This is a genomic window from Actinoplanes sp. NPDC049681, from assembly GCF_044465265.1.
In the GTDB taxonomy this organism is placed as follows: domain Bacteria; phylum Actinomycetota; class Actinomycetes; order Mycobacteriales; family Micromonosporaceae; genus Actinoplanes.
Genome location: NZ_JBITLP010000002.1, coordinates 810,430 through 922,691 on the forward strand (window position 1 = coordinate 810,430; position 112,262 = coordinate 922,691).

At 73.0% G+C, this 112,262-nt stretch carries 104 protein-coding genes (2 of these 104 only partly in view); 47 read left to right on the forward strand and 57 right to left on the reverse strand.

The genetic code is table 11. The features are described 5' to 3' along the window. From ACIBO8_RS09185 to ACIBO8_RS09200, 4 genes are all read right to left on the reverse strand, one after another. Positions 1-44: the 5' portion of a MarR family winged helix-turn-helix transcriptional regulator gene (locus ACIBO8_RS09185; RefSeq protein WP_396114591.1), read on the reverse strand. The gene continues 397 nt to the left of window position 1, outside the view; 44 of the gene's 441 nt are visible here — the first part of the coding sequence; the start codon lies at positions 42-44; the stop codon falls past the left edge of the window. Next, a complete protein-coding gene (locus tag ACIBO8_RS09190) occupies positions 41-460 on the reverse strand; it encodes an EVE domain-containing protein (RefSeq protein WP_396114592.1) in 420 nt (139 codons plus the stop codon). The genes ACIBO8_RS09185 and ACIBO8_RS09190 overlap by 4 nt, the downstream gene beginning before the upstream one ends. After that, a complete protein-coding gene (locus ACIBO8_RS09195; protein WP_396114593.1) occupies positions 457-891 on the reverse strand; it encodes an SRPBCC family protein in 435 nt (144 codons plus the stop codon). Before ACIBO8_RS09195 ends, ACIBO8_RS09190 begins: the two co-directional genes overlap by 4 nt. Positions 892-1,173: 282 nt before the next feature. Beyond that, positions 1,174-1,542 (reverse strand): STAS domain-containing protein, encoded by a 369-nt coding sequence (locus tag ACIBO8_RS09200; protein WP_396114594.1) that lies wholly within the window; start codon positions 1,540-1,542, stop codon positions 1,174-1,176. Positions 1,543-1,913: 371 nt separating this feature from the next. Between ACIBO8_RS09200 and ACIBO8_RS09205 the strand changes: the two genes are divergently transcribed. The 4 genes from ACIBO8_RS09205 (at position 1,914) to ACIBO8_RS09220 (ending at position 9,872) form a co-directional block, all read left to right on the forward strand. Further along, positions 1,914-7,214 carry a diguanylate cyclase gene (locus ACIBO8_RS09205; RefSeq protein ID WP_396114595.1) on the forward strand — a complete coding sequence of 1,767 codons (5,301 nt, stop codon included), beginning with the start codon at positions 1,914-1,916 and terminating at the stop codon, positions 7,212-7,214. An 84-nt stretch (positions 7,215-7,298) separates the two neighbouring features. After that, positions 7,299-8,300: an ATP-binding cassette domain-containing protein gene (locus ACIBO8_RS09210; protein ID WP_396114596.1), complete on the forward strand. Its 1,002-nt coding sequence runs from the start codon at positions 7,299-7,301 to the stop codon at positions 8,298-8,300. Beyond that, positions 8,297-9,082: an ABC transporter permease gene (locus ACIBO8_RS09215; RefSeq protein ID WP_396114597.1), complete on the forward strand. Its 786-nt coding sequence runs from the start codon at positions 8,297-8,299 to the stop codon at positions 9,080-9,082. The genes ACIBO8_RS09210 and ACIBO8_RS09215 overlap by 4 nt, the downstream gene beginning before the upstream one ends. Position 9,083: 1 nt before the next feature. Beyond that, positions 9,084-9,872 (forward strand): ABC transporter permease, encoded by a 789-nt coding sequence (locus ACIBO8_RS09220; protein WP_396114598.1) that lies wholly within the window; start codon positions 9,084-9,086, stop codon positions 9,870-9,872. Here the strand turns inward: ACIBO8_RS09220 and ACIBO8_RS09225 are convergent. From ACIBO8_RS09225 to ACIBO8_RS09255, 7 genes are all read right to left on the reverse strand, one after another. Further along, the gene (locus tag ACIBO8_RS09225; protein ID WP_396114599.1) at positions 9,832-10,524 is read right to left on the reverse strand and encodes a phosphatase PAP2 family protein; all 693 of its coding nucleotides are present in this window, start codon (positions 10,522-10,524) and stop codon (positions 9,832-9,834) included. The two genes, ACIBO8_RS09220 and ACIBO8_RS09225, sit on opposite strands and share 41 nt — an antisense overlap. Positions 10,525-10,554: 30 nt before the next feature. Next, positions 10,555-11,247, reverse strand: a complete 693-nt coding sequence (locus tag ACIBO8_RS09230) for a phosphatase PAP2 family protein (protein ID WP_396114600.1) — start codon at positions 11,245-11,247, stop codon at positions 10,555-10,557. Between the two features lie 34 nt (positions 11,248-11,281). Continuing rightward, on the reverse strand, positions 11,282-13,723 hold the full coding sequence (locus ACIBO8_RS09235; protein ID WP_396114601.1) for a DUF3488 and transglutaminase-like domain-containing protein: 2,442 nt from the start codon (positions 13,721-13,723) through the stop codon (positions 11,282-11,284). Next, positions 13,717-14,844: a DUF58 domain-containing protein gene (locus ACIBO8_RS09240; protein ID WP_396114765.1), complete on the reverse strand. Its 1,128-nt coding sequence runs from the start codon at positions 14,842-14,844 to the stop codon at positions 13,717-13,719. Before ACIBO8_RS09240 ends, ACIBO8_RS09235 begins: the two co-directional genes overlap by 7 nt. 416 nt (positions 14,845-15,260) lie before the next feature. Next, positions 15,261-16,247, reverse strand: a complete 987-nt coding sequence (locus tag ACIBO8_RS09245) for an AAA family ATPase (RefSeq protein ID WP_396114602.1) — start codon at positions 16,245-16,247, stop codon at positions 15,261-15,263. A gap of 10 nt (positions 16,248-16,257) precedes the next feature. Beyond that, positions 16,258-18,924, reverse strand: a complete 2,667-nt coding sequence (locus ACIBO8_RS09250) for a fibronectin type III domain-containing protein (RefSeq protein ID WP_396114603.1) — start codon at positions 18,922-18,924, stop codon at positions 16,258-16,260. A 127-nt stretch (positions 18,925-19,051) separates the two neighbouring features. Beyond that, the gene (locus tag ACIBO8_RS09255; RefSeq protein ID WP_396114604.1) at positions 19,052-20,209 is read right to left on the reverse strand and encodes a tetratricopeptide repeat protein; all 1,158 of its coding nucleotides are present in this window, start codon (positions 20,207-20,209) and stop codon (positions 19,052-19,054) included. 163 nt (positions 20,210-20,372) lie between these two features. Between ACIBO8_RS09255 and ACIBO8_RS09260 the strand changes: the two genes are divergently transcribed. Next, entirely contained in the window at positions 20,373-21,626 is a 1,254-nt protein-coding gene (locus tag ACIBO8_RS09260; RefSeq protein ID WP_396114605.1) for a lamin tail domain-containing protein, read from the forward strand. A 254-nt stretch (positions 21,627-21,880) separates the two neighbouring features. Next, positions 21,881-22,486: a response regulator transcription factor gene (locus ACIBO8_RS09265; protein WP_396114606.1), complete on the forward strand. Its 606-nt coding sequence runs from the start codon at positions 21,881-21,883 to the stop codon at positions 22,484-22,486. Between the two features lie 45 nt (positions 22,487-22,531). Here the strand turns inward: ACIBO8_RS09265 and ACIBO8_RS09270 are convergent, their stop codons facing one another. Genes ACIBO8_RS09270 through ACIBO8_RS09315 form a run of 10 tightly spaced genes read right to left on the reverse strand, consistent with a single transcriptional unit; the run spans position 22,532 to position 33,746 of the window. Beyond that, positions 22,532-23,311, reverse strand: coding sequence for a family 16 glycosylhydrolase (locus ACIBO8_RS09270; protein WP_396114607.1), 780 nt, complete (start codon positions 23,309-23,311; stop codon positions 22,532-22,534). Positions 23,312-23,315: 4 nt separating this feature from the next. Then, complete coding sequence (locus tag ACIBO8_RS09275) at positions 23,316-24,521, reverse strand: cytochrome P450 (protein ID WP_396114608.1); 1,206 nt, start codon at positions 24,519-24,521, stop codon at positions 23,316-23,318. Further along, on the reverse strand, positions 24,518-25,633 hold the full coding sequence (locus ACIBO8_RS09280; protein WP_396114609.1) for a glycosyltransferase: 1,116 nt from the start codon (positions 25,631-25,633) through the stop codon (positions 24,518-24,520). The genes ACIBO8_RS09275 and ACIBO8_RS09280 overlap by 4 nt, the downstream gene beginning before the upstream one ends. Next, positions 25,630-26,778 (reverse strand): GNAT family N-acetyltransferase, encoded by a 1,149-nt coding sequence (locus ACIBO8_RS09285; RefSeq protein WP_396114610.1) that lies wholly within the window; start codon positions 26,776-26,778, stop codon positions 25,630-25,632. Before ACIBO8_RS09285 ends, ACIBO8_RS09280 begins: the two co-directional genes overlap by 4 nt. Next, on the reverse strand, positions 26,775-27,587 hold the full coding sequence (locus ACIBO8_RS09290; protein WP_396114611.1) for a Wzz/FepE/Etk N-terminal domain-containing protein: 813 nt from the start codon (positions 27,585-27,587) through the stop codon (positions 26,775-26,777). The genes ACIBO8_RS09285 and ACIBO8_RS09290 overlap by 4 nt, the downstream gene beginning before the upstream one ends. After that, positions 27,584-28,702, reverse strand: a complete 1,119-nt coding sequence (locus ACIBO8_RS09295) for a glycosyltransferase (RefSeq protein ID WP_396114612.1) — start codon at positions 28,700-28,702, stop codon at positions 27,584-27,586. Before ACIBO8_RS09295 ends, ACIBO8_RS09290 begins: the two co-directional genes overlap by 4 nt. After that, positions 28,699-29,421, reverse strand: coding sequence for a polysaccharide deacetylase family protein (locus tag ACIBO8_RS09300; protein ID WP_396114613.1), 723 nt, complete (start codon positions 29,419-29,421; stop codon positions 28,699-28,701). The genes ACIBO8_RS09295 and ACIBO8_RS09300 overlap by 4 nt, the downstream gene beginning before the upstream one ends. Then, positions 29,411-30,952 (reverse strand): lipid II flippase MurJ, encoded by a 1,542-nt coding sequence (locus ACIBO8_RS09305; RefSeq protein ID WP_396114614.1) that lies wholly within the window; start codon positions 30,950-30,952, stop codon positions 29,411-29,413. The genes ACIBO8_RS09300 and ACIBO8_RS09305 overlap by 11 nt, the downstream gene beginning before the upstream one ends. Beyond that, positions 30,949-32,331, reverse strand: a complete 1,383-nt coding sequence (locus ACIBO8_RS09310) for an O-antigen ligase family protein (protein ID WP_396114615.1) — start codon at positions 32,329-32,331, stop codon at positions 30,949-30,951. Before ACIBO8_RS09310 ends, ACIBO8_RS09305 begins: the two co-directional genes overlap by 4 nt. A gap of 2 nt (positions 32,332-32,333) precedes the next feature. After that, positions 32,334-33,746 (reverse strand): sugar transferase, encoded by a 1,413-nt coding sequence (locus ACIBO8_RS09315; RefSeq protein WP_396114616.1) that lies wholly within the window; start codon positions 33,744-33,746, stop codon positions 32,334-32,336. 366 nt (positions 33,747-34,112) lie between these two features. Here ACIBO8_RS09315 and ACIBO8_RS09320 point away from each other — a divergent pair, with 366 nt between their 5' ends. The 5 genes from ACIBO8_RS09320 to ACIBO8_RS09340 all read left to right on the forward strand — a co-directional run bounded on the left by ACIBO8_RS09320 (position 34,113) and on the right by ACIBO8_RS09340 (position 41,759). Continuing rightward, positions 34,113-35,990: an adenylyl cyclase gene (locus ACIBO8_RS09320; RefSeq protein WP_396114617.1), complete on the forward strand. Its 1,878-nt coding sequence runs from the start codon at positions 34,113-34,115 to the stop codon at positions 35,988-35,990. A gap of 135 nt (positions 35,991-36,125) precedes the next feature. Continuing rightward, a complete protein-coding gene (locus ACIBO8_RS09325; RefSeq protein ID WP_396114618.1) occupies positions 36,126-37,595 on the forward strand; it encodes a S8 family peptidase in 1,470 nt (489 codons plus the stop codon). A 21-nt stretch (positions 37,596-37,616) separates the two neighbouring features. Then, positions 37,617-38,915, forward strand: a complete 1,299-nt coding sequence (locus ACIBO8_RS09330; protein ID WP_396114619.1) for a hypothetical protein — start codon at positions 37,617-37,619, stop codon at positions 38,913-38,915. An 88-nt stretch (positions 38,916-39,003) separates the two neighbouring features. Beyond that, the gene (locus ACIBO8_RS09335; RefSeq protein WP_396114620.1) at positions 39,004-40,980 is read left to right on the forward strand and encodes a S8 family serine peptidase; all 1,977 of its coding nucleotides are present in this window, start codon (positions 39,004-39,006) and stop codon (positions 40,978-40,980) included. Next, entirely contained in the window at positions 40,980-41,759 is a 780-nt protein-coding gene (locus ACIBO8_RS09340) for a hypothetical protein (protein WP_396114621.1), read from the forward strand. The genes ACIBO8_RS09335 and ACIBO8_RS09340 overlap by 1 nt, the downstream gene beginning before the upstream one ends. A gap of 4 nt (positions 41,760-41,763) precedes the next feature. Here the strand turns inward: ACIBO8_RS09340 and ACIBO8_RS09345 are convergent, their stop codons facing one another. Next, positions 41,764-42,105 (reverse strand): hypothetical protein, encoded by a 342-nt coding sequence (locus ACIBO8_RS09345; RefSeq protein ID WP_396114622.1) that lies wholly within the window; start codon positions 42,103-42,105, stop codon positions 41,764-41,766. Positions 42,106-42,172: 67 nt separating this feature from the next. Here ACIBO8_RS09345 and ACIBO8_RS09350 point away from each other — a divergent pair, with 67 nt between their 5' ends. Together ACIBO8_RS09350 and ACIBO8_RS09355 are read left to right on the forward strand one after the other, a co-directional pair. After that, positions 42,173-42,880, forward strand: a complete 708-nt coding sequence (locus ACIBO8_RS09350; protein ID WP_396114623.1) for a YdcF family protein — start codon at positions 42,173-42,175, stop codon at positions 42,878-42,880. Positions 42,881-42,921: 41 nt separating this feature from the next. Continuing rightward, on the forward strand, positions 42,922-43,623 hold the full coding sequence (locus ACIBO8_RS09355; protein WP_396114624.1) for a glycosyltransferase family 2 protein: 702 nt from the start codon (positions 42,922-42,924) through the stop codon (positions 43,621-43,623). Here the strand turns inward: ACIBO8_RS09355 and ACIBO8_RS09360 are convergent. Next, the gene (locus ACIBO8_RS09360; protein ID WP_396114625.1) at positions 43,620-45,452 is read right to left on the reverse strand and encodes an ATP-binding protein; all 1,833 of its coding nucleotides are present in this window, start codon (positions 45,450-45,452) and stop codon (positions 43,620-43,622) included. The genes ACIBO8_RS09355 and ACIBO8_RS09360 overlap by 4 nt on opposite strands. Next, positions 45,449-46,141, reverse strand: coding sequence for a response regulator transcription factor (locus ACIBO8_RS09365; RefSeq protein WP_396114626.1), 693 nt, complete (start codon positions 46,139-46,141; stop codon positions 45,449-45,451). Before ACIBO8_RS09365 ends, ACIBO8_RS09360 begins: the two co-directional genes overlap by 4 nt. A 92-nt stretch (positions 46,142-46,233) precedes the next feature. Here ACIBO8_RS09365 and ACIBO8_RS09370 point away from each other — a divergent pair, with 92 nt between their 5' ends. The 5 genes from ACIBO8_RS09370 to ACIBO8_RS09390 all read left to right on the forward strand — a co-directional run bounded on the left by ACIBO8_RS09370 (position 46,234) and on the right by ACIBO8_RS09390 (position 53,303). Next, positions 46,234-47,370 (forward strand): efflux RND transporter periplasmic adaptor subunit, encoded by a 1,137-nt coding sequence (locus ACIBO8_RS09370; protein WP_396114627.1) that lies wholly within the window; start codon positions 46,234-46,236, stop codon positions 47,368-47,370. Beyond that, a complete protein-coding gene (locus ACIBO8_RS09375) occupies positions 47,367-48,065 on the forward strand; it encodes an ABC transporter ATP-binding protein (RefSeq protein ID WP_396114628.1) in 699 nt (232 codons plus the stop codon). Before ACIBO8_RS09370 ends, ACIBO8_RS09375 begins: the two co-directional genes overlap by 4 nt. Then, positions 48,062-49,258: an ABC transporter permease gene (locus ACIBO8_RS09380; protein ID WP_396114629.1), complete on the forward strand. Its 1,197-nt coding sequence runs from the start codon at positions 48,062-48,064 to the stop codon at positions 49,256-49,258. Before ACIBO8_RS09375 ends, ACIBO8_RS09380 begins: the two co-directional genes overlap by 4 nt. Positions 49,259-49,319: 61 nt before the next feature. Then, the gene (locus ACIBO8_RS09385; RefSeq protein WP_396114630.1) at positions 49,320-49,547 is read left to right on the forward strand and encodes an SDR family NAD(P)-dependent oxidoreductase; all 228 of its coding nucleotides are present in this window, start codon (positions 49,320-49,322) and stop codon (positions 49,545-49,547) included. Positions 49,548-49,676: 129 nt separating this feature from the next. After that, complete coding sequence (locus tag ACIBO8_RS09390) at positions 49,677-53,303, forward strand: SpoIIE family protein phosphatase (RefSeq protein WP_396114631.1); 3,627 nt, start codon at positions 49,677-49,679, stop codon at positions 53,301-53,303. On the opposite strand, the gene ACIBO8_RS09395 is transcribed toward ACIBO8_RS09390, so the two are convergent. Beyond that, positions 53,292-53,972 (reverse strand): hypothetical protein, encoded by a 681-nt coding sequence (locus ACIBO8_RS09395; RefSeq protein WP_396114632.1) that lies wholly within the window; start codon positions 53,970-53,972, stop codon positions 53,292-53,294. The genes ACIBO8_RS09390 and ACIBO8_RS09395 overlap by 12 nt on opposite strands. A gap of 393 nt (positions 53,973-54,365) precedes the next feature. Here ACIBO8_RS09395 and ACIBO8_RS09400 point away from each other — a divergent pair, with 393 nt between their 5' ends. Beyond that, entirely contained in the window at positions 54,366-54,743 is a 378-nt protein-coding gene (locus tag ACIBO8_RS09400; RefSeq protein WP_396114633.1) for a hypothetical protein, read from the forward strand. A 62-nt stretch (positions 54,744-54,805) separates the two neighbouring features. Beyond that, positions 54,806-55,507, forward strand: a complete 702-nt coding sequence (locus ACIBO8_RS09405; protein WP_396114634.1) for a DivIVA domain-containing protein — start codon at positions 54,806-54,808, stop codon at positions 55,505-55,507. A 4-nt stretch (positions 55,508-55,511) separates the two neighbouring features. Here ACIBO8_RS09405 and ACIBO8_RS09410 read toward each other — a convergent pair whose 3' ends face one another. Together ACIBO8_RS09410 and ACIBO8_RS09415 are read right to left on the reverse strand one after the other, a co-directional pair. Beyond that, entirely contained in the window at positions 55,512-56,021 is a 510-nt protein-coding gene (locus ACIBO8_RS09410) for a hypothetical protein (RefSeq protein WP_396114635.1), read from the reverse strand. Between the two features lie 38 nt (positions 56,022-56,059). After that, positions 56,060-56,635 carry a TetR/AcrR family transcriptional regulator gene (locus ACIBO8_RS09415; protein ID WP_396114636.1) on the reverse strand — a complete coding sequence of 192 codons (576 nt, stop codon included), beginning with the start codon at positions 56,633-56,635 and terminating at the stop codon, positions 56,060-56,062. Positions 56,636-56,819: 184 nt separating this feature from the next. On the opposite strand from ACIBO8_RS09415, the gene ACIBO8_RS09420 reads away from it, so the two are divergent. From ACIBO8_RS09420 to ACIBO8_RS09435, 4 genes are all read left to right on the forward strand, one after another. After that, complete coding sequence (locus tag ACIBO8_RS09420; RefSeq protein ID WP_396114637.1) at positions 56,820-58,427, forward strand: CocE/NonD family hydrolase; 1,608 nt, start codon at positions 56,820-56,822, stop codon at positions 58,425-58,427. 97 nt (positions 58,428-58,524) lie between these two features. Beyond that, positions 58,525-59,106 carry a hypothetical protein gene (locus tag ACIBO8_RS09425; protein ID WP_396114638.1) on the forward strand — a complete coding sequence of 194 codons (582 nt, stop codon included), beginning with the start codon at positions 58,525-58,527 and terminating at the stop codon, positions 59,104-59,106. A gap of 110 nt (positions 59,107-59,216) precedes the next feature. Next, complete coding sequence (locus tag ACIBO8_RS09430; protein ID WP_396114639.1) at positions 59,217-60,062, forward strand: BTAD domain-containing putative transcriptional regulator; 846 nt, start codon at positions 59,217-59,219, stop codon at positions 60,060-60,062. Positions 60,063-60,157: 95 nt separating this feature from the next. Continuing rightward, the gene (locus ACIBO8_RS09435) at positions 60,158-60,793 is read left to right on the forward strand and encodes an ArsR/SmtB family transcription factor (RefSeq protein ID WP_396114640.1); all 636 of its coding nucleotides are present in this window, start codon (positions 60,158-60,160) and stop codon (positions 60,791-60,793) included. Here ACIBO8_RS09435 and ACIBO8_RS09440 read toward each other — a convergent pair. From ACIBO8_RS09440 to ACIBO8_RS09455, 4 genes are all read right to left on the reverse strand, one after another. Beyond that, the gene (locus ACIBO8_RS09440; RefSeq protein ID WP_396114641.1) at positions 60,790-63,021 is read right to left on the reverse strand and encodes a bifunctional polysaccharide deacetylase/glycosyltransferase family 2 protein; all 2,232 of its coding nucleotides are present in this window, start codon (positions 63,019-63,021) and stop codon (positions 60,790-60,792) included. The genes ACIBO8_RS09435 and ACIBO8_RS09440 overlap by 4 nt on opposite strands. Before the next feature lies 1 nt (position 63,022). Then, complete coding sequence (locus tag ACIBO8_RS09445) at positions 63,023-63,403, reverse strand: hypothetical protein (RefSeq protein ID WP_396114642.1); 381 nt, start codon at positions 63,401-63,403, stop codon at positions 63,023-63,025. 8 nt (positions 63,404-63,411) lie between these two features. Further along, positions 63,412-64,158: a hypothetical protein gene (locus ACIBO8_RS09450; protein ID WP_396114643.1), complete on the reverse strand. Its 747-nt coding sequence runs from the start codon at positions 64,156-64,158 to the stop codon at positions 63,412-63,414. A gap of 85 nt (positions 64,159-64,243) precedes the next feature. Then, a complete protein-coding gene (locus ACIBO8_RS09455) occupies positions 64,244-64,828 on the reverse strand; it encodes an RNA polymerase sigma factor (protein WP_396114644.1) in 585 nt (194 codons plus the stop codon). 135 nt (positions 64,829-64,963) lie between these two features. Between ACIBO8_RS09455 and ACIBO8_RS09460 the strand changes: the two genes are divergently transcribed. Continuing rightward, positions 64,964-65,221, forward strand: a complete 258-nt coding sequence (locus tag ACIBO8_RS09460) for a hypothetical protein (RefSeq protein ID WP_396114645.1) — start codon at positions 64,964-64,966, stop codon at positions 65,219-65,221. 19 nt (positions 65,222-65,240) lie between these two features. Here the strand turns inward: ACIBO8_RS09460 and ACIBO8_RS09465 are convergent, their stop codons facing one another. Together ACIBO8_RS09465 and ACIBO8_RS09470 are read right to left on the reverse strand one after the other, a co-directional pair. Then, positions 65,241-66,791 (reverse strand): serine hydrolase domain-containing protein, encoded by a 1,551-nt coding sequence (locus ACIBO8_RS09465; protein WP_396114646.1) that lies wholly within the window; start codon positions 66,789-66,791, stop codon positions 65,241-65,243. Positions 66,792-66,813: 22 nt separating this feature from the next. Then, positions 66,814-67,359, reverse strand: a complete 546-nt coding sequence (locus ACIBO8_RS09470) for a CGNR zinc finger domain-containing protein (protein WP_396114647.1) — start codon at positions 67,357-67,359, stop codon at positions 66,814-66,816. Between the two features lie 72 nt (positions 67,360-67,431). On the opposite strand from ACIBO8_RS09470, the gene ACIBO8_RS09475 reads away from it, so the two are divergent. Next, the gene (locus ACIBO8_RS09475) at positions 67,432-68,409 is read left to right on the forward strand and encodes an EamA family transporter (protein WP_396114648.1); all 978 of its coding nucleotides are present in this window, start codon (positions 67,432-67,434) and stop codon (positions 68,407-68,409) included. Positions 68,410-68,533: 124 nt separating this feature from the next. Further along, the gene (locus ACIBO8_RS09480; RefSeq protein WP_396114649.1) at positions 68,534-68,842 is read left to right on the forward strand and encodes a hypothetical protein; all 309 of its coding nucleotides are present in this window, start codon (positions 68,534-68,536) and stop codon (positions 68,840-68,842) included. A gap of 2 nt (positions 68,843-68,844) precedes the next feature. Here the strand turns inward: ACIBO8_RS09480 and ACIBO8_RS09485 are convergent, their stop codons facing one another. The 3 genes from ACIBO8_RS09485 to ACIBO8_RS09495 form a co-directional block, all read right to left on the reverse strand. Continuing rightward, a complete protein-coding gene (locus tag ACIBO8_RS09485) occupies positions 68,845-69,972 on the reverse strand; it encodes a hypothetical protein (protein ID WP_396114650.1) in 1,128 nt (375 codons plus the stop codon). After that, complete coding sequence (locus tag ACIBO8_RS09490; RefSeq protein WP_396114651.1) at positions 69,969-71,696, reverse strand: YncE family protein; 1,728 nt, start codon at positions 71,694-71,696, stop codon at positions 69,969-69,971. Before ACIBO8_RS09490 ends, ACIBO8_RS09485 begins: the two co-directional genes overlap by 4 nt. A 196-nt stretch (positions 71,697-71,892) precedes the next feature. After that, a complete protein-coding gene (locus ACIBO8_RS09495; RefSeq protein ID WP_396114652.1) occupies positions 71,893-72,525 on the reverse strand; it encodes a DUF4360 domain-containing protein in 633 nt (210 codons plus the stop codon). A 476-nt stretch (positions 72,526-73,001) separates the two neighbouring features. On the opposite strand from ACIBO8_RS09495, the gene ACIBO8_RS09500 reads away from it, so the two are divergent. The 4 genes from ACIBO8_RS09500 to ACIBO8_RS09515 all read left to right on the forward strand — a co-directional run bounded on the left by ACIBO8_RS09500 (position 73,002) and on the right by ACIBO8_RS09515 (position 80,265). Beyond that, positions 73,002-73,643 carry a DUF4360 domain-containing protein gene (locus tag ACIBO8_RS09500; protein ID WP_396114653.1) on the forward strand — a complete coding sequence of 214 codons (642 nt, stop codon included), beginning with the start codon at positions 73,002-73,004 and terminating at the stop codon, positions 73,641-73,643. 154 nt (positions 73,644-73,797) lie between these two features. After that, positions 73,798-78,045: a HAMP domain-containing protein gene (locus tag ACIBO8_RS09505; RefSeq protein WP_396114654.1), complete on the forward strand. Its 4,248-nt coding sequence runs from the start codon at positions 73,798-73,800 to the stop codon at positions 78,043-78,045. A 59-nt stretch (positions 78,046-78,104) separates the two neighbouring features. After that, positions 78,105-79,541 carry a diguanylate cyclase domain-containing protein gene (locus ACIBO8_RS09510; RefSeq protein ID WP_396114655.1) on the forward strand — a complete coding sequence of 479 codons (1,437 nt, stop codon included), beginning with the start codon at positions 78,105-78,107 and terminating at the stop codon, positions 79,539-79,541. Between the two features lie 31 nt (positions 79,542-79,572). Further along, a complete protein-coding gene (locus ACIBO8_RS09515) occupies positions 79,573-80,265 on the forward strand; it encodes a uracil-DNA glycosylase (RefSeq protein WP_396114656.1) in 693 nt (230 codons plus the stop codon). On the opposite strand, the gene ACIBO8_RS09520 is transcribed toward ACIBO8_RS09515, so the two are convergent. Next, the gene (locus ACIBO8_RS09520; RefSeq protein ID WP_396114657.1) at positions 80,256-82,196 is read right to left on the reverse strand and encodes a diguanylate cyclase; all 1,941 of its coding nucleotides are present in this window, start codon (positions 82,194-82,196) and stop codon (positions 80,256-80,258) included. The genes ACIBO8_RS09515 and ACIBO8_RS09520 overlap by 10 nt on opposite strands. A 190-nt stretch (positions 82,197-82,386) precedes the next feature. Between ACIBO8_RS09520 and ACIBO8_RS09525 the strand changes: the two genes are divergently transcribed. Next, positions 82,387-83,841, forward strand: a complete 1,455-nt coding sequence (locus ACIBO8_RS09525; protein ID WP_396114658.1) for a GGDEF domain-containing protein — start codon at positions 82,387-82,389, stop codon at positions 83,839-83,841. Here the strand turns inward: ACIBO8_RS09525 and ACIBO8_RS09530 are convergent. Next, positions 83,828-85,060 (reverse strand): NAD(P)/FAD-dependent oxidoreductase, encoded by a 1,233-nt coding sequence (locus ACIBO8_RS09530; RefSeq protein WP_396114659.1) that lies wholly within the window; start codon positions 85,058-85,060, stop codon positions 83,828-83,830. The genes ACIBO8_RS09525 and ACIBO8_RS09530 overlap by 14 nt on opposite strands. Before the next feature lies 1 nt (position 85,061). After that, complete coding sequence (folE, locus tag ACIBO8_RS09535; RefSeq protein ID WP_396114660.1) at positions 85,062-85,655, reverse strand: GTP cyclohydrolase I FolE; 594 nt, start codon at positions 85,653-85,655, stop codon at positions 85,062-85,064. 101 nt (positions 85,656-85,756) lie between these two features. On the opposite strand from folE, the gene ACIBO8_RS09540 reads away from it, so the two are divergent. After that, entirely contained in the window at positions 85,757-86,449 is a 693-nt protein-coding gene (locus tag ACIBO8_RS09540; protein WP_396114661.1) for a helix-turn-helix transcriptional regulator, read from the forward strand. A 423-nt stretch (positions 86,450-86,872) separates the two neighbouring features. Continuing rightward, positions 86,873-87,109 (forward strand): winged helix-turn-helix domain-containing protein, encoded by a 237-nt coding sequence (locus ACIBO8_RS09545; RefSeq protein ID WP_396114662.1) that lies wholly within the window; start codon positions 86,873-86,875, stop codon positions 87,107-87,109. On the opposite strand, the gene ACIBO8_RS09550 is transcribed toward ACIBO8_RS09545, so the two are convergent. Continuing rightward, positions 87,089-88,663 carry a methyl-accepting chemotaxis protein gene (locus ACIBO8_RS09550; protein WP_396114663.1) on the reverse strand — a complete coding sequence of 525 codons (1,575 nt, stop codon included), beginning with the start codon at positions 88,661-88,663 and terminating at the stop codon, positions 87,089-87,091. The genes ACIBO8_RS09545 and ACIBO8_RS09550 overlap by 21 nt on opposite strands. 91 nt (positions 88,664-88,754) lie before the next feature. On the opposite strand from ACIBO8_RS09550, the gene ACIBO8_RS09555 reads away from it, so the two are divergent. Genes ACIBO8_RS09555 through ACIBO8_RS09565 form a run of 3 tightly spaced genes read left to right on the forward strand, consistent with a single transcriptional unit; the run spans position 88,755 to position 91,405 of the window. Further along, the gene (locus ACIBO8_RS09555; RefSeq protein ID WP_396114664.1) at positions 88,755-89,606 is read left to right on the forward strand and encodes a transporter substrate-binding domain-containing protein; all 852 of its coding nucleotides are present in this window, start codon (positions 88,755-88,757) and stop codon (positions 89,604-89,606) included. 30 nt (positions 89,607-89,636) lie between these two features. Continuing rightward, entirely contained in the window at positions 89,637-90,707 is a 1,071-nt protein-coding gene (locus tag ACIBO8_RS09560; protein ID WP_396114665.1) for a MarP family serine protease, read from the forward strand. Positions 90,708-90,733: 26 nt separating this feature from the next. Then, positions 90,734-91,405 carry a VOC family protein gene (locus tag ACIBO8_RS09565; RefSeq protein ID WP_396114666.1) on the forward strand — a complete coding sequence of 224 codons (672 nt, stop codon included), beginning with the start codon at positions 90,734-90,736 and terminating at the stop codon, positions 91,403-91,405. A 15-nt stretch (positions 91,406-91,420) separates the two neighbouring features. Here the strand turns inward: ACIBO8_RS09565 and ACIBO8_RS09570 are convergent, their stop codons facing one another. After that, positions 91,421-92,224 (reverse strand): SDR family oxidoreductase, encoded by an 804-nt coding sequence (locus tag ACIBO8_RS09570; RefSeq protein WP_396114667.1) that lies wholly within the window; start codon positions 92,222-92,224, stop codon positions 91,421-91,423. Between the two features lie 66 nt (positions 92,225-92,290). Between ACIBO8_RS09570 and ACIBO8_RS09575 the strand changes: the two genes are divergently transcribed. After that, positions 92,291-93,526 (forward strand): MFS transporter, encoded by a 1,236-nt coding sequence (locus tag ACIBO8_RS09575; RefSeq protein WP_396114668.1) that lies wholly within the window; start codon positions 92,291-92,293, stop codon positions 93,524-93,526. On the opposite strand, the gene ACIBO8_RS09580 is transcribed toward ACIBO8_RS09575, so the two are convergent. Further along, a complete protein-coding gene (locus ACIBO8_RS09580; RefSeq protein WP_396114669.1) occupies positions 93,514-93,663 on the reverse strand; it encodes a hypothetical protein in 150 nt (49 codons plus the stop codon). The two genes, ACIBO8_RS09575 and ACIBO8_RS09580, sit on opposite strands and share 13 nt — an antisense overlap. A 65-nt stretch (positions 93,664-93,728) precedes the next feature. Between ACIBO8_RS09580 and ACIBO8_RS09585 the strand changes: the two genes are divergently transcribed. Together ACIBO8_RS09585 and ACIBO8_RS09590 are read left to right on the forward strand one after the other, a co-directional pair. After that, the gene (locus ACIBO8_RS09585) at positions 93,729-94,070 is read left to right on the forward strand and encodes a hypothetical protein (RefSeq protein ID WP_396114670.1); all 342 of its coding nucleotides are present in this window, start codon (positions 93,729-93,731) and stop codon (positions 94,068-94,070) included. 68 nt (positions 94,071-94,138) lie between these two features. Continuing rightward, positions 94,139-94,501 carry a DUF2203 domain-containing protein gene (locus tag ACIBO8_RS09590; RefSeq protein ID WP_396114671.1) on the forward strand — a complete coding sequence of 121 codons (363 nt, stop codon included), beginning with the start codon at positions 94,139-94,141 and terminating at the stop codon, positions 94,499-94,501. Positions 94,502-94,555: 54 nt separating this feature from the next. Here ACIBO8_RS09590 and ACIBO8_RS09595 read toward each other — a convergent pair whose 3' ends face one another. From ACIBO8_RS09595 to ACIBO8_RS09625, 7 genes are all read right to left on the reverse strand, one after another. Then, positions 94,556-95,149 carry a hypothetical protein gene (locus ACIBO8_RS09595; RefSeq protein ID WP_396114672.1) on the reverse strand — a complete coding sequence of 198 codons (594 nt, stop codon included), beginning with the start codon at positions 95,147-95,149 and terminating at the stop codon, positions 94,556-94,558. A gap of 72 nt (positions 95,150-95,221) precedes the next feature. Beyond that, positions 95,222-96,370 (reverse strand): FAD-dependent oxidoreductase, encoded by a 1,149-nt coding sequence (locus ACIBO8_RS09600; protein WP_396114673.1) that lies wholly within the window; start codon positions 96,368-96,370, stop codon positions 95,222-95,224. Positions 96,371-96,476: 106 nt separating this feature from the next. Next, complete coding sequence (locus tag ACIBO8_RS09605) at positions 96,477-97,148, reverse strand: TetR/AcrR family transcriptional regulator (RefSeq protein WP_396114674.1); 672 nt, start codon at positions 97,146-97,148, stop codon at positions 96,477-96,479. Between the two features lie 35 nt (positions 97,149-97,183). After that, positions 97,184-97,822, reverse strand: coding sequence for a hypothetical protein (locus ACIBO8_RS09610; RefSeq protein ID WP_396114675.1), 639 nt, complete (start codon positions 97,820-97,822; stop codon positions 97,184-97,186). Positions 97,823-98,013: 191 nt separating this feature from the next. Then, positions 98,014-98,502, reverse strand: coding sequence for an RDD family protein (locus tag ACIBO8_RS09615; RefSeq protein ID WP_396114676.1), 489 nt, complete (start codon positions 98,500-98,502; stop codon positions 98,014-98,016). A 25-nt stretch (positions 98,503-98,527) separates the two neighbouring features. Then, positions 98,528-98,860 (reverse strand): DUF2752 domain-containing protein, encoded by a 333-nt coding sequence (locus ACIBO8_RS09620; protein ID WP_396114677.1) that lies wholly within the window; start codon positions 98,858-98,860, stop codon positions 98,528-98,530. A 170-nt stretch (positions 98,861-99,030) separates the two neighbouring features. Beyond that, on the reverse strand, positions 99,031-99,783 hold the full coding sequence (locus ACIBO8_RS09625) for an SGNH/GDSL hydrolase family protein (protein WP_396114678.1): 753 nt from the start codon (positions 99,781-99,783) through the stop codon (positions 99,031-99,033). A gap of 74 nt (positions 99,784-99,857) precedes the next feature. On the opposite strand from ACIBO8_RS09625, the gene ACIBO8_RS09630 reads away from it, so the two are divergent. Then, positions 99,858-100,205 carry a hypothetical protein gene (locus ACIBO8_RS09630; RefSeq protein ID WP_396114679.1) on the forward strand — a complete coding sequence of 116 codons (348 nt, stop codon included), beginning with the start codon at positions 99,858-99,860 and terminating at the stop codon, positions 100,203-100,205. Here ACIBO8_RS09630 and ACIBO8_RS09635 read toward each other — a convergent pair. Beyond that, a complete protein-coding gene (locus ACIBO8_RS09635) occupies positions 100,202-100,612 on the reverse strand; it encodes a hypothetical protein (protein ID WP_396114680.1) in 411 nt (136 codons plus the stop codon). The genes ACIBO8_RS09630 and ACIBO8_RS09635 overlap by 4 nt on opposite strands. Positions 100,613-100,771: 159 nt before the next feature. Here ACIBO8_RS09635 and ACIBO8_RS09640 point away from each other — a divergent pair, with 159 nt between their 5' ends. Together ACIBO8_RS09640 and ACIBO8_RS09645 are read left to right on the forward strand one after the other, a co-directional pair. Further along, a complete protein-coding gene (locus ACIBO8_RS09640; RefSeq protein WP_396114681.1) occupies positions 100,772-102,070 on the forward strand; it encodes a GH1 family beta-glucosidase in 1,299 nt (432 codons plus the stop codon). Continuing rightward, positions 102,067-103,302 carry an MFS transporter gene (locus ACIBO8_RS09645; RefSeq protein ID WP_396114682.1) on the forward strand — a complete coding sequence of 412 codons (1,236 nt, stop codon included), beginning with the start codon at positions 102,067-102,069 and terminating at the stop codon, positions 103,300-103,302. Before ACIBO8_RS09640 ends, ACIBO8_RS09645 begins: the two co-directional genes overlap by 4 nt. Before the next feature lie 2 nt (positions 103,303-103,304). Here ACIBO8_RS09645 and ACIBO8_RS09650 read toward each other — a convergent pair whose 3' ends face one another. After that, a complete protein-coding gene (locus ACIBO8_RS09650) occupies positions 103,305-106,436 on the reverse strand; it encodes a penicillin acylase family protein (protein ID WP_396114683.1) in 3,132 nt (1,043 codons plus the stop codon). A gap of 125 nt (positions 106,437-106,561) precedes the next feature. Between ACIBO8_RS09650 and ACIBO8_RS09655 the strand changes: the two genes are divergently transcribed. Together ACIBO8_RS09655 and ACIBO8_RS09660 are read left to right on the forward strand one after the other, a co-directional pair. Then, on the forward strand, positions 106,562-106,939 hold the full coding sequence (locus ACIBO8_RS09655) for a VOC family protein (protein WP_396114684.1): 378 nt from the start codon (positions 106,562-106,564) through the stop codon (positions 106,937-106,939). Beyond that, positions 106,936-107,061: a hypothetical protein gene (locus tag ACIBO8_RS09660; RefSeq protein ID WP_396114685.1), complete on the forward strand. Its 126-nt coding sequence runs from the start codon at positions 106,936-106,938 to the stop codon at positions 107,059-107,061. Before ACIBO8_RS09655 ends, ACIBO8_RS09660 begins: the two co-directional genes overlap by 4 nt. On the opposite strand, the gene ACIBO8_RS09665 is transcribed toward ACIBO8_RS09660, so the two are convergent. The 4 genes from ACIBO8_RS09665 to ACIBO8_RS09680 all read right to left on the reverse strand — a co-directional run bounded on the left by ACIBO8_RS09665 (position 107,058) and on the right by ACIBO8_RS09680 (position 109,411). Next, positions 107,058-108,158, reverse strand: coding sequence for an RICIN domain-containing protein (locus ACIBO8_RS09665; RefSeq protein WP_396114686.1), 1,101 nt, complete (start codon positions 108,156-108,158; stop codon positions 107,058-107,060). The two genes, ACIBO8_RS09660 and ACIBO8_RS09665, sit on opposite strands and share 4 nt — an antisense overlap. A gap of 92 nt (positions 108,159-108,250) precedes the next feature. Next, complete coding sequence (locus tag ACIBO8_RS09670) at positions 108,251-108,472, reverse strand: hypothetical protein (RefSeq protein WP_396114687.1); 222 nt, start codon at positions 108,470-108,472, stop codon at positions 108,251-108,253. A gap of 130 nt (positions 108,473-108,602) precedes the next feature. Further along, positions 108,603-108,809, reverse strand: a complete 207-nt coding sequence (locus ACIBO8_RS09675; protein ID WP_396114688.1) for a hypothetical protein — start codon at positions 108,807-108,809, stop codon at positions 108,603-108,605. A 38-nt stretch (positions 108,810-108,847) separates the two neighbouring features. Further along, positions 108,848-109,411 (reverse strand): DUF2087 domain-containing protein, encoded by a 564-nt coding sequence (locus tag ACIBO8_RS09680; protein ID WP_396114689.1) that lies wholly within the window; start codon positions 109,409-109,411, stop codon positions 108,848-108,850. Between the two features lie 82 nt (positions 109,412-109,493). On the opposite strand from ACIBO8_RS09680, the gene ACIBO8_RS09685 reads away from it, so the two are divergent. Beyond that, positions 109,494-109,967, forward strand: a complete 474-nt coding sequence (locus ACIBO8_RS09685) for a hypothetical protein (protein WP_396114690.1) — start codon at positions 109,494-109,496, stop codon at positions 109,965-109,967. Between the two features lie 148 nt (positions 109,968-110,115). After that, on the forward strand, positions 110,116-110,688 hold the full coding sequence (locus tag ACIBO8_RS09690) for a DUF3455 domain-containing protein (RefSeq protein ID WP_396114691.1): 573 nt from the start codon (positions 110,116-110,118) through the stop codon (positions 110,686-110,688). 7 nt (positions 110,689-110,695) lie between these two features. On the opposite strand, the gene ACIBO8_RS09695 is transcribed toward ACIBO8_RS09690, so the two are convergent. Then, a complete protein-coding gene (locus ACIBO8_RS09695) occupies positions 110,696-111,154 on the reverse strand; it encodes a hypothetical protein (RefSeq protein ID WP_396114692.1) in 459 nt (152 codons plus the stop codon). Positions 111,155-111,156: 2 nt separating this feature from the next. Further along, on the reverse strand, positions 111,157-112,262 hold the end of the coding sequence (locus ACIBO8_RS09700) for a molybdopterin oxidoreductase family protein (protein ID WP_396114693.1). Its footprint extends 1,201 nt past the window's final position; 1,106 of the gene's 2,307 nt are visible here — the last part of the coding sequence; its start codon lies off the right edge, out of view — the gene reads right to left on this strand; the stop codon is at positions 111,157-111,159.

Genomic DNA, 112,262 nt, shown 5'->3' on the forward strand with positions numbered 1-112,262 from the left:
CCGGGACTGTCGTCCGCGCTGGCGTGGCGGCTGGCGAGGCTCATGACGGCGTGCTCCGCGGGTGCATGGCCGCGCGGATGGTTTCGAAGTCGTGGTCGGTGAGCGGGATCAGGCCGCGGCGTAGCTGGTAGCCCCAGTTCGGCCGGGCGGTGAGGTCGAGCTGCAGTGAGCGGATCGGGGTCTCCGTCGTGTCCGGCAGGTAGGTCACCCGGCGTCGCCAGGGGTGGAAGTCGCCCTCGTGAGCTTGCCAGATCTCGTCGTCGGTCACGACGCCCACGGCGGTGAAGGCCTGCAGCGGTTCGCCGTTGCGCAAGCTGGTCCGCGGTGAGTAGTAGACGAGCCGGTCGCCCGCCGCCAGCCGGGCGAGGCCGTCGCGCTTGCCGTGGCCGAGCTGGGCGATGCCCCGCTCGGTGCCGCGTCGTACGTGGTCGCGGCAGACCACACCGAGCCAGTTGCTCATGCCGTCACGCCTGCGGTGCGGGCGGCGGCCTCGAGGCGCTCGAGGTCGCCGGTGAGACTGGCGGCGATGCCCTTGCCGAGTACGGCGTTCCAGAGGAAGGCCAGGGGACCGGCGATCGTGACACGTACCGCGACGGTGATGCGGCCGTCTGGCTCGTCGGTGACCCGGTGCTCGAACGTGAGCTTCGCGCCGATCAGCTGGGAGACGTCGGTGAATTCGCGGCCCGGGACGAGCGAGGCGATGACGAACCGGGTCGCCGGGCCGCCCTTCGGCTTGAGCACGCCGGTGGTGCCGGTGCGGAACGGGCCGTCGAGGCGGACCCACGCGGTGTCGGTGTTCCAGGCCGGCCAGGTGGCCATGTCGGCCCAGCGCTCGAAGAAGGCCTGGGCGGGGACGTCGGTGGTGATGCGGGCGGTGGCGATCGTCTTCATGACAACTACTATGCGCGCTTACTAATCTTCTGTCAAGGGCCCGGGGCCGGTATAGCGGCGGGGTGGCGGCGCATTCGTTGCCGGCGCACGCTGCAGGCGGCGTTCCAGCGGCACGTCCGCGACCTGCGCGACGTTCGGCTCGCCAGGGCGCACGCCGACCTGTGCGGCGACGCACCGGCGACGGTCGCCTCGGTCGCGTACACCTGGGGCTTCAAGCATCTGGGCCGCTTCGCGGCGCTCTACGGCGTGGGCCCGTCACCGCACCGACGCCGGACCTGACCGTCAGCCGCCGGCGACGTCCAGGATGGTGGCGGCGCCCGTGATGCCGAGCAGCCATCGGATGTGCTCCTGTGGTTTTCCGATCGAGCACCTGACGCCACGGGCGGCGGCATGCCGATGCGCGGCGATCAGCGCCCGTATGCCCGCGCAGTCGCAGAACCCGACTCTCTCCAGGTCGAGGACGATCCGCTCGGCGGTCCCGGTGTCCAGAACCCTGCGCAGCGTCTCGTTGAGCGTCAAGCGCGATTGCAGGTCGATGCTTCCGCACAGCTTGATGGTCAGGTCCCTGCCGTCCGCTGCGGTGACGACCGTGACGGTCAAATCGTCATCGAGGCCCTGGAGAACCGTCGACCAGAAGACGTTCCGTTTCATCCACGCTCCTCCTCAGGTGTGGACGATAGGGCGCCGGGCGCCGTGATGCGTACCGGCAAGCGCAGCGGGTGTCCGCATTCCGCTGAGAATTGGATCGCGTCCCCGAGAGCAGCAGGATGGCGCGCAAGGCCATACGCGAAGGGATCATCGAGACCGAGGAGTACGACGCGCGCCCGTCGGGCGGCGTGGACGCCGCCGCGTTTCTGAACGGGATGCGCCACGGCATGGCCGCGCGCGGTCCCGGCCGCCGTCCAGGGCGCGTCGATGCCGTCGGGAACGCCGTGCGCCGCGGGTGTCTTCACATCGGCGCGGAACCGGCCGATGGGTCAGATGTGGGTTCCTCGACTCCGCGGCGCGAAACGGTTCCGGTGTTGTCGCGTCGTGGTCGCGATCTTGCCGGTGTCGAGGTCCTCGAGGAGCTGAGCCGTGGGGCTCAGACGGTGGTCCATCGGGTACGCCGCGCGGGGTTCGAATACGCGCTGAAGCAGCTGCGGCCGGAAGTCGTCGTCGACGATGCCACTCTGGTGGCGTTCCGGCGGGAGGCGGCGATCCTCGCCACCATCGACCACCCCGGTCTCACCCGCATCCACGAGGTCGGTCAGACGCATGGCCGGCCGTACCTGCTCATGGATCTGGTCGAGGGCAGTGAGCTGACCGAGCTGACGCGCAAGGGGCCGATGCCGGACCGGCGCGTGGTCGAGCTCGGGATCGACGTCGCGGGCGCGCTTGCCGCGGCCCACCGGGTGGGGCTCGTGCACCGTGACGTGAAACCGCAGAACATCATGGTGCCGGCGGACGGCGAGGCGAAGGTCATCGACTTCGGCCTGGCCGCCTGGGCCGCGAGCGACCGTGGCGAGGTCACGGCGGGCACGCTCGCCTACAGTTCGCCGGAACAGACAGGCATGCTCAAGCGGCCCGTCGACGGCCGGTCCGACCTGTACTCGCTGGGCGTCGTCCTGTTCCAGTGCCTGGCCGGCGTGTTGCCGTTCGCCGCGCAGCAGGTGGGGGACCTGCTGCGCATGCATGCGGTGAGCGCGCCGCCTGATCTGCGGCAGCTGTGCCCGGGTGGGTCGCGGGCGTTGGTGGCGGTCGTGGAGAAGCTGCTGGCGAAAGATCCGGACGATCGGTATCAGACGGCGCACGGGCTGCTTGCGGACCTGCACCTGTTGCGCACCGACCCCGACCCGGCGGGCTTTACGCCCGGCGCCGAGGATTCGCCCGACGGTCGTAGCGACACGCGCCTCAGCGGCCGCGAGCCCGAGCTGGCCGAGCTGACGGAGCGTTGGCGTCAGGCGGTCGACGGGCGCGGTGGAGTCGCGGTGGTCCAGGGCGCGCCCGGTGTCGGGAAGAGCCGCCTGGTGCGGGAGCTGGTCGCCGCGGTCCGCGCGGGCGGTCATCCGGTGCTGTACGGAAAGGGCTCGACGGACAACCCGGTGCCGATGGCCGCGGTCCGCGCAGCCGTCGACCAATACGTTCGGGACGTGCAGCGGCTCCCGGAACCCGCGCGCGGCGCCGCGGTCGGTGGGCTGCGGTCGGCGGCGGGACCCGCCGCGCCGCTGCTGCGAGCGTTGTCACCCGCCCTCGCGGCCGTACTCGAGGGTCCCGACCTGGCGGAGGAGGATCGCGGCGACCAGTTCGTCACCGCCGTCGCCGGTTTCCTCGTCGGGCTGGCCCGGGCCGGCGGCGGGCTTCTGCTGCACCTGGACGACGTCCAATGGCTCGACGGCGCGACCATGCGGGTGCTGCGCCAGCTGACCGCCGACCTTGCCGACGCGCCGCTGATGGTGGTGGCTACCGCGCGAGACGACCCCGCGAGCCGTCCCGGTCTGGACAGATATCGGGCCGCGCTCGGCGCATCCGTCGACCTGCACCTGCCGCTGGCTCCGCTCGACGACGCAGGGATGGCGGCACTGGTCGCGGCGCACCTGCCCGGCGGCGAGCTCGATGCGGACCTCGTGGGCCGGCTGAGCGTGCGGAGTGACGGCAACCCGTTCGCGCTGGTCGAGTACGTCCGGGCCGTGATCGACGCCGGTCTGCTGCGTCCGTACTGGGGCACTTGGCTCCTGGACACGGCCGGCCTGGACGGTCTGGCGCTGCCGCAAGGGGCGCTGGAGCTGGTCCTCACCCGGGTCGAAGGCCTCGGGGCCCGCAGCCGGGCGCTGCTCACGGTCGCGGCGGTGTGCGGCAGCCGGTTCCGTCCGGATCTCGTGGCGGAGGTGTCCGGCGTCGACCGCCGGGAGGCCGGGGCGATCCTCGTGGACGCGGCCGGACGGCATCTGGTCGACCAGGACGGTGACGAGTACACCTTCGTGCACGACCGCATCCGGGAGGCGCTGCTCAAGGACTTGGACGAGGCCCGTCTGCGCGGTCTGCACCAGCGCGTGGCGGAGACCCTCGACGCCGAAGATCCCGGCGGCGAGCGCCACGTCTACGCCCTGGCGCACCACTACGCCAACGGGGAGAAGGGGCGGACGCCGCGGCGGGTCTTCGAAACGTGCCACGCGGCGGGCCGGCTGGCACTGGCCGGCCACACCCCGGCCGCCGCCCTCGCCCTGCTGCAGCAGGCGGCCGAGGCGGCCGTCGCCGCCGGCACCGCCCCGGACGCGGAGTTTCTGCACACGCTCGGCATCGCCCAGCACCAGAGCGGTCGCTTCGCCGAAGCCTGCGACTCGCTGGAGCAGGCGTTGCGGGTCGCCCGGATGCCATTGGTACGCGCGACGATCCTCTGGCAGCTCGCGCTGGTCCACCGCAGCACCTGGAACACGAACGCGTCCATCGCGGCGGTCGAGCAGGCGACGGCCGAACTCGGCCGGCCGCTCCCGCGCAACCGGGTGCTGCTCGTCCTTTCCACGCTGCTGCTGTTCGCCGGCGCGGTGCTGATCGGCGTCACCAGGATCGGCTTCGGCGCCGCGTCCGCCCAGCGGCGGGACTGGCACCGTCTCCGCACCGAACTGCACCGCGTGGCGGCGCATTCGGCGGTCATCGGCCAGCGGCCTTCCGAGGCCGTGGTGCACAACATGCGGGCGCTGTACCACGCCAACCGCGTCGGCTTCTCCGCGGAGTACGCGAGGCAGCACGCGTCGCTCGCGTTCATCTACCGCATGCTCGGACTTCGCAGGCGTGCGCGGAGGGGATACGCCCGCGCCGCTCGTACCGCCGATCAGCTGGCCGACCCTGGGCTGGTGGCGCAGATCGCCTGGGAGGTCAGCGCTTCCGAGTACTTCAGTGGCAGTGGCACCGGCGCCGTCTGGGTCCCCGTCATCGAAGAACACGGGCGCTGGCTGGAGATCGGTACGTACTGCGACGCCGTCGCCGCCATCTGCTGGGGCGCGGTGATCGAGGGCAATACCCGCGACGCCCTGCACTGGCAACAGCGTGCGCGGGCGCACCTGGAGGCCAGGGGGCAGGCCGCCAACACGTCCCTGGCCATGGCCGAAGCCGCTATTCCGGCCATGCTGGGCCGCGCCGGCGCGGCGACGACCGCCCTGCGCGCCGTGAACGAGGCATCGGCCGCCCACGCGAGCGTCGGGATGCGGGTGGGCTTCCTCACCGCCGCCGCCCACGCCGCGCTGGAGCAGGACGACCTCGGGGCCTCGTTCGACACCGTTCTGGCCGAGTTCGGCACTCTCGGCGTGAAGCCGGGGGCACTTCTGCCACCGCAACGCGCGTTCTCCATCTACCGGGCGTACGGGCGGCTCTCCCAGGCCCGCCGGGCGACCGGATCCCAGCGCCAGGAGCGGCTGGCCGCCGCCCGCGCCGCCGTCGCCGCCCTGCGGCCGGTGGCCAACCGGCCACTGCTGAAGGCGCATCGGGCTGTCGCGGAAGCCGATCTCCGGCAGCTCGAGGGTGACAGCGCCGGAGCCCTGGACCATCTGGCCGCGCAGGACCGGTTGCTGCGGGAGGTGGACGCGCCTCTCGTCACCTACGAGGCGGCCCGGGTACGGGCCCGGGCGTTGCGCGACCTCGGATACGCCGACCAGGCCCGGTTGCCGGCTGCGACCGCCCTGACCCTGGCGGACGAGCAGCAGTGGCCGCACCGGGCGCGCTGGATCGAGGCGGAGTTCGCGATGCCGGATCACCGGGCGGCAGGTAGCCCCGGCCACCGGTCGAGCATCGACGTCGCGACCTCGGACGCCCAGCGTCAGCGCCTGCATGCCATCGAACAGGTGAGCATGGCGGCCTCCCGGGTCCTGGACCCGGGCCGCCTGGCGCGGATCGCGCTGGACGAGACCATCCGGATCCTCGCCGCGGATCGCGCGGTCCTGTTCCTTCCCGATGGTGCCGACTTCCTGCACGGCGCCGCGGGCGCGGATTCCGACGGCCACGGCGACACCGGCGGCGGGCTCGTCGCGCATCTCGGCCGCGACGCGGCGGGCCACGACATCGATGAGCTGACCGGCTACAGCTCCACACTGGTCGAGCGGGTCCGACGCACCGGTGAGGCAATGGTGATGACCGGCACGGACGAGGGCGTCGCCCTGGGGTCGGAGAGCGTGGTCGTGCACGGGCTGCGCAGCATCATGGCTGCCCCGCTGCAGCTGGAGGGCCGCCTGCTCGGCGTGGTCTACCTGGACAGCCGGGTCGCCAAGGGCGTCTTCACGATGGACGACGTCGGGGTCCTGGTGGCCATCACGAACCACATCGCGGTCTCCCTGGAAACGACCCGCATGGTGCAGTTGGAGGTCGCCGCGCAGACCGCCCGGCAGCAACGCGACGTCGCCGAGGCTCTGCACGGAGCCCTGACGCTGATGGGCGGCACACTCGACCCGCAGGAGGTCCTGGAACGCCTGCTCGAGGCCGCCCTGCGGGTCCTGCCGGGCGAGCGGGCGTGGCTGGTGACCGGCGAAGGTCCGGACCGCGGCGTTCTCGCCGCGCCGGACCCGCCGCCGGGCGCGCCGCCGATCGCGCTGCCGCCCGCGCTGCTCGCTCCGGAACGGCCGATGGTCGGAACCGCCGAGACCCGGCCGGCCGCATGGGGGAGCCTGCTCGACGGCGCCGCGTCGTGGGCCGTCCTCCCGATCGTCACCGGCACCGAGCACATCGGAATCCTGGTGCTGGCGTCGTTTGGAACCGCCGTCTACCAGGAGGCCGACCTGGAGATGGCGGTGGCCCTGGTCGGTCAGGGCGTCATCGCCTACGAGAAGGCGCGCCTCTTCACGCAGGTCAGGGAGCTGGCGATCCACGACGAGCTCACCGGGGTCGCGAACCGCAGGCACTTCTTCGACCTCGCCAAGCGCGACCTCGCCGCCGCGCGCCGGCACGGGCGGCCGCTCACCGCCGTGATGATCGATATCGATCACTTCAAGAGGGTCAACGACACCCACGGCCACCTGGTCGGCGACGACGTCATCCGGGGCGTGGCGGACCGCCTGGGCCACGCCATCCGGGACACCGACATTCTCGGTCGCTACGGCGGCGAGGAGTTCGCCCTGATCATGCCCGACGCGCACCCGGCGTCCACCGCCCTTGCCGAGCGGCTGCGCGCTTCGATCGCCGACGTGCCCGTCGACACGCGCATCGGACCGCTCCCCGTGACCATCAGCGTCGGCACCGCCTGTCTGCATGCCGACGACCCCGACGTCAACGCCGTCCTGTCGCGCGCCGACGCCGCGCTCTACCGGGCGAAGAGCGCCGGCCGCAACCGCGTAGAAGGGGAAGCGCCCGGGGAGTAGCGGCGGGAATCGGATTGCGCCCGCCGGTCGGATCCGTACGGTGGTGCCGGTCGATGTCGGCATCCAGACGGGGGTTGCTTTCGTATGCCGATCGTGGAGGCGCGAGCCCTGACCAAAGTGTTCCGCCGCCCGGACAAGGGCAGCGGCCTGGCCGGAGCGGTCAAGCATCTGTTCGCCCGGCGTTTCGAGGACAAGGTGGCGGTCGACCACGTCGATCTGTCCATCGAGGCGGGTGAGGCGGTCGCGTACGTCGGCCCGAACGGCGCCGGCAAGTCGACGACCGTCAAGCTGCTCAGCGGCATCCTGGTGCCGACGGCGGGCGAGGTACGCATCGACGGGCTGCACCCGCAACGCGACCGGATGACCGTGGCGCATCGCATCGGCGTGCTCTTCGGGCAGCGTACGCAGCTGTGGTGGGACCTGCCCGTCGCCGAGTCGCTCGCCGTGCTGCGGGACATCTACGGCGTCGACCACGCCACCTACCGCCGGCGGCTGGCCCGCTTCGACGAGGTGCTGGAGCTGGGCGAGATCCTGCCGGTCATGGGGCGGAAGCTCTCACTGGGCCAGCGCATGCGCGCGGACCTGGCGGCGGCGCTGCTGCACGGCCCGCAGGTGGTCTACCTGGACGAGCCGACCATCGGGCTCGACCTGGCGGTCAAGGACCGGGTCCGCGAGTTCTTCCGCAGCATCCGCGACGAGGGCACGACCGTCATGCTGACCAGCCACGACCTGGCCGACATCGAGGGCTTCTGCCGCCGGCTGGTGATCATCGACGCGGGCCGGATCATCTTCGACGGCAACCTGGAGGCGGTGAAGGACCGGTTCGCGCGGGAGCGCATCCTGCACGTCGAGACGGCGCGGCCGGTGCCGCTGGAAACCCTGCGGGTGTCGCTGCCCGGCGCGGAGGTCACGATCGAGGACACCCCGATCCGGTACGCGGTGCGCTTCGACCGGTTCGCCATGACGGCCGGGCAGGCGGTGACCGCGCTGGCCGGGCTGACCGACCTCGTGGACTTCCGGGTGGACGAGCCGAGCATCGAGGACGTCATCCGCCGGGTGTACTCGGGGGAGCTGGTGCTCGGATGAGGGGGTACCGGGCTCTGGTGCGGGCCACCGCTCGGGCGGCTCTCGCGTACCGATTCAATCTGCTGCTGGGTCTGGGCGCCGTGCTCATGCAGCTCGTCGCGCTGCTGGCGGTGTGGCGGGTGATCCTCGCGCAGTCGTCGGTGAACGGGTTCACCTGGCCGCAGATGCGGGCGTACCTGCTGGTGGCGTTCGCCGCCGGGACGGTGGTCTCGGTACTCGGCGACTTCCGGATGGCCTTCCGGATCCTGGACGGGAACGTCGCGCTGGACATCGTCAAGCCGGTCGACTACCAGAAGGCCCGGTTCGCCGAGGCGGTCGGCGGGCTCTGGATCGAGCTCATCCTGATCGGCGTGGTCGCCGGTGTCACGCTGGCCGTCACCGGCGGCGTGGAGACCCCGGCCGGCCCGGGGCTCGCCCTGTTCGCCGTGAGCATGCTGCTGCTCGTACCATTGAAATTCTTGATCGTCTATGTGAGCACGCTGGCCTGCTTCTGGACGCAGAACTACATCGGGGTGCAGTGGGCGCGCCTGGCCGTGGTGAACCTGCTCTCCGGCGCCCTCATCCCGCTGGTCTATCTGCCGGGCTGGCTCGCCGCGGTGGCCCAATGGTCGCCGTTCGGTGGCCTGACCTCGACGCCCGCGCTGATCTTCCTCGGCCGCGTCGACCTGGCGCACGGGGCGCGGCTGGTCGCGGTGCAGCTCGGCTGGGTCCTGATCCTCTGGTTCGGTGCGCGCCTGGTGTGGCGGGCGGCGCTGCGCCGGCTCACGGTGAACGGAGGCTGACATGCGGACGGCGCGGCTCTACCTGCGGCTGCTCGGCGCCCATTTCCGGTCGATGCTGGAATACGAGGCCGACTTCCTGATCCTGGCGGCGGCCACCGTACTGATGCAGGTGGTCAACATCGTCTTCTTGTCGGCGCTTTTCGCGAGGGTCCCCGCGCTCCACGGCTGGACCTTCTGGTCGGTGCTCGTCATGTTCGGCGCGGTGGCGTTCGCCGAGGGCGTCGGCTCGCTCTTCTTCGACGGCATGTGGAGCCTGTCCTGGCAGATCAACCGCGGCGAGCTCGACTACTTCCTGGTCCGGCCGTATCCGGTGGTGCTGCAGTCGAGCAGCGCGGCGATCGGCATCAACGGGCTGAGCAACATCGTCATGGGCGGGCTGATGATCGGTACGGGGCTGGCGCACGCGGACGTCGGCTGGACGCCGTGGCGGGTGCTGCTCGGCGTCCTGCTGCTGATCAGCTCCGTACTCATCAAACTCGCGATCAACCTGGCCACCAATGCGGTGTCGTTCTGGCTGTCCAGCCCCACCGCGATGTTCGCCTTCGCCATGCACCAGGTGGGGGACCTGGCCCGCTTCCCGCTGTCGGTCTACCCCGTGGCCCTCAAGGCGGCGCTCGGCGCGGTCCTGCCGTTCGCGTTCATCAGCTTCTTCCCGGCGGCGTACCTGCTGGACACCGGGCAGTCCCGCTGGATCGGGCTGCTGACCCCGCTGGTGGCGGCGTACTGCGCCGGGGCGGCGATGGTCATCTTCAAGCGCGGCTTGCGGCGCTACGAGAGCGCGGGGAACTAGACCGCAGCACCTTCTCGTCGAGGAAGGCCCGGGTCATCACATACACGCAGATGCCCCCGTTGAGGAACGAGGCCGTGACGTCGGTCGGGTGGTGCATGCCCCGGTACATCCGGGTCAGGGCCACCCCGATGGGCACGATCAGCAGGAGCCAGCAGGCCGCGCGCAGGGCCGTACGGTTCGCCAGCCGCGCGAGGACGACCGCCAGGCCGAGGTACAGCGCCACCGCCGCCGAGGTGTGGCCCGACGGGAAGCTCGAGGTCGGCGGGGAGCTGTCCATGTGGTCGACGTCCGGCCGGGTGCGGTCGATCGCCAGGGTGGTCAGGTAGAAGACGATCGCCTGCGCGGTGACGGCGGCGCAGAGGAAGAGCGGCTCCCGCCACCGCTTCAGAGTCAGGAACAGGATCAGGGCGGCCAGTACGGTCACCGCGATGATGGCCGGGGTGCTGGCGAGCGTACTGAAGATCAGGGAGACGGCGTTGCCCTCGGGCGTACGGTCGCGCTCCAGCTCGCGGTTCACCGAGTCCTCGACGGTGAGCGGCCACATGTGCACCATGACCTTGGTGATCAGCAAACCGAGGGCCACCATGACGGCGAGCAGCAGAGCCACCGGGACGAGGACCCGCTTGAGAACCTGGACCGCGACATCGGACATGGCCGCGCCTTTACCCGATGCGCGCTCCGGCTACGCATCGGTTGATGGGGATGTGGCGATCTCCGGCTCGACGCCCTTTTCGACGACGCTGTCCAGGCCGCGCCGGGTGAACGCCATCGCGGTCGCGGCCACCACGGCCGCCCCGAGCAGCCAGCCGCCCACCACGTCGCTGGTCCAGTGCACGCCGAGGACGATCCGGCTGAGCCCGGTCAGTACGGTCACCGTCACCGCACCCGCCCACAACGCCCACCGGTGACGCACCACGGGAAGCAGCACCAGGACGAACACCCCGGCGGTGAGGGCCGCATTGAGGGCATGTCCCGACGGGAACGAGAACCCGGCGGCGCGTGCCACCGGCTCGAGCAGGTCCGGCCGGTGACGCCCGACGAGCAGCTTCAGCACCGCGCCGAGCACCCCACCGACGACCATGGTGGTGACCACCCACAGCGCGAGCCGCCGGGCCCGCCGGTGGAGCAGCCACGCTACGAGGACGAGCGTCGCCAGGCGCAGCGGATTGGGCGCGAACAGGTTGGTGAGCCACACGGTCACGTCGCGCCAGCCGTGGTGGGCCAGCGCCCACGTGTGCAGCGCGTCGGTGACCCCGGCGTCCGCGGTGCGCAGCGGCGGCCACCCGCCCACGACCAGTACGGCTAGCAGCGAGAACGGGACGAGCAGCGCGATCGCCAGCACGGCGGCCGTGGTGAGCCGCAGACCGAGTCGCATGACCGTTCTCTACCCGCGTCCCGGGCTGCTTACGCTAGCGCTTCCCCCCGGGCTCCCGATGCCAGCGCAGCGGCCCGGGGTGCACGCTCCACCAGGCGCGACGCCACCACGGCCGGGTCCCGCGGAGGGCGTCGGCGTAGGCGGCCGCCTGGGCGCCGGCCCGGTCGGCCTGCTCACCGGTCGCGGCCGCCGGAGCGAAGGCCACCGTGTTGACCGCCCTCACGAGTTCGTCGAGCGGCGGCAGCGCCGCTCCTTTGGCCGTCGCGGCCCCGCGCGGGCGTTGATCCTCGGGTCGTGCGGCCGCGTCATCGCCGGTGGGAGCCGGGGCGGCCGGCTGCGAGCCGGCTGGATCCCGTCCGGCCGTGTGGGAGTCGGCTTGATGTGCGGCCGCTGCCGGATCCGCGGTGGCGGGATCCGGGGCGTGCGGGGTGGCTCGGCGCAGGCCGAGGCCCGGCCGCCGGATGGCTCGGCCGGGCGGTGGTGCCGTCGCGGCGAAAGCGGCCGCCTCGGTCGCCGCCAGGTGATCCGGCACCGGGCGGCCGGCGAGCCGGAGCGCGTCGGTGAACTCGAACCACGCCCCGGTGATCCGCGCGGCCGGCGCGCCCGCGGTCAGCCGGCGGCGGCGCAGTCCGCGCCGCATCAGCACCACCGTGGCGGCGGCCGCGGCCAGGAGCAGCAGCACCGAGCCCCCGGCCCCGGACGCGACCACGGCGGTGGACGGGCCGCCCCGGCCGGGCGCCGGGGCAGCGGCGACCGCCGGCGGGACCGACGCGCTCGGCGTGTCCGTCGCCGAGGGGGGATCGGAGGTGGGCGGCGGCTTGGAGGGCTTCGGCGTGAAGTCCTCCTCCACCGGGCGCGGCTTCTCGTCGCTCTTCGGCAGCGGGTCGAACGCCACCCAGCCCAGATCGTCGAACAGCACCTCGGGCCAGGCCAGGGCGTCGCCGCCGGTCACCGTGCCACCCGCGCCGGGCGCGTCGAAGCCCACGACGACCCGTGCGGGTAGCCCGGTGAGCCGGGCCAACAGGGCGAACGACGCCGCGAACTGCTCGGACGTGCCGCGCTGCCCGCCCTGGTCGCGGGGGCCGAAGAGAAAGAACGACAGATTCGGGTACGCGTGCCCGCTCGGCGCATCCGCCACCTTGCGGTAGTGCTCGGCCAGGAATTCCTCGATCGCCGCCGCGCGGTCGTACGCGGCCCCGTTGCCGTCCGCCAGCTGGTCGGCGAGGCGCTGGATCTCGTCGGGCACGTTGGCGCCCACGGTGAGGAACCGCGCCACCGGATCCCCGGTCGGCGTGTCCGCTTCGGGCAGCAGGTTGTAGTCCGGCTCCTGGGTGTCGGACGTGACGGTGTACCGCAGCCCCGGCCGCAGCTCCTCGGGCCGGATCACGGTGCCGGTGGCCGCGTCGTACGCCACCCGGGTGCCGTCCACCCCCGCGGGCGTGGGCACGACGGGCAGCAACCGGCCGGTCAGCTCGTTGATGGTGATCTGCTGGGTGACCCGGGTGACCGGTACGCCGGGCAGCCTCGCCGGCGCCGGCAGCACCCGTCCGGCGTTGCGGTACGTCGCACCGACCCGCCACGTGATGCCGTCGTAGTCGGGCAGCACGGCCAGCCGCAGCCGTACCGTGCCCCGCCCCCGGGACGGCCCCACCTCGAACAGCCGCTGTTCCGGGGCCAGCGCCCAGCCCGAGATCCGGTTCAGCGGGCTCTCGTCGAGGCTGTCCACCTGCGGCGGTTCGACGTACCGTCGCGGGTCGACCGGGGTGGCGGAGACCCGGCCGCCGACCCACGGACCGACCGCCGCGACCAGACCCGTGAGGACCACCAGGCCGGCCGCGGATCCGGCGAGCGCGCGTCCGCGGACCGCCGTCCGGGTCTCCGGCGGCACGTCGGCGAGCGCGGGACCGCCTGGCGACCGTACGCTCGCCGCCAGCCCGGCGATCACCGCCGCGGCGAAGGCGAGCGTCGCCCACCCGGCACTGCCGGCGTTGGGGCCCACGACGTAGAGGGCGCCGCCGTACAGGGCGGCCGCCGGCAGGCAGCCGAGCAGCACCCGCCCGCCGCGGACCGCGATCTCGGTGCCGGCGAGCCCGGCCAACCAGGCGGCGACCACCGGCACCACCACGGTGTCCGGCGTGGACTCCACCGGGATCATGGCGGTGAGCAGCCGGGGAATGCCGTTGGCGACCGCGTCCGTGACGATCTGCGGCAGCGGGTCGGTGAGCCCGGCCCGGCCCGCCGCGACCTGCAGCGCGACCGCCGTGTACCCGGCCAGCAGCACCACCGAGATCGGCGCGACGGTCCACGACGGCAGCCGGCGCGCGGCGAGGCCCACCCCGACGGACCCCAGAGCCGCGCCGGCCACCAGCTCCATCAGCAGGTCGTCGGCGTAGATCCGGCCGAGCGCTACTCCGGACAGGGCGATGAGGACGATCAGCACCACCGGTACGACCGCCGCCCGCAGCCGCCTCACCATCCCCGGACCCCGTCCCAGGCGCTCGCGAACCGCTCGCCGTCCTCGGCCTCGATGACGATCATCCCGCCGCCCGCGGACACCGGCGCGGCGTCCGGGTCGCCGAACAACCCGGCGATCACCACCGGGTACGGCCCGCGCAGCGCACTGACCGCGCCCAGGTCGGCCCGGCCGCCGGGACCGGTGAGGTAGACGAGCGTGTCCCCGAGCCGGTTCTGCCGCAGGCTCCGCACGGTCCGGGCCAGGTCCCCGGCGCGCAACCCGGCCTCGGTCAGCACGTCCAGGAACGGGCCGGCGGCCGGCCCGGAGACCAGGTGCAGGGCGACCGGCAGATCCTCGCGCACGGCGGCGGCGATGACGGAGGCAGCCGCCTCGCACGCGGCCTCGAAGGACTCGGCGGTGCCGTCACGCCCGGCGGGATGGGCCGCCGCGCGGTCGTCGAGCAGCACCACGATGGTCGGCTCGCTGGTGTCGAGCTGCTCGCGGACCATCAGCTCGCCGACCTTGGCCGAACTGCGCCAGTGCACCCGGCGCAGCTCGTCGCCGACGACGTACTCCCGTAGCGAGTCGAACGTGATGGTGCCGTGCGGCACCTTGTCGATGCGCCCGTCGAGGCTGCGCGCCATCCCCGCCGGGACCGCCCGCAGCAGGTGGATGCGGGGGTGCACCCAGACGGTCGTGGTTCCCCCGTACGCCCGGGAAAGGGTGAGCAGCCCCAGCGGATCGTGCCGGGTGATCCGCAGCGGCCCGACCGGCACGACACCGCGCCGCGTGGTGGGCACCGGATAGCCGACGGTGGTGTCCCGCCCGGGCCGCAGCCGCAGCAGGGGAACGGGCACGTCGGCCCGGCCGCACCGGTCGGTGGCGACGAGGTTGGCCGCCCGCAGCCGGCTCGTGTTGCGCACCGTCAGGGTCATCGTGGCGGGTTCGCCGCGCGCGACCCTGTCCGGATCGGCCACGCGGTCCACGCCGAGCCGGGGCCGCCACAGCCCGAACGCCACGCCGCAGACCACGGCCAGCGCGGCGGCCGCACCGAGCAGGGCGAGGTCCGGGTAGCCGAACCGGAACCCGAGCCCGAGCAGCGTCACGGCGGCGGCGATGACCCCGAAGCCGCGGGCGGTGATCCCGAGACTGCGCGCCGAGCGCCGGATACGCCGCACCGCTGCGGCCGCGGGGACGGCGCGCCGGATCTCCAGTGGCCCTGCGGCGGCGCGGGGTCCGGCGGTGGCCGGGGGTCCTGCGGCGGCGCGGGGTCCGGCGGTGGCCGGGGGTCCTGCGGTGGCGCGGGGTCCGGCGGTGGCCGGGGGTCCTGCGGCGGCGCGGGATCCGGCGTCCGCCGGGGGACCGGCGGTGGCCCGGGGGCCGGCGGCCGTGGTCGCAGGTCCGGCCGCGGCGAGGGGTCGCCGGGCCGTGGCATCGTCGGCCGCTCCCGCGACGCCGGCCAACGGGGTGCCGTCCGCCGGGCCGGGTCCGGGATGCGGGTCGGGACTCGGGCCGGGTCCGGGATGCGGGCCGGGTCCAGGACGCGGGCCGGGCGTGCTCACGCTCCGACGCGCTGGTTGTCCGGCAGCGGGACCGGGACCGAGCGGATCGCGTCGTCCAGGACCTCGGCCGCCGTCACGCCGCGCAGCTGGGCGTCGGCCGACAGGAGGACGCGGTGGGCGAAGACCGGTTCGACGAGGGTCTTGAGGTCCTCGGGGAGCACGTACCCGCGGCCGTTGATGAGGGCCCACGCCGAGGCCGCGCGGGTCAGGGCGATCACGCCGCGGGGGCTGACGCCGACGCGGACCTGGGGGTGGTCGCGGGTCGCGGCGGCGAGGCGGACCGCGTACGTGTAGAGGGGGTCCGCGATGTGCACCCGGGACGCCATCCGCACCATCTCGCCGACGGTGGCCGTGTCGGTGACCGGCTCGAGGGAGTCGGGGGAGCGCAGGGCCGCGCCGCGGAGCACCTCGACCTCGACGTCCTCGGCCGGGTAGCCGACCGAGAGTTTGACCAGGAAGCGGTCGAGCTGGGCCTCGGGCAGCCGGTAGGTGCCGTCCATCTCGACCGGGTTCTGCGTCGCCACCACGAGGAACGGCTGCGGCACCGGGTGCGGTACGCCGTCGACCGTGACGCGGCGTTCCTCCATGACCTCCAGCAGCGCCGACTGCGTCTTGGGCGAGGCGCGGTTGATCTCGTCGGCGATGACGATGTTGGCGAAGACCGGGCCGGGGTGGAACTCGAAGCCGCGGCTGGCCTGGTTGAAGATCGTGACGCCGGAGACGTCCGAGGGCAGCAGGTCCGGGGTGAACTGGATCCGGCGCCACTGGCCCCGCACGGCCGCGGCGAGCGCCCGGGCCAGCGTGGTCTTGCCGACGCCGGGTACGTCCTCCAGCAGCACGTGCCCCTGGGCGAAGAACGCGGCCAGCGCCAGCCGCACCACGTCGGGCTTGCCCAGCACGACCGTGCCGATCCTCTCGGCGAGCTGCGCGGCGATGCCGGCGAAGCCCTGGACGTGCTGGGGCGGAAGGGGTTCGGTGCTCACGGGCGTGTCCTCAGCAGGTGGGCAGATCGTTCACGTCGTCGCCGCCGTCGAGGTTGAGCCACGCGAACGGGATGTAGTTCTGGCCTTTGTAGTTGACCCGGATCCACCAGTCCGAGACTTTGTGGTGGTTGTAGATGTAGGAGTCGATGCTCGACCCCTTCTTCTTGCAGTAGGCCAGGAGTCGCGTGCCGTTCTCGACCCAGCCGACCTGCTTGTCGTTGTCCTGCCGCGTGACGCTGAAGATCTCGTTGCCGTTGCGGCCGTTGACGTCGTCGTCGCAGTAGTGGGCGGTGTCGCCGTTCTCACCGTTGATGCAGGTCGCGGTGCCGTACAGATCGTCGGTCTGCTGCGCCCTGGTCGCCGTCACCGAGCCGGCGGCGTTCTTGGCGGTGACCGTGAACGTGTACGACGTGCTGGGCTTGAGGCCGCCGACCTTGAGGCTGGAGCAGCTGCCGGACGCCGAGCCGCCGCCTCCCGATGCGGAGACCGAGCAGCTCGCCGTGCCGCCGCCCGCGTCGACCGTGAAGGTGACGGTGGCGGTGTCGAACGTCGCGGACGAGCCGGTGATCGTGATCGCGGGCTTGGCCACCGTGCGGGCCGTCGCGGAACCCGGCTCGCCCTCGCCGGCCTCGTTCACCGCGCGGACCTGGACGGAGACCGTCTCGCCCTCGCCGAAGCCGTCGAGCGTGGCGGCGGTGCCGTCGGTGACCTCGGTCGTGCGGCCGCCCGCGGCCACCACGTATTTGCTGATCGGCCGGCCGTTGTCGGCGGGGGCCGCCCAGGTCACCCGGATCGTGCCGGGCTGGTCCCCGACCGTTGCGGCGTCGACCCCTTCGGGGCGGCCCGGTTTGGTGAACGGTACGACGCTGGGGCTGACCGGGGACGCCTTCGAACCGGCGCCGCGCTCGTTGATCGCGACGACCGTGAACGCGTATTGCTTGCCGTAGTCGAGCTCGCCGTCGGCGATGGTCAGCGACGTGCCGTCCTCGGTCTCGCCCACGGGGGAGCTGCCGCCCTCGCTGATCGCGGTGACCGCGTAGCGCGTGATCTCCAGGCCCTGCCCGTTGGCGGCGGGCCAGCTGACCACGACGGTGCCGTCCGGCTTCGCCTCGGCGCTCGCCGCCGCCGGGGCGTCGGGCACCTCGGAGGTCGGCTTGACCGCGTTGCTGGTGCGCGCCGGGCCGTCGCCCTTCTTGTTCACCGCGTGCACGGCGAACTTGTACGTCTCGCCGTTGGTGAGCCCCGTGACCTCGAGCGAGCGCTGGTTGGCGCCGACCTGGAAGGTCTTGTCCGCACCCTCGACCACGTACCGGGTGATCGCGGCGCCGTTGTCGGGGGCGGCCTGCCAGCTGACCCGCACCTGGGCGTTGCCGGCCGCGGCCCGCACATTGCGCGGCGCTCCGGGCTCGGTCACCGGGGGCTTCTTGGGCTTCGGCGGGGGCGGCGGCGGGTCCGGCGGGGTGGGCGGCGGGTCGCCACCGAGCACGTCGTCGGCGTACTTGTCGACGACGCGCACCCGGTGCGCGTTGTCGACGACCCGGGCGGTGGACGAGCCGGGCGCGTTGATGAACAGGTAGTTCTCGCGCACCTCCAGCTCGAGCGGCCCGCCGGGCCTGCGGAAGCCGATGTCCTTCTGCGCGCGCCCGGCCTGATCGAAGACGTGTACCGTGCCGGTCGCCTCGTCGGCGATGTAGAAGTAGCCCTCCCAGGCGACCGCCGCCTGCAGCTCGGGGCCCTCGCCGGGGACCGGGAAATCCGCGGTGGTGCGGTCGCCGCTCACGCCGTACACATGCCGGGCGTCGGGGACGGTGACCGGCACGACGGCGCCGTCGGTGTGCTCCGGCAGCGAGCCGGGACCCTCCAGCGGCAGGGTGACGGCCGTCTTCACCTTGTCGCGGATGGTGGTGAGCATGTTGGTGGTGCGGTTGAGGACGGCAACCCCGTCCTCCAGGGTCGAGATCGTGAGGTCGTGGTTGCCGGGTGCCACGGCCTCGGTCCGGACGAGCACCGGGCCGGCGGCCGCGCCGGCGCCCCCGGTGGCCGACCGGTCCGGCAGGGGCGCGGGCGTGATCGCCGAGACCGTGCCCTCGCTGGGCACGGCGATCCACAGTTTGCCGTCTCCGTCGAAGACGCCGCCGGTGATGCCCGGCGGGTAGCGCAGCGGCTGGCCGATCGGCGTCAGGGTGCGTGGGTCGAGCTGGCGCACCTCGCCCTGCACGGTGTCGATGACGAAGGCGGAATCGTCGTCGAGGGCGACGCGCACGCCGAGGCCGCTCGTGGTGCCGGTCTTGGCGGCCTCCTTCAGGGAGGTCAGGTCCATGGTGCTGACGACGCCCGTCTGCACGTCGCGGAGGATGACGAAACGGTCGTTCTGGGTGACCTGGATCTGGTGACCGCGGGCACGGGGCACGTCGACGCGGGTGTCGACCCGGGCGGTCACGCCGTTGACCCGGGCCACCTCGCCCTTGGCCCGGCTCCACACCCACGAGGCGGCATCGAAGCTCGCGACGGCCTGATCGGCCGCGCCCAGACCCAGCACGGTGAGCCCCAGGCCGGCCACGAGGCTCAGCACGGTGCCGATGGTGACCAGACCGCCGCGGCTGCGCCACCCCTGCCGGCGGCGCACGGTCACGGCGTCCTCACCGGGCGCGTCCGCACTGGTCGCTGCACTGGTCACCCGATGCATCCTCCCCGTCTCGGTGGCTGCCCTCCGCAAGGACGCAGGCCATCATAGGGGTCGGCGGGTCGGCATGGACAGCCGGCGAGTCACGGTTGTGGATAAGCGTGATCGCCCAGAGTGATCATCAATCGCTCTCGGCGGGGGCCGCGCTTCTACCGGTACGGCTGGTGCACACGTACGGCGAGGTCGCGAACTGACTGGTGCTGTAGACGGCCACGACGGCGAAGCAGTAGTCGAGGTCGGCGTTGAGGCCGTTGAGGTTGAACGAGGTGGTGGTGGGTCCGACCTGGCCCATCGGTTTGAGCTGCTCGCCGGGGTGGCCGCCGGTGATCATGAACGACGTGCGGCCGTTCGCCGGGTCCGACCAGAAGACCTGCACCGACGATCCGTAGTCGCGGATGCGCACATCGGTGGGGGCCGGGCCGCTCAAGGTTGGCACGTCGGATTCGTCACTGCCGCCGTGCCGTCCGGCGAGGACCACCACGAGCGCGACGACCGCGATGATCACGCCGAGGACCGCGGCGATCGCCGCGAACAGGGCCGGGCCCTTGCTCGAGGACCGTGGCGCGGGCGCCGCGGTGGTGATGGGCGGCGCGGAGATGATCTGCGGCTCGGCCTGCTCGAACCGCGACGGCGTGAAGTACGGCTCGGGCTGCCGCTGAACAGGAACCGACGGCGGCGGCTGGACGGGAAGCGACGGCGGCGGCTGGACGGGAAGCGACGGCGGCGGCTGGACGGGAAGCGACGGCGGCGGCTGGACGGGAACCGACGGCGGCGGCTGGACGGGAACCGGCGGCGGCAGCGCCGGTTCGGAGACCGGTGGGGGAGTGGGCAACTCCATGCGTACCGTCGGGGGGTCCTCACCCAGGTAGGCCCGCGCCCGCGTGACCGCCCAATGATCCGCCCCGAGCACCGCCGGACCGTGCGTGGCCACCCGGCCGAACGCCCGGCGCGCCTCGTGCCGGTTCTCCATCTCCTCGGCGACCATGCCGAGATCGAACGAGATGCCCAGCATCACCGGGTCGGCGTCGCCGAGCCGCCACTGCCCGGCGGCGTACGCCTCCTCCAGCACCCGGCGCGCGGACGACGGGTCACCCGCCCGCTGGTGCACGGCGGCGAGCTGCTGCGCGGTCGCGAGCACCTCCGGGTCGTCCTCGCCGAGGTTGGCGCGTCCCAGGTCGACGGCGTGCTCGAGCAGGGCGCGGGCCTGGGCGAGGTCACCCGCGTCGGCGAGGGCCTGGGCGCGCTGCCGGGGGGCCAGCAGCGGGGACGGAGGGGACACGCAGCCATGCTGCCTGGTGGAGCCCCGTCCCCGCCAGTAGGGGGCCGAACGGCCAGTTCCTCGGACAGCTACCCGACGCACACGTTCTGTGACCGTCCCTGGCGGCGTTAGCGTGCCGCCAGGCCTGCCGCCGGTGGGCCGCCGAGGTGGGTGGTGAGGTCGCATGACGTACACGCTGCTGACGGGACGATTCGTCGTTCGCTATCCGGACCTGCCGCGTCAGGGGCCGGAGCCGGACGGGGACACGGTCAAGTTCCGGCCGGACTCACCCGCGCTGGTGGAGGGGCTGCCGCGGCCGTCCGGCTCGCCGCCGGACCTGACCGCGCGCGGCATCTCGGTACGCCTGGAGGCGATCGACGCGCTCGAGACCCACTTCGCCGAGACCCACCAGGATCTCGCCGGTGCGAACGCCGCCCGCGACGAACTGTTGCGCCTGCTGGGCTTCACCGGCGTGCGGTTCTTCGACGACCTGCCCAACAAGGTGCGGGCGTCGGATCAGGACGACGTGCCCGGGTACGTGCTGTCCAACGGCATCGACGCCAACGGCCGGATGATCGGCTTCGTGCAGCCGGGCTCGTCCCCGGAACCCGACGGCGCCACGGTCTTCCTCGACGACGCCGGCATCGACAAGACGCTCAACGCCCGGCTGCTCGCCGCCGGGCTCGTGTATCCGGCTTTCTACGCGACCTTGCCGGGATCCCTGCGTACCCATCTCGCCGGGATCTCCCGGAAGGCGCGGGCCGACCGGGCGGGGATCTGGGCCGCCTCCACCGCCGATCCGGACGGCGCCGCCACCGTCGCCGATCTCGCGGCCCTGCAACGCCTCACCGTCTGGCCGAAGCTGTTCCGCCGGCTGGTGCCCTTCCTGGCCACGGGGGCCACCGGGTTCGACGGCCTGGACGCCTGGCTGCGCTCGGACCCGGTCAACCGGGACGACTCGCTCTTCCTGCTCGACCGGCTCGAGACCGGTAACCTGCACGACGTCATCGAGGCGTCCGGGCACAGCGTGCAGCTGACCGCGTGGCCGGAGGACTTCATCATCGAGCCGGATCCGGCCGCGCCCGGCACGCCGACGACCCCGCCGAAGCAGGCCACCGGCGACGTGGTGATCGTCGCGGCCCTGCCCGACCCGGCCGGCGGCGACCGGGGCCGCGAGCGGCTGACTCTGCTCAACACCACGGCGGCGTCGATCGACCTGGCCGGGTGGACGCTGCGCGACCGCAACGGGCACTCGCAGGTGCTCGCCGGGTCGCTGGCGGGCGGCGACGTCGTCCAGGTCGTGGCGGGCAGCGGCGTGAGCCTGGGCAACACCGGTGGCACGGTGACGCTGGCGGACGCGCTGGGCAGCCCGATCGATCGGGTCAGCTACCGGGCCGGGCAGGTCAAGGAGGGCCGGACCATCGCTTTCGGCCGGTGAGCGGCCAGTTCGCCTTCGGTCGATCGGACGGACATTTCGTTCGGCGCCGGAGGCCATGACGTCTGTCGATCTTCACGACAACGCTCACCCGTCCGGTCGTGACGCCGTACCGAAACACCTGAGCTGGGGAAACGGCGGAGCGTGTCCGGAAAGGACGACATAGCCGGGCACGTTCTCGTCGCATTTCCCGACCATGCGCGAATGGCCTTCGAGGACTAAATTCCGAAGTGGGCCGCGGCCGGCAAGGAGGCATGATGATCCGGGTTCTGGTGGTGCGCGACGGGGGCTATTTCGGCATCCACGTGCGGGTGCTGCTGAGCGCCCAGCGGGACATCGAAGTCGTCGGCACGCTGCCCATGGAGCCCGACGTCGCGGCCCGCGCGGTCGATTTCGCGCCCGGCGTCGTGGTGATCGACACCGAGTTCATGGTGAGCCAGGTGCTGCCGGCGGCGGCCGAGCTGCGGGCGCGGATCCCGTCCTGCTCGGTGCTGGTGCTCTGCGATCCGACCAAGCGCGGCATGCTCCCGCCCCGGCGCCGCGGCGGGGACGTCAGCTTCCTGCTCAAGGACGCCTCGGCGCCGTATCTGGCGGACTCGGTGCGCCGGCTCGCCGCGGGGGAGCGGATCGTGCATCCGAGGCTCCAGGCGGCCTCGCTCAACACCGAGCGTGGGCTGAGCACCCGCGAGCTGGAGGTGCTGGGCCTGGCGGCCGAGGGGGAGTCGGTCAACGACATCGCCAAGCGGCTCTACCTCTCCGGCGGCACCGTCCGCAACTACCTGTCATCGGTGATCGGCAAGACCGGCGCCCGCAACCGGCTGGACGCGATCCGCATCGTCCGCAAGGACGGCTGGCTGCGCTGACCTCTTCACAGACCCGGTCGCGGCGGCGGGTGGTCAGCGTCGCGGCTATCGCGCGCTCCACGCCCTGATGTAGTCGACGCGTTTGGTGGCCGTGGTCGTCGCGGCGTCCGGCGGGATCTTCGAGTAGACGGCCAGGTTCGAGATGATGGTGGTGGTCCCGTCCGACGTGGCGCCGGTGTGACAGACCTTCTTGCCGTCGGCGTACCAGGTGGTGCCCGAGGGCTCGATGGCCACCCCGTACGTGTGCCAGCCGCTCGTCGGGTCGAAGCCGGGCCGCCACTCGCACCGGCCGCCTGCGCCGGAGAACTGGGTGCCGTAGAGGCGCCGGTGGTCGTCCGAGTAGAACTCGTACACGTCGGTCTCGGTGTGCCGGTCCACGCCGCGCGCCTGCCAGGTCCAGAACGCCGGCCAGAAGCCGCGGGCGGCGGGCAGTATCGCGCGTTCCTCGAGGTAGCCGTAGCGGAACGAGTACGACGACGTGCTCGTGATCAGGCACGACGTCCAGTCGTAGCGCTGCCCCGAGGACGGCGACACGACCGGCTCCCGGCGGGCGGTCAGCACCAGCTCGCCACCGGCGACCCTGCAGTTGGCCGCCCGGTTCCACTCCAGCTGCTGGTTGCCCGGGTTGCCGCGGCCCTCGTCGGCCTCGGCGCTGGAGTGGTCGGCCCACCGAGCCGGATCCAGCCGGGTGCCGTCGAACTCGTCGCTGAACACGAGCCGCCAGCCGCCTCGACGGCCGTCGGGCAGGACCTCGGACCCCGTCGCGGCGGGCGACGGTGTGCAGCCGGCGAGGAGGAGGATCAGCGCGACGATGAACCGGATCATGGCTTCAGCACCGGAAGCGGAGCCGGCCGACGCGGTTGTCGAAACTGGACGCGACCAGCTCCGGCTCGCCCACCGAGCGCAGGCCGGGGTGCCGGGTCAGCAGCTCCCGGAAGAGCACGGTCATCTCCTGGCGGGCCAGCGCGGTGCCGAGGCAGAAGTGCGGTCCGCCGCCGCCGAAGCCGACGTGCGGGTTGGGCCGCCGGGTGATGTCGAACGCGTCCGGGTCGGCGAAGACCGTCTCGTCGCGGTTGGCGGCCGCGTAACAGAGCATCACCTCGTCGCCCGCGCGCAGCGGATAGCCGTGCAGCTCGTGGTCGCGCGCCACCGTACGCCGGAACTGGATGATCGGCGACGAGTGCCGCACCACCTCGTCGACGAACCCGGCGGCGTACCGGTCGAAGTCGCCGGTCAGCATCTCCCGCTGCGCCGGATTGACGGTCAGCAGGTGGAGCCCGTGCGCGATGGCGTTGCGGGTCGTCTCCACGCCCGCCACCAGCAGCAGCGAGAAGAACGAGCCCAGCTCCCGACGGGTCAGCCCCCGGCCGTCGACCTCGGCGGTGACCAGCGCGGAGATCAGGTCGTCGCCGGGTTCGCGCCGCCGCTGCCGGGACACCTGCGCGACGACGCGGTGCATCCGGGCGAGCGCGCGCAGGCTGCGGCCCGGTACGCGCAGGCGCCGCCGCACCTCCGTACCGGCGCCGGCCCGCTCGATCTGGGCGAGCAGCTCCCGCCGGTACGGCGCCGGGATGCCCATCATCCGGCAGATGACCTCGAACGGCATCCGCGCGGCGGCGGTCTCGACGAAGTCGCCGGAGTGCGCGGCGGCGACGTCGTCGGCGATGCCACCCGCGGTGCGGCGGACGTCCTCGGCGATCCGGGCGAGCACGCGGGGGGTGAAGGCGCGGCTGACGACGCCGCGCAGCCGGGCGTGGCGGGGATCGTCCAGGTTGACCATCGAGTCGCCGAAGACGAACCGGACCCACCCGGCAGGCTTCGGTGTCGTGACGCCGGGGCCGCTGACGAACACCTCGGGCGTACGGCTGGCCGCCACGACGTCGCGGTGGCGCACGAGGGCGTAGCCGCCGTCGCCGCACATCGCGGGCCGGTCCAGGGCGCGCAGCAGGCGGAAGGCCTCGAGCCGCTGCTCGGGCGGCCGGCGCCAGAACTCGGGATCGGCGAGGTCGAGCGTCTCGCGGTGCACGGCGGTCATCGCGTGCCACGTCCTCTCGCGGCGATCGCGGCCGTGCGCCCCGCCAGCCGGTCGAAGGTCAGGCGCTGGTCGTAGTGGGCGGCGCGCTGGACGGCCACCGCGCCCTCGGCAGCCGCGAGTGCCGGGTCGAGCAGCCGCCGGGTGACCGCCGCGGCGAGGGCCGCCGGGTCGCCGGGCGCCACCCGCGCACCGGCCGTGGGGGCGACCGCCTCGGCGAGCCCCGGGACGTCGCTGACGACGACGCTGCGTCCGGTCGCCAGGGCTTCCAGCACGGTCAGCGAAAGTCCCTCCCATCGCGACGGCAGCACCACCACGTCCGCCGCTGCGAGCCAGTCGCGGACGTCGTCGACCGCGCCGGCGAAGGTCACTCCCGGCGCGCGCGCCGACCGCAGCGTGGCGTCCAGCTCGCCGGCGCCGACCAGGGCCAGCTCGGCTGCCGGGCACCGCGCGAGGACCGCCGGCCACGCCGCGAGCAGCACGTCCTGGCCCTTCTGCCGGGTCAGGCGCCCGACGCAGACGGCGAGCGTGCCGGAGCGGGGCCGGCCGAGGCGGTCCCGGGCGGCGGCGCGGGCGTCCGGGCCGGCCGGACGGAACCGGAGGAGGTCCACACCGTTCTGCACCACGGCGTACCGGCCGCGGACGCCGCCGGCCCGGCCCTGCTCCGCCTCGCCCTGACCGACGCAGAGCAGCAGGTCGGTCCAGCGGGCGGCGGCGCGCTCCCAGGCCAGGCTCGCCGCCCGCAGCGCGCCGTCCACGGCCAGCCAGGACCAGCCGTGCGGCTGGAAGAGGACGGGCACCCGCCGGCAGGGGCGCAGCCGGCCCGCCAGGCCCGCCTTCGAGGCGTGCAGGTGGACGACGTCCGGCTGCGTACGGTCGACGAGGGCGCGCAGCCGCAGCGCCTCGGACAGGGCCTCGGGCCCCGGGCTGCGTACCGCCCGCCAGCGCAGCCGCGGGATGCCGGCCCGAGCCAGATCGTCGGCGAGCCGGCCGCCGTCCGGGCACGCCACCGACACCCGCCAGCCGCGCGCCATCTGGTCCAGGCAGGCCGCGACGACGTACCGGGCGACGCCGCCGTCGGCGGGCTGGGCGACGTGCAGCACCGCGACGCTCATCGCGCACCGCCGACCAGCCGCCGCGCCCGGTCCCGGACGTCCCGCAGCCACGGCGCGTGCTCCTTGGCAGCCAGCACCGCGGCCCGCGCCGTGCGGACCCGGCTGGCGTAGACCGCCGCCCGTACGCTGCCCGGCCGGCCGAGGATGATGCGCTGGTTCAGCGCCTCCCGGGGCTGCCAGCGCGCCTTGTAGTGTTCCGCGCCGCGCAGCATGCTCATCGTCGGCAGCCCGAGCCGGTGGGCCAGCGGCAGCGTGTCGGCCAGCAGCATCGTGCTGACGTCGACCCGCTCCCGCAGGGCCGGGTCGGCGCCGTAGAGGTAACCGCCGACGACGTCCCGGCCGATCAGCATCAGCGACGAGGCCATCAGCCGGCCGTCGATCCGGTACTCCAGCAGGGCCGCCTGGCCGGCGGCGAGCATGCCGCCCACCGAGCGGGTGAGGTGCCCGGCGAAGGCGGGGGTCAGGTGGTGCTCGTTGATGCCGCGGCCGCGCCATTGCAACTCGTGCAGCCGCAGTAGCTCGGCCACCGCCGGCCCGGCCTCGGCCGCGGTGACCGCGCGGACCGCCACGCCCGCCCGGTCGAGCTGGTTCAGGCGGCGGCGTACGGTCTTGCGGGTCTTGGGCGGCAGGACGCGGACGAGGTCCTCCATCGGGGAGGCGGGCAGCTCGAGGCAGAGCGACGCGGGGGTCCGCCATCGGCCGCCCTGCCAGGCGTCCCACAGCGCCGTGCCGCTCACCGCGCCCGGGCGGGACTCGGGCAGGTCCACCGCCTGCCAGCCGGGCTCCAGCAGCAGCGCCCTGGCCAGGATCCGGGCCGCCGGGCGGACGACGCCGTCGGCGGCCAGCACGTCGGTGAAGTCCGCCAGCGCACCGCCGAGCGGCGTCAGTACGGTGCAGCCGGCCTGACGCCGGACCTGCAACGGCGCCGCCCCGACCAGCCGGCCCTCGTGGCGTACGAGGACCAGGCGCAGGGTGCCCGGCGTGGCGTACGAGTGCCACCACGACTCGAGCCACGAGTACGACTGGAACGGCGACGCGGTGGCGCAGCGGGCGTACAGGTCCTCCCACTGATCGCGGAGCCCGGCCAGTCCGTCGTCGCCGCGGCGGGTCTCGGCCGTCCACATGTCCTTGTCCACGGTGATCATTCGTCCTCCATCCCGGCGACCGTGGCGCGCCCCACGACCCGCTGCGCCGGGATCACCGGCTCGGCGGCGTCCTCGCCGAGCGACGCGTCCACGGACGACGCCCGGTACGCGGTGATCGCCTTGGGTGGCCGCTGGACGAGCGCGACGCCGGTGAAGCGTTCGACGTCCGGCGTCTCGTCCTCCGTGATCTCCGCCTCGTAGCGCTCCGGCTCGGCCTGCGCACGGTCGTCGTCCTCCTCGGCGCGGTCGCGGACGCTCGTGGACCGGCCCACCCCGGCCAGGACGGCGAGCCCGCCGATGAGCAGCCCGCCGGCCGCGCCGACCGCCAGCTCCAGCGGCGGCTTGGGCGACGTCGGCTTCTCCGGTACGGTCGCCGGCGCCAGCATCGACAGGGTCACCTTGGTGTCCGACCGGCGCAGGCTGCCGTAGTCGGCGAGGGCGCCGGCGACCGCGTTGGCCAGGTCGGTGGTGTGCCGCGCGCTGGTACCGGTCGCGGTGAGCTCGACGACCGGCGCGTCGGGCGACGTCGACGCGGTGACCGAGGACAGCCCGGTGCGGTCGCCGCCGAGCCGGGCCGCGGCCTGGGCCAGCACCGGGCCGCTGGTGGCGATCCGGCCGTACGCCTGGGCGAAGTTGAGCGCCGTGATCGATTCGCCCGGCTCGCCGATCGCCACCACGTACGCCTTCGCGGTGTAGGTGGGCGTCTTCATCGCGGCATAGGTGGCGCCGGCCGCCCCGCCCACGAGGGTGAGCAGGAGCAGCAGCCCGAAGCGGCGGACCAGCCGCCGCAGGATCTCGCGTGAGTTCACCGTGGTGTTCCTTTGCTCTCGGCTCGTTCGGGCGCGGGGACGATCCGGTCGTAGAGGCGGCCGACCGACTCGGCCAGCCGGGCGATGTCGTAGCGGCCGACGATCGCCGGTACGGGCCGCCGGGCGCCGCCGCGCTCGCAGAGGCCGGCCAGCTCGGCCCGCAGGGCGCGCGGCAGCGACTCCGGGTCGCGCGAGAGCCGCCGGGCCGACTCGTCGCGGGACTCCTCCAGCGGGGGGCACACCGCGTACAGGGCCGGCAGGCCGCAGGCGAGGGCCTCCAGCACGGCCAGCCCGAAGGTCTCGTGGGCGGACGGGGAGACGAACACGTCCATGGCGCAGAGCAGGTCGCGGACGTGCCCGACCGCTCCGGTGAAGACCACCCGGCCGCCGACGCCCTGCCGATGGGCCTGCTCGGCCAGGCTGCGGCGGGCCGAGCCGTCGCCGACGAGCAGCAGGGTGGCGCCGGGGACCTGGGTCAGCGCCCAGATCAGGTGGTCGAAGCGTTTGCCCGGCTCCAGGCGGCCGACCCCGCCGACCACGACCGCGTCCCGGGCGATGCCGTACCGGGCCCGGGCCGCCGCGCGCCGCAGCGGGTCGTAGCGGAACTCGGCCGCGTCGATGCCGTTGGGGATGACGCTGATCCGCCGCGCCGGGACGCCCCAGGCACGCAGCCGCGCGGCCACCGTGCCGGAGACCGCGATGGTGACCCGGCCGGCCCGTTCGGTCGCCAGATAGAGGGCGCGCACGGCGGGCGAGGTCCGCCGGCCCTCGATGACCCCGTCGCCGAGGGAGTGCTCGGTCGCGACGGCCGGCACGCCCGCCAGCCGGGCCGCCACCCGGCCGTGGACGCAGGCCCTGTACAGGTGGGTGTGCACGAGGTCGAAGCGGCCGTCGTGGATGAGGCGGCGCAACTTCACCACGGCGGACACGTCGCGGTTGCTCGACATCGTCAGCTCGTGGACGGTCGTGCCGTCGGCGCGGATGGCGGCGGCGACCGCGCCCGGGTTCGACAGGGTGACGACCTCGCAGTCGTGCGGCAGCCGCCGCAGCAGCAACCGCAGCTGGTGCTCGGCACCGCCGGGGGCCAGGCCGGTGATGACGTGCAGCACCCTCATCGCGCGGCCCTGCCGGCCCGCAACCGGTGCCGCGCCAGCTTGGCGAAGAGGTGCGGCCCGGTGTCCCGGTCGCCGATGAAGGTACGCGGTACGGCGTACCGACCGTCCAGCCGCGACGGATGCACGGCGCAGGCGTAGTCGTACCCGGTCTCCTCGACCGCGCCGACCTCCCGGGCGCCGGCGTCGCCGTACGGGTAGCAGAAACCCGTCACCGCGCTGCCGGTGATCTCGGCGAGGAGCAGCCGGCTGCGGCGTACCTGATCGAAGAGCTCGCCGTCGCTGACCTCGCTGAGCCGCACGTGCGAGAGGCTGTGCGAGCCGATCTCCATGCCCGCGGCGGCGGCGCGCCGGACCTCGGTGACCGTCATCAGGCCCTTGCGAGGCCCCGGTTCGTCCCAGCTGTTCCAGCCGCCGAGCGAGCCCGCGACCACGAACACCGTCGCGGTGAAACCCTGCCGGTGCAGGGCCGGAACCACCTCCGTGACGAAGTCGGCGTACCCGTCGTCGAAGGTGAGGCCGACCAGCCCGGCACCCCGGCCCTCCCGGCGGGCCTCCAGCAGCTCGGTCATCGACACGCCCCGCAGTCCGCGGGCGGCGAGCCAGCGCAGCTGCCGCTCGAACCGCTCCGGCCGGACGGTCACCTGGTACGGGTCCGATTCGTACTTGTCCACCGAGTGGTACATGAGCACCAGCGGCAGGGGAACGAGTTCAGCTTCCATGGGGGATCCTCCCCTTCCACGCCTCGTCGAGGCCCGTCAGGCGGGCGAGGGCGGCGAACACGCCGAGCACCACCAGGCCGCCCACCACGGCGGTGGGCAGCGGCGGCCATGCCGCGAGGGCGCGACCGGTGAGCCAGCCGGCCGTTCCGGCCACGGTGGCGGCGGCGGCCAGCTTCGCCGCCGAGGCGCCGACCGCCCGCACGGAGACGGCGATGATGCGGGCGCGCAGGCCGAGGAGCAGCAGGACGGCGGTGGTGGTGATACCGATGCCGTTGGCGGCCGCGATCGCGTACGCGCCGAGGAACGGCACCGCAGCCGCGGCGACCGCGGCGGTGAGTGCGAGCCCGGCGGCCATCGCGGCGGCCGGGTACCAGGTGCGCCGCTCGCCGGTGAAGAACGGGCGTGACAGCACGCCGACCATCGCGTGCCCGAACACGCCCAGGGCGTACACCCGCATGACGGACGCCGTCGCGGCCGTGTCCGCCGCGGTGAACCGGCCGTGCTCGAGCAGGACGGCCACCACCTGCGGGGCGAACGCGATCAGATACGCGGTGGCCAGGAAGATGAGCGCGGTGACCGTGCGCAGGTCGGTCTCGACCCGGCGCCGCGCCTGCTCGAGCTCGCCCGCCGCGACGCTGCGGGCGAGTGTGGGGAAGGTGACCGTGCAGACCAGCAGCGCGATCAGCATCGGGATCTGCGCGACCTTCTGCGCGTAATTCAGGTACGAGATCGTGCCGGGCGCCAGCGACGAGCCGAGGTACCGCTCGACGAAGACCTGGGCCTGGCGGGCGACCGTGTACGCGACGATCGGCGCGACCACGCCGAGCATCACCGGGGAGCCGGTGAACCGCCACCGCCGGGGCAGCCCGACGTGCCGCAGGAAGCTCGGCACCTGTACGAGCACCATGAAGACGCTGCCGAGCGCGACCCCGGCGGCGGCGCTGACGACACCCAGCCGGCCGTGCAGAGTGGCCATCAGGGCGACGATCCCGACGTTGTACGCGAGGTGGATGGCTGCCGGCGCGCCGAACACGTGGTTGGCGCGCAGCGCGGCGCTGAGGTAGCCGGCGATCCCGAAGGTCAGCACGGTGACGGCCGTGAGCCGGGTGCACGTGATGGCGAGCTGCGGATCGGCGAGGCCGGGGGCGACCACCCGGACCAGCACGGGTGCGCCCAGCGCCACCGCCGCGGAGCTGACGACCAGCACGGCGATGACGGGCGGCAGGGTGGTGGAGAGCACCGCCCGGGTCGCGCGGACGGCGTCGCGCTCGGTGGCCCGGGTCAGCGCCCGGCTGAACACCGGGATCATGAGCAGCGACATCGCGCCCTCGACCACCAGGACGAAGGCGGTCTCCGGCACGGTCCAGGCGACCAGGAAGGCGTCGGTGCCGCCGTCGGCGCCGAAGAACCGGGCCAGCAGCAGGTCGCGGACGAGCCCCAGCAGCGACCCGGCCATGGTGACCACGATCGTGACCAGGGCCGCGCGGACGAGCGTGGTCCGTACCGGGCTGCGATCGGCGGTCGCCGTCATCGTGCTACCTCCTCGGCCGGATGGGGGACGATGACGCTGCGCCGGGCGACGAGGCCCAGGGTCACGGCGAGCAGGACGCTGCTGGGCCCGCCGCCGGTGTCGCCGTAGACGAAGTCGACCAGCGTCCAGACCATGAGGGCCGGCGCGGCCAGGTCCAGGAACCGCTCCTCGGCCGGGGGCAGCAGGCTCGGCCGGCGCCGCACGGATCCGACCGCCAGGGTCCCGAGCAGGCCGCCGAAGGCGAGGATGCCGACGGTGCCCTGTTCACTGAGGACCATCAGGTACTGGTTGTGGGCCGACAGCAGGGGTTCGCGGCTCACCCCGGATCCCGGGTCGCCGACGTCGCTGCCGGCGGAGAGGGCCACCGAGGCGTAGCTGTCGCGGTAGCCGGCGAAGTCCTTGAGGCCCACGCCGATGACCGGGTGGTCGGCCCAGATCGCGGTGGCGGCGTGCCAGAGCGCGTACCGGTCCTGGACGGACTGGTCGGGTTCGCTGCCGGACGAGCCGATGCTGGTGATGCGCTGGCCGAACGTGCCCGCCGACGGGTCGCTTCCGCTCGCGCTCATGGAGAGCAGGGCGAAGCCGATCGCGCCCAGGCCGGCGAGGACGACGGCGAGCCGCCAGTTGGCGATGACCAGCAGCACCAGGAGCGCGCAGGCGGTGGCGATCCACGCCCCCCGGCTGAGGGTCAGGCCGAGCGGCAGGAGCAGTGCCGCCGCGCCCGCCAGCAGGCCGGCCCGGGCGCGGCCGCGGAGCGCCAGACCCAGGGCCAGCGTCACGACCAGGCCGTAGCCCAGGAGCGCCGCCAGAGCCATCACCTGCTCGGCGCCGAACGTGCCGACCGCGCGGACGTACTGGCCCGCGTACGAGGCGCCGGTCTTCGTGACGTACTGGTAGACGCCGACGCTGCCCTCGACGGCGGTGACGGCGACGACGGCCCCGGCGACCAGGCGGACGTCGAGCCGGTCCCGCAGCGCCATCGCCACGGCGACCGGCACGAGCACGAACAGCTCGCTGTAGCGGATGAAGCCGACGACGCTGGCCGACACGTCGCTCGCCGTCACCGTCGCCAGTGCGAAGGAAGCCAGGGCCGCGCCGAACGGGAGCCAGCCGCGCCGGGCGGTGGACCGGTCGCCGCCGAGCAGCCGTACGGCCAGCACCGCGACCACGACCCCGGCGGCGAGGTCGGCCGCGGTGATGTGCCCGGAGGCCGACACGTCGCTGATGTGGCTCGGTACGCAGATCAGCAGGACCGTGCCGACGACCAGGACGCTGGGCCGGCGTACCGCGACGTCGACGGCCGTCAGCAACCAGGCCAGCGGCGCCAGGGCCACGCGCATCGGACCGCGCACGACCGTGAGGGGGAGCGGCGCCGTCATCGTCAGACCCGGTGGATGCTGATCATGGCGCCGACCGTCCGCAGGATGATCTTCAGGTCCATCCCGATCGACCAGTGCTCGATGTAGTGGTTGTCGAAGCGCACCCGCTCCTCGATCGACGTGTCGCCGCGCAGCCCGTTGATCTGCGCCCACCCGGTGATACCGGCGGGCACCCGGTGCCGGTCGAGATAGCCGGCGTACGTGCGCTGGAACTGCTCGACGAAGTACGGCCGCTCGGGCCGCGGGCCGACCAGCGACATGCTGCCGCGCAGGACGTTCACCAGCTGAGGGAGCTCGTCGAGCGAGCTGAAGCGCAGGAAGCGGCCCACCGGCCCGACCCGGGCGTCGGTGTTGATGTTCCACTTGACCTGCGATTCCAGGTCGGTCGACGGGGTCAGCGAGCGGAACTTGACGATCGTGAACGGGTGGCCGTCGCGGCCGATCCGCTGCTGGCGGAAGAGCACGCCGTGGCGGCCGGACTCGGTCTTCACGGCCAGCGCGCAGAGCAGGAACACCGGGGCGAGCAGCACCAGGGCGATCGCGGCGCCGCAGATGTCGATCAGCCGCTTCACCGCCCAGCGGCGCATCTGGACCGGCTCGGGACGCAGCCGTGCGACCGGGATGCCGCGGATCAGCTCGGCGCCGCCGCAGCCGACGGCGAGCTCGAACAGCCGGGGCACGACGTGCACGGTGACGCCGTGGCGCCGGCACCGGCGCAGCGCCGCGACCAGGTCGGCGTCCGGAGTGGCCGGATACGCGACGATCAGGTGCAGCGGCTTGTACTTCCGGACGGCCCTCTCCAGGTCGGCGGCCGGCGCCAGGATCGGCAGGCTGAGCGGGGTGAGCGGGCGGGGCCCGACGAATCCGACCGGCGCGATGCCGTACGAGCGGTCCTCGCGCAGCGCGTCGGCGAGCCGGACGGCGACCTCGCCGCAGCCGACCACGATGGCCGCGCGGCCCGGGGAGCGGCGGCGATGGCGGCGCAGGAGGCGGTAGCCGGCGACCCGGCCGGCCACGGCGGCCGCGAAGATCGCGGCCAGCACGTCCGGAGGCGGGGACACCGGCCAGGGCAGCCAGAAGCCGGCGACCGTGGCGATGGCGAGCGAGAGCACCATGCGGGGCAGGTCGTCGAGGACGGCGAACTGCAGCCGGGCCCGGTAGAGGCGCGCGACGGCGAGGGTGAGCACCACGGCCGCCGACCGCACGAGGATCGTGGCCCAGCCCGCGCCGGTCGCGGCCGACACTCCGGCGACCGCGGCCGCGTCCAGGACGACGAGAACGGTGCCCTCGCCGAGACCGGTGCGGGTGGCGCGGACCGGCCGGGCCGGCACGGGTGGCGCGACGGGACGGGCGGTGAGCTCGGCGGGCCGCCCGCTCGTGCGGCCCGGCCGGATGCTCGAAGCTGTCTGGAACACGGCCCTCCCTGCCCGGCAATCGCTGGATAGAGGTTCTGCGAGAATCGTGGCAGTCGCGCGGGCCGCAATTACAGTCGCAAATGTCATGGAGAACATGAGAGAGTTTCACGCGCGATATGACATCCGCGGAAATGGTGGCGCCGAATTGATTTCCCGCCATTTCGCCGCCGGGCTCCGGGTGCGGGTGGCCGGGGCGGCACATTGATCATCCTTTCGGCCTTGCTGGTTCCGGAACCGGGGCGAGATGTCCGTATGCGGCCCTGAATGCCGCCCGGAGAGAGCGCTCCACCACTTGACATCCGGGCTCGTCTATCGCTTTCTGTGACCTGGTTCATTGCAGCCCTGTTACGGAAAGGACCACCCCGCATGTCGACACGCCCCTCCGGGCGCCGGCGCCTCGGCCGGTTACTCGCCGCCGGTCTCCTCCTGGTGACCGCCGGAACATTGACGGGTACGTCCGCGTCCGCGGCCCCGTCGCAGTACGCGAACACCGTGCCGGGCCTCGGAGCCAACGTCACCGTCTTCGACCCGGGTATGCCGGTCGAGCAGATCCAGGCGACCCTCGACGCCACGCACGCCAAGCAGGTCGACAACGAGATGGGCACCGAGCGGTACGCCTACCTCTTCAAGCCCGGCACGTACGGCACCGCGGAGAAGCCGCTGCAGATCAAGGTGGGCTACTACACCGAGATCTCCGGGCTCGGCGCGTCGCCGTCGGACGTCGTCATCAACGGCAAGGTCGAGGTCTACAACCGGTGCCTCGAGAACGGCGGCACCAGCAACTGCCTCGCGCTGGTCAATTTCTGGCGCACCCTGTCCAACCTCACCATCAACGTCAACGGCGCGGGCCAGGACGGCTGTCGTGCCTCGGCCAACTTCTGGGCCGTGTCGCAGGCCGTGTCGCTGCGCCGGCTCGACATCAAGGGCGGCAACCTGTCGCTGATGGACTACTGCACCGCAGGCCCGCAGTACGCCAGCGGCGGCTTTATCGCGGACTCGAACATGCCCGACGTGGTCAGCGGCTCCCAGCAGCAGTGGATCACCCGTAACAGCAAGGTCAAGAGCTGGTCCAACGGCGTGTGGAACCAGGTCTTCTCCGGCGTCGAGGGTGCCCCCGGCGACGCGGCGTTCCCGAACCCGCCGTACACGACGGTCGAGCAGACGCCGGTCAGCCGGGAGAAGCCGTACCTGTTCGTCGACGCCCGGGGCCGGTACAACGTCCGGGTGCCGTCGGCGCACCGGGGCACCAGCGGCACCTCGTGGGATCAGGACCTCACCTCGGGCCGGACGATCCCGCTGAGCGACTTCTTCGTGGCCAAGCCGTCCGACCCGGTCTGGAAGATCAACGCCGCCCTCACGCTCGGCAAGCACCTGCTGCTCACCCCGGGCGTCTACAACATCGACCGCAGCATCACCGCGTGGCGCCCGAACACCGTGGTGCTGGGCCTCGGCCACGCCACCCTGACCGCGGTCAATGGCGCCACCCCGCTGACCGTGGCCGACGTGCCCGGCGTCATCGTCGCCGGCGTCACCATCGACGCGGGCACCAAGGAGTCGAAGACGCTGCTGCGCGTGGGCGACAAGCACGGCATCGGCATCAGCTCGCCGAACAACCCGACCACGCTGTCCGACGTGTACTTCCGCGTCGGCGGCCCGCACATCGGCAAGACCGACACCGCGCTCGAGGTCGACAGCGACAACGTGCTCATCGACCACACCTGGGTGTGGCGCGCCGACCACGGCGTCGAGGGCTTCACCGAGGGCAAGAACGGCGACACCGACCGCTGGCGCACCAACATCGGCCGGCAGGGCGCGGTCATCAACGGCGACAACGTCACCGCGACCGGCCTGTTCGTCGAGCACTTCCAGCGCTACAACACGACCTGGAACGGCGACAAAGGCACGACGATTCTCTACCAGAACGAGCTGCCGTACGACCCGCCGACGCAGGCGGACTGGATGAACGGCAAGGTCCAGGGCTACGCCGGCTACAAGGTCGGCAACCGGGTCCGTACCCACACCCTCTACGGCGCGGGCGTCTACGTGTTCAACCAGAACAACCCGACGATCCACACCGCGAACGGCTTCGAGGTCCCGGACCGCCCGGGCGTCAAGCTGCACCACATCATGACGGTGAACCTCAGCGCGGGCGTCATCGACCACGTCGTCAACGGCGTGGGGGCTCCGGCCGACACCACCAAGGTCGGCCAGCCGGTCTACGTCAACGAGTACCCCGCGCCGTAACGGCACCTCAGCGCGGAAAAAACGGACGGGCCGGAGCATTGCGCTCCGGCCCGTCCGCCGTTCAGGTGATACCTGCTGTCGGGAACTGCACCCAGCCGTTCTCTGCGGCTCTGACCTGGGCATACCGTCCCGCGCATGGCGTTCGCGGACGGCGGTCACCGCTCCCGGCTGATCGGCGACCTCGACCGGTCACCGGACGAGGGGCCGGACGAGCCGGTGCCCGTCCTGCTGGAACTGAACGTGCTCTACCCCGGTGGCCTGCAAGCCGTCACCGAGGCCTTCGCCGAGCTCTGGGGCGGCCGTACGCCGGCGCCGTCGAAGGTCACGGCGAAGCTCTGGCAGAGCGTCCTCACCCGCGCGCAGCTGCACGAGATCATGACCGCCGACCGCCGGGCCGCGGCCGCGGCGGACCGGCCGGTGATCGTCTTCAAGGCCTGGCCGGACTATCCGCTGTACGCGCAGATCGACAGGTCCGCGCCGACGGTCAAGGCGGACGCCGCGTGGCGCTCGTACAACGCCCGGGGGCGGGGCGTGGTCTGGGCGGTGGCCGACTCCGGCATCGACGCCTGCCATCCCCACTTCTCCGGGCTCGAGCTCGCCACCGATCCGCGTACCGGAATGACCGCGGGCCTGCACCGCGACTTCACCGCCCTGGTCCGCCTGCCGGGCGACCCGGCGCCGGACCCCGAGTCGCCGCTCACCGACGCGCAGGGCCACGGCACCCACGTCGCCGGGATCATCGCCGGCGCCACCCCGCCGGGCCGGGTCGCGCACGTCGCCGCCTCCGAGGAACCGCTCGACGGCGGGTACGTCCAGCGCCTTCGCGTCGGCACCCTGTGCGGGATGGCGCCGGAGTGCGAGCTGGTCAGCCTCAAGGTGCTGCGGCGCACCGAGCTGGGCACGTTCGTCACGTCGTCGGCCGCGGTCATCAGGGCGCTGGAGTACCTGCGGACCGAGGTGAACGCCGACCCGGCCGTGCTGCGCGTGCACGGCGTCAACATCAGCCTGGGCTGCCCGTGGGATCCGGAGCACTACGCCGCCGGCCAGTCGCCGCTGTCCCGGGCGGTCAACCAGCTCGCCGACGCCGGTGTCCTGGTGGTGGTCTCCTCCGGCAACGGCGGCGGTGGCGTCGGATCCCGGGCGGACGGCACGGCGATGCTCGGCACGATCACCGAGCCCGCGCACGCCGACCGGTGCATCGCCGTGGGCTCGACCCACCGCGAGGCGCCGCACGCCTTCGGCGTCTCGTGGACCTCCGGCAAGGGGCCCACCCTGGACGGACGCCTCAAGCCCAACGTCGTCGCCCCCGGCGAGTGGATCACCTCCGCCGCCACGGGGCTGGTCCGGTCCCGGGCCGGCCTCGACGATCTGCCCGCCGACGATCCGGAGCGGCTGCTCACGTACGCGGAGCAGTCCGGCACCTCCATGGCCGCACCGCACGTCTCCGGTGTGCTGGCCGCCTTCCTGTCCGCCCGCCCCGAGTTCGTCGGGCGCCCCCGCGAGGTGCAGCAGTTGCTCATGGCGACCGCGACGGACCTCGGCCGGGAACGCTACGCCCAGGGCAGCGGGGTGGTGGACCTGATGCGGATGCTCGCCGACGCGTGAGCGCCCGGAAAGGACCGAGCCATGAACCAGTGGGAGTTGCACTACGACCGCGACGGCACGCTGACCACCCCGGCCGAGACGACGTTCCTCGACGACCTCGCCGCCCGCGGGATCACCGACCTCTTCGTCTTCAGCCACGGCTGGGGAACCGGTGAGCGGCGCGCCCGGAACCTCTACGACTCGCTCTTCCCGCTCATCGCCGCGCTGGCGCCACCGACGGCCGGGTTCGCGGGCATCTTCTGGCCCTCGCTCTGGTTCCCCGACCCGCCCGCGGAGGCGACCGCTCAGGTGCGTGCCGCGGTGGAGGCGGACCGGCCCGGGGCGGCCGACGCGGTGGTGGCCGGCAAGGAGGTCGCCCAGACCCTGCTCGCGTCGTTCGAGCCGGCCCGGCAGGCCGCCGTGACCCGGATGGGCGAGCTCGTCGACGAGGGCACCGCGGGCGTGGGCACCGATACACCCGCGGTCCAGCAGGCCCGGCTCGAGGAATTCCACTCCCTTCTGGGTACGGTCTTCGCCGCGTCCCACCTCGAGCCGGAGGACGCGGGCGGACGGTCGCTGCTGCTCGCCGACGATCCGCGGGCGGCGTACGCCCGGATCGCCGACATCCTCGGCAGCGCGCCGCCCGACGGCGACGCGCAGGGCCTCGGCGACCTCTTCGGCAAGGTCTGGAGAGGGGCGAAGGACGCGCTCCGGGTGGGGTCGTACTTCGAGATGAAGGCGCGGGCCGGCGACGTCGGCCGCCGCGGCCTCGGCCCGATGCTGGCCCGCCTGCACCAGCGCCTGCCGCAGGTCCGGGTGCACCTGGCCGGCCACAGCTTCGGCGCCCGGCTGGTCTCCTTCGCGCTGGCCGGCATCGGACCGGCGGAGCAGAGCCCGGTCGCGTCGCTGTGCCTGGTGCAAGGGGCGTTCTCGCACTACGCCTTCACCCCGCTCAGCGGCATGCCGTTCGGCAACGCGGGCGCCCTGCACGCCGTCGCCGACCGGGTACGCGGCCCGCTGACGGCCACGTTCAGCCCGCACGACTGGGCGGTCGGCCGCTGGTACCCGAAGGCGTCCTTCCTGGCCCGCGACGACGCGGCGGCAGACGTGGACCCGGCGATGCAGTGGGGTGGCATGGGCGCGCACGGCTTCCAGGGCGCCATCCCGGCCCGGGAACTCACCCTGCTGCCACCCGGTTCCCCGTACGGCCTGACCGCCGGAACGTTCCACGCCGTCGATGCGTCGCAGGTCATCGCGGACACCCGACAGTCGGCGTTCGCCGGCGCCCACAGCGACATCGTGCACCCGGAGGTCGCCTGGCTCATCGCCGCAGCAACCTGACTGCACCACAGGAGTACTCACCAGCGCCACGGTCGCGCCGATGTCCGAGGTCGCCGGCACCTCGCCGGCGGCAAGGGGGATCTGACCCATGGCGGTGCAGCGGACTTGGTTGTCCGGTGGGGTGCGTACCGTGGCGGCGCTGTGCGCGGCCGCGGCCTTCGGCTCGGCGGCGGTGGTCGCGGTGGCCGGTACGCGGGGCGACGCCGGGGGCGGCGGCTCCTGGACCCCGGTCACCACCGGCCTGGCCGCCGACCCGGCGTCGCTGCTGCCGGCGGAGGTCAGCGCCGAGGAGCCCGCCGTCATCGTCACCACCGTCGTGGACGGCAGCGGCCGGCCGGTCGTCGCCACCCGCCGGGCCACCGACCGGGCCGCGGCCGAGCAGCTCATCCGTGCGGGACAGCGGACGCCGGGCGCCGTGGACGTCGAGCTGGACGCGCCCGTCCGGCTCCTCGACGTGCCGGCCGGAACCGACCGGTACCGCGGCTCGCAGTGGGACTTCGCCAAGCTGGGCATCACGGCGGCGTGGCAGCGTTCCACCGGCGCGGGCGTGACGGTCGCCGTCATCGACACCGGCGTCGACTCCACCCACCCGGACCTGACCGGCCACATCCTGCCCGGCACCGACCTGGTCGCCGGCACGACCGGGACCAGCAGCGACGCCAACGGTCACGGCAGCCACGTCGCGGGCACGATCGCCGCGCTGACGGGCAACGGTACGGGTGTCTCCGCGATCGCCCCGGACTCGCGCGTACTCCCGGTCCGCGCGCTGGACGCCACCGGCAGCGGCCTGATGTCGGACGTGGCCACCGGGATCGTCTACGCCGCCGACCACGGCGCCCGCGTGATCAACATGTCGCTCGGCTCCACCGCGCAGGTGGCGGCGGTCAGCAACGCGATCCGGTACGCCCGCAGCAAGGGCGTCGTCGTGGTCGCCGCCGCGGGCAACGCCCGGACGTCCGGCAGCCCGGTCATGTACCCGGCCGCCGACGAGGGCGTCATCGCCGTCGCCTCCACCGACTCGGCGGACGCTTACAGCAGCTTCTCCAACGCGGGTTCGTACGTCGACGTCGCCGCGCCCGGCACGAACATCCTGAGCACCGTGCCGGTCGCCAAGGGCAGCTATGCCACCTACAGCGGTACGTCGATGGCGTCCCCGCACGTCGCCGCGGCGGCGGCCCTGTTGCTGGCCGCCGCTCCGGGTCTGACCCCGGACCAGGTCGAGCAGACCCTGAAGGACACGGCCACCGACCTGGGGGAGGCCGGCTGGGACCCGGACTACGGCCAGGGACGCATCAACCCGGCGGCCGCGCTGGACGCCGTCGCCCCGAGGACGACCGCGCCGACCACCGCACCGACGACGGCAGCACCGACCACCGCACCGACCACGGCGGCTCCGACGACCGCACCCACGACCGCGGCCCCGACCGTCGCGCCGACCACGGCGGCTCCGACGACCGCGCCGACCACGGCGGCTCCGACGACCGCGCCGACCACGGTCCCGCCCACGACGGCGCCGACCACCCCCGCGCCCAAGGTCGATCTCGTCATCTCGTCGCCGTCCCGGTCCGGGACGGTCCCGTACGGCGCGACGGTCACGACGGTCTTCACCGTCACCGCCGCCGGGCGCCCCTGGGCCGGCCAGCCGGTGTACGTCTGCGCCGGCGAGACGGGTGCCGCCACGGTCTGCACCGCCATGACCACGTCCGCCACGGGCACGGTCCGGGACACCCGGACGGCGACGCGCCGCTTCCAGGTGCGGCTCGTGGTGCCGGGGTCCGAGTCGGTGCGCCCGGCGACGTCCGCGACCTACACGTACACGCCGCGGGCGCAGATCCGGGCCAAGCGGGCCGGTTCCACCTTGACCACGGAGGTGGCCGGAGCCCCCGGCCGGACCGCCCTGGTGCTGCGGTACAACGGCCGTGGCTGGGTCGGCGTGCTGAGCTTCCCCGCCGCCGGCGAGCGGTCGTTCAGCGGACTGCGTGCCGGCCGGTACCGCGTGTGGGTGCCGAGCACGCCGGCCGTGCTCGGCGGGTACAGCGCCGTCGTGTCGCTGAGGATGAAGTGATGCTGCGGCGCCGTCTCGCCGCGGTCCTCGCCGTCGCCGTCGCCGGCTGCCTCGCCGCGGCCCCCGCGCCGGCCTCGGCCACCGCGGCGGCGGGCGACCGCAAGGCGTACGCCACGTGGGACACCCCCGCCCCGCGCTGGAATCCGTGCGCGGTGATCGGCTACCGCTTCAACCCGGCCCGCGCGCCGAAGGGCGCCCTCGCGGACGTCAAGGGCGCCATCCGGCGGATCAGCAGCGCCACCGGCCTGCGGTTCGCGTACCGCGGCACCACCTCGGCGGTGCCGCGTGCCAAGCACGGGTACAACGCCGACTACCCGACGGACACCCAGCTCGTGATCGCCTGGGTGTATCCCGGCAAGCAGAGCGAATGGCTGACGCAGAACAGCCTCGCCGGGATGGCCGGTCCCACGTGGCGCACGGGCTACACCACGAAGGGCGCGGAGAACGGCATGATCAACTGGGCGGGGGTGGTGCTGAACGCGAACATCAAGCTGACCGGCGGGTTCGGTGCCGGTCCCCGCTACGGCTGGCAGGGCACCCGCGGTCAGCTGCTCATGCACGAACTGGGACACGCCGTCGGCCTGGACCACCCGGCGATCCACGACACGAAGCAGATCATGTACGGCACGATGACGCGCAAGAAGGCCGTCTGGGGCGCCGGCGACCTGACCGGACTGAAGCTGGTCGGCAAGGCGCAGGGTTGCCTCCGGACCGAGCCGCCGGGGGCGTCCGCCTCCGCTCTCGACGTCGGCGCGGGCGGCGGTTTCACCCTGCCGTGACGGCTCAGCGCCGGCGGGCCCGCCGGCGCAGGCCGGGCGTCTTGCGGGTCGCGAGGAGCGCCGCGGCCACCACCACCGCGGGTACGGGCGCCCACGAGTCCCCCGGGCCGCCGGAGTCGAGGAGGGCTCCGCAGGTCTCGACCAGCGCCGCCACCGCGCCGAACAGCGCCGCCGGCTTGCCCGCCCCGCCCGCCGCCGCGACGACGACCGCCAGCCACACCGTCACGCGCAGCACCGCGTCGAACGGCTCGGTGGGCCGCAGCAGGGGCAGCACCATGAGCGCGGCAGCACCGGCGAGCGCGAGCACCGGGACGACGGCCCGGAGCGGCGTACGGCGGCGGATCACCGCAGGAGGTTATACCGATGGCTTGAATATGCGGAACCCGCATCGCCCCGGGTACGGTCGGAGAGCCATGCCGTCACCGACCGCCACCGTCCTGCTCGTCTTCGGCCGCGGCGTCACCCGCTCCGGCGACGACTACGTGCTCACCCCGGGCAGTGCGGCACGGGTGCGCGCCGCAGCGGACTATGTCGCCCGGCACTCAGCGGCCTTCCGGCGCGCCGCCGCCGAGGGCCGGCCCGCCCGCATCGTCTTCAGCGGCGGCTGGGCCGAGGCGTCCCTGGGCGCGGCGGAGCCGCCTCCCGGCAGCCGCGAGGGCGACCTGATGCTGCGGGAAGCCCTCGCCGCGGGCCTCGACCGGTGGGCCGACCTGCACGCCGAGACCCGCTCCCGCAGCACCCTCGAGAACATCGTCCACGTGGCCGCCGAGGGGCTGCTGCCCCCGGGGTCCGCGCCGCTGGGCCTGGTGTCCGACGCCTGGCACCTACCGCGGATCCGCTACCTGACGGCCAAGGTGCTCGGCCTGCGGGGCGCCGACCTGATCGATGTGCCGGCGGCCGGGGACGGCGACGGGTCGGAGCGGCTCGCGTACCTCGTGTCCCGGGTCTGCCTCTTCGGTGTCCGCGATCCCGGTGCCCTCGTCCGCCGGGAACGACGGATGGTGGCGTGGCTGCGCCGGGCCGAGCGGGCACTGCGCCGCCGGGCGCGCGCCGCCCCGGTCCCGGCGGAACTGCTCGAACAGGTCACGAACACGCGTTCAGCCCTCGACGGGCGGGTATAGGACCGGCGTCCCGTCGCCCCGGCGGGGCAGGAGGGACGCAGATGACCGTCGTGCTGCTGCCGGTCCACCGGCCGGGACACCACCTGCTCACCCTCGCCGGAGGCCTGCGTACGGCCGGCGGGGTGGACGCGATCGTCGTGGTGGACGACGGCAGCGGCCCGGATGCGGACCAGGTCCTGGCGGCCGCCGCCGGGCTCGGCTGCACGGTGCTGCGCCATCCGGTGAACCGCGGCAAGGGGGTCGCGCTCAAGACCGGCTTCGCGCACATCGCCGGAGCGTTCCCGGGGCAGGACGTGGTCTGTGCCGACGCCGACGGCCAGCACAGCGTCGCGGACGTGCTGCGGGTCGCCGAGCGCACCGCGGCGAGCGGCCACACGGTGCTGGGCGTGCGCAGCTTCGCCCGGATGCCCCTGCGCAGCCGGGTCGGGAACACCGCCACCCGGGTGCTGTTCCGCGCCGCCACCGGCCGGCCGGTCGACGACACCCAGACCGGGCTGCGCGGTTACCCCGCCGGCCTGCTCGGCTGGCTGCGGACGGTGCCCGGCGAGCGTTTCGAGTACGAGATGAACGTCCTGCTGTACGCCTCCCGGTGCGGCCACCCCATGGAACAGGTCACGATCGCCACGACGTACCTGGACGACAACGCGGCCTCGCACTTCGGTGCGGTGACCGACGCGACGCGGATCTACTGGCCGCTGCTGCGCTTCGCGGCCTCCTCGCTGGTGCCGTCCCGGAGCCGCTAGACCTCGGCGGGTGCCGGCGCCGGCGCCGGGGCCGGTGTCACGGCCGGGAGCGTGATCGTGAAGACCGTGCCCGCGCGCGGCCGGCTGGCCACGGTGATCTCTCCGCCGTGCGCCTCCACCAATTTGCGCACGATGGACAGTCCCAGCCCGCTGCCGCCCGTCGCCCGGGTCCGGGAGCTGTCCGAGCGCCAGAACCGGTCGAAGACCTTCGGCAGTTCCTCCGGGGGGATGCCGATCCCGGTGTCACGTACCGCGATCACCAGCCCGGCGCCCTCCACGGCGGCGCTCACCGTCACGCGGCCGCCGGCCGGCGTGTAGCGGATGCCGTTCGACACCAGGTTTCCGACCAGCTGCCGCAGGCGTACGGGATCCGCCTGCACCTGCGGGTCCCCGGCCACCTCGAAGTTCAGCTGCACGCCCGCCGTCTCGGCGGCGCTGCGGTGCGCCTCCGCGACCTGCGCGAGGATGTCGTGGACGTACACCTGCTCCGGATGCACCCGCAGGCTGCCCGCGTCGGCCGCCGCGAGGTCGCTGAGGTCGTCGATGACGTGCTGCAGCAGCACCGCCTCCTCGTGCAGCAGATCCAGCAGCGCGGGGTCGACCGGGGTCAGGCCGTCCTGGGCCGCCTCGAGCCAGCTGCGGATGTTGGTGAGCGGCGTCCGCAGCTCGTGGGCGACGTCGCTGACCATCGCCCGGCGCAGGCTCTCCGAGCGTTCCCGGCGGTCGGCGAGGTCGTTGAGCGCGCGGGCCAGGTAGCCGATCTCGTCGTTGGTGGCCACCGGCACCCGGGCCTGCTGGTCGGTGGGCCGGTCGGCCGCCTCGGTCAGCGCCCGCAGCGGCCCGATCAGGCGCCGGCCGGCGACGATCGTGATCAGGACGGCGACGACCAGCACCGCGCCGGTCACCAGGGCGATCCGCAGCGCGTTGGTCCGCGAGAGGTTGAACACCGGCTGGCCGGGCCCGTCGTCCGGGTCGGTCACGAACAACAGCGCGGGCGGGGCCACGTACTTGTCGAGCTGGGCCTGCCGCGCCTTCTCGATGCAGCCGCGGACCCGCTCCTGCGTCCTGCTGTCGTAGGGGGCGGGCTCGCCGGGGGCCGGAAGGGGGAACGCCGTGAAGTCGGGCCGGATCTCGATGCCGCGCGGCGAGCTCAGGCCCAGGCACGGTGCGGTGCGCTTGGCCAGGTCCTGCAGCGCCTTGCGCTCGGTCGCGGTGGGCTCGTCGTATCCGCGGCAGTAGGCCACCACGCCTTTCGGGTCGACGGTGATAGCGCGCACCGACGGGCGCCCGCTGGGACCGTCGACGATCTCGCCCTCGACGCCCGTGCGGCGCATGCAGCCCAGCTGGTCGGCGGCGATCTTGCGCAGCGCATCCCGCTCCTTGCGGGGCAGCGCGTACGGGCCGACGGCACGCGGATCGATGCGCTCGTCGCCGCCGGTGAGCGCCAGGTCGAGGTGCAACGGGTCGACGGTGGCCGACGGGCGCGCCGCCCGCAGCGACGGCCCGGGCCCGGACTCCGTGATCAGCCGCCGGTCCTCGGTCATCAGCGTGATGCGCCGGCCCGTCTTCGCGGCCCGCTGCGAGACGAGCGTGGTGACGCCGGACCAGTCGGGGTGCGTGGCGGCGTACCCGACCAGCGCGTCGTAGACGCTCTTGTCGTCGGCGAGGGACCGGCCCTGCTCCTGCTGGATCGCCCGGGTGGTGGTCTGGGTGGCCAGCCATGCGGTCGCCACGATCGCCGCGACCGCCACCAGGATCGACGTCGCCAGGAGCCGGGTGATGAGGCTGCGGCGCAGGGGTACGCGGCGCGCGCCGTTACGCGGGCTCACTCGGCGCCGCCGGTCAGTTTGTAGCCGACGCCGTACACGGTGAGCAGCAGCGCCGGCCGGCGCGGGTCCGCCTCGATCTTGCGGCGGAGGTTCATCACGTGCACGTCGATGGTGCGTTCGGTGGAGCTGCGGTCGATGCCGCGGGTGTGCTCGAGCAGCTGCGCCCGCGTGAAGACCCGTCCCGGGTGGTCGGCCATCGCCGCGAGGATGGCGAACTCGCCCGGGGTGCAGTCGACCGGGTCGCCGCCGGCGGACACCTCGTGGCGTACCGGGTCGACGCTCAGCGGCCCGATCCGGCGGACGGCGCGGACCTGCCGTGCGGAGCGGGGCGCCCGGCGCAGCAGCGTACGCACCCGCGCCATCAGCTCGCGCGGGCTGTAGGGCTTCGTCAGGTAGTCGTCGGCGCCCAGCTCCAGCCCGAGCAGCAGGTCGTCCTCGGTCGAGCGCGCGGTCAGCATGAGGACCAGCAGATCGGAGTCGCGGCGCAGCATGCGGCACACGTTCAGGCCGTCGAGCTGCGGCATCATGACGTCCAGCACGAGCAGGTCCGGCGGCTCGCGGCGGGCGTGCTCGAGGGCGCTCCGGCCGTCGTGCACCACCGTGGCCTCGTGCCCCTCCGCCTCGAGATAGCGGCGCAGCACCTCGGCCTGTCGTCTGTCGTCCTCGGCGACGAGTACGTGGGCACACACGTCGGCGACTATAGGTGTGCCGGGCTCACGTTTCCCATGGCAGAAGACATACCTGACAGGATCCTGATATTCCGTGGCCAGGATCCCCGGCCATGGAAGCGAAGTCGGGGCGACGCCGGTTGCTTTCCGGGACGGTCGTGGTCGTGGTGCTGGCCGCGCTGCTCGTCGCGGGCTGGCGGCTGCGCGGCGGCGACACCGCGGAACGCCCGGCCGACGCGCCGATCGAGGTGAAGACGGTCGCGCTGAAGCGGCAGGACATGTCGACGACCGAGGCACTGTCCGGCACGCTGGGTTACGGCACGGCACGGACTGTGACCGGCAACCGCGACGGTACGGTGACGTGGCTCCCGAAGCCGGGTTCCTTGGTCCGCCGCGGCGAGCAGGTGCTGCGGGTGGACGACGAGCCGGTACCGCTGTTCTACGGCACCATGCCGCTGTTCCGTACCCTCTCGGAGCGCAACACCGTCGGCCGCGACGTCCGCATCGTGGCCGACAACCTCCGTGCGCTGGGGTACTCGGTCGGTCGCCGGCCGGCGACCGGCGAAAAGGTGGCCCGGACCCACCCCGCGCCGAAGCCGACCACCACGTGGATCACCGTGCGCAAGGGCGAGGACGTCCTCACCGCCGGCCTCATCAGGGCGATCAAGCGGTGGCAGGGCGATGCGGGACTGGCTGTGACCGGCCGGATAGCGGTCGGCGACGTCGTCGTGCTCGGGGGTGCGGTCCGCGTCGACTCCGTGGCCGGGCAGCTCGGCGCTCCTGCCGGCGGCCCGCTGATGGCGGTCACCCCCACCACCAAGGTGATCACCGTGCCCGCCGACGCCGGCGAGGCCGGCTCGATCGAGCGGGGCGACCGGGTGACCGTCGCACTACCGGGCGACCGTACGGTGCGGGGAAGGGTCACCGCCGTGGGCAGAACGCTCAAGACGGGTGAGGGTCAGAACGGCGACGAGCCGCCGAAGCTGACGGTGACCGTCGCGGTCGACGACCCGAAGAAGGTCGCCCGTCTGGACTCCGCCGACGTCGAGGTGACCTTCGTGGCCGAGACCCACCGGGACGTCCTCGTGGCACCGGTCGGGGCGCTGCTGGCCCTCAGCGAGGGCGGATACGCGGTCCAGGTCCGCGGCGGCGGGCTGGTGGCGGTCGAGACCGGCATGTTCGCCAAGGGGATGGTCGAGATCAGCGGGTCCGGCCTCACCGAGGACACCGAGGTGGTGACCACCTCATGACCGCCGTCCTGTCCCTGCGGGACGTCGGGAAGGTGTACCCGGGCGGCGTCACGGCGCTCGACGGGGTGTCCCTCGAGATCGCGACGGGGGAGCTGCTGGCCATCGTCGGCCCGTCCGGCTCGGGCAAGTCCACGCTGCTGCACCTGATGGGTACGCTCGACCGGCCCAGCACCGGCACGGTGCACATCGGCGGTCACGACACCGCCCGGCTGCCCGATCGCCGGCTCTCGGCGCTGCGCGGGCGCCTGCTCGGCTTCGTCTTCCAGCAGTTCCACCTCACCGACGGCCTCACCGCCGCGGAGAACGTGGCCACCGGCCTGCTCTACGCCGGGGTGCCCCGCCGGGACCGCCGCACGCTGGCCGCCGAGGCACTGGCCCGCGTCGGGCTCGCCCACCGGGCCGCGCACCGCCCGCACGAGCTCTCCGGCGGCGAACGCCAGCGGGTCGCGATCGCCCGGGCGCTGGTCAACCGTCCCTCTCTGGTCCTCGCCGACGAGCCCACCGGAGCCCTCGACACCGCCACCGGGCACGCGGTGCTCGGCCTGCTGCACCGCCTGCACGAGGAGGGGACCACCATCGCCCTGATCACCCACGACCGGGACATCGCCGCGTCCCTGCCGCGCCGCATCGAGATCCGCGACGGCCGCCTCGTCGCCGACAGTGCCCGGGCCACCGCCGCGGTGAGCGCCCGGTGATCCGCCCGGTCCGGCTCGCCCCGCTCGACGTGCTCCACCTCGGACTCGTCGGCCTGCGGACCCGCAAGCTGCGGGCGGCGCTGTCGGCGCTGGGCATCTCCATCGGCATCGCGACGATGATCGTGGTCACCGCCGTCCCGGCGTCCAGCCAGGCCGCGCTCATGCGCGAGCTCTCCGCCCTCGGCGCGAACATGCTGCAGGCCATGCCGGTGCCGGACCAGGACCCGCCGGCCCTGCTGCCCGAGGAGTCGGTCGCGATGGTCCAGCGCATCGGTCCGGTCACGGTGGCGAGCGCGGTCGCCAACACCCATACCCTGGTACGCCGTTCCGACCGTACGGACCCGCACGACGGTTCCGGGCTGACCGTGCTGGCCGCCCGCCTCGACCTGCCCGAGGCGATCAACGCGCGGATCCGGTACGGCCACTGGCTCACCGCCGCCACCGGCAGATTCCCGACCGTGGTCCTCGGCTCGGTGGCGGCGTCCCGGCTGGGCTTCGCGCAGTTGCCGGCCGGCGGCTCCGCACCGCAGGTGATGATCGGCGACCAGTGGTTCACGGTCGTCGGCATCCTCGCGCCCACACCGCTGTCACCCGACATCGACCGGTCGGTGCTGGTCGGGTGGGAGGCGGCCCGCAGCCGGTTGCGCTTCGACGGCCACCCGACGGTGATCTACCTCCAGGCGCAGGAGGATCGGCTGGAGGCGGTCCGCGCCGTGCTGCCCGCGACGATCCACCCGGAACGCCCGGGACAGGTCACGGTGACCCGCCCGTCGGACGCCCTCGCGGCGAAGCGGGCGAGCGAGCACGCCTTCTCCTCGCTGCTGCTCGCCCTGGCGGCGGTCGCGTTGCTGGTCGGCGGCATCGGCGTGGCCAACACCATGGTCATCTCGGTCCTCGAGCGCCGGGCCGAGATCGGACTGCGCCGGGCGCTGGGTGCCCACCGGGGGCAGATCCGCGCCCAATTCCTCACCGAGGCGGTGGCCCTCGCGGCGCTGGGCGGGGTGGCCGGCACGGCGCTCGGCCTGGTGGCGACGGTGGCGTACGCCGCGTACCACGGCTGGCCGGTCGTCGTTCCGGCACCCGCGCTGCTGGCCGGCGTCGGCGGCGCGGTCGCGGTCGGAGTGATCGCCGGCGTCTACCCCTCGGTACGCGCCTCCCGGCTCACGCCCACCCAGGCGCTCGCCACGGTGTGACCCGGTGGCGTGAACCCGGCCCGCCCGGGTAGCTGACACCCGGGGGTGAAAGGGGTGCGGCATGCCGAAGCTGGTGTCCGAACAGGTCGTCGTCATCAGCGGGGCGTCGAGCGGGATGGGCCGCGCCGCCGCGCGGGCCTTCGCCGCCCGCGGCGCCCGGGTGGTCTGCGCCGCCCGCCGGCAGCGGGCGCCGCGGGCAGGTGCACGGCAGCCACCCGGGGCCGGGTGCTGCGGCACAGCCTGTTCACCCGCCTCGTCGGCCGGCGGCCCCGGCCGGGCGAGCTCCTGACGGCCGCGGTGAGCCGCCTCCCACGACGGCGCGGGGATTGGTCTCCCGCGGGGCCGGGTAAGGCACAGCGGTTGGAACGACACCGCCTGCGGCCACGGGGGAGACGTGATGGCGAAGTGACGGGCACCGATGTGGCCGGATGACGTGTTCGCCGGCGGCGGTGACACCGGGAACCTCATGGCCGGGATCGACTGGTCCCGTACGCCGCTGGGGCCGGTGGGGGAGTGGCCGCAGAGTCTGCGGTCCGCGGTCCGGATCGTGCTGTCGTCGCGCTATCCGATGCTGCTCCTGTGGGGACCGGAGTACACCCAGCTCTACAACGACGCGTACTCCGCGCTGATCGGTGACCAGCACCCGGCCGCGCTCGGCGGCGACGTACGGGTGACCCTCGAGGCCGGCTGGGACGTGCTCGAGCCACTGATCGCCGAGGCCATGGCGACCGGGGTGGCGAGCTGGGTGCCCGCCCTGCGGCTGATGCTGGAGCGGGCCGGGTATCGCGAGGAGGCGTACTTCAGCGTCTCGCATGCGCCGGCGCGCGACGACTCGGGGCGTACCGTCGGCGTGCTGACCGTGTGCAGCGAGGTGACCGAGCAGGTCGTGGGGGAGCGGCGGCTGCGCCTGCTGCGCGACCTGCCCGTGCGTGGCGGTCAGGGCGGCGGCGCCGGAGAGACCTGCCGGCGCCTGGCGGCCGCCGTCGCCGACCATCCGCTGGACGTGCCCTTCGCCGGCATCTATCTGCGCGACGGTGGCGTGCTGCGCCTCGCGGCAGGCGCCGGCATCGACGCCGCCGGCCGGGACGTGGCCGGCCTCCTGCCGCAGGTGCTGGACCAGGATGCCGTCGACGCGGATACGGTACGGCGAGACGTGCCCGGGTCGCTCGAGGTCACGGGTGGTCCCTGGGCGCTGCCCGTCCGCGACGCGATCGCCGTACCGCTGCCCTCCGCCGACCTCGCGCAGCCGCTCGGAGTGCTGCTCGCCGGCATCAGCCCCAGCCGCGCCCTCGACGACGCCTACCGCTCCTTCTTCGAGCTGCTCGCCCAGCAGGTGTCGGTGGCGGTGCGCAACTCCCTGGCGTACGAGGAGGAACGCCGGCGCGCCGAGTCCCTGGCCGAGCTCGACCGGGTCAAGACCGCCTTCTTCACCAACGTCAGCCACGAGTTCCGTACGCCGCTGACGCTGATGCTCGGGCCGCTGACCGACGCGCTCGCCGACCGAGCGGAACCGCTCGGGGAGCGCCAGCGCGACCGCGTCGACACCGCCCGGCGCAACGCCATCCGGCTGCTCACCCTGGTCAACAACCTGATGACCTTCTCGAGCCTGGAGGCGGGCCGGGCCGGGAACACCCCGCGCCAGGTGGACCTCGCCCGGCTGACGGCCGAGCTCGCCGGCGTCTTCCGGTCCGCCGTCGAGCGCGCCTCGCTGCGCCTGGTGGTCGACTGCCCGCCGCTGCCACGGCCGACCGCCCTCGACCCGGTCAACTGGGAGACCATCGTCACCAACCTGATCTCCAACGCCCTGAAGTTCACCTTCGTGGGCGAGATCCGGGTGACGCTGGACAGCGACGACGAACGGGTCCGGCTGCGCGTCGCCGACACCGGCATCGGCATCGCCGCCGGGGAGCTGCCGCACCTGTTCGACCGGTTCCACCGGGTCCAGGGCGTGCAGGCCCGCAGCCACGAGGGCAGCGGTGTCGGGCTGGCGCTGGTGCGCGAACTGACCCGGCTGCTCGGCGGTGACGTCGCCGTGACCAGCTCACCGGGCGGCGGTACGACGTTCACCGTGGCTCTGCCGTGGACGGCGGTCACCCCGGCCGGCGCCGTCCCCGGCACGGCGGCCACAGGCGCCACGGCCCGCGCCCTGGCCGACGAGGCGTCCGGCTGGCTGCCCGAGCCGGGCTCCCCGGCGGACGAGCCGGACGACCGGCGCATCCTGGTCGCCGACGACAACAGCGACATGCGTGCGTACCTGACCCGGCTGCTGGCGGCCGAGAACTGGCTGGTGGAGGCCGTGAGCGACGGCCAGGCGGCGCTCGAGTCGATCCGGCGCCGCCGGCCGATGCTGCTGCTCACCGACGTGATGATGCCCCGGCTGGACGGCTTCGCGCTGGTCCGCGCGCTCCGGCAGGACGAGGACACGCGGACGCTGCCCGTGGTCATGCTCTCCGCCCGTGCCGGTGACGAGGCCGGGGTGGAGGGCCTGGACGCGGGCGCCGACGACTACGTCGTGAAGCCGTTCACCGCGGCGCAGCTCGTCGCCCGGGTCCGCAGCGTCCTGGAACGCGACCGGCTGCGGTCCGGGCCTGCCGCGTACGGATCGGGAGCCGCCGGGACCACCGCCGTGATCGAGGCCGGGCGCACTCTTGCGGAGGCCGTGCGCGCCGCCACCGAGCAGGCCTGTGCGCTGGTGGGCGGCGTACGTGCCAGCACCGTCCTCAACGGCGGGGCGGACCGGCAGCCGCTGACGTTCAGCACCGCGTCCACGCCGGGCAAGGAGGGCGCCGGCCGCGTGCGTACCGAAATCCGCGGCCGCGACGGCAGTGAGCTGGGCAGCCTCACCGTCGTGCTGGGAGCGCCGGCCGAGCCCGGCGAGGCCGAGGCGGTGCTCGAGCCGGTCGCGGCGATGCTGGCGGCCCTCGCCGAGAGCCGGTGGGACCTCGGCGACGGGCGGCGGCTCGCCGTCACGCTGCAGCAGCACCTGCTGCCGGAGAAGCTGCCCGCGATCCCGGGCTGGGACCTCGCCGCCCGCTACCGGCCGGCGCAGGGCAACGTCCACGGCGACTGGTACGACGCCGTCGCGCTGGACGGCGGCGACCTGCTCCTGGCCGTCGGCGACGTGGCCGGCGACGGGCCGGAGGCCGCGATGACCGCCGGGCGCCTGCGCAGCGCCGTGCGCGCGTACGCGGCGCAGAACCCCGCCCCCGAGCACATCCTGACCCGGCTGAGCACCCCCTCCTTCGCGACCGTTCTCCTCGCCCGGCTGAGCCCGGGCACGGGCGAGCTGACCTGGGCCACGGCGGGCCACCCGGCGCCGGTGACCTGCCGGCACGGCGAGCCGGCGACCTGGCTGACCGGTGCGACAGGGCCCCCGCTGGGTCTGCGCGCCGCCTCGTACGCCGCCAACCGGCTCGAGCTCCCGCCGGGCTCCCACCTGCTCCTGTTCACCGACGGTCTGGTGACGGCGGACGGGCAGCCGTACGACGCGGGGGTCGCGCGGCTTCTGGCCCGGTGCACCGGCCGCAGTCGCCGCGGCATGGCCGCGGAGGATCTGCTCGACGCGGCCCTCGCCGGGGACGGCCCGCCTGCGGACGACGTGGCCGTGCTGGCGCTTCGCCGGCTCCCGCCGCAGCGACCGGCCGCGGTCGCGCCTCCGCTCGCGGCCCTCGACCGGTCCTGGACCTATCCGCTGCTCCCGACGGCGTCCGCCACGATGCGCCGCGATCTGCGCGCGGCCCTGTCCGGCCAGGTGGACCAGGATCTCCTCGACGACCTGCAACTGGCCGCGACGGAGGCGGTCAACAACGCGGTCGAGCACGCCCAGCGCCCGTCCCGCCCCCAGGTCGACGTGCGGCTGCATGCCGGAGGCGACGTGATCCGCGTCAGCGTCCAGGACTACGGCAGCTGGCGCGGCCGCGCCGCCCCGATGGACCGTGGGCGCGGTGCGATGCTGATGAACGCGTACGGCGACGTCCACGTCACGACGACCGCGACCGGCACCCTGGTCACCATCGAGCGGCGGCTGTCCGCCTCAACGGCGTAGCCCGACGGAGACCAGCACCTCCCGGGCCATACCTGCGCCCGGGCGCACGACGGCGTCGCGTACCCACCGCCCGGCACCGGCGACCATGCGCCACGCGGGCACGGCCGTCCACCGCCACACCCAGGCCACCGCGAGCCCGGCCGGGCGCAACACCCACCGGTAGAGCTGCCGCAGCAGCCACCCGGCCCCGCGCCACCCGGGCAGCAGCAACCATCGGTACGCCGCCCGGACCACCGCCGTCACCGCGGCGACGAGCACCTCGAGCGTCCACGCCAGCCCCCGCCCGAGCGCCGACCACACCGGAGCGGTCACGGTGAAGAACCACGCCACCGGCACGACGACCAGGTAGCGGCAGAGGAAGACGAGCGGCGTGACGAGAAACGCCCGATGTGCCCACATCCACCGCGCCAGCCGGCTCACCGGCACGACCACCAGCCAATGCGCCAGCCACCGCAACGGCACGACCACGAGCCACCGCCACATCCAGCTGAGCGGGACGACGACGAGCCGCTGCCACAGCCAGCTGAGCGGGCGCACGACGTAGCGGTCGAGGAACCCTCCGACGGCCTTGAGCAGCTCCCACGCCACCCGGAACGGCAGCACGACGACCACCGCCAGCACGCGGACCGGCCACTGGATCCACGGCGGCGGCTCGGGTGCGGTGCTCATGGCCGACCACGGTAGTGGACCACCTCCACCTGCGGAATCGGCTGTCGTCCCGGCGTGACCACGGTCGATCTGCGACCGGCCCGGCCCCGCGGACGGCGCCGCGATCGCCCGGATCCAGCTGGCCGCCTGGCGCGCCACTTACGCCCACCTGAACCCCGCCGAGCTCGACGGCGAGGTGACTGTCCGGCCCGGCCGAGGGCGAGGAGGTGGCCGTCGGCGAGCCCGACGCCGTCTACCTGCTGCCGGCGGCGCACGGGAAAGGCGCCGGGCGGTTGCTCGTCGGCGACGCGCTGACCGGCCTGGCCGCGAGCCGATACTTCCGGCCGACGGCGGCACCGACACGTGGCGCGATCTGCCCGTCCTTCGCTACCGGCGCATGGTGGGATGAGGGCCGTGGGGCGATTTTCCCGGACCGCTTTTCTCGCTTTCGTCGTGGCCGGCATCGGCAACGACCTGTTCGACGACGTCGCGGACCCGTGGCTGACCGCCGTACGGTTCGTCCTCGTGATCCTCGGCACGTCAGCTCTCTCCGCGGAGCTGACCCGGCAGGCGCAGCGCGCGCCGGAGGGCGCTTCGGCCGGCTGGTCCCGTACGGACACCGGCAATGTGCTGATCCTCCTCGGGTACGCGGCTCTGCTCGTTCTGGTGCTGGTCATCCGGGATCTGGCCGCCGGCGAGCGGGCGGCCGCGACCTGCTTTCTGGTGCTCTATGTGGTTCTGCCGGGCTACTTCGGGTGGACCCGCCGTAAGGCCCTCCGCGCACGCGAGTGACTTTGCGCGGCGGCATAGGATCGACCCCCGACACCGCCGCCGACATCTCTCTAGGGAGCGCGATGCCGCTGACTCCGGCCGACGTCCACAACATGGCCTTCAAGAAGCCGCCCATCGGGAAGCGGGGATACGACGAGGAAGAGGTCGACGCTTTCCTCGACGAGGTCGAGCAGGAGCTCATCCGGCTGCTGGAGGAGAACGGGGCGCTCCAGGAGCAGATCCAGCGCCGCGGGCCGGGCGGTCCCGGCCCGGCTGCCTCGACGGTGGTGCTCGACGGTGAGTTCGCCGAGATCGCCGCCAAGCTGGAGCGGTTGCAGGAGGCGCGCGCCCGGGCCGAGCAGAATGCCCGCAGCGTGCAGGCGCAGCTGGAGCAGGCGCGCAACGCGTCCGTGGCGCCTCCGCCCCCGGCGGCCGACGACGACCGCAACGCCCGGGTGCTGATGATGGCGCAGCGTACGGCCGACGACCACCTGCGCGACGCGCAGCAGGAGTCGGAGGCGCTGCTGGCCGACGCGCAGGGCAAGGCCGAGCAGATCACCGGCGAGGCCGAGCTGCGGGCCGGCAGCATCGAGGGCGAGGCCCAGCGCAACCACACCGAGGCGATGAACAGCCTGGGCGCGAAGCGGGCCGCGCTGCTCGACGAGATCGAACGGCTGGGGCAGCTGGCCCACAGCTACCAGACCGCGCTGCAGAGTCACCTGTCGCAACAGATGCAGGAGCTGAACAGCGAGCCGAAGGTGCCGCCCGGTCGCGGGCTGGGCTGACGCGTCACCCGCGCGGCCGGTCGGCGGGACGCCCGACCTCGAAGTCGACCTCACGGTGGTCGGCATCGCGGTCGCGTTCGTCGGCGCGGCGGTCCCGATCGCCCTGGCGGGTGAGGCGGGCGGTCTCGCGGTCCTCCAGCTGCTGCTGCCGGGCGTCCGGTGCCGCTTCCCGCAGCGACACCTCGGTGTCGTGCCGCTCGGCGTCGATCATCCGCTGTTCCGTCGTTCCCGCAGCGCCGTTCGCGCTCTCCCGGATGACCCGGCGTACGTCGTCCGGTGGCAGTTCCCGCCTCCGGTACGCGACAGCAGCTTCCCGCTCCGCCGCCGCGAGGCGTCGCTCCCGCGCCGAGTGCTCCCGCGCGCCGGGGAGCCGGCTCGCCATCTGTTCGTGCAGGTCGGCGCTGACTTCGAGCGTCTCCGCCAGCTTGTCGGCAACGCGCGCGAGGTCGTCGAACTGCGCATTCGTCAGGGCCCCTGGCGGCCGCTGATCCGGGTCGTTCTCGTCGAGCCGCATGGCTCAGTGTCTCCCGGCGAGGCTGTCCGCCTCTACCGTCAGGGCGCGTGGCGGCCGCGGAAGACGCCGTCGAGCATGAGGTCGATGGAGCGGTCGGCGGCGGCGCGGGCTGCCGCCGTGTCCTCGCCCGCCCCCGCGATGCCGCGCACCATCGCGAAGAGCAGCAGCAGGTCGCCGGGGACCAGGTCCCGGCGTACGTAGCCGAGGTCCTGGGCGCGCCGCAGCGGCTGGGTGAAGGCCGTGACCATGCGGCGCTCGTACCGCCGGCGCGCGCCGGATTCCAGTCCCTCCGCGAACACCACCAGCGACCGCATCTCGATGAGCCGGTGCAGCACCGTGCGTAGCAGTGAGCGGAACGCGTCGGGACGCTCCGTGCTGGCGGCGGCGGCCTCCTCGAGCCGGTGCAGCTGATGGCCGATGACGGCGGCGGTCAGCGCCTGCCGGTCGGGAAAGTGCCGGTACAGGGTTGCCAGGGCGACGCCGGCGCGGCGCGCGATCTCCGGCATGAGGCTGACGCCGCCGCGGCCGCACAGCACCTCGCTCGCGGCTTCGACGATGGCGTCACGATTACGCCTTGCATCCCGTCTGAGTGACGTTCGCGCACCGTAGAGCATGTGCGAGCCCCCTAATGTCGGCGTATATGTTACCGACAAGTAACGAGAATGTCACCGCCTTCAATTTCTCGGTACCGGCTCCTACGCTGCCGCCACTGACGCGCTGCAGCTTCGCCACCGCCCCCCACCGGGGCCGATGGCCGTCGGCAGGTCCACCGACACCCCGACACCTTCAGGAGTGCCCATGGCGCCCCGTCGCGCTGCCCTGCCCGTCCTCGCGCTCTCGTTGATCACCGCCACCGTGCTGGCCACCGCGCCGGCGCCGGCGGCTGCTTCCGTCACCGCCACCACGCCGGTCACCGCCGCACAGTCCTCGAGCGGCCTGCGCTTCGTCGACATCACCGCCGACGACGGCGTGGTCCTCAAGGCCAACGTCGCCGTGCCGGCCACCGGCGGCCGGCACCCGGTCCTGATCATGCCGTCGAGCTGGGGTCTCAACGACCTCGAGTACGTCGCCCAGGCCCAGGAGCTCACCGGCCGCGGCTACGTCGTCCTGTCGTACACCCCGCGGGGGTGGTGGTTCTCCGGGGGCGAGATCGACACCGCCGGCCCGAAGGACATGGCCGACCTGTCGCGGGTCATCGACTGGGCGCTCGCCAACACCCCGGCCGACCCGGCCCGCATCGGTGCCGCCGGCATCTCGTACGGTGGCGGGCTGAGCCTGCTCGGCGCGGCCTTCGATCGGCGGATCAAGGCGGTCGTGGTGATGAGCGGCTGGGCCGACCTCGTCGCCGCCCTGTACGCCGACGAGACCCGGCACCGCCAGTCCGCGGGTTTCCTCGAGCTCGCCGCGGACACGCTCGGCCACCCCAGCGCGGAGCTGAGCGACGCCCTCGACGACTTCAACGCGAACCGGGACAAGCCGCAGGTGCAGGCCTGGGCGAAGAAGCGGTCCCCGGCGACGTACCTCGACGCGATCAACGCGAACGGGCCGGCCGTCATGATCGCCAATGGCTGGGGTGACACCTTCTTCCCGCCCAACCAGATCGTGGATTTCTACAACCGGCTCACGGTGCCGAAGCGCCTCGAACTGCGGCCGGGCGACCACGCGATCGCCGAGCTCACCGGGTTGGCCGGGCTCGACAACGACGTGTGGAACAGCCTGTACCGGTGGTTCGACCAGTACCTGGGCGGCGTCTCCACCGGTGTCACGAGCGAACCGCCGGTGGAGGTCAAGCCCTACAACGCGCCCGAGGAGCACTACGCCGCCTGGTCGGCACTCGCCACCTCGACCCGCCGCTACGGCCTCGGCGCGATCCGCTGGTACGACGGCACCGGGCTGCTCGGCGGCGACCCGAGCACCGGCTGGTCCAAGTCCCTGCCGACCGACAAGGACACCTTCGCGAACGGCGGGATCGCCCTGATCACCAACGGGCTCGCGGCGTTCACGGGCTGGCAGCCGTGGATCTGGCTGCCGACGGTCGACCGTTCGCGGGCCGGTGTGTGGGCCTCGGAAAGGCCGTCGTCCGTCCAGCGGGTCCGTGGTATCCCGAAGGTGCACCTGGCGCTGAGCGGCACGGAGCCGCAGGGCACGGTCGTCGCCTACCTCTACGACCTCGATGCGCTCGGCAACGCCAGCCTGATCACCCACGCCCCGGCCACCTGGCTCGACGACAAGGGCGGCTCCCGTAGCCTCGACTTCTCGCTGCAGGCGACCGCGTACGACGTGCCCGCCGGGCACTCGCTGACGCTCGTGATCGACACGGTCGACGGGCTGTACTACGACGAGAACGCCCCGCACAAGACCGTGACCATCGAGGGTGGCTCCTACCTGGACGTGCCGCTGCACTGAGCCTCACCACGGCCCCGGCGCCCCGCCACGGCGCCGGGGCTCCCGGCTGTCGGATATCGGCCGCTCAGGAGTGGTGCCGGTGTGCCACCTTGTCGGTATGCACCTGCGCCTGAACCGTCTTCCCGTGGCCGCCGCCGTGCTGGCCACCGCGCTGCTGGCCGTGGCCGCCTGCAGCGACAAGCCGTCGTCCCCGGCTCCCGCCGCGGCCACCGGTGGCTCGTCGCCGGCCGCGGCGAAGCCGGCCGCCACCGGCATCGGCGCCAAGCCGGCCGGCAAACCGGCCGCGACGACCGTGGCACCCCCCTCGGGCCCGAAGGCCGCGATCGGCGACGGGCGCTGGCCCGCGTACGTCACGGCGGTCGGCGACGGCGAGCTGACCATGGACCTGGTCGAGTTCCTGACCGGGGATGCGGCCGTGAAGGCGTGGCAGAAGAAGTACCCGGACTCGGACGAGAAGACGCCGCCGAACGATTACATGATCGTGAACGACAACCCCAAGAAGCGCGTCGTGGGCATGGCCGACCCGGTCGCCGTGACGGTCGTCGGCGAGGGCGCCGGGGGAGTCGCGGACAAGAAGGGTGCCATCAGCGACGTGAAGGCGCGGATCCCGCACACCTTGTTCTGGCTGACCGTCAAGGGCGGCAAGGTCACGGCTATCCAGGAGCAGTTCCTGCCCTGACCGACGGCGCCGGGCATCGACATCCTTGACACCCGATCATGACGTCCAAGATAATTTGGATGTCTTGGACGATAGCGATGTCTGATCGGAGTGGGGCTCTGAGCGGCGGCATGAGCACACCGGGTCGGGGCGGGCGACTGCTCCCGACGTACCGGATCCTGGGTCCTTTGGAGATCGACACCGGTGCGGGACGGATCGATTCGGCCTCGCCCCGCCGCAAGGCGGTGATCGCCGCATTGCTTCTGGAAGCCAACGCACCGGTCTCGGTGGACCGTCTGATCGAGGCGGTCTGGGACGACGACGCCCCGGCCACCGCACGCAATCAGCTCCAGAACTGCGTCTCTCGGGCGCGCAAGGAGCTGGCGGGCATCGGGCTGCCCGGCGCGCTGGCTACACGGCCTCCGGGATATCTGATGTCGGTCGAGGAGGGTGAGCTCGACCTGCATGTCTTCGAGTGGACACTCGGCGAGGCACGCCGGGCGGCCGGCAGCGACCGTCTCCACGAGGCCGCCGCCCTGTACGAAGAGGCGCTGTCGTTGTGGCGCGGGACGCCACTGGCGGACGTCACCGGCCGGTTGATACGGACGTGCGCCGAGCGGCTCACGGGCCGGCGGCTCGGCGCGCTCGAGGAGCGCGTCGCCTGCGAGCTCGCACTCAACCGGCACCGGCTGCTCGTGGAGGAGCTGGAGGCCCACGCCGCGGAGCACCCCATGCGCGAGTCCCTGCAGGCCATGCTGATGACGGCGCTGCAGGGCAGCGGGCGCCGGGCGGAGGCCCTGGAGATCTACCGGCGGACCCGGGTCCGGCTGGTGGAGGAGCTGGGCATCGAACCCGGCGAGGAGCTGCGCACCCTGCACCGGACGATCCTGCGCGACGGCGACGTGTCCGCCGTCGCCTCGCGCATGCCGGCGGCGCGGCGCATCCTGCCGGTGAGATGCAGATCGACCGCGAGATGATCGTCGGACGCCCGGACCGGCAGCTTCGGTAAGCTGTGCTGCGCCGGCGGTTCGCCCGGCCGATCCGGCAGAGAATGCGAGCGAACTGATCCCCGATGGCCTCCACCCGCCTGGTGCAGGACGCTGAGACGCTGAAGGCCCTGGCCGACCCGGCCCGGCTGGCGATCCTCGAACTGATGATGCGCGACTGCGCCCGTACCTGGACGGCGAAGGACCTGGCCGCCTCGGTCGGCATGCCGCCGAAGAAGATCTACTACCACCTCAACCTGCTCGAGCAGCGCGGCCTGCTCGAGATCCGCGCGACGCAGGTCGTCAACGGCATCATCGAGAAGCACTACGGGTCGGCCCAGGAGAGCATCACCTTCCAGCAGGGCGGCCAGCCGCTGCCCGACGGCTTCCGCAGCGGCGGCCCGGACAGCATGGGAGAAGCCTCCGAGGAGCTGACCGCGGTCGTGGCGACCCTCTTCGAGAAGATGCACGCCACCATCGTGGACGGCCTGCGATCGGGGCGGATGGTGATGAGCGGGCAGGCGCCCGAGCAGCAGCGGGTCGTGGTCCACTACACCGCGGCGTCGATGGCTCCGGAGCGGGCCGGCCAGTTCCGGGACGAGTTGCAGGCCCTCGTCAGACGCTTCGAAGCGGCGAGCGTGCCGGGCGAACCCGTCTTCGAGCTGCTCATCGCGACCCATCCCCGCGACCCCGAGGCCCCGGCCCCGGACGACGCCGGCTAGTTGATCGGCCAGCTGTCGCGGCCGGCTCGCGCCCCGACGGTCGGCAGCGCCCAGCTCTGCAGGTCCGGCGGGCGCCGGGAGACCTGCGGCGGCACGAGCCACGGTGCATCCGGTTGGTTGCGGTCGGCGACCCGGGCCGTGGCCGCTCCGGTACGCACCATCCGGTGCCACCGCAGCCGCCCGCCGAGCAGCGCCATCACGGCTGACTGAACCACCACCAGGTACATCAGCTGCCGGTACACGATCTGTTGCAACGGCAGGCTCCACAGCGCCGTCCAGCGTTCGCCGTCGAGGTGCAGCGCGTACGCGGCCGTGGCCATCTGGAGGGCCGTGAAAGCCGCCCAGATGCCGAGGACCGTGACCGGCTCGAGGAAGAACGCGCCGTACAGGGCGTACACGTCGATCATCGGCGCGGTGAGCGGCAGGAGCACCTGGAAGAGCAGGAGGTAGCCCAGGCAGCGCCGGCCGGCGCGCGCGGCGGCACCCCGTTCCCGCAGGGCGTGCCGGTGCTTCCACATCGCCTGCATGGTGCCGTAGCACCAGCGGTAACGCTGCCGCCAGAGCTGGCGCAGGGAGTCCGGGGCCTCGGTCCAGGCGACCGCGGCGGGTTCATGGACGACGCGCCAGCCGTCGCGCAGGACCGCCATGGTGAGGTCGGTGTCCTCGGCCAGGGTCTGCGCCGACAAGCCGCCGACGCCGTCGAGGGCCTGCCGGCGGAAGGCGCCGATCGCACCCGGCACGGTGGGCATGCACCCGGCGACGTCGAACATGCGCCGGTCGAGGTTGAAGCCGACCACGTACTCGAGGTGCTGCCAGCGGCCCAGCAGGCCGCCGCGGTTGCCGACCTTCGTGTTGCCGGAGACGGCGCCCACGCGCGGATCCCGCAGCGGCTGCACGAGGCGGCCGACGGCGTCGGGCTCGAACACGGTGTCGCCGTCGACCAGGACGAGGATGTCGTGCTGGGCGTACCCGATGCCGTGGTTGAGGGCCGCGGGCTTACCGGCGTTGGGCTGGCGCAGGACGTAGACGCCGAGCAGGCCGAGGCGCTCGACGATCTCCGCGGTGCCGTCGGTGGAGCCGTCGTCGACCACGATGACCTCGACCGCCGGGTAGTCGCTGCGGACCAGGGACCGTACGGTCGCGGCGATCGTCGCGGCCTCGTTGTACGCGGGCACGATGACGGACACCGGCCCGACGTACTCCAGCGGGCGGCTGTTGCGGCGGCGCCGGCGGATGTGCAGGCGGGCGCTGACGAGCTGGCCCACCAGCCGCAGCAGGGCGACCGCCACGGTGACGAGGACCAGCCAGGCGAGGACGTCGGCGAGCACGTCACCGGTGGTCTGGGCGGCGCGGAACGCGTACCCCCGCCAGCGCTGCCCGGTCCCCGCCGCCGGCATCGCCGCCAGGCCGAGACCCTCCGAGACGGTGACGAAGCGGTAGCCCTTCGCCTGCAGGGCCGGGATGAGCCGGTCGAGTGCCGCCACGGTCTGGGCCCGGTCGCCCCCGGAGTCGTGCATCATCACGACGGCTCCGGCGTCGCCCTCGGGCCGGGCCGCGGCGACGATGGCATCCGTGCCCGGGCGGCGCCAGTCGCCGGTGTCCAGGTCGGTGAGGACCAGCAGGTAGCCGGCCTGCGCGGCGCGCTGGTGGGCGCGGTGCTCGGCCAAGGTCACGGCGTCCGGGACCGACGAGTACGGCGGCCGCAGCAGCACCGGCCGGCGCCCGGTGGCGGCGGCGACCGCGTTGGCGGTCAGGGTGAGCTCGGCATCGAGCCGCCGCTCGCCGAGCCCCGCCACGGCGGCGTGGCTGAACGTGTGCGAGCCGATCTCGTGCCCCTCGGCGAGCACCCGCCGTGCCAGCTCGGGATGCTCGTTGACCTGCGAGCCGACCTCGAAGAACGTGGCGTGCGCCCGGTACCGGGCCAGCACGTCGAGGATGCGCGGCGTCCAGCGGGGATCGGGGCCGTCGTCGAAGGTCAGGGCGATCGTCCTGGCGGGCATCCCGCGGCTGCTGACGGCGGTGCCGGGACCGAGGCGCTCGACCGCCGCGCCGCCGGTGACGGCGGCCGGTGCCGGGGCGGGGTCGGTGCCGGGCGGCGGTCCGTCGCCTTCGGCGCCCACGTGCGTCACGTAGCCGTGCAGGCTCAGCTCCGCCAGCAGGACGCCCATGGCCAGCACGAGAAGGACCCAGTGGGCCCGCGGTGGCCGGCGCAGCACGCGCTTGCCCATGTCAGTGCTCCCGTCCGGACAGTCCTGGCGGGGTGTGGCTCGGATTTCCCCGGCGATTGCCCGGGAGCCGGGTCGCGGCCGGTGACGTACTGGCCGGCGCCGTGGCCGTGGTGGTGGGCCGTGCGGCCGGACTGGTGCGGCTGTGCGCGCGGGTCGGTGCCGGCGCGGCAGCGCGGCTGCGCGGGGTGGCGGAAGGAGCCGGTGTGGGCGTCGCGTGGTGCCGCTGCTCCGTGCCGGACCCCGCCCAGCCCGGCAGCGACGCCGGACCGGTGCCGGTGAACCCGGCCACGAGGGCGAGGGCGGCGAGCAGCAGCACGAGGGCGCCGCCCGAGCCGGCCAGCGCGACCACGCGGCGCCGGCGCCCGGTGCGATCGACGAACACCGGTTCGATCATTTCTTCGGCTTCGGGGTGTGGGTCTTGTTCGTGCCGTTGCCGTTGCCGTTGCCGTTGCCGTTGCCGTTGCCGTTGCCGGGCTTCGTGCTGGGCTTGCCGGGGTGGTCTGGTTTGCCGGGCTTGGCGCCCGGCGCCGGGGTGGCCGCGGACGTGCCCAGCGCGTCCGCGCAGAAGTCGTCGACCTGGTCCTCGCCGCCGGCGGCGGCGATCAGGTCCTGCCGGGAAGCCGCTTTCATGGCCTTGCCGTGCGGTTCCTGCTGGGCGGCCCAGGCACGGCAGAGCCCGGGTACGGCCGGAGCAACCGGCGTGGACCCGCCGCCGGTGGCCGACGGGCCGGGGACCGGCCGGCTGGTGGCCCGGGGGGACGGCGTGGCGGGACGCGGGCGCGGCGGCCGCGCGGACGTCACCCGGGGCGCGGGAACGCCGACGGCCGAGAAGAGCCGATGGGCGTGGTGCTGCGCCCCGGCGGGGAGGTGCCCGGTCTCCGCCGCCAGGGCGACGCCGCTGCCCGCCAGGACAGCCACCACGGCCGCCACCTTCACGGCGGCCGCCTTGGCGGGCAGCGGCATGCGTACTCGGCGTCCTGCAGGCAGGCCGGCCCGTCCGGCTTCCCGATAAGCCGCCCCGAACGCGGCCACCGCAGCCCGCTCGCCGGCCAGCTCCCGGGGGGAGGCGGGGGCCTTGGCGGCGTCGAGCAGGGCGGCCAGCCCACGGTGATCGGGGCCGGCGGGGTGACCGGCCATCAGCCGGTCAGCCTCCGCCGGACCGAGCCGGGAAGTTCGCCGTTCACGCATCGCATTTCGAAGAGCGCGCAGACCTCGCATGGCGTTACACCTCCCTCGTCCGGGTGAGTCCGCCGTCGTCGCCGCGGGCCTGGACGCGCGGGTCGGCGGCGAGTTTGCGCAGGCCACGCAGGGTGGCCACGCGGACGGCGCCGGCGCGCTTGCCGAGCACCCGGGCGGTGGTCGCGACGTCGAGGCCGGCCACGACCCGCAGCATCACGGCCTCGGCCTGGTCCGGCGGCAGCCCGGCGATGACCCCGATCGCCCATTCGGTCCCGGAGTGCTCCAGGGCCTGGGTGGCGGCGTCGCCCGTACGGCCGGCGTCCTCGGCGATCGTGCCCGCCGGGTCCTCCTGCCGCCGCCCGCTCCGCCGCCGCTCGTCGATGCCGCGATGCCGGGCGATCCGGAACAGCCACCCCCGGAAGGCGGCGCCGTCACCGGTGAACCGGTGCAGGTCCCGGGCGGCCTGGAGCCAGGTCTCGGAGGCCACGTCCTCGGCGGCGTCTCCGGCCACGACCCGCAGGTAGCGCAGCACGGCGGGCTGCAGCGAGCGCCACAGCACCGCGAAGCCCCCCTCGTCGCCGGCGCTCGCCGCCTTCACCGCCGCGGTCAGTTCGTCGTCGTCCCACACGCTCGCTCCGTCGGCTCCTCACCCCAGCGCCGCTGGTCACCGGCTCGGACAAGGCCAGCACGGTACACACCCGCAAGCCCGCGGCGTCGCACGGTCCGTCCCGGGCGGCATGATCCGCGCTGCCATAGTGGAACGATGCTGCCGCGCCCGCCCCGGGTCTTCGAGGCCGACGACATCCTCTCCGGCCGGGTCTCCCTCGATGGGTATCCGTTCGGCCTGATCTACCTGGTGATTGCCTTTTCGTCCTATTACGCGGACACGCCGATCCATCCGGGTGATCTGCCCCGGGTCGACGTGCTGCTCTCCGCGGCCGAGCTGCTGGAGAGTCGCGGCTGGCAGATCGCCGGCGTCGACGCCGGCGGCAAGCTGATCTGCCTGCGTCGCGGGCAGTGACCGCAACGCGAGCGCAGCGTCACCCCGGCAGGCGCATCGGGTACGGCAGCGTGGACGGCCTGAGCGGCAGCGGGGTGCCCGTCGCCCGCCGTGCCGTGGCCGGGCCGCTCCGCCGGTACAGCCGGCCGCCGATCCGCAGCCAGGCGACCGTGCCGTCGGCTCCGCGCACGAAGTCGGCGCGGGTGTGGGTGTCCGCTCCACCGGGCTCCAGGACCAGCACGTAGTCCTTGCGGTAGAAGGCCAGCCGTGCCCCCTCCTTCCCCTCGGCGCGCACGCTGAGCTGCCCCGCGTCGGCGACGATGTCGAACCCCACCGTGACGGGTGCGCCGTCGAAGCCGATCTGGGTGGCCGAGTAGCGCCCCTCGTACCCGGCCAGGGCCACGGCCGGCAGCGAGTGCGGCACCGCCGGGAGGTTGCTCACCCCGGCGAAGCGGCGCAGCGCCCAGTCGTCCGCGAAGAGCTCGGCGAGCAGGCCGGGACCGCCCTCCGAGTTGGTCAGGACGGTGAGCGCGAAGCCGCGGGCGGGGACCATCAGGAAGCCCGAGTGCTGACCGGCCCAGTCGCCGCCGTGCTGGACGACCTCCGGTCCCTCGGCCGTCGGGCGCAGCATCCACGTCACGCCCATCCCGTCGAGCTCCACGAAGAGCGTGCCGCCGGGGCCGGGGTGGGACTGCATCGTCCGCATCGAGCGGCGGCTGAGGATCCGGGTGCCGCCCGGCGCCCGGCCGTCGCCGAGGTGGAACCGGGCCCAGCACAGCTGGTCGCGGGCGCTGGAGATGAGCCCACCGGCCGCGTGGATGCTGCGCGGCATGGCGAAGTAGCCCGGCTGCGGGACCGCGGCACCCGTCGGATCGATGCCGTGCGGCACGGCCACTGTCGCGCCGGGCATGTCGTCCAGGAAGAAGGCGCTGTGCCGCAGCCCCAGCGGGTCGGTGACCAGCGCGCGGATCGCCTGCTCGTACGGCATGCCGGCGGCGACCTCGACCAGCCGCCCGGCCAGCGCGAGCGCCGCGTTGTTGTACGCGAACACCCGCCCGGGCGGGGTCAGCTGGGGCAGGCCCGACATCGCCGCCACGTACCGGGCGATGGCGTCGTCGCCGGTGCCGGTGTCCAGGAAGAAGTCGCCCAGCCAGCCGGCGCTGTGGTTGAGCACCTGCCGCAGCGTCACGCGGTCCGAGGCGGCCGGGTCGGCCGTACGGAAGTCGGGCAGGTAGCTGCGCACGGTGCGGTCGAGGTCCAGCCGGCCGCGCTCGACGAGCCGCATCACCGCCGTACCCGTGAAGGTCTTGGTCGTGGAACCGACCCGGAACACGGTGTCGCCGTCCACGGGGGAGGGATCGTCGACGTTCGTGACGCCGAAGCCGCGGACGTATTCGCGGCCGCGGTGGATCACGCCCAGCGCCACCCCGGGGATCGCGTAGCGGGCCATGCCGTCCCGGATCTTCTGCTCGAGCTCCCGGAGGGCGGAAGGTGCCGCGCCGGCGGGTGCCGAGGGCGCCGTGGTGACGGCCGCGGCGGCGCTCCCGGCGACCGCGCGCAGCAAATTCCGGCGGGACATCACTTCGGACATGCTGCCAGGATATCGATTCCCATCATTGCCTGACAGCGGCCTTCCGGGCCCGGTACGCCTGCACGGCCGTACGGTTGCCGCACCCCGCGTCGCAGAAGCGCTTCGACCGGTTGCGTGTCAGGTCCACCACGACGTTGTCGCAGTCCGCCGCGTCGCACAGGCGCAGCCGGTCGAGCCGGCGCTCACGCACCACGTCCACGAAGGCCATCGCCGCCTCGACCGCCATGCGCGTGGCGAGCGGCGCGTCCGCCGGGGTCGCATGCAAGTGGTAGGGCCAGTCGCCGTGCCGCACGAGCTGGGGCAGGGCGTGCGACTCGCGCAGCAGCGCGTTGACGATGCCGACGAGTTCGTCCTCGCCGGCCTCCCAGAGCCGCCGCAGCCGGGGCCGCAACCGCCGCACGGCCCGCAGCTCGGCCTGGCTGCCCTCGCGCCGGCCGGTCCATCCGTACGCCTGGAAGAAGGCGTCCAGTGCGGCCACGTCGGGCAGTCGCTCACCGCCCCGCCCCGCCGTGTTCACCAGCGCGGCGGCGGCGACCAGGGCCGCCTCGGTGTCATGGGCGAAGACCACGTTGACTCCTGACATCCCCCGAGCTAACGTCAGGAGCATAGTACCCCCTTGCTCCTTACATCTGGAGGCCACATGGCACCCCGGCGACCGGCCGCTCCGGGCCTCGGGCTGGCGCTGCTGTCCGCGGCCACCTTCGGCACGTCGGGCACCTTCGCGCGCTCCCTGATCGACGCCGGCTGGTCGGCCGACGCGGCGGTGGCAGCCCGGGTCGGCATCGCCGCGCTCCTGCTGGCCGTGCCGGCGGCGGTGGCGCTCAACGGACGCTGGGCCGCGCTGCGCCGGTCCCTCGGCACCGTGGGCCTGTTCGGGCTGCTCGCCGTGGCCGGCGCCCAGGTCGGCTTCTTCAACGCGATCCGCTATCTGCCGGTCGGCGTCGCCCTGCTGCTCGAGTATTCCGGGGTCGTGCTGGTCGTCCTCTGGATGTGGGCCCGCCACGGCGAACGCCCCCGCCGGCTGACCGTGGCGGGCGCCGCCGTCGCCGTCGCCGGGCTGATCCTCGTGCTGGACCTCGCCGGCGGCGCGGCGATCGACCCGGTCGGCGTGCTGTGGGGGATGGTCGCCGCGGTCGGCCTGGCCGCCTACTTCGTCCTGTCGGCCCGGATGGATCCTCAGCTCCCGTCGATCGCCCTGGCGTGCGGCGGGATGGCGTTCGGCGCGGCGGTCCTGGTGCTGCTGGGCGTGCTGGGCGCGCTGCCCCTGGAGGCGACGTTCGGCACGGTCAGGTTCGCCGGGCACACCGTGAGCTGGATCGCGCCGGTCGCCGGCCTCTCGCTCGTGGCCGCGGTGGTCGCGTACGTCACCGGCATCGCAGCCGCCCGGCTGCTCGGCGCCGCCCTGTCCTCGTTCGTCGGCCTGACCGAGGTGCTGTTCGCCGTCCTGATCGCGTGGCTGGTCCTGGGCGAGCTGCCGAGCGTCGTGCAGGGCATCGGCGGCACGCTCATCATCGCGGGCATCGCCCTGGTCCGGCTCGACCAGCTGCGTGCCGCACCGCCCGCACCGGCCGCCGAGGTGAGCCCGATGGCCGAGCCGGTCGCCGCACCCCACGCCTGATTCGGCCCCGTGGATGTCATGTGGGCCACATTCGCGGGGTGGTGCGATGGAGCTAACAGCTTTTTCGCCCGTCCGTTGCTTGACTGCTGATCCAGCAGTTGCGGCGGAAGGAAGGGTCGGGGACATGTCTTTCGCCATCACGGTTCTACCCGCGGTCGGCGGCCACCGGTGGGTGTGCGTCGAAGGCCGCGTGGACGCGAGCACCGCCGAGGACGTCCGGGCGGTGCTGCACACCGCCGTGTGCGACCTGCCGACCCGGTCGCTGACCCTCGACCTGCGCCGCGCGGCGGTGGCCGACGAGGCCGGCCGGCAGTGTGTCGCCGAGGCGGCGGCCGTGGCCGTCACAGCCGGCGTGACCTGGCATGTCGTCGAGCCCGCCGTTCCGGATGCGGGAGCGGCTCCCAGGACGTCGCTCGCGCTGGCCGCCGGCTGACGTCACAAGTCGTGCCACGGCCTCCGGGCCGCCGGTGCCGGTTCCGGGACCGCCAAGCGCACGGGCGCCGGTGAGGCCGGGCGGGGCAGCCGGGCCGGGCCGGCATCCTGAGGCTGCCGCGCGGTCCACACCGGACGGGCGTCCGGGGGACTCCAGCTCAGCTCGGCGGCGGGGCCGGCGGCCAGACGGGCGGCCGCGCGTCCCGGCGGGATCCAGATCGGCGGCGGCCCCCACCAGATGATCCGCTCGCCGGTGCCGCGGTCCACCGGCTGGGCGGCGGCGGGCAGCGCCGGGCGTACGGGTGCGGCCTGGAGGGCCTCGGCCTGCAGCGCGGCATCGGTGGCGGGTGCGGTGGCCAGCAGCACGGCCGCCCCGATCGTCAGCACCCCGGCTGCGGCGGCCGGCACGGTCCACCCGGATCGCACGGTGTCGCCGAGCAGCAGCAGGGCGACCGCGGACGGGGCGACCACCTCCGCCGTCCAGTGCACCGCGGTGACCGGGCCCACCTGGCCGATCTGCAGCGCGTGGGCGTACAGCATCATGCCCGTCACCGCGAAGGTCAGCAGCGCCGCCGTGAGCGGTTCCGTGAGGATCTCCATCGGCGACGACGGGAGGGCCCGGCCGGTGAGGGCGGCGCCGCCGAGGCACAGGCCGCCGAGGGCGGCCACGCCGCCGGGGGAGCGGGTCTTGGTGGCGGCCCAGCCGATCACCAGGACGGCGGCTGCCGCGGCGCAGAAGCCCAGCCGGAGTTCCGGGGTGGCCACCACGTCCCGCTGCGGTCCGGCCGACATCGCGAGCATGGTCAGCGCGCCGACGGAGACGGTGACCGCGGCGACGTCCCGCCGGCGCAGGCGAGAGCGGAGGACGATGCGGGCCGCGACCACGGTGACGGCCAGCGAGCCGGCCAGGATCGCCTCGACCACGTAGACCGCGAGTTCCCGCAGGGCGATCATCGAGCCGGCCCAGGCGAAGATGTCGCAGCCGATACCGGCGAGGTAGAGCGGGTGGCGCATCGTCTGCGCGGTGCCGTGGCTGCGCCGCGCGGCCACCGCTTGCAGGATCGACGCGGCGCCGTAGCTGAACGCCCCGGACACCGTGATGGCCAGCGCGATCCACGCCGCGGCATTCATTCGGCGACCCGCAGGACCGAGAGCGTGTCGTCGTCGCCGTTCGTCACGTACGCCAGGCGGCCGTCCGGCGAGACCGCGATCGTCCGCGGACTGTGGCCCACCGCGATCGTCGACGTCACGGCGCCGGTGCGCGCGTCCAGGACCGACACCGAGTTGCTGCCCTCGTTCACGACGTACGCGTGCCGCCCGTCCCCGGCGAAGGTCACGCTCTGCGGCTTCTTCCCGACCGGGAAGGGACCGGTACGCCGCAGCGTCGCCGCGTCGATGAGGTCGGCGGTGTCCGCCTCGTAGCCCGCCACCAGCACGGTGCTGCCGTCCGGCGAGACGGCGACGCTGTGCGGGGCCCGGCTCACCGGGACGGAGTCGAGCAGCCGGTCGGTGCGCATGTCGATCACCGCGACCGCGTTGGACTCGTGGTCGGCGCTGAACGCGCGCCGCAGACCGCTGGAGAACGCCACGGCGTGCGGGTTCGGCGGCACGGACACCCGGGCGTCCGCCCGCTGCTCGCCGCCGGCCTGATGGATCTCGATGCGGCCCTCGCTGTGGATGGGCACCCACAGCCGGTCGTCCGGGCCTACTGACAGGGTGTACGGCTGCCGCCCGGTGGCCAGGTACCGCACGACCCGGCGCCCGGCCGCGTCCACCACGGCGACGCCGCTGCCGGACTTGTCGTTCTCGTACATCGACACGAAGACGAGGCGGCCGTCGCGTGAGGTGGTGACGAAGCGGGGGGTGTTGCGCAGCTTCACGGAGCTCACGCGCCGGGTGGCGGCGTCCACGACGGACAGCACGCGGGCGCTCTGGTTGGCCACGTACACCGTACGGCCGTCCGGCGAGACCGCGACGCCCTCGGGTTCGTCGCCCACCCGGATCGTCCCGATGACCGACGGCTCGGGGAGGCTGGCGGCGCGCAGGGCGAGCGGGACGCGGGCGAGCCCGGTCGGTGCGGGGGCCGCTGTGGTGAGGGCGCGCGGTGCGGCCGCGGACGGGGGACCGGAGGTGACCGCCGGCGCGGCGACGGGTGCGGCCGCCGGTGCCCGGCTGCGCGGCAGGTTGCCGGTCAGGGCGACGGCGACGCCCGCGCCGCCGAGCAGGACGAGGGCGGTCAGGCCGCCGATCAGCAAGGTTCCGCTGCGGCGCCGCCGTACGGGCGGGGGAAGCACGGTCACGCGCGCCGCGGCGTAGCCGCCGGTGCCGGCCTCCGCCTCGAGCTGTTCCTCGAGGTCCGCGCGCGACATCGCGCCGGTCGCCACGACCTGGCCCGTGACGCGTACGTCCGCCCAGCCGGCCGCACCCCGCACGGTGACCGAACCGTCGAGCCAGTCCGTGCGCGGCTGCCACTCGATGCGTAACCGTCCGTCGTGCAGGGCGGCACGGAGCCCGGGGCCCGCCACGGTGACCGCGGCGGTGGCGACGGCGAGCGGGGGCCCGGTCACGAGGACGTCGGCCGCCAGTGCCGGCGTACCCGGCGGGACCTGCCCGAAGTCCACCCGGTCGGGATTCAGCCGCACCGCCGTACGTCCCAGCGCGGCGGCCGCCGCGGCGGCGACGCTGCGGCTGTCGTCCTCGGTCAGATGCTGGAGGGCGAGCCGGGCATCGGCGGCCACGGCGAGATCGGCACTGGTCGCCAGCTGGGCGAGCTCGCCGACGCCCATGAGCCGCGAGTCCCGCATCGGACTCGCGATCTCGGTCAGAACGTGCGGTGGCAGGTTGTGTTCACTCATCGTGCCCCCTCGATCAGCATGCAGTGACGAAGGGGGTCAGCGGAACCCGCGGGACCAAATTGGCATCGAACTTTCTCACTCACGGGTGCCGTCCCCGCCAGGCGCCGGCATCGTCACGGCCGCTGCGAAATGACAGCGGCACGAAGGGCTTCCTGACGGAGCCCTTCGTGCCCGTGGTGTGGCCCGGTTCAGCGCGTCAGCACCGGATCCAGCTGAAGTTGAAGAGGGTGTCGACGTCGCCCTCGCTCGACGTCATCGACATGCTGCTCGTGCCGGTCGACGTGCCGGCGTCCACCCGGAGCTCGGTGTTGATGTTCAGGACCCGCTGCTCCTGGCAGGGCACGTAGATGAGGGCGGGCGCGACGTCCTCGGTCTGCCAATAGCCGTTGAGCGGGCCGGCGAACGACTCTTCCGTACGGCTGTTGTTCGAGGAGCCCTGCCAGTAGTAGTTCGTGCGTTGCAGGCCCGTCGCACCGCTGTTGAGGCGGGCGCGGCCGCGGTAGTCCGCCTCGGCGATGGCGAACGTCCAGCCGGCCGGAACGGTCACGACGACGCCGACCTGGCAGTTGCGGCGGCGGGCGGTGGGGTCGACACCGCCGCCCGCGGAGGCCACGAAGTCGTGGTAGCGGACCCGGAAGCCGGTCTTGTCCGAGTTCGCGTAGACCGACGCGGTGCCGGGCGCGCAGCCGGAGCCGTTGGCGGCCACCACCTCGACGGTCACGACGCCGTCCGGCACCGAATCGGACACTGCGGCGCTCCCGGCCCGGGCGGGCGCCGACACGGACAGCGCGAGAACCGTACCGAGGGCGGCGAGAATGGTACGTCTCATGCCGGCGAATCTTTCCGTCATGTTTTTCCCCTAGGGTTTGCGTGCTCACTGACGACGGGTTTCGCGCGTGCACCATCGCCGATTTTCCCCGCGCCGGCACGGGCGCGGATGATCGGTATTTGGCCGGGACCATTACGTCGCCGAGCGGCGCCGCCGCGTCCCGCGACGAATGTTATCCAGGCGCCACTCCCCGCACAAGCATCGACTGAGATCGATCGCCTCTTGATGTTGGCCCCGGCCACTGCGGGCCGACTACGGGGTAATTAAGGGACTATTTCGGGCTTTCCCGTCGAGCGACTCGCCCGATATAACCGATAGGTGGCCGAGTGCTGGTTTTCGCGAAACGGCCGGATGAATCGGCCCGCCCTTTTTGGCTCAGGCGTGGGGACGGCCGGACAGGTAATTGACGCTTGTCTATGTCAAACATAGCATTGGCCCGCGCGCACATCGTCGTCGTATCACTCGAAGGGAGTCCCATGCGTAAATTGCTGGTACGCGGGGGTGTCGTCCTGGCGTTGCTCGCCTCGTCATTGATCACGGGCTCGCCCGCCTCCGCCGGGGTCATGGACAACCCGCCGGACGACCACATCGTCATCGACCTCGTCGCCATGGCGGGCTCCGGCTGCCGCCCCGGTACGGCGGACGTGGCCGTGTCGCCGGACAACACCGCCTTCACGGCGATCTACAGCGACTACCTCGCTCAGGCCGGCCCGGGCATCCCCTCCACCGAGGGACGCAAGAACTGCCAGCTCAACGTGCTGGTCCACGTACCGCAGGGCTTCACCTTCGCCATCGCGAAGGTGGACTACCGCGGGTACGGGCTGCTCAAGTCCGGCGCCACCGCCTCGCAGCGGGCCAACTACTACTTCCAGGGCATGACCCAGAGCACCTTCACCAACCACCCGATCGCCGCGCCGCTCGACGACAACTGGATCGTGAGCGACGAGGTACCGGTCGCCGCGCTGGTCTGGCACCCGTGCGGTGAGTTGCGCAACCTCAACATCAACACCGAGCTGCGGGTGAGCCGCGGATCAGCCGCCGACACCAGCTTCATCACGATGGACTCCACCGACGGCAGCATCGCGACGACGTACCACTTCGCCTGGCGGGAGTGCTGAAGATCTGAGCGGGTGGCGAGGGTTGCGAATTCCCCCGTTCGCGACCCTCGCACACCTGTGCCGGGCGGCCGCGCCAAGATCCATGCATACTTGCGCCCGGTCGGCGCGCCCCCTGCGGCCGCATGACCGGACGATCGAGCCGGGGAGGATCGCGGTGGGCGAGGACGTGGCGGGTCAGCCGGACCACAACGGGACGGGTACGGGGACGGCGGTGGCCGATCCGGACCTGCGGCAGCTGCTGGCGGGCCTGACCGCCGTACGGGACGGCGACTTCCGGACCCGGCTGCCGCAGGACGGCGACGGCCTGCTCGGCGAGATCGCCACGGTCTTCAACGGCATGGTGGACCAGCTTTCCCTGTTCACCTCCGAGGTGACCCGCGTGGCCCGCGAGGTCGGCACCGAGGGGCAGCTCGGCGGCCAGGCGGAGGTACCCGGGGTGTCGGGCACCTGGAAGGACCTGACCGACTCCGTCAACGCGATGGCCGGCAACCTCACCGACCAGGTACGCGACATCGCCCAGGTCGCCACGGCGGTCGCGCGCGGCGACCTGTCGCAGAAGATCACCGTGGACGTCCGCGGCGAGATCCTCGAGCTCAAGAACACGATCAACACCATGGTCGACGAGCTGTCGTCGTTCGCCGCGGAGGTGACCCGGGTGGCCCGCGAGGTGGGCAGCGAGGGCCGCCTCGGCGGGCAGGCGGAGGTGCCCGGGGTTGCCGGCACCTGGCGTGACCTCACCGACTCCGTGAACTTCATGGCCGGCAACCTCACCAGCCAGGTGCGCAACATCGCCCAGGTGACGACCGCGGTGGCCCGCGGCGACCTGTCGCAGAAGATCACCGTGGACGCGCGCGGCGAGATCCTCGAGCTCAAGAGCACGATCAACACGATGGTGGACCAGCTGTCGTCGTTCGCCGACGAGGTGACCCGGGTGGCCCGCGAGGTGGGCACCGACGGCCGCCTCGGCGGGCAGGCGCAGGTCAGCGGCGTCGCCGGCACCTGGCGCGACCTGACCGACTCGGTGAACTCCATGGCGGGCAACCTGACCGGTCAGGTGCGCAGCATCGCCCAGGTCGCCACCGCCGTGGCCCGCGGCGACCTGTCGCAGAAGATCACCGTTGCGGCGCGCGGGGAGATCCTCGAACTGAAGAACACCATCAACACGATGGTGGACCAGTTGTCGTCGTTCGCCGACGAGGTCACGCGGGTCGCCCGCGAGGTGGGTACGGAAGGCCGCCTCGGCGGCCAGGCCGACGTGAAGGGCGTCTCGGGCACCTGGAAGGACCTCACCGAGTCGGTCAACATCATGGGCTTCAACCTCACCAACCAGGTGCGGTCCATCGCCCTGGTGGCCACGGCCGTGGCGCAGGGCGACCTGAGCAAGAAGATCACCGTCGAGGCCAAGGGTGAGGTCGCCGTCCTCGCGCAGACCATCAACACGATGGTCGACACGCTCGGTGCCTTCGCCGACGAGGTCACCCGGGTCGCCCGCGAAGTGGGTACGGAGGGCCGCCTCGGCGGTCAGGCCCGGGTCCCGAACGTCGCCGGCACCTGGAAGGACCTGACCGACAACGTCAACTCCATGGCGAACAACCTCACCAGCCAGGTCCGCAACATCGCCCAGGTCACCACGGCCGTGGCGCAGGGCGACCTCACCAAGAAGATCGACGTCGACGCCCGCGGCGAGATCCTCGAGCTGAAGACCACCATCAACACGATGGTCGACCAGCTGTCCGCGTTCGCGGCCGAGGTGACGCGGGTGGCGCGCGAGGTCGGCAGCGAGGGGCGCCTCGGCGGCCAGGCCGAGGTCGAGGGCGTCTCCGGCACCTGGAAGCGGCTCACCGAGAACGTCAACGAGCTGGCCGGCAACCTGACCCGCCAGGTACGCGCCATCGCCGAGGTGACCAGCGCGGTGGCCACCGGTGACCTGACCCGGTCGATCACCGTCGACGCCTCCGGCGAGGTGGCCGAGCTCAAGGACAACATCAACTTCATGGTGGAGTCGCTGCGCGAGACCACCCGGGCCAACCAGGAGCAGGACTGGCTCAAGACCAGCCTGGCCCACATCTCCGGCCTCATGCAGGGCCACCGCGACCTCGAGGTGGTCGCCACCCAGGTGATGAACGAGCTCGTGCCGCTGGTCAACGCGCAACTGGGCACGTTCCTGCTGGTCGACGACGCCTCCGGCGCGGAGCTGCGGGTGGTGGGCGGCTACGGGCACAACGGCGCCGGGCGGCGCTTCGGGCTGGGGGAGTCGCTGGTCGGCCAGGCCGCCCTCGCGAAGCGGCCCATCGTCGTCGACGACCTGCCGGGTCACTACTTCTCGGTGTCGTCGAGCCTCGGCTCCGCGACGCCGGTCCAGCTCATCGTGCTGCCCATCGTCGTGGAGGACCAGGTCCTCGGCGTCATCGAACTGGCGAGCATGACCCGGTTCACCGACGTGCACCGGGACTTCCTCGATCAGCTGATGGAGACGATCGGCGTCAACCTCAACACGATCGTGGCGAACGCGCGTACGGATGTGCTGCTCACCGAGTCGCAGCGGCTCGCCGCCGAGCTGCAGGCCCGGTCCGAGGAGCTGCAGGCACGGTCGGAGGAGTTGCAGCGGTCCAACGCCGAGCTGGAGGAGAAGGCGAGTCTGCTGGCGCGGCAGAACCACGACATCGAGACGAAGAACTCCGAGATCGAGCAGGCCCGTCAGGAGCTGGAGGCCCGGGCGCAGCAGCTCGCCCTGGCGTCGAAGTACAAGTCCGAGTTCCTCGCCAACATGAGCCACGAGCTGCGTACGCCGCTCAACTCGCTGCTCATCCTGGCCCAGCTGCTGGCCCAGAACCCCACCCGCAACCTGAGCGCCAAGCAGGTCGAGTACGCCAACGTCATCCACTCTGCCGGCACCGACCTGCTGCAGCTGATCAACGACATCCTCGACCTGTCCAAGGTGGAGGCGGGCAAGATGGACATCGCACCGGAGGCCTTCGACCTGCGCGTGCTCCTGGACTACGTGGAGCAGACGTTCCGCCCGCTGACCACCTCCCGCGGGCTCGCCTTCGAGGTCTCCACCGCCGCGGACGTGCCCACCGGCCTGTTCACCGACGAGCAGCGGCTGCGGCAGATCCTGCGCAACCTGCTGTCCAACGCGGTCAAGTTCACCGAGGACGGGCAGGTCCGGCTCCGGATCGAGCTCGCCCGCGCCGACGAGCTGTCGCCGATGCTTGCCGACCACGACACGGTCGTCGCCTTCCGCGTGATCGACACCGGCATCGGGATCGCCGAGCAGCAGCTCAGCGCGATCTTCGACGCGTTCCAGCAGGCGGACGGCACCACCAGCCGCCGCTACGGCGGCACCGGGCTCGGCCTGTCCATCAGCCGCGAGATCGCGCACCTGCTCGGCGGTGAGATCAAGGCCCGGAGCAGCCTCGGCGCGGGCAGCACCTTCACGCTCTACCTGCCGGCGCAGAGCTCGCCGGTCCACGCCGTACCGGAGGGCGTCACGGACGCCGGCCCCCGCCGGGAGGAGCCCCGGGCCGACGCCTCCTCGAGCGCCGGCGGCGGCCGTCGCCTGCTCGTCGTCGAGGGCACGCCGCTCGGACTGCTCACCCTTCTCGCCCAGGGAGCGGCGGCCGCCGTGGCCGGCACCCACGGCGCGGTCGACGTGACGACGGCCGTCGACGCGGACGCCGCCATGACCGAGTTGCGGTCCGGGACGTTCCAGGCGGTGGTGCTCGACCTCGCCATGCCCGACGACACCGGCTCGGTCTTCCTCAAGGCGCTGCACGACCGCAGCGAGCTGCGCCACCTCGCGGTCCTCGCCTACCAGGGGCGGCAGCTGTCCCCGGCGCAGGACACCCTGCTGCAGGCGCTGGCGCACACCCGCCCGCTGGAGCTGCTGCCGAGCCTCGACGAGCTGCGCGAGCGCATCACGTTGCACCTTTCGGCGGGCACCGGCGAGGACGTCCTCCCGCGGGTGCCGGCCGGCGGCCCCGTGGCCGACGGCGGCGGCATCGCCACCGGCCGCCTCACCGGCTCCAAGGTGCTGGTGGTCGACGACGACGCCCGCAACGTCTTCGCGCTGACCAACATCCTCGAGCTGCACGGCATGGAGGTCGTGTACGCGGAGAACGGGCGCAAGGGGATCGAGGTGCTCACCCAGCACGACGACGTCGACCTGATCCTGATGGACGTCATGATGCCGGAGATGGACGGCTACGCCGCCACGGCCGCGATCCGGGCGATGCCCAAGTACGCCCGCCTGCCCATCATCGCCGTCACCGCGAAGGCGATGCACGGCGACCGGGAGAAGAGCCTCAGCTCCGGCGCCAGCGACTACGTGACCAAGCCGGTCGACGCCGAGGACCTGCTGGCATGCATCGACCGCTGGCTGAGCGAGCGTCCTGCGGTGTAATTCGGGAGTAAACGCGCTCCGAGGCCTCGCGATGGGCCGTAACGACCGAACGAGTCGTTGTGACCCGTCGGATGCTCGCGCTGTACCTCACGCTGACCGCGCTCGCCGCCCTGCTGGCGGGCGTGGCCTCGGCCACGCCCTTCGGCGAGATCTGCTACTTCGGCGCGTACCTCGTCATGTGCGCGCTGGTGACCAGGTCGGCCCTCGCGCGCCGGCGCAGCGGGGAACGGTTCCCCTGGCTGTACGTCGCCTTCGGCCAGCTCGCCTGGCTCGCCGGTGACAGCGTGTACCCGATGACCACGTACGTGCTGCACGGCACGGATGACGGAGTCATCGAGGCCGTGCTGTGGACCTTCGGGTATCTGGCGTACGGCGCGGCGCTCGTCGGGATGGCGCGCCGGCGGGCGGGGCGGTGGCTGCGCCCGGCCGTCCTGGACATGCTGACCCTGGCCACGGCGGTCGCGATCGTCATCTGGGTCGTCTTCATCTCGCCGTTCCTCGCCGACGCGGCCGCCGACCCGCTCGGCGCCTACCTGTACGTCATGGGCCCGCTCGGCGACATCGTGATCCTCGCCGGCGTGCTGCTGCTGATCCTGTCGCCGGGCACCCGTACCGGTGCGACCCGGCTGCTGGTGCTCTCCGCCGTCCTGCGCATCGCCTCGGACCTGGGCACGACCTTCATCCCGTCGGAGCACCTGGCGATGGCCGTGGGCACCGGGGTGATCCTGCTCAGCAACGGCCTGCTCGTCGCCGCCGCCCTGCACCCGGGCAGCGAGGAGCTGACAGCGGCCGCCCGCCGGGCGCCGACGCTGCACCCCGCCCGGATCTGGTTCCTCGGCGTGGCCCTGCTGACGGCGCCGGTGGTGTTCTTCTCCCGGACCGATTACGCCGAGGCCGAGCGCATCATGCTGTTCGCCGCCACCCTGACCACCACCGGGCTCGTCCTGGCCCGGTTCGCCAGCGCCCTGCGGTCGCTGGAACGCGCCGAGCGGCAGCTCAGTTTCCAGGTCCGGCACGATCCGCTGACCGGCCTGGCCAACCGGGCCGCGCTCAGCGAGGCGCTGGAGGCGTCCCCGCCCGGCACGACCCTGCTCTACCTGGACCTGGACGGTTTCAAGGAGGTCAACGACACCGCCGGGCACAGCGGCGGTGACGCCATCCTGCAGGCCGTGGCACAGCGCCTGCGGGCCGCGGTCCGCGACGCCGACACGGTGGCCCGGCTCGGCGGCGACGAGTTCGCGGTGGTGCTGACCGGGCTCGGCAGCGGCGACGCGATCCGTACGGCCGACCGGATCCTGCGGGACGTGGCGATGCCGATCGAGCACGAGGGCGCCTGGTACACCGTCGGCGCCAGCATCGGCATCGCGGGAACGGCCGACTCCGACTCGGGCTCGTCCTGGCGTCCCGCCGCACTGCTGCGGGCCGCCGACACCGCGATGTACAGCGCCAAACGCATGGGCCGCGGCCGCTGGATCCTCGCCGAGGCGGCGTCTTAGGCGCGTCCGGGGGCGGCGCTACGGTGGTCGGATGACCGCAGCCGCCGACCGTCTCGAGCGGCTCGCCGCGGTCGAGGAGCAGGTGGTTTCCTGCCGCGTGTGCCCCCGCCTGGTGGCGCACCGCGAATACGCGAGCGCCCACCGGAAGCCCGCCTTCGCGGGCGAGCGCTACTGGAGCCGTCCCGTGCCGGGCTTCGGTGACCCGGACGCGGGCGTGTACGTCCTGGGCCTGGCCACCGCGGCGCACGGCGGGAACCGCACCGGGCGGGCGTTCACCGGCAATGTCACCGCGGACTGGCTGGTCGCGGCGTTGCACCGGGCGGGGCTCGCCGACCGTCCGACGTCGGCGTACCGCGGCGACGGCCTGCGCCTGACCGGCGCCTGGATGGCCTCGGCGGTGCGGTGCGCTCCGCCGGCGGATCGCCCCACGGCCGCGGAACGCCAGGCGTGCGCCCGGTTCCTCGACGCCGAGCTGGCCGCCTTGACCTGGGTACGCGTCATCGTCTGCCTGGGCGCGCTGGCGTGGGAGGCCGCGGCGGGCTGGGCGGGCCTGCGTCCGCGACCACCGTTCGGCCACGGTCGCGAGCAGCCGATCGGTGCCGAGCGGACCCTGCTCGGCTGTTATCACCCGAGCCCGCAGAACACGCGTACGGGACGGCTCACCGCCGCGATGCTCGACGGGATCCTGCACCGTGCCGTGCGGCTGGCCGCCGATCAGCGTTGAGCTGTCGGTGCCCCCGTGCTCCGGGCTGCTTTGCGGGCGTAGAGCTCGGCGTCGGCGTGGGCGTACAGGGCGTCGAAGTCCTCGCCGTGCTCGCCGGGGACGGCTACGCCGACGCTGCAGGCGGTGCGTTCGGCCAGCGATCCCCGCAGGGTCTCGGCGATGCGTCCCGGATCGGCGGCGGGGTCCGGGCCCGGCAGCACGACGAACTCGTCCCCGCCGAGGCGCCCGACGACGCCGCCCGGCTGCACCCGGTCGCGAAGCGTCGCAGCCACCCAGATCAGCAGGTCGTCGCCGGCCGCGTGCCCGTGCGCGTCGTTGACCTGCTTGAAGCCGTCCAGGTCCAGCAGGACCAGGGCGGCCGGCCGCTCGGCGGCGAACCGCTCGGTGAACCCGCGCCGGTTGAGGCAGCCGGTGAGCGGATCGGTACGCGACAACTCGCTGAGCTGCCGCCGTCGCCGCGCGGCGATCCGGCCCTTGTGCCCGCAGAGCGCCGACACCCCGAGCGCGCCGGCCAGGTGCATCGCCACGTACCAGGGATCGGGGTGATCGACGGACACCGCGATGCCCAGGTAGCCGACGACGATGGCGGCCAGGAGGGGACGTCCCACGCTGGGTGTGGTCAGCGCGATGAGGGGGAGCGGCGCGAACAACCCGAGTGCCAGCGTGGCGTCGGCGCCGCCGTCGAGGCAGACCACGGCCGCCGCGATGCCGAACTGCACGACGCCGAGGGCGAACATCGCCGGGCCCACCCGGCCGTGCCGGCTCAGCGGACCCGCCAGCCGCAGGGTCGCCAGGCCGATCAGCCCCGCCACCCCCAGCAGGACGCCCATGGCCAGCCGGTGCGGGTGACCCTCGGCGAACAGCGCCACGTAGAACAGCCCGACGCCCGGGTCGACCATCCCCAGCCGGCCGGAGTCGGCGATCGCCCGCCGGCGCCGCTCGTGCCGGGACACCCGGGGCTCCTGCCGCGGCGCGGCGGCGGCCCGTGCCCGGGCGACGGCGTCCGGCCCGGGCAGCCGGCGGTCCCGGCCCTCCTTGTCGGCGTAGACGCGCTGGTCGGCGCGGTGGTGCAGGGACTCGATGCCGGTCGCCTCGGCCGGATAGCAGGCGAAGCCCAGGCTCCCGGCCGCGACGCCGTTCAGGGCGGTCCGTACCCGGTCGACCACCGCCGCGGCCGTCTCGGCGTCGGGGCCGGTCAGCACCGCCGCGAACTCGTCACCGCCGACACGGCCGACGGCATCCTCCGTGCGCAGCTGGGACTTGAGGGTGCGTGCGGTCCAGGCCAGCAGCTCGTCGCCCGCCTGGTGGCCGTAGGTGTCGTTGACCTGCTTGAACCGGTCCAGGTCGAGGCGCAGCAGCACGATCGGTTCGCCGGTCCGGTCGGCCTCGGCGACCGCGGCGGCCAGGCGGGCGTCGAAGCCACGGCGGTTCAGGCATCCGGTCAGCGGGTCGAGCTGCGACAGTTCGTCGAGGCGCCGCCGCAGCGACGCCATCGCCACCGAATAGCGCAGGCAGAGGAACGAGATGCCGCCGAAGGCCACGGTGTAGACGGCCGCGTACCCGGTCGGCGCCGGAGCGCCGGCGATCGCCACGGTCCAGTACGCCGTGGCGGAGAGGGCCGCCGCGAGCGCGAAGGCCCGCGGCGGCATGGTCGCCGCGTACACCATGACCGAGAACGGCAGCAGGGCGCCGAGCGGGGCGGCGACCCCGCCGTCCAGGACACCGAGTGCCGCATATCCGACAGTGCTGACGATCAGAGCCGGCACGTGCCGGGCGGTGCGGTGGCGCCGCAGGACGGCCGCACCCAGCGCGAGGACCGCGACGATCGCCGCCATCGCGGGCCGATGCCCGCCCGACCAGGTCGCCGCCAGGTAGGGGACGCAGATCAACGGCGTCACCAGGGTGGCGTCCGGTCCGCGACGTGCTTGCACCAGAAACACATCGGCGCGGAGTCGGCCGATGTGAGGCTTCCGCGGCCCCCGGGAGCACCTGTGCCATCGACGTCGGCGCATCTATCATGCTCGGAGTGCTACCAGAGGGTAACCGGGCGCGGGGGCCCGTGCTCAGATCCGGACCCGCGCGGCCGATCAGGCACGTGGACCCCGACGGAAGGAACCGCTGATGCGCTGGCCGCGCGCCACCGTGCCGGCCTGGCTGGTGCACGCCGGGTTCCTGGGCCTGCTCGCCGCCGCGGGCACGGCGTACGCCGTGGCCGGGCCGGATCGGCGCGCGCTGATCTACACCGCGGTCACGGTCCTGCCGATCATCACCTTCCTGACCGCGCTGGCGAGCGGCAACCTGCCCGACCGGCGGCCCTGGCTGATCGCCGTCGCCGGGCTCGTGCTGCTCACCACCCAGCAGCTGATCTGGCCCACCTGGATCGCCGAAGCGCACCTCGGCCGGGCCGAAGGCTCGCCGACCGACCTCGCCCAGTCCCTCGCGCACACGCTGTTCCTGGCCGGCACCGCCGTCGCCCTGCGCCGTCGCGCGAGCGCCGACCCGGGCGGCATCATCGACGCGGCCCTCTTCGGGCTCTGCTCCGGCGGCCCCCTCTGGGAATGGGTGATCCGCCCGCACCTGCCGGCAGGTGCCCCGCCGATGGGCCAGGCGCTGCTCCTCGGCGACCTCCTGGTGCTCTTCGGGGTCGCCGGCTGCCTGCTGCGCCTGGGCATGATGGGACGGCCGGGACGCGGCACGCTCGGATATCTGGTGCTGACCGCCGTGCTGACCCTGGCCGCCACGGCCACGTCGACCCTGGGCGGGGGCGGCGGTGCCGTATGGAGCGCCGAGCTGATGATGGCGGCGTACCTGACGATCGCCGCCGCGCCGGTGCACCCGGACGCCCCGGAGGTGACCGTGCCGCCGCGCTCCGGCACGGTGGTCAGCCGCCAGCGGCTCGGCTGGCTGGCCCTCGCGCTGAGCGCCAATCCGCTGATCGCGGCGGTCCAGGTGATCCGCGGCGAGGGCTCGTCGAGCCTGCTGCTGCCGGTGGGGACGCTGCTGGTCGTACCCCTGGTGCTGTTACGGATCCGGCTGCTGTCGGCGCAGCGCGACCGGGCCGAGCAGACGCTCGCTTACCACGCCACGCACGACGAACTGACCGGCCTGTGCAACCGGCGGCACATCTCCGCGGAGATCGACCGCGCGCTGGCGGATCTGGACCGCGGCGCGATCGACGAGGTCACCGTCCTGTTGTGCGATCTCGACGGCTTCAAGCCCGTCAACGACCGGTACGGCCACCCGGCCGGCGACGCGGTCCTGAGGACCGTCGCGGCCCGGCTCACCGCGACGGTCCGCGACCAGGACCTGGTCGGCCGGCTCGGCGGCGACGAGTTCCTCATCCTGTGCCGCGGCGAGGCCGGAACCGACCCGGGTCAGCTGCGGGACCGGATCGCCGAGGCGGTACGGGCGCCGATCCCGCTGCTGGACACCACGGTCTCGGTGGGGGTGACGACGGGCGTGGCGCAGGCCAAGCCCGGCCTGGGTGCCGACCGCGACCTGCTCATCGGCATCGCGGACGCGGCCATGTACGCGGGCAAGGCGCGCCGCCACGACCGCGCGGTCACTCTGCCGTGAGCAGTGCCTCCACGGGGACGTCCGGGTCGGTGAGCCGCTGCTCCGGCACCCGGACCCGGGCTCGCACGAGCTGCTGAAGCTGGTCGCTGACGTCCCACACGTTGGCGTTCATCGCCGCGGCGACCACCCCGTCGCGGAGCCAGAAGGCAAGGAAGCCGTCGGTGCCGAGCGTGCCGCGAAACACGACGCGGTCCCACTCGGGGCAGTGGCCGGTGTACTCCATACCGAGGTCGTACTGGTCGGAGAAGAAGTACGGCACCTGGTCGTACGCCTCGCCGGCGCCGAGCATGCCCGCCGCCGCGGCCGGGCCCTGGTTCAGGGCGTTCGCCCAGTGCTCGACCCGCAGCCGGCCGCGGAACAGCGGATGCCAGGCGGCGGCGATGTCGCCGGCGGCGTAGATGTCGGGATGGCTGGTACGCAGAAACTCGTCGGTGACCACCCCGTCGCCGACCGTCAGTCCGGCATCGGCGGCGAGGCGGATGCGCGGCGTGGCCCCGATGCCGGCGACCACCAGATCGGCCGGGATCCGGGCACCGGAGGTGGTCAGGACCTCCTCGACCCGCCCGGTGCCGTGCAGGGCCGCGACCCCGTCGCCGAGGCGCAGTGCGACGCCGTGCCCGGCGTGCAGGTCCCGGTAGACCGCACCGACCTCACGGCCGAGCACGCGCTCCAGCGGCAGGGACGCGGGTTCGACGATCGTGACGGGCAGGCCGCGGGTACGCAGGGAGGCGGCGACCTCGCTGCCGATCCAGCCGGCGCCGATGACGACCGCCGACGACGCGGTGGCGGCCGCGGTGGCCAGCGCGTCCGCGTCGGCCTTGGTACGCAGGTGATGCACGCCGGCAAGCTCCGAGCCGGGGACCGTCAGGCGGCGGGCCTCGGAGCCGGTGGCCAGCAGCGCCTTGTCGAACCGCAGGCGCGACCCGTCCGACAGGGAGATCGTGCGCCCGGCGGGGTCGAGGCTCGTGACGCCCGTCCCGGTGCGCAGCTCGACCGACTGCTTCGCGTAGAAGTCCTCGTCGTGGACGAAGACCGAGTCCTTCCCGGCGTCGCCGGTGAGGTAGCCCTTGGACAGCGGTGGCCGCTCGTACGGCCGCTCTGGCTCCTCGCCGATGAGCACGACCCGGCCGTCGAATCCCCGTTCCCGGAGGGCCTCGGCCGCCTTGGCGCCGGCGAACCCGGCTCCGATGATGACGAACGTACGGTGGTCGGCGGTCATGTCAGCTCCTCACGCCGGCAAGGGCGTAGAACTCGGCGCGGGTGGCGGGATTCTGGCGGTGCAGGCCGAGCAGGGTCGACGTCACGGTCCTGGCGCCGGTGGCGCGTACGCCGCGCAGTGACATGCACATGTGTTCCGCCTCGAGGGCCACGGCGACGCCCTTGGCCTGCAGGTTGAACTGGAGGTGGTCGGCGATCTGCCGGGTGAGCCGTTCCTGCACCTGCAGGCCGCGCGCGAAGTGCTCCACGACGCGGGCCAGCTTCGAGAGGCCCACGATCCGCTGGTCGGGCAGATAGCCGATGTGCGCGACCCCGTGGAAGGGCAGCAGGTGGTGTTCGCACAGCGACCGGAACGGGATGTCGCGGACGAGGACCAGCTCGTCGTAGCCGTCGTCGTTGGGGAAAGTCGTGAACGAGAACGGCTCGGGGGTGAGCAGTTCGGCGTACGCGGAGGCGACCCGGCGCGGGGTGTCGAGCAGATGCTCCGAGTGCACGTCCTGGCCGAGCGCCACCAGCAGATCCCGGACGGCCTCGATGGCGGCGTCGAGGTCCATCGGTGTCACGTCGTGGACCGGCCGGATGGCGGTGCTCGTCATGAGGACGTCCCTTCTCTAACGGAGAATTTCCTTGACGTTAGAACGCCCCGCCTGGTTTCGTCAACATGCGTGTCCGATAGAGTAGAACCGGAGGTGGCCCGATGTCCGAGAGCTTCGCGGCCGACGTCGCCAGCGTCGCGGCGCTCGGTGAGCCCGTGCGCAGGGACCTGTACCGCTACGTCGTCGCCCAGGACGAGCCGGTCAGCCGCGAGGCCGCGGCGGCCGCCACGGGCATCGCGCATCACGTGGCCAAGTTCAACCTCGACCGGCTCGTGGCCGAAGGGCTGCTGGAGGTCGAGTACAGGCGGCCGCCCGGGCGCAGCGGCCCCGGTGCCGGCCGCCCCGCCAAGCTCTACCGCCGGGCCGGCCGGGACATCTCGGTCAGCCTGCCCGAGCGCCGGTACGACCTGGCGGGGCAGGTGCTGGCCGAGGCGGTCACGGTGGCCGCGCGCGACGGCGTACCTGTCGGCGAGGCGCTGCGCGAGGCCGCCCGGACGACGGGCAGGGCGCTCGCGGAGGAACGCGGACCCGGCGATCTGGAGTCCGTGCTGGAGCGCAACGGCTACGAGCCGCGTACGGTCGACGGCGAGCTGATCCTCGCCAACTGCCCGTTCCACCGCCTCGCCGGGCAGTACACCGAGCTGGTGTGCGGGATGAACCTCGACCTCATCGACGGGCTGCTGACGGTCGTCGGCGCGCCGGGCCGGTGCGCGCGGCTCGACCCGGGGCCCGACCGGTGCTGCGTCACCATCGGCGAGCCGGGTCAGCGCACCCCGAGCTCGAAGAGCGAGTAGCCGTACCGGCCGGAGCGGCGGGTCCCGTAGACCCCAGCTCAGCCGGATCTCGCTGAGCCGCCGCCGGGCGCCGAGGTCGACCGACAGCCATTGCGGATCGCTGAACCCGCTGCTCCATCCGGTGCCGGGGTCCGCCGTCGACCGCGTTCGCCGGGCCCCCGGCGTCCCCCTCCGAGCTGGAGGCCGAGGCGGGCCGGCGGCTGCGTCAAAATCCGCGTCCAGACTCTCCGCCGTACAGAACGACGGCACCTGCCGCGCCCGCTCCACCTCCGACCGGAACCGGCCCCGAAACTCGAAGGGGATGCACGTGGTACCCGGTGTCCACGAGGGACTGGTATATCACTTCTCACGTGGATGTAACGCGGCACCTGAAAGTCTTCTCCCGATGCTGGGGACATCGACGAGTATCTTCGGGGAGTACGCGTGGAGGCACACAACCGCTACCAGATTGCCGATGACCTCGAGGCCGCGATCGCGTCGGGCCGGTACGCCGCCGGGGAGCTGATGCCGTCCTATCAGCAAGTGGTGCACAAGTACGGCGTCTCCGCGGCCACCGCGCGGCGGGCGTACCAGATTCTCCGCGAGCGTGGCCTGGTGCGCGGGGTCCGCGGGCGTGGGATCTTCGTGGAGGGCCCCGGCTCAGCGCCGGAAGCGGTCTGACACCAGGCGCAGCTGGTGGGAGAGGTGGGCGAGCTCGATCGCGGCCGACTCGGTCTGGCTCGCCGCCTCGTGCGTCAGCGACGTCGTGTCGGTGACCCGGCCGATGGAGCCGGCCACCGCGGTCGCCGACTGCTCCGCGACGCCGACGTTGGCGACGATGTCCCCGGTGGCGCTGATCTGGGCGTCCACCGCGGCGGAGATCGAGCGCTGCAGCTCGTCGATGCGGTCGATGACCTGGCTGATCCGGCTGATCGCCTCGAACGCGCCCGCGGTGTCCACCTGCATCGCGGTCACCTTGGCCGAGATGTCACCGGTCGCCGACGCGGTCTCCCGGGACAGGTCCTTGACCTCGCCCGCCACCACCGCGAAGCCCTTGCCCTGCTCGCCCGCGCGGGCGGCCTCGATGGTGGCGTTCAGCGCCAGCAGGTTGGTCTGCTCCGCGATCGCCGTGATGATGTTGACGACGGCCGAGACCTCGTCGCTGGAGCTGCGCAGCCGCTCGATCGTGCGGTTGGTGTTGACCGCCAGCTCCACCGCCTCGCGCGCGACGCTGTCCGCCTCGCCGACGGCCGAGGTGATGGCCTGGATCGACGTGTCCAGGCCGCGTGCCGCGACGGTGGTCTGCCCGACGCTCTCGGTGACCTGGTCGATGTCCTGGCTGGCCACCGCCGCTTCCGAGGACGCGGTGGCCGCACCCTCGGACAGGTGCCGGCTGGTGGCCGTCAGCTCCTCCGAGGCGGCCGCCACGGAGGTGGCGTTGTCGCCGATCTCGGTCAGGGCGGCGTTCAGCGACGTGACGATCGTGCCGAGGCTGCGGCTCAGGTCGGCGAGCTCGTCGCTGCCGCCGAGGGAGGCGTCGACGGTGAGGTCGTAGTCGGCGATCGAGCGCGCGGCCGAGAGGCAGTGCGTGACCCGCCGGGCGATCCGCCGTGCCAGCAGCATCGCCGCGCCGCCCAGGACCAGGGCCGCGAGCAGGCCGGTGACCAGGGTGAGCAGCTTCGCCCGGGTGGCCTCCGCGGTGGCGTCCTGGTACGACTTGCGGACCCGTTCGGTGATGGCGGTCTGCAGCGTGGCGATGGTCTTCGCGGCCTTGACGTCGACCTCGTCGTACGCGGGCCGGGCGGCGAGAGCCGCCGTCCGGGTCGGGTCCGACGCCACCCGGCTGGCCAGGGTGACGATCCGCTGGCCCGAGGCGATCAGCTCGTTGAGAACCGGCAGCACCGCGTCCGCCTGCGGCCGCAGTTGGGGCACGTAGCGGATGACGTCGTCGACGCCGGCCCGCGCCTGGGCCACGTTCTCGCCGAGCTTGTCGAGAACCCCCTGGCGCTCCGCGGCGTCGTTGGTCACCAACGCGTTCAGCACGTTGCCGCGGAACAGCGCCCGGGCGATGTCGACCGATTGCACCGCCTGCAGGGCGGATGCGGCGTTGCGGGCCGTCAGCTGCTGGTCCGCGAGCGCCGACGTGCCTTGATAGCCGATGACCCCGGCCGCGATGACGAGCAGGAAACCCGCCACGGCGAGGGCGGCGATCTGGCGCCGAATGGTGAACGTCACGGAAACCCCCTCGACACCACGTTATGGGCAAATTGCCATCGAAGGAGGGCCTTCGGCTCAGTTCGCCGCGGCCGCTACCGAACAGGGCAGCATGAGGCGTCGCATCGTTTCGCTGCTGCTCACCGCCTTGGTCCTCGGTGGGGGAGCCACCGGCTGCGGAGGCGGCGGCGCGGAGGCCGGCAAGCCCGTCGACCGGCTGGCCGAGGCCCGGGCGGCCCTGCCGGACGCGATCAAGAAGTCCGGGGTCCTCGTCGGCGGCACCGACCCGACGTTCGAACCCATGACGTTCATGCAGGGTCAGACCTTTACGGGCCTGGACGTGCAGCTGGTGGAGGCGATCGCCGCGAAGCTCGGCCTCACCGTGAAGTGGCAGAACGTGGGCTTCGGCGACCTGCTCGACCAGGTGCAGAATCACAAGATCGACCTATCCGCGTCCTCCATGTTCGACCGCGCCGAGCGTCAGCAGAAGGCCGACTTCGTCAACTACCTCAACGCGGGCACCTCGATCGTGGTGCCGAAGGGCGACGGCGACATCGGCGGCATGCCGGGCCTGTGCGGCCGGCGCGTGGCCGTCCAGCCCGACACGGTCTACGTCGACATGGGCGCTGCCCAGGCGGCCAAGTGCGGCGGCAAGAAGCTCACCCTGGTGAAGTCCCAGACTCCGTCGGCCGCCGTGGCGAAGAAGGACGCGGACGCCGCCCTCAACGACTTCCCGATCGCCGCGCTCGACGTGCAGCGCGACGGAAGCCTCGAGCTGTCAGGGCCGCAGATCGAGGCGATCCCGTACGGCATCGGCATCGCCAAGGACCGCAAGGCGCTCACGGCCGCCGTCCAGACCGCGCTGTACGCGCTGATCAACGACGGCACCTACGACGCGCTGCTGACCAAGTGGAAGGTCACCGAGGGGGCACTGCGTACCGGCGCCATCAACGGCGGCGCCTGACGCTGGCCCGCGGTTTGTACGCTCCGCGGGGTGCGCGCCCTCGACGCCGTCCTGCTCCTGCCGGCCCTGGCCGTCGCCGTCCTCGGCTACCGGCGGGGCCTGCTGGTCGCCGGGCTGTGCGCGCTGGGCGCCGGCGCGGGCACGCTGCTCGGATGGCAGGCCGGCCCGCTGCTCGCCACCCGGTTCTCCGGTGAACCGGTCCGCCTGGGCGTGTCGCTGACGACGGTCCTTGTGCTGGCCGCCCTCGGCCTTTTGCTGAGCGTACGGATCGGGGAACGGCTCAAGCGCTCGCTCGTGACCCGGCCGCTGCGACGCCTCGACGCGGCCGGCGGTGCGTTCGCGTCGCTCGGCGCCGTGCTGCTGGCGGCCGGGCTGGTGGCGGTGTGGACCCTGGACGCCGGCGGGGATCCGGTCTTCTTCGCGGGACTCGTGCGTACCTCCGCCACCGAGGTCGCCGCGCCGGACCCGGCGCTGGCCGGCGCGCCGGTGGTCGGCGGATCCCGGGCCTCCGTGCTGAAGGTCCGGGCCGCTCCGGGTGCCGCCCACCGATGCCCGCGGGGAGCGGTCGGCTCCGGTTTCGTGTACGCACCGGAACGCGTGATGACGAACGCCCACGTGGTCGCCGGCGCGGGCGACGTCCGGGTGGAGACCGGCCAGGACCAGCTCGACGCCACGGTGGTCGTGTACGACCCGGACCGCGACCTCGCCGTGCTGCACGTCCCGGGACTGACCGCCCCCGCGCTGCCGTTCACGGGCGGACCGGTGCGCTCCGGCGCCGACGGGATCGTGCTGGGCTACCCGCTGGACGGCCCGTACCAGGCGCAACCGGCCCGGATCCGGGACCTCGGCCGCGTCGGGGGCCGCGACATCTACGGCGCCGGCGCGGTGACCCGCGAGATCTACACGGTCCGGGCGCTGGTGCGCAACGGCAACTCGGGCGGGCCGCTGGTCACCCCCGGCGGCACGGTGCTGGGGGTGGTGTTCGGCGTGTCGGACGCGGACCCCGACCTGGGCTTCGCCCTGAGCGCTGCCGAGGTCTCGGGCACCGCGGAGGACGGCAGGAACAGTACGGAGGAGGTCGGCACCGGCGCCTGCCGTTGATCCGGCCCTGCGGTAGGTTCTGCGGCATGCAGCCACTGGTGTCCGCCGCCGTACCGGTGTGTTACGTCAAGAACCTGGAGCTCAGCAAGGAGTTCTACCGCCTGTTCGGCTACACGGAGTCACGCGCCGGCGGCGAGGGTGGTGGCCGGTGGTCGTACCTGCAGTGCGGGGAGCAGACTCTGCTGCTCGCGTTGGTCGACCCGCCGCTGATCCAGGTCGAGCTGCCCCTGCTCATCTACCTGTACGTGGAGGACCTGGCCGCCGTACGGGAGCGGTTCGAAAAGGCCGGGCACCCGGCCGAGCTCGTCGGCTATCCGGACCACGCGCCCGGCGGTGAGATGCGCACCCGCGACCCGGACGGCAACGTCGTGCTGTTCGGCCAGCGGGCCGCGGTCAGCGCCGACGCCCGCGCCGAGCCGACCGGCGCCGCCGCGCGCTTCTCGCTCATCCAACAGGCGGCCCAGGCCGTCAGCCTGCGCGGGGGCGCCCCGGCCACCTGCCAGATCGGGATGCCCGACGGCAATCCGTGCCCGCGGCCGGCGGAGGTCAAGCTGGCCGACCCCTGGGGCGACACCGTCTGGGGCTGCCTGAGCCACGCCGAGGAGGCGCTGATCGACGCCCGCAGCGCGTTCATCGCCACCGAGCACGCGGACGGCCTCGGCCCGTGGCTTCGCCAGCGCCGCGGCCCGCGGTCCTGAGGCGGCGCCGCGGCCTCAGCGGCTCAGGTCGTGCCGGCGGTGCACGAACTTCTCGGTGACGGCCGCCGGGAGGATCCGCCGCAGGGCGAAGACGGCCGGTGCGTTGCTGCCCACCGCGTACCGCGGCCGGGGACGGGCCGCCTCGACGGCCTTCACGATCACCTCGGCGACGCGCTCCGGTGCGACGCCGGCGCGCTCGTTGCGGTCCAGGGCGCGCAGCATCGTCTCGAAGTCGCGGCGGTGCGGTGAGTCCGCGGCGGCGTACGACGTCCGACGCTCGCTGATGCCGGTGTTGATGGAGCCGGGCTCGACCGTCGTGACCCACACCCCGAAGGGCGAGAGCTCGTGGCGGGCGGCGGAGCCGAACCCCTTGAGCGCCGCCTTCGTCGCGACGTACGAGGACCGGTAGGCCAGCGGGAACGACGCGAGCATCGAGCCCACCATGACCACCCGCCCGTAGCCGCGCTCCCGCATGCCGGGCAGGGCCAGCTGCGTCAGCCGCACCGGCCCCAGCACGTTCACCTGGAACAGCCGGTGCAGGGCGTCCGCCGGCAGCTCCTCGAACGGGCCGGACTGGCTCTCGCCCGCGTTGTTGACCAGCACGTCGACCGTGGCGAGCCGGTCGGCCAGCGCCTCGATGGAGCCGGGCGAGGAGAGGTCGAGCGGGAGGTACTCCACGCCGGCCGCCCGCTGCTCCGGCGGCAACGACCCGGGATGCCGGCTGGTGCCGAGGACTCGGTATCCCCGGGCGGCCAGCGCGACGGCGGTCGCCCGCCCGATGCCCGACGATGCCCCGGTGACGAGCGCGGTGCGGTTCATCGATGCACCATACCGGCGGATAACCGGATGCGGGCCGGCGGGCGGTACCCGTAGGGTCCCGTCCTTGTGAGCCGGACGGCGGAGATCCTCGTGCCCCGGCGCCTCGGGAGCGGCTTCCGGTGGCTCCTGGCGTCCTCGTGGTCGACGAACCTCGGTGACGGCGTCGCGGCCGCGGCCGGCCCGCTGCTGATCGCCTCGCTGACGCGCGACCCGGTGCTGATCTCCCTGGCCGCCACGATGGGGTGGGCGCCGCCCCTGATGTTCGGCCTCGTCGCCGGGCTGGCGGCGGACCGTTACGACCGCCGGAAGATCGTGATGACCGCCGACCTGGTCCGGGCCGCGGTGCTCGCGGTGCTGACCGCCCTGGTGGTCGCCCACGCGATCACGGTGGCCGGCGCGCTGGTGGCGCTCGGGCTGCTGGCCAGCGCCGAGGTCTTCGCGGACAACACGGCCACGACCCTGACACCGATGCTGGTCGGCCGCGACGACCTGGCGGTCGCGAACTCCCGTCTGCAGGCCGGGTTCATCACGCTCAACCAGCTGGTGGGCCCGTCGATCGGCGCGGGCCTGTTCGCCGCCGGGATCGTCTGGCCGTTCGCGACCCAGCTGGTCCTCGTGACCGCGGGCGTGCTGCTCGTGTCCAACGTGGTGTTGCCCCCGCACGGACGCGACGCCTCGGCCGTACGGGGCAGCGCGCGGCGGGACCTGGTCGAGGGCTTCCGGTGGGTGCTGCACCACGCTGCCGTCCGTACCCTGGTGCTCACGATCCTGGTCTTCAACGTGACGTTCGGGGCGGCCTGGTCGGTCCTGGTCCTCTACGCCACCCAGCGTCTCGGGCTCGGTGCGGTCGGATTCGGCCTGCTCACGACGGTGTCGGCGGTCGGCGGGCTGGTCGGCACGGGGCTCTACGGCCGGCTCACCGCGCGGGTCAGCCTCGGCAACGTGATGCGCGCGGGACTCGTCATCGAGACGCTGACCCACCTCGCCCTGGCGGTGACCACCCGGGCCTGGGTCGCGATGCTCATCTTCTTCGTCTTCGGCGCCCACGCGTTCATCTGGCACACGACCTCGATCACCGTGCGGCAGCGTGCGGTCCCCACCCACCTGCAGGGCCGGGTCACGAGCGTCAACACCATCGGTGTGTACGGCGGCCTGGTCGTCGGCTCGGCGATCGGCGGTGCGCTCGCCGGCCGCTACGGTGTCACGGCGCCGTTCTGGTTCGCCTTCGCGGGCTCGGCGCTGTTCGTCGTCCTGCTCTGGCGGGAGACGAGCCGGATCGCCCACGAGCCTCAGCCGATGTAGGCCGCCGCGAAGCCGACGGGCACGTACAGCGCCACCACGGCCCGCGGCAGGTCGGCGCGGGCGGGGAGCCAGGCCCGTTCACCCCGCCGGGTGAAGCCGGCCGGATCACGTGTATCGCCGGCTGTCGAGGGGATCAATCGGACAACGCGCCCGGCCGGCCGGAACGACAACGGACCTTGGACGACAGTCAGAGGAGAGCATGATGTCTACCCCCACCCGCGCCACGACCGGCTCCAGCATCTTCGACTCGGTACGCGGCACGAACCATCACGACGGTCATGATCACCAGCACCTCGCGCCGCGCGGGGACGAGACCAAGCCGGCGTGGAAGACCACCGAGTTGTTCGTCTACCTGGCCGCGGTCGCCGGGGTGTTGATCGCCTCCCAGCTGGTCGGCGACGGCGCCGCGAACAACGGTGCCGACTACTTCGCCGCCGACAAGGCGTGGTGGTACATCACGCTGCTGACGATCGGCTACATGGTGAGCCGCGGCCTGGCCAAGGCGGCCAGCCGCACCCGCGACGCCGACCCGCGTACGCGATAACCCGAGCCGCCGCGGGCGCACCGTTCCACCGGGGAACGGTGCGCCCGCCGTCATGGCAGACTCGGGGCATGGGGCTGTTCACGCTGGCGGAGGCCCGGGCGGAGCTGACCCGGTTGCGGCCCGTGCTCGACGAGATCGTCGTGGTGCGCGCCGACATGGTGGAGCTGGTCGCCGCGCTGACTCCCGGTGGTGAGCCGTCGCCGCTCGGCGGGCTGCCCGAGCGCAAGGCCGCCGAGGCCCGGCTCAACGAGCTGATGACCGAGGTGCAGCAGACCGGGGCGGACCTCAAGGGCATCGCGCCGCTGCTCGTCGACTTCCCCGCCGAGCTCGACGGCGTGCCGGTGCTGCTCTGCTGGCTGGAGGGCGAACCGGAGCTCGCCTGGTATCACCGGACCGGTCTCGGTTTCGCCGGTCGCCGCCCGCTGCCGTGACACCGCCGAGGCCGGCGTCCCCGAGTGGGGTGCCGGCCTCGGCGGTGGCGAAAGTCAGATCAGCCAGCGGTGCTTCTGGACGAAGGGGATCCGGGTCCAGAGGCGACCGAGGCCCCAGGTGTGCCCGGCGTACGCCGCCGCGGCGACGATCAGGGCGGCCGCGTAGACGAGGTGGTAGTCCACGATCGGGTTGGTGGAGCCGCTGGGCTTGCCGGCGCCGGTGGTCTGCGCGAGGGGGAACTCGGCCAGCCACATCATCGCCATGATGAGGGAGCCGGCCACGGCCGAGACGCGCAGGCCGATGCCGAGGACGAGGGCCAGGCCGACGCCGAGCATGCCGAGCATGAACAGCCAGTTCGCCCACCACGTGCCGGCCATCGAGTGGAACATCGACGTGAACGGGCCCACGTCGACCGAGCTGAGGAAGCCCTTGGTGGGGGAGCCGCCGTTGATCCAGGCCTTGGCCGCCGGGGTCGCGTACCCGAATCCGAAGGTCTTGTCCAGGAACGCCCAGAGGAAGACGAAGCCGGTGGAGATGCGCAGGACGGCGAGGGCCCGCGCCGCGGTCTTGGTGAGCATCGAGCCGGGAATCTCCGCCTGCTCGAGCGGGGTGGCCAAGGAGCGCTGGTGGTGTGCGTGGACGGTCATCGTTGCCTCCGGGATGATTTCTTGTGACACCCCCACGATCCGCCGGCGGGCCGCGATGCGCCCGGGCCGAACTCACCCGACCGGCGGGACCAAGGTCCCGTTCTGCGCGTACTCGGCGAACCGGTCGATGAGGCTCTGCGGGGCGTCGTCGCGGAAGCAGATCTCGAGGTTCTCCGCGGCTTCGGCGGCGGCGCGCTCACTGCGGGGGAACAGGTCTTTCTCGTACGCGGCCAGCGCCGCCTCGACGTCGTCCGGGTGAGCGGCGAGCGCCTGGCCGAGCTCCGCGCCGTCGAGCATGGCCAGGTTGGCGCCCTCGCCGGCGAACGGTGACATCAGGTGCGCCGCGTCGCCGAGCAGGGTCACGCCCGGGACGCGGTCCCAGCGGTGGCCGATCGGCAGGGCGTGGACGCCGCGGGGGATCAGGGGCCCGTCCGCGTCGGTGATCAGCGCCTGCAGGCCGGGGTGCCAGTCGGCGAACTCGTGGCGTACTGCCTCGCGGGAGCCGGCCGGGTCGGTGAAGTCGATGCCGCCGAGCCAGTTCTCGTCCACCCGCAGGGCGGCGTACACGTGAAGGCTGCCGTCGGTCTCGCGGTGGGCGAGGAAGCCCTTGCCGGCGCCGAGCGCGAACAGCATCCCGTCGCCGACGACGGCGGCGCTGCTGGGATGGCGGGTGTCGGCGTCGTGCAGGTCTGCCTCGACGAAGGAGACGCCGGCGTACGCCGGGGTGGCGCCGGAGAGCAGCGGGCGGATCCGTGACCAGGCGCCGTCGGCGCCGACCAGGACGTCGGTGACGGTCGTGCTGCCGTCCGCGAAGCACAGTTCGTGCCGGCCGTCGCCCAGGGCGCGCGTGGCGACGACCTTGGTGCCCCACCGCACCGTGCCGGGCGGCAGGGAGTCGAGCAGCAGGTCGCGCAGTTGCCCGCGGTCGACCTCGGGGCGGCTCCCGTCGTCGTCGGGTTCGTCGACCAGGACGGTGGCGTGCCGGTCGAGGACGCGCGTCGCCTGGCCGCCGGGGTGCACGATGCCGCGGAAGCGCTCGTGCAGGCCGGCGGCGTGCAGGGCGACCTGCCCGTTCTCCTCGTGGATGTCGAGCATGCCGCCCTGGGTCCGGGCGGTGGGGGAGGCGTCCAGCTCGTAGATGGTGGAGGGGATGCCGTGGACGTGCAGGACCCGGGCGAGCGTGAGGCCGCCGAGGCCCGCGCCGACGATGGCGATGGTCATGGGACTTCCTTCCGGTTGTGCGATCGCGTTCGTGACGAACGCGTTCGGCATGGGCACGAAAAGGACCGGCCAAGCCGCCAGCAGGCGGCGACGGGGCGGGCCGTCCTCATCCCGTGAGGCCGTCGATCAAGGTGGTGAAACCCCAGCGGAGGCGTTCCTCGCCGGTGCCGGCGAAGAGGTCGCCGGACGCCCAGGCGATGTTCGGGTAGTCGTCGGTGGGAGCGCCCTGCAGGGCATGCCGCAGGGCCTCCTGCTCCGCCTCCGCCTCGGCGGACCCCTTCCGGGTGCCGTGCTCGGCGGCCGACGCGGTGGCCTGCTGGAGCAGGATGTCGACGCCCCAGGCGGCCTGGCGGGCCGTGGCCCCGCCGATCCGCAGCAGCCCCAGGATCGTCTCGACGAGGCGCAGGTACCGGCGGCCCGTCGGCCGCAGCACCATGACGGATCGCGCCAGGCTGGGATACCGCAACAGCATCATCGTGTACGCCACCAGCAGGCCGACCAGCTCGTCCCGCCACACGCCGGCGTCGCCCGACTGCGTGGGGTCGAGTTCGGCGAGCAGCTCGTCCAGCAGTGCGCCGTGCAGCTCGGCCATGTTGCGCACGTACACGTAGAGCGAGGCCGGTCCGGTGTCGAGCTCCTGCGCCAGGCGGCGCATGGTCACCCGCTCCAGGCCCTCGTCGCGCAGGATGCGCAGCGCGACGGCGACGATGCCCTCCCGGGTCAGGGCGGGTTTCGCCGGACGCTCACGGCGGCTGACGGGTGCGCGACGGACGGCCATGAACACGATCGTAACGAACGCGTTCGTCCGCCGCTTTAGGCGCGGCCTGTGGCGGTGGTCTCAGTCAGGTCGAGCACGTACGACTCGCCGTCGCGGCGGAATCCCAGCCGGTCGTAATACGGCGCCAGCATCCCGGGCGGCGAGATCACGGTCCGGCAGCCGCGGTCGGTGAAGAACTGGCTGTGCCGGTACACGAACTCGCCCGGCGTGAAGTCGCGGTATCGCTGGGTGACGTAGTCGAGCTCGACCCGCGCGATCCCGTCCTCGCCGCCGCGGAAGAGCACGACGCCCACGATCTCGTCACCGTTCACGACGAGGAACGCGGCGCGGCCGGACGCGGGCGCATCCCAGTCGAACCGCGGATTGAACTTCGCGATGTCGTCCCGGTGCCGGCGCAGCATGTACGCGAGGATCTCGTCGTCATGCACCTCGACGACCTGGTACGCCTTCTCGTCGTGCCGGGTCGCGAGCATCCGCGCCAGGTACCAGACGTTGATCACCGCCAGCACGACGTTCAGGCCCACCATGGGCCACACGCCGAGGGCCGCGTTGAAGCCGATGAGCACCACGCAGCCCACCAGGTTCAGGGCGCGCAGGCGGAGCAGGCGGGTCTGCAGCAGGGACCACACGAGCAGGGCGGAGCCGGTCCAGCCGATCACGTCGAGCCAAGTCACCCGGCCAGCGTAGGGGCGGTGCCGGGGCGGCGTGGCGCCAACCCGTGATCCGCGGCCGCCTGGCCTGCTGCTATGGCCGCCGTCCCCCGCCGCGGGAAGCGGCCCTCGTCCGGCTGCAGACCCCGATCGTCGGTGCGGAAGCCGGTCGCGGCCGGTGGGTGCCGGCCGCGACCGTCATGCCGCGGATGTCGTCAGCGGACGACGAGGGTCTTCATGATCTTGTCGGCCAGGGTCTGCTTCTTCGCGTCCCAGAGCGGGAAGAGGAAGCCGATGTAGCAGATCAGGGCGTCGACGATGTGCGCCAGGTCGCGCACGAACGCCATGCCGGCGCCGATCGGCTGGCCGGTCTGCTCGCCGACCAGGCGGATGCCGAGCGCCTTCTTGCCCCACGACTGGCCGGTCTTGCCGGTCAGGAACCAGCGGTTGTACCCGCCGACCACCAGGCCGAGCAGCGTGAACACCCAGTAGAGCGCGTTGAAGGTGGGCAGGCCGGTCACGTCGTCGGTGCCGCGGCCGAGCACCAGGGCGAGAATGCTGAAGGGCGCGGTGACCAGGGAGTCGACGAGGGAGGCGCCGACGCGGCTGATCCAGGAGGCGTAGTCGGCCGTGGGGGTGGCGTAGCCCTGGCCGGAGTAGGGGGCGCCGGGCGCGGCGCCGTACGGGTCCTGCGGATATGACATGAGGGGTTCCTTTTTTCAGGACGGCTCAGCCCAGGCCGAACCGGTGCAGTTGAAACAGCCAGCTCGCGAGGACGAGCAGGGTGATCGGCCATCGCAGGCCCCGGCGTCGCCGGGCGGACCACGGCTCGGGCGTGGGCACCACGCCGGCGGCGCGTAACGCCACCAGCGGGACCACGCCGGCCGTGACCGCCGCCAGCGCCAGGATCAGCGGGTTGGCCGCGACCGCCGTATCGACATCGCCGCGCACGAGTGCCACGGCCGCGGTCGTGAGACCGCAGCCGGGACATGGAATGCCCGTGAGCGTGCGCAACGGACACGGCAGACCCAGGCCGGTGCTGTCGGTGAAGATCGGCCACACGGATGCGGCCGCCGCAGCGGCTAGCCCGAACCCGCCGATCCGCTCCGGGATCGTGAAGGTCCGCAGCGCAGTACTCCGATGTCGAAGGGACGGCGCATGATGCTAGATCGGCAACAGGTGATCTCGCGACCCCGTTCCGACCTGCTGTCCTCTCTCCGACAGTGCGGCGATCAGACCGACCCGACGGGTGTCCACTGCGGGAACTTCGCGGTCCGGTCGTCGCCGGAGGAACGCCCCCGCACCCGCCGGTGGACCCAGGGCAGCACGTGCTCCCGGTAGTAGCGGGCCTCGGCGAGCAGGCGACGGCTCTCCGCCGGCCCCGGATCGACCACGTGCGCGGCCGTCGGGTGGCCCATCGCGGTCAGGATGAGCCCGGCGGCGCGCTGGTGCCCGGCCGCGTTGAGGTGCAGGCGGTCGGGGGACCAGTAGGGCGCCCGGCGGATCTCGGTGTCGTGGAAGACGTCGGCGAACGGCAGGGCGTACCGGGCGGCCAGCTCGCCCACCGCCGCGGTGAGCAGCTCGCCGCGGCGCCGCATGAACGCGCCGAACGGCAGCCGGCCCGACGGGTCCGCACCGCTGATGAGGACCATGCGCACGCCCGCGTCGACGCACCGCCGCACCGCCCGCTCGGTCAGCCCGACGAGGCGGCTCATGTCGCCGCCCGGGCGCATCATGTCGTTGCCGCCCCCGTTCAGCGTGATCAGCGTGGGGGCGGGAGTCAGCGACAGTGCGGCGTCCAGCTGCTCGGTCACGATCGGCTCGAGCAGCCGTCCCCGGATCGCCAGGTTCGCGTACTCGACCGGCTCCCCGGTGGCCACCGCCAGTCCGGCGGCGACCCGGTCGGCCCAGCCCCGCGGGGTGCCGTCGGGCAGCTCGTCGCCGAGCCCCTCGGTGAAGCTGTCCCCGATCGCCACGTAGCGCACCCGCGCCTCCCTCCGTCCTCGTGCACGCTACCCGCGCGGTGGCTCGGTGGGGGCTTCGCTGGCAGGCTTGAGCCATGCCCGATGGCGATCCTCACATCCACGTCGAGGTGAACGTCATACGCGCCGATGCCGCCGTCCGCAACGTGCTCGCTTCCACGTTCGGCCTCGCCGGGGACCTCCCGGCCGAGGTGCGCACGGGGTGCGGGCAGCGGGTCCCGTACGCGATGACCTCGGCGCGGCCGGAGAGCGTGACCTGCCTCGCCTGCCGTGAGCACGCCCACCGCCAGCATCTGCGCTTCGCCGACCAGATCGTCACGCTCGGCGGCGCGCCGGGCGCGACGATCAGTGGCCCGGAGGCTGCGCGGGCCGCCGCCGAGCACCGAAGCCTGGCGCGCAGGTTCGCCGGTGGGGCGTCCCGCTAGTGGGCGACGCGGAACCGCACCGATTGGCCGAGGTAGTCGATCCTGTACAGCACCCGGTACGGCATGCCGTCGGGCACATCGGTGGCGAGCACCGTGCGGCGGCCGTACGAACAGGCCTCCACCGGGTCGGTGTAGGTGATCTCCCCCTCGGCGGGCAGGAACTGCACCAGGAATGTCTGACACCGGTCGGCCGGGTTCGCCGAGTCGCGGACGTTCAGCACGCTGATGGTGGTGCACCGCTCGTTGTCCGGCACCGTGAGGAGCTCGGATGCGACGGTGCCGGCCTCGTAGTAGCCGGGCGCGGGGCGGATGACGTCGCATCGGTGCGGCGTCGCCGCGTTCGCTTGCGCCGGGGCGACGGTGAATGCGGCGGCGAAGGCGGCCAGGGGTAAGAGGAGCTTTTGCATGGTGAACCCTTCGGGTCGAAGCGCTGTGTGGGCCGTGACCGCAGTGTGGCATAGCCCCGCTACTCTCCGTGATCAACTGGGGGGCCGCGCGTCGGGCTCTACCCGCGTGCCGATCACCCCGCTAATCTGAGCCGAACTCACCTTTCAGGAGGTCGTAGCGTGGCTGCCCTTCCGAGTTTCCCGCCCGGCTTTCTGTGGGGCGTGTCCACCGCGGCGTACCAGATCGAGGGTGCCGTGCGCGAGGACGGCCGAGGACCCTCCATCTGGGACACCTTCAGCCACACCCCGGGCCGGGTCCGTGACGGCGACACCGGCGACGTGGCCTGCGACCACTACCACCGCTGGGCGCAGGACGTCGAACTCCTGGCCGAGCTGGGCGTCTCCGCGTACCGTTTCTCGATCGCCTGGCCGAGGGTGCAGCCCGCCGGCGCCGGCCCGGTCAACGGCGCCGGTCTGGATTTCTACGACCGGCTGGTGGACGCACTGCTCGCCCGCGGCATCGCCCCGGTGCCGACGCTGTTCCACTGGGACCTGCCGCAGGCGCTGGAGGACGCGGGCGGCTGGCTGTCCCGCGAGACCAGCTACCGGTTCGCCGACTACGCGGCGGTGGTGGCCGATCGCATCGGTGACCGAATCTCGCGGTGGATCACCCTCAACGAGCCGGTCGTGCACATGGCTCAGGGGTACGCGTTCGGCACCCATGCCCCCGGCCGCACGCTGCTGATGGACGCCCTGCCCGTAGCGCATCACCAGTTGCTCGGGCACGGGCTGGCGATGCGGGCGCTGCGCACGCGGGGCGGCGCCGAGGTGATGATCACGAACAACTGCACGCCGGTACGGGCAGCCGGCGACGATCTCGCCGCCGCGGAGGTCTACGACGCCTTCCACAACAGGCTGTTCCTCGACCCCGTGCTGCGCGGGGAGTATCCACCGTTCGCCGCGGACGCCGACTTCGTGCGGGACGGGGACATGGAGGTCATCGCGACGCCGATGGACGCGCTGGGCCTCAACTACTACAACCCCACCCTGGTCAAGGCCGCACCGGAGGGGTCGCCGCTGCCGTTCGAGACCGTCGACATCGAGGGGGTGCCGAGGACGGCATTCGGCTGGCCGGTCGTGCCCGACGGCCTGCGCGAGCTGCTCGTCGGCCTCCGCGAGCGGTACGCCGGACTGCTGCCGCCCGTCTACATCACCGAGAACGGCTGCTCGACCGCCGGTCCGGTGCACGACGCGGACCGCATCGACTACCTCGACGGTCACCTGCGCGCCCTGCACGCCGCGATCGAGGCCGGTGTCGACGTACGGGGCTACTTCGTCTGGTCCCTGCTGGACAACTTCGAGTGGGCCGAGGGGTACAGCCAGCGGTTCGGGCTGGTCCACGTCGACTACGAGACCCAGCGGCGTACGCCCCGGGACTCCTTCGCCTGGTTCCGCGCCGTCCTCGCCGGGCAGCGGTGACCGCGTACGCCGGCCCGGCCGATCCGCCCCGGGTGGGCGGGCGCTGGATCGGGTTGCTGGCGCTGGCCAACCTCGGGCTCTGGGTGGGCTACTACGGCCCGCTGCAGGTGTTGCTGCCGAACCAGGTCGAGGACGTGGCCGGCGCGCACAAGACCACGGTGCTCGGCGTCATCACCGGCGCGGGCGCGCTCGTCGCCGTCGTCGCGGGGCCGGTTGCCGGCGCGCTCTCCGACGCCACGACGGCCCGGACCGGGCGGCGGCACACCTGGACGGCGATCGGCGCCGTGACCGGCCTCGCCGGACTGGCCCTGCTCGCCGGCCAGCGCACCGTGCTCGGGCTGGCGCTCTGCTGGTGCCTGGCGCAGGCCGGGCTCAACATGCTGCAGGCCGGCATCACGGCGATCGTCCCGGACCGTACGCCGGTGCGCCAGCGCGGGCTGGTGTCGGGCTGGGTGGGGCTGGCCCAGTCGTTCGGCGTGGTGCTCGGCGTCGTCCTGGTCACCAGCGTGGTCACCGGCAGCACCGGCGGCTATCTGCTGACCGGGGTCGTCGTGGTGCTCGCGGCGGCACCCTTCGTGCTGTTCACCCGGGATCCGGCGATCGGGCCGGACGATGCGCCCCGGTTCTCCGTGCGTTCGGTGCCGGACGCGTTCCGGCTGCGCCCGCGCGAGGCGCCCGACTTCGCCTGGGCGTGGGCGACCCGCTTCCTGGTCCAGCTCGGCAACGCGATGGCGACGCTGTACCTGCTCTACTTCCTGCGCGACCGGGTCCACCATCCCGACGCCGAGCAGGGGCTGCTGGTGCTGGTCCTGGTGAACACCGCGGCGACGCTGCTCACCGTGGTGGCCGGGGGAGTGGTCTCGGACCGCACCGGCCGGCGCAAGCCGTCGGTCATCCTCTCCGGCTACGTCATGGCGGCGGCGGCCGCGCTTCTCGCGCTCTGGCCCACGTGGACCGGGGCGCTCGTCGCGGCCGCCGTGCTGGGCCTGGGCTTCGGCGTTTACCTCTCCGTCGACCAGGCGCTGATCACCCAGGTCCTGCCGGCCGCGCGGGACCGGGCCCGGGACCTGGGGATCATCAACATCGCCAACTCCGCGCCGCAGGTGCTCGGCCCGGCGCTGGCCTTCCCGATCGTCTCCTGGCTCGGCGGTTATCCGGCGCTCTATCTGGCGGTCGCCGCCGTCACGGTGCTCGGCTCGGTGCTGGTGACCCGGATCCGCTCGGTGCCCTGAGGTCAGTGCGCGTAAAGCTCCACCTCGTAGGCCGAGATTCCGTACGGGGTGGCGCGCGTCTCGCCGGTCAGCCGCACGTAGCGGGCCTCGGTCCGGGGAAAGGCCACGGTGTCGACGCCGCCGTTGGCGCCGGTCACCGCCGCGACCCGGGTCCAGGCCGTGCCGTCCGTCGAGGTCTCTATCCGGTACGCGGACGCATACGCGGTCTCCCAGCGGACGACCATGCGCGCCACCGGCCGCGCGGTGCCCAGATCGATGCGCAGCCACTGACCGTCCGACCAGGAACTGGCCCAGCGCGTGCCGAGGTCGCCGTCCACGGCGTACGAGGCGGGATGCCCCCATTGCGTGCTCGACGCGGTCGCCGGTCGTCCCGCCGCCAGATTGCTCAGGTCGTCCCCGCGCTTCGCCGGGAAGGAGACAGCCTGCTGGTAGGTGGGCCGGTTCTGCCAGCTCGTGAGGTCATGGGTGATCCCGCCGAGCGGTGACTGCAGGATGGCGTCGGCGCACCACTGGTCGCCCGCGGCGCAGTGCGCGTCGCCGGGATAGGTGGTGGTGGCCGGCTGGGCCAGCGCGGCCCCGAGGCTGGTCAGCAGCGCGGTCCGGCACGCCGCCACGTCACCGCCGCCGCAGTACGGCCGCGGCCAGTTCGCCACGCCGTCACCGAGCACGGCGCGCAGGTCCTTGTCGACGTAGCCCCACCAGCCGGTCTGGAAGGACGAGCCTTTGTGCGCCTGCCCGGCGGACGGCGACTCGTCGATCGGCAGGGTGCTCGCCAGGGCCCGGTACAGGTCGTCGCCGAGCGGTGCCTGGAACTCCGCCGCGACCAGCAGCGGCCACCAGGCGTCGAAGACGCGGATCGCCTCGGCGTCCTGATAGACCTTGCTCCCCTCGGCGGTCTCGATCCGGTGCGCGCCACGCTGCCGCCACGCGCGCAGTTGGGCCACGGCAGCCGCCTGCGCGGGGTCGGTGACCGTCGCGGTGTCTATCACGCGCAACAGCTCGTCGAGCACCTCGGTGCCGCGCAGGTCGCTGGTCCCGGCGGACTCGACGAGGCTGATGAGCCCGGCCCGGTCGAACCTGCGGCCCTCCGCCAGCGCGGCCTTGATCGGCTTGTCCAGCAGGTCGGCGCGGTGCACCGAGCCGTAGCTGAAGTTGCCGTCCGCGGCGGAGTAGCCGGCCGCCTGCTTGTTGTTCCAGCTGACGAAGTAGTCCTGGTTCACCGCCTGGGGATGCGCGGCGGCCGGGTACCAGCCGGTCCACTCGTACGCGGGCCGCCCCCACGTCGGCAGGTTCGGGTCGGCGCCGGGCGGCCGGATCGGGTTCATGCCCGAGTTGAAGTACGCCGTGTCGGTGGAGTTGACGTAGAACCAGTTGAACGCGAACGCGATCTGCGAGGCCGAGGCGGTGAACGCGGCGGGCGTACCCATCTGATCGGGTTCGTTGAACATCTGGAAGCCGATCGCCGAGTCGGCCTCGTGCCGGTACGTCGACCGCTGGCTGGTGAACGCGACCGGCTTGCCGCCGACCAGGCCCCGCCACGACACCAGGCCGTAGTTGGTACGCAGCATGGTGAGGCGGTACGACCCCGCCGGGGTGGGGTCGGCGGTGGTGGGCTTCCATGCGTTCGTCTTCGACAACGCCTCCATCGCGAGGCATTGACCGTGGTAGAGGTAGTGGGTCGACGCGGTGGTGGGGGTGCGCCCGTCGGGCTCGCAGAGCTCGGCCGCGTACGTGTCGGTGATGTCCTGCCCGGCCGACGTGGCGCTCCACGCGTAGTCCGGCCCGCGGCCGAGCAGCGTGTAGAGGTTGAGCCCGGCGAAGGCGGCGCCCCGGCTGCTGATCCCCGGTCCCTGCAGCTCCTGCAGCATGAGCAGTTGCGGGGCGAAGTAGCCCGTCTGCGGCCCGAAGACGGCGACCGGGTGGCCGCTCGCCGAGTGCGCCGCCGAGATCACGGCGGCGTTGGACATGCCCCGATGGTTGGTGCCGAGCGTGAGCTTGCCCAGCGACTCGCCGATCGCACTGCTCCCCTTGGCCTTCCGGGAGGCCGCCGATCCGGACTTGTCGTAGACGAGGGGCTCGGGCTGCGCCGTACCGGGATCGGGCATGGCGACACCGGGGGCGTTGCGGTTGTCGGGCGTGTAAGGGAAGACCTGCCCGTTGTGGACCGTCAGCACCGCCTCCGGGTCGTTCTGGGAGCGGAACGTCGTCCAGACCGCGTCACCGGCCTCGTCGCCGTACTTCGCCCGCGCGGCGATCCGCACCAGCGCCGACTGCATCTCGCCGCCGCCGCCCCCGCCGAACAGCCCGCCGATGACCCCGGCGGTGGCGATGAGGTCGGTGAGCCCGAAGTTCTCCGGGCCGCCCTTGTTGGTGATGGCGTCGAGGTGGCCGGTCAGCACGTACTCGCCGGGGCAGTCCCGGGCGGCCATGCAGTCCGCGATGTACTTGTTGATCCCCGCGACGTAGGCCTGGACGTCGCTGTAGAGCTGGGCGCCCCGCGGCCCCGAGGCCTTCAGCGCGTCGATCTGCGCCTGCAGGTCCGCCTCGGTGTACGGCGAATTGCGCCAGACGCTCTGCTCCAGCGCCTGATTCCCCGCGGCGCCGCCGGCGAACGGCGTCAGCTCGCCGCGCGCCACGTGCCGCATCAGGTCCATGAGGAAGAGGCGGTCCTCGGCGCCCACGTACCCGGCCCCGAACATGGTGCCGGCCCGGGTCGTACCGGTGACGTGCGGGATGCCCAGGGCCTTGTCCCGCACGACGGTGACGTCCGCGCGCGGCTGGTACGTGCGCGCCACGTCGCTGGAGGCGACGCCGAACGAGCCGTCGTTGAAGAAGGTCGAGATCTGCTGGCCGGTCAGGCCGGTGTAGTGGTCCACCAGGCTCGCGTAGCGGCCCAGCTGGTCGTCCGAGTGCGGAGGCATCGTGCCGAGGGCCTGGTGCGCGAGGATCTGCACGAGGTCCGCGTCGCCGTTCTCGCCCGGCGGCAGGATGTCGGAGCACTCTCCGAGGCAGTAGTCGTTGCTTGCGTACGCGGCGCTCGCCGGGACGGCGGCGAGCGGGTCGACCGCGACGACGGCGGTGAGCAGCAGGGAGGTGGTCAGGGCCGCGCTGAGGCGGGGGAGGCGTCGGTGCATGGGCGGTGTCCCTTCCGGGCCGCACGAACGCGAAAACGATTCATCATGCTAACCACGTGTGAACGGCTGGGGCCAGAGGGTGACGAGTATCGATGGGAAAGACCTTCCGCCCGTAAGGTCAGGTCATGACCGAGCCCGACAGGTACGCCAGCGTTCGTTACCTCGTCGACGACGTCCAGGCCGCCGTCGACTTCTACACCACCCATCTCGGCTTCTCCCTGCACACCAGCGCCGCCCCGGCCTTCGCCGACGTGGTCCGCGGCCCGCTGCGGCTGTTGCTGTCGGGGCCCGCGAGCTCGGGTGCCCGGGCCACCCCGGCCGACGCCGGGGGACCGGGTCACAACCGCATCCACCTCGTCGTCGACGACCTCGACGCGGAGATCCGCCGGCTCGGGGCCGCGGGCCTGCCGTTCCGCAGCGAACTGATCTCCGGGCCGGGTGGGCGGCAGATCCTGCTCGCCGACCCCGCCGGCAATCTGATCGAGCTTTTCCAGCCGAGATGACGCGGCTGCAGGACCTCGATCTGCGGCCCGGCATGCGGGGGCTCGACCTCGGCTCGGGCAGGGGTGCGACCTCCGCCTTCCTCCCGCGGGAGTGCGGTGTGGAGGTCGCCCGCGAGAACTAGCGCACCGACCAGCGCTGGGCGCCCGTGCCGTTGCACTCGTACAGCTGCACCAGCGTCCCGTTGGCCGTGCCGCCCGCCGTCACGTCGATGCACTTGCCGGAGTTCACCCCGGCGATGCTGCCGTCGGCGCGGAAGGTGAAGCGCTGGGCCGTCGTGCCGTTGCAACCCCAGATCTGGACCCGGGTGCCGTCGGCGGTGCCGTTGCCGCTGACGTCCAGGCAGTGATCGCCGTAGACCCGCAGCTCGCCGGCGGCGGTGCGGGTCCAGGTCTGGATGGTGCTGCCGAGGCAGTCGTAGATGTGCAGCTGGGTGCCGTCCGCGGTGGCCGTCCCGGGTACGTCGAGGCATTTGCCCGACTGGGGATTGGCCACCATGACGGCGGTGCCGGCCGGGGGCAGGACCGTGGCGTCCAGGCTCGCGGGCACCGACCGCAGGGCGCTGAACCACTGCGCGCCCATCTTGTCGTAGCCGGCGGCGGTGGGGTGGGTGCCGTCGGCGAGGTCCGCGACGCCGACGACCGGGTGCATGTCGACGAGGTGGGTCAGCGGTCCCTTGCCCGCGACGATGCCGGGGATCGCCGCGTTGAGGGCCTGGATCCTCGCCTCGAGCACCGGGTCCGACTCCGGGATGAGCGTCGAGACGAACAGCTCCACCGTGGGCGCGTTCGCCCGGATCTTGTCGATCAGGGCCGAGAGCCGGTCGGGGGCGTGGGGGAGGTCGTAGTTCTGGTTCACGTCGTTGGTGCCGACGTGCAGCAGAACGGTACGGGGCGCGTACGTGCGTAGCCAGCCGGCGATCGAGGCGTCGATCTGGTCGATCCGCCATCCGCTGTGGCCCTCGTGGTCGTGGTCGCCCAGCGAGGCCGGGCCGTTGGCGCCGGAGCCGACGAAGTCCACCCGGTATCCGGCGTCCGTGAACAGCTCCCACATCTTGATGCGGTAGCCGCCCGGCACGTTGAACCCGTCGGTGATGGACGCGCCGAGCGGCATGATCCGTACGCCGCCGTTGGACTCGGCCGCCTCCGCCGGCGTGCCTCCGGGCAGAACCGAGCCGGCTGCGAGCACGATGCCCAGGAGGGCGGCCACCCCTCTGCCCATGTGTACGATCCCCTCCGACTCGGCATGGCGACAACGTTGTCATGCCGAGTCAATACTGAGGACCGTCGATGTGTCAACCGAGCGTGAGACCCCTACGGGGCCATTCGCGCCTGGCTGAGCTGGCCGGCGAACGTCTTCACGCCGCCGCTGTCCTCGGGCGCCGGCTCGTCGGCCGGCGAGCGGGCGTCCCCGGCGGGCCGGATCGGGCGGTGGGCGTTCGCCGGCGTGCCGCACACGGCGACGGTCGCCAGTGCGGTCAGTCCGGCAAGGACGGCGCGCGGCCCCGCGCGCCGGGTAGAGGGGACAGAGGTCATCATCGCTCCTCCCACGACGGGCCATGTGCGGCCCCGCCGTTGGAGCCGCTGCCCGACTCCGGAAGGTAATCATGCGATCCACGCAGGGATACCAGCCGAGTGGGCAGCGGTCATCGATGATCGTCGAGCGTCAGTCCCCGGGCTCGCCCTCCGTGAGGTCGCGCCGGTTGGCCTCGGTCGTGTTGACGCCGGCGTTGCTGCTTCCGTGCGCCGGCGTGGCCGCCGTGGGTGCCTCGTCGGTGAGGAACGAGCCCTTCTCCTCGAGGCCGCTGACGTGCTGGTCGGTGCTGGCACCGGCGATGTCGTCGCCGGTGGGTGGCTGTTCGCTGCCGCTCATCGGTGCCCCCTTCTCCTCGTCGGAGCAGGGAGTACCCGCTATCGGACGGCTGATACCGGGCGGCCCGGACCGTACGTCGTGCCGGCGCGGTCGCGTTCCAGCCAGCCCGTGTCGACGAGCATGCGGCGTACCGCGGCCACGTCGTCGGTGATCTCCGCCAGCCGGTGGTTGATCTCATCCTCGGCGTACAGCCCGTCCAGCGCCAGGAACCGGATGAGCAGCTCGCCCAGGAGCGAAGAGCGCTCACTCAGGGTGGGCGGCAGGGTGGTCAGCCGCCCGTGCGAGAAGTTGCTGCGGAGCTGCGGATACTCGGCGAGCAGCCGGGCGATCGGCTGCTGCCGGTCCACCGCCGCGGCGGCCTCGCGCAGCCCTTCCAGGCGGGCCCGGTAGTAACCGTCCCCGGAGCCGGTGGCCAGGCCGATGGCGACGAGCCGGGCGCACGCGTCGCCGACCTCGGCGAGCGGCAGGTCCAGCGCCCATCGCAGCTCGCCCACGCTGGCGCCGTCCCGGCCGCGGCGCACGAGCTCCGCCAGGGTGAGCAGGCGGACCTCCCCGGAGAGCTGGGTCAGGACATCGGCGGCGCGGGCGGCTTCGACGGACATGCCGCCACCGTAGGAACTCGCGCCCCGCTCCCGCATCCCCATTTCCTGTTTGCGGCATCGCCGGCGCGGGTAGGCGGCTGGCATGTGGCGACAGCTCGCGGCCGGCGCCGCGGCCGGTGCGGCCGGCACCACGGCCCTCAACGCCGTGACCTACCTCGACATGGCGGTGCGCGGACGCCCCGCAAGCAGCACCCCGGAGCGCAGCGTGGAGGCGATCGCCGAGCGGGCCGGCCTGAGCGTGCCGGGCGAGGGTGAGACCCGGGACAACCGCCTCGGCGGAATCGGTGCGCTGTCGGGCATCGCGACCGGAGTGGCGGTGGGAGCCCTCTTCGGCGGCCTGCGGGCGTTCGGGCTGCGGCCGGGACCGCTGCTCGGCACGGTGCTGGTCGGGCTTTCCGCGATGGCCGCCACGGACAGCTCCATGGCGCGGCTCGGGATCAGCGATCCCCGAAGCTGGTCGGCCGCTGACTGGCTGTCCGATCTCGTGCCGCACCTGGCGTACGGCGCTGTCGTCAGCACCACCCTCGAGGCCCTGGACCGGCGTCAAGCGCATTGACGACACCACGGTGCAATGTGGCCGATCATTCAGTGCCGGTGGTACGAAGAGGCAAGATACGCATCGATCTCGATCCGCCGGGGCGCGCCCTCCGTGTCCCCCGACTGTGGACGGCAGGACCCTGCCGCACCAGACGGAGGAGATCGTCATGCTCAGCACCTCGCGTTCCCGTATCCGCGCACTCGCGGCCGTCGGCATGGCCGGCGTCGTGGCGGCCGTAGGGGCGGTGACCCTGCACGCCAACGCCGCCGAGGTGGCCGCGCCCGCCGCGAGCGGTGCCGATGCCCGCCAGGTCGCGATCCCCGGCATCCCCGACGCGATCAAGCCGCCCGCCGGCGCCCGGCCGCTGGGCGCGTACCTGGTCACGACCGGGACCCAGACGTACACGTGCTCGGGCGCCGTCTTCAAGGGCCCGTCGACGCCGGAGGCGCAGCTGATCGGCACCGGCGGGCGGATCCACCACTTCGCCGGCCCGACCTGGCAGTCGGAGCGGGACGGCTCGCTCGTCACGGCGTCCAAGACGGCCGAGAGCGCGCGCGCCGGCACGATCCCCGAGCTGCTGCTGACCGTGGAGAGCCACTCCGGCAAGGGCATCCTGAGCAAGGCCGCCTACATCAACCGGCTCTACACCTCGGGCGGCGTGGCCCCGGCCGGCTCGTGCACGGACGGCGCCAAGACGGCCGTGCCCTACGGCGCGGTCTACGTCTTCTGGGCCAAGTAGCGCCCGGTCACCCGGCCACCACCAGCGCTTGGGGGGCCGCCTGCTTCATCCTGGTACGCACCCAGGCCAGCTGCACGGCGGTCTCCCCCTCGCATGCGCTCACGACCTCCATCAGCTCGCGGTCCCGGACGCCCTGCGCGGCCTGGCCGATGACGGTCCAGCAGATGTCGCACTCGGTAGCCATCAGGTACAGGTCCTGCAGGTCGCGCAGCAATCCGATCCCGCCGGTACGGGTGCCGCGGAACAGCTCCGAGTGCAGGCGGTCGGGCTCCTCGGGGGCCTCCTCGGCGTACCGCTGCGCGAAGGGCTGCAGCTGGGCGGCATGGTCGTCGCACCGCTCGGCCTGCTGCTGGCAGAGGTGCAGGATGTCCGGCTCCTCCTGGTGCGCCTCGGCGACCTGCCGGAACGCCTCGGCGAGGTTGAGCTGTGCCTTGTGCAGCAGCCCGAGGTAATGGGCGAGATGCATGGTCAGTCCAATCCGGCCACACGGACGGCGGCGACCTTGAACAGCGGTTGTTTCGAGACCGGGTCCCAGGCGGTGAGGGTCAGTTCGTTAGCGGCGCGCGGGGTCCGGTCCTCGGCGTTGATGTCGAAGTAGCCGTAGTGGAACGGCACGAAAACGACCCCGGGACGGATGCCGCTGATCCGGGCGCGGGCCTCGATGCCCCCGCGCCGTGAGGCGATGCCGACGAGGTCGCCCTCCGCGATGCCGAGCTTGGCGGCATCCTCGGGATGCAGTTCCACCCACACGTCCGGTGCGGCCGCGTTGAGCTCCGGCGCGCGGGCCGTCTTGGTACGGGTGTGGAAGTGGTACACCGTACGGCCGGTGGTCAGCAGCAGCGGGTACTCGTCATCGGGCACCTCGGGGGAGGGCCGGTACTCGGCGACGTGCAGGAAAGCCCGCCCGCCCGGCTGCTTGGCCCGGTAGTCGGTCTCCGTGAACTCCGCGCCGGTGGTCAGGTCGTGGCCGTACGTCTCGCAGTAGTCAGGATCCGTGGCGAACGTCGCGTCGGTGTAGAGGCGTTCGGTGCCCTCGGGCGCGTCCTCGGTGCACGGCCACTGGATGCCGCTGCCGCCGCGGAGCTTGTCGTACGTCATGGCGGTGTAGTCGCAGGGCCGGCCGGCGGAGCACTTCTTCCAGGCCTCGAAGACCTCCTCGGGGCCGGTCCACGGAAGCAGCGGCGCGCCGTCGCGGTCGCGGAACTCCATCCGGCGGGCGTAGTCGAGGAAGATGTCGAGGTCGGCGCGGGCCTCGCCGGGCGGGTCGACGGCCTTCTCGGACAGGTGCACGGTCCGGTCGGCGTTGGTGAAGGTGCCCAGCTTCTCGCCCCACGTGGCGCCCGGCAGGACCACGTCGGCGAGCTCGGCGGTCTCGGTCAGGAAGAGGTCCTGGACCACGACGAACAGGTTCTCCATGGCGAGGATCCGGCGCACCCGCGCCAGGTCGGGCAGGGACACGGCCGGGTTCGTCGCCGAGATCCACAGCAGTTTGATCGAGCCCTGTTCGGCGTACCGCCAGATCTGCATGGCGTGGGTGGGCGGTGACCAGTGCGGGATGGTTGCCTCGTCCACGT

Coding starts and splice junctions, on each gene's coding strand:
- ACIBO8_RS09285 (WP_396114610.1), bottom strand. CDS start 26,778: ATGATCACCGTGGACAAGGACATGTGGACGGCCGAGACCCGCCGCGGC.
- ACIBO8_RS09270 (WP_396114607.1), bottom strand. CDS start 23,311: ATGATCCGGTTCATCGTCGCGCTGATCCTCCTCCTCGCCGGCTGCACA.
- ACIBO8_RS09690 (WP_396114691.1), top strand. CDS start 110,116: ATGCTCAGCACCTCGCGTTCCCGTATCCGCGCACTCGCGGCCGTCGGC.
- ACIBO8_RS09565 (WP_396114666.1), top strand. CDS start 90,734: ATGCAGCCACTGGTGTCCGCCGCCGTACCGGTGTGTTACGTCAAGAAC.
- ACIBO8_RS09650 (WP_396114683.1), bottom strand. CDS start 106,436: ATGCACCGACGCCTCCCCCGCCTCAGCGCGGCCCTGACCACCTCCCTG.
- ACIBO8_RS09405 (WP_396114634.1), top strand. CDS start 54,806: ATGCCGCTGACTCCGGCCGACGTCCACAACATGGCCTTCAAGAAGCCG.
- ACIBO8_RS09310 (WP_396114615.1), bottom strand. CDS start 32,331: ATGACGGCGCCGCTCCCCCTCACGGTCGTGCGCGGTCCGATGCGCGTG.
- ACIBO8_RS09300 (WP_396114613.1), bottom strand. CDS start 29,421: ATGGAAGCTGAACTCGTTCCCCTGCCGCTGGTGCTCATGTACCACTCG.
- ACIBO8_RS09195 (WP_396114593.1), bottom strand. CDS start 891: ATGAAGACGATCGCCACCGCCCGCATCACCACCGACGTCCCCGCCCAG.
- ACIBO8_RS09325 (WP_396114618.1), top strand. CDS start 36,126: ATGGCGTTCGCGGACGGCGGTCACCGCTCCCGGCTGATCGGCGACCTC.
- ACIBO8_RS09695 (WP_396114692.1), bottom strand. CDS start 111,154: ATGCATCTCGCCCATTACCTCGGGCTGCTGCACAAGGCACAGCTCAAC.
- ACIBO8_RS09260 (WP_396114605.1), top strand. CDS start 20,373: ATGACGTACACGCTGCTGACGGGACGATTCGTCGTTCGCTATCCGGAC.
- ACIBO8_RS09685 (WP_396114690.1), top strand. CDS start 109,494: ATGTGGCGACAGCTCGCGGCCGGCGCCGCGGCCGGTGCGGCCGGCACC.
- ACIBO8_RS09600 (WP_396114673.1), bottom strand. CDS start 96,370: ATGACCATCGCCATCGTCGGCGCGGGCCTCGGCGGCCTCACGCTCGCC.
- ACIBO8_RS09220 (WP_396114598.1), top strand. CDS start 9,084: ATGCGGACGGCGCGGCTCTACCTGCGGCTGCTCGGCGCCCATTTCCGG.
- ACIBO8_RS09410 (WP_396114635.1), bottom strand. CDS start 56,021: ATGCGGCTCGACGAGAACGACCCGGATCAGCGGCCGCCAGGGGCCCTG.
- ACIBO8_RS09210 (WP_396114596.1), top strand. CDS start 7,299: ATGCCGATCGTGGAGGCGCGAGCCCTGACCAAAGTGTTCCGCCGCCCG.
- ACIBO8_RS09635 (WP_396114680.1), bottom strand. CDS start 100,612: ATGCAAAAGCTCCTCTTACCCCTGGCCGCCTTCGCCGCCGCATTCACC.
- ACIBO8_RS09555 (WP_396114664.1), top strand. CDS start 88,755: ATGAGGCGTCGCATCGTTTCGCTGCTGCTCACCGCCTTGGTCCTCGGT.
- ACIBO8_RS09305 (WP_396114614.1), bottom strand. CDS start 30,952: ATGACGGCGACCGCCGATCGCAGCCCGGTACGGACCACGCTCGTCCGC.
- ACIBO8_RS09515 (WP_396114656.1), top strand. CDS start 79,573: ATGACCGCAGCCGCCGACCGTCTCGAGCGGCTCGCCGCGGTCGAGGAG.
- ACIBO8_RS09230 (WP_396114600.1), bottom strand. CDS start 11,247: ATGCGACTCGGTCTGCGGCTCACCACGGCCGCCGTGCTGGCGATCGCG.
- ACIBO8_RS09390 (WP_396114631.1), top strand. CDS start 49,677: ATGTGGCCGGATGACGTGTTCGCCGGCGGCGGTGACACCGGGAACCTC.
- ACIBO8_RS09430 (WP_396114639.1), top strand. CDS start 59,217: ATGAGCACACCGGGTCGGGGCGGGCGACTGCTCCCGACGTACCGGATC.
- ACIBO8_RS09660 (WP_396114685.1), top strand. CDS start 106,936: ATGACGCGGCTGCAGGACCTCGATCTGCGGCCCGGCATGCGGGGGCTC.
- ACIBO8_RS09225 (WP_396114599.1), bottom strand. CDS start 10,524: ATGTCCGATGTCGCGGTCCAGGTTCTCAAGCGGGTCCTCGTCCCGGTG.
- ACIBO8_RS09350 (WP_396114623.1), top strand. CDS start 42,173: ATGCCGTCACCGACCGCCACCGTCCTGCTCGTCTTCGGCCGCGGCGTC.
- ACIBO8_RS09440 (WP_396114641.1), bottom strand. CDS start 63,021: ATGGGCAAGCGCGTGCTGCGCCGGCCACCGCGGGCCCACTGGGTCCTT.
- ACIBO8_RS09475 (WP_396114648.1), top strand. CDS start 67,432: ATGGCACCCCGGCGACCGGCCGCTCCGGGCCTCGGGCTGGCGCTGCTG.
- ACIBO8_RS09385 (WP_396114630.1), top strand. CDS start 49,320: ATGCCGAAGCTGGTGTCCGAACAGGTCGTCGTCATCAGCGGGGCGTCG.
- ACIBO8_RS09370 (WP_396114627.1), top strand. CDS start 46,234: ATGGAAGCGAAGTCGGGGCGACGCCGGTTGCTTTCCGGGACGGTCGTG.
- ACIBO8_RS09525 (WP_396114658.1), top strand. CDS start 82,387: ATGCGCTGGCCGCGCGCCACCGTGCCGGCCTGGCTGGTGCACGCCGGG.
- ACIBO8_RS09495 (WP_396114652.1), bottom strand. CDS start 72,525: ATGAGACGTACCATTCTCGCCGCCCTCGGTACGGTTCTCGCGCTGTCC.
- ACIBO8_RS09500 (WP_396114653.1), top strand. CDS start 73,002: ATGCGTAAATTGCTGGTACGCGGGGGTGTCGTCCTGGCGTTGCTCGCC.
- ACIBO8_RS09280 (WP_396114609.1), bottom strand. CDS start 25,633: ATGAGCGTCGCGGTGCTGCACGTCGCCCAGCCCGCCGACGGCGGCGTC.
- ACIBO8_RS09680 (WP_396114689.1), bottom strand. CDS start 109,411: ATGTCCGTCGAAGCCGCCCGCGCCGCCGATGTCCTGACCCAGCTCTCC.
- ACIBO8_RS09415 (WP_396114636.1), bottom strand. CDS start 56,635: ATGCTCTACGGTGCGCGAACGTCACTCAGACGGGATGCAAGGCGTAAT.
- ACIBO8_RS09570 (WP_396114667.1), bottom strand. CDS start 92,224: ATGAACCGCACCGCGCTCGTCACCGGGGCATCGTCGGGCATCGGGCGG.
- ACIBO8_RS09630 (WP_396114679.1), top strand. CDS start 99,858: ATGCCCGATGGCGATCCTCACATCCACGTCGAGGTGAACGTCATACGC.
- ACIBO8_RS09530 (WP_396114659.1), bottom strand. CDS start 85,060: ATGACCGCCGACCACCGTACGTTCGTCATCATCGGAGCCGGGTTCGCC.
- ACIBO8_RS09465 (WP_396114646.1), bottom strand. CDS start 66,791: ATGTCCGAAGTGATGTCCCGCCGGAATTTGCTGCGCGCGGTCGCCGGG.
- ACIBO8_RS09675 (WP_396114688.1), bottom strand. CDS start 108,809: ATGAGCGGCAGCGAACAGCCACCCACCGGCGACGACATCGCCGGTGCC.
- ACIBO8_RS09190 (WP_396114592.1), bottom strand. CDS start 460: ATGAGCAACTGGCTCGGTGTGGTCTGCCGCGACCACGTACGACGCGGC.
- ACIBO8_RS09395 (WP_396114632.1), bottom strand. CDS start 53,972: ATGAGCACCGCACCCGAGCCGCCGCCGTGGATCCAGTGGCCGGTCCGC.
- ACIBO8_RS09605 (WP_396114674.1), bottom strand. CDS start 97,148: ATGGCCGTCCGTCGCGCACCCGTCAGCCGCCGTGAGCGTCCGGCGAAA.
- ACIBO8_RS09655 (WP_396114684.1), top strand. CDS start 106,562: ATGACCGAGCCCGACAGGTACGCCAGCGTTCGTTACCTCGTCGACGAC.
- ACIBO8_RS09480 (WP_396114649.1), top strand. CDS start 68,534: ATGTCTTTCGCCATCACGGTTCTACCCGCGGTCGGCGGCCACCGGTGG.
- ACIBO8_RS09200 (WP_396114594.1), bottom strand. CDS start 1,542: ATGAAACGGAACGTCTTCTGGTCGACGGTTCTCCAGGGCCTCGATGAC.
- ACIBO8_RS09435 (WP_396114640.1), top strand. CDS start 60,158: ATGGCCTCCACCCGCCTGGTGCAGGACGCTGAGACGCTGAAGGCCCTG.
- ACIBO8_RS09275 (WP_396114608.1), bottom strand. CDS start 24,521: ATGACCGCCGTGCACCGCGAGACGCTCGACCTCGCCGATCCCGAGTTC.
- ACIBO8_RS09585 (WP_396114670.1), top strand. CDS start 93,729: ATGTCTACCCCCACCCGCGCCACGACCGGCTCCAGCATCTTCGACTCG.
- ACIBO8_RS09215 (WP_396114597.1), top strand. CDS start 8,297: ATGAGGGGGTACCGGGCTCTGGTGCGGGCCACCGCTCGGGCGGCTCTC.
- ACIBO8_RS09425 (WP_396114638.1), top strand. CDS start 58,525: ATGCACCTGCGCCTGAACCGTCTTCCCGTGGCCGCCGCCGTGCTGGCC.
- ACIBO8_RS09235 (WP_396114601.1), bottom strand. CDS start 13,723: ATGGTGAGGCGGCTGCGGGCGGCGGTCGTACCGGTGGTGCTGATCGTC.
- ACIBO8_RS09265 (WP_396114606.1), top strand. CDS start 21,881: ATGATCCGGGTTCTGGTGGTGCGCGACGGGGGCTATTTCGGCATCCAC.
- ACIBO8_RS09590 (WP_396114671.1), top strand. CDS start 94,139: ATGGGGCTGTTCACGCTGGCGGAGGCCCGGGCGGAGCTGACCCGGTTG.
- ACIBO8_RS09335 (WP_396114620.1), top strand. CDS start 39,004: ATGGCGGTGCAGCGGACTTGGTTGTCCGGTGGGGTGCGTACCGTGGCG.
- ACIBO8_RS09460 (WP_396114645.1), top strand. CDS start 64,964: ATGCTGCCGCGCCCGCCCCGGGTCTTCGAGGCCGACGACATCCTCTCC.
- ACIBO8_RS09330 (WP_396114619.1), top strand. CDS start 37,617: ATGAACCAGTGGGAGTTGCACTACGACCGCGACGGCACGCTGACCACC.
- ACIBO8_RS09540 (WP_396114661.1), top strand. CDS start 85,757: ATGTCCGAGAGCTTCGCGGCCGACGTCGCCAGCGTCGCGGCGCTCGGT.
- ACIBO8_RS09375 (WP_396114628.1), top strand. CDS start 47,367: ATGACCGCCGTCCTGTCCCTGCGGGACGTCGGGAAGGTGTACCCGGGC.
- ACIBO8_RS09665 (WP_396114686.1), bottom strand. CDS start 108,158: ATGGGCAGAGGGGTGGCCGCCCTCCTGGGCATCGTGCTCGCAGCCGGC.
- ACIBO8_RS09420 (WP_396114637.1), top strand. CDS start 56,820: ATGGCGCCCCGTCGCGCTGCCCTGCCCGTCCTCGCGCTCTCGTTGATC.
- ACIBO8_RS09490 (WP_396114651.1), bottom strand. CDS start 71,696: ATGAGTGAACACAACCTGCCACCGCACGTTCTGACCGAGATCGCGAGT.
- ACIBO8_RS09615 (WP_396114676.1), bottom strand. CDS start 98,502: ATGTCATATCCGCAGGACCCGTACGGCGCCGCGCCCGGCGCCCCCTAC.
- ACIBO8_RS09450 (WP_396114643.1), bottom strand. CDS start 64,158: ATGGCCGGTCACCCCGCCGGCCCCGATCACCGTGGGCTGGCCGCCCTG.
- ACIBO8_RS09595 (WP_396114672.1), bottom strand. CDS start 95,149: ATGACCGTCCACGCACACCACCAGCGCTCCTTGGCCACCCCGCTCGAG.
- folE (WP_396114660.1), bottom strand. CDS start 85,655: ATGACGAGCACCGCCATCCGGCCGGTCCACGACGTGACACCGATGGAC.
- ACIBO8_RS09485 (WP_396114650.1), bottom strand. CDS start 69,972: ATGAATGCCGCGGCGTGGATCGCGCTGGCCATCACGGTGTCCGGGGCG.
- ACIBO8_RS09355 (WP_396114624.1), top strand. CDS start 42,922: ATGACCGTCGTGCTGCTGCCGGTCCACCGGCCGGGACACCACCTGCTC.
- ACIBO8_RS09295 (WP_396114612.1), bottom strand. CDS start 28,702: ATGAGGGTGCTGCACGTCATCACCGGCCTGGCCCCCGGCGGTGCCGAG.
- ACIBO8_RS09670 (WP_396114687.1), bottom strand. CDS start 108,472: ATGACCTCTGTCCCCTCTACCCGGCGCGCGGGGCCGCGCGCCGTCCTT.
- ACIBO8_RS09340 (WP_396114621.1), top strand. CDS start 40,980: ATGCTGCGGCGCCGTCTCGCCGCGGTCCTCGCCGTCGCCGTCGCCGGC.
- ACIBO8_RS09320 (WP_396114617.1), top strand. CDS start 34,113: ATGTCGACACGCCCCTCCGGGCGCCGGCGCCTCGGCCGGTTACTCGCC.